The sequence below is a fragment of the Nocardia sp. NPDC056000 genome (assembly GCF_042269265.1).
GTDB lineage: Bacteria > Actinomycetota > Actinomycetes > Mycobacteriales > Mycobacteriaceae > Nocardia.
Window position 1 is genome coordinate 629,689 of record NZ_JBHJXS010000002.1, and the last position, 115,343, is coordinate 745,031.

94 protein-coding genes (2 of these 94 only partly in view) are annotated in these 115,343 nt (G+C 66.6%); 62 read left to right on the forward strand and 32 right to left on the reverse strand.

Annotated features, from left to right (window positions below; genetic code table 11):
- The 19 genes from ACFC4D_RS07565 to ACFC4D_RS07655 all read left to right on the forward strand — a co-directional run.
- On the forward strand, positions 1-1,291 hold the 3' portion of the coding sequence (locus ACFC4D_RS07565; protein ID WP_376062134.1) for a hypothetical protein. It extends 593 nt beyond the left edge of the window; only the last 1,291 of its 1,884 coding nucleotides appear in the window; the start codon falls outside the window, past its left edge; its stop codon occupies positions 1,289-1,291.
- 5 nt (positions 1,292-1,296) lie between these two features.
- On the forward strand, positions 1,297-2,082 hold the full coding sequence (locus ACFC4D_RS07570; protein ID WP_376062135.1) for an ESX secretion-associated protein EspG: 786 nt from the start codon (positions 1,297-1,299) through the stop codon (positions 2,080-2,082).
- Positions 2,083-2,195: 113 nt separating this feature from the next.
- Complete coding sequence (locus ACFC4D_RS07575; protein ID WP_375963109.1) at positions 2,196-2,558, forward strand: hypothetical protein; 363 nt, start codon at positions 2,196-2,198, stop codon at positions 2,556-2,558.
- Positions 2,559-2,570: 12 nt separating this feature from the next.
- Entirely contained in the window at positions 2,571-2,870 is a 300-nt protein-coding gene (locus ACFC4D_RS07580) for a YbaB/EbfC family nucleoid-associated protein (protein ID WP_376062136.1), read from the forward strand.
- A gap of 111 nt (positions 2,871-2,981) precedes the next feature.
- Positions 2,982-3,293, forward strand: a complete 312-nt coding sequence (locus ACFC4D_RS07585; protein WP_375963113.1) for a type VII secretion target — start codon at positions 2,982-2,984, stop codon at positions 3,291-3,293.
- Positions 3,290-4,672, forward strand: a complete 1,383-nt coding sequence (locus tag ACFC4D_RS07590; protein WP_375963115.1) for a hypothetical protein — start codon at positions 3,290-3,292, stop codon at positions 4,670-4,672. Before ACFC4D_RS07585 ends, ACFC4D_RS07590 begins: the two co-directional genes overlap by 4 nt.
- Positions 4,673-4,699: 27 nt before the next feature.
- Positions 4,700-5,014, forward strand: coding sequence for a PE family protein (locus ACFC4D_RS07595; protein ID WP_376062137.1), 315 nt, complete (start codon positions 4,700-4,702; stop codon positions 5,012-5,014).
- A 15-nt stretch (positions 5,015-5,029) separates the two neighbouring features.
- On the forward strand, positions 5,030-6,061 hold the full coding sequence (locus ACFC4D_RS07600; RefSeq protein WP_376062138.1) for a PPE domain-containing protein: 1,032 nt from the start codon (positions 5,030-5,032) through the stop codon (positions 6,059-6,061).
- On the forward strand, positions 6,058-6,846 hold the full coding sequence (locus ACFC4D_RS07605) for an ESX secretion-associated protein EspG (RefSeq protein WP_375963124.1): 789 nt from the start codon (positions 6,058-6,060) through the stop codon (positions 6,844-6,846). Before ACFC4D_RS07600 ends, ACFC4D_RS07605 begins: the two co-directional genes overlap by 4 nt.
- A 99-nt stretch (positions 6,847-6,945) precedes the next feature.
- On the forward strand, positions 6,946-7,254 hold the full coding sequence (locus ACFC4D_RS07610; RefSeq protein WP_375963126.1) for a WXG100 family type VII secretion target: 309 nt from the start codon (positions 6,946-6,948) through the stop codon (positions 7,252-7,254).
- A gap of 44 nt (positions 7,255-7,298) precedes the next feature.
- Positions 7,299-7,598, forward strand: a complete 300-nt coding sequence (locus tag ACFC4D_RS07615; RefSeq protein WP_376062139.1) for a WXG100 family type VII secretion target — start codon at positions 7,299-7,301, stop codon at positions 7,596-7,598.
- Positions 7,599-7,709: 111 nt separating this feature from the next.
- Positions 7,710-9,254: a type VII secretion protein EccB gene (gene eccB / locus ACFC4D_RS07620; protein ID WP_376062140.1), complete on the forward strand. Its 1,545-nt coding sequence runs from the start codon at positions 7,710-7,712 to the stop codon at positions 9,252-9,254.
- A 167-nt stretch (positions 9,255-9,421) separates the two neighbouring features.
- Positions 9,422-10,606, forward strand: coding sequence for a hypothetical protein (locus ACFC4D_RS07625; RefSeq protein WP_376062141.1), 1,185 nt, complete (start codon positions 9,422-9,424; stop codon positions 10,604-10,606).
- Between the two features lie 40 nt (positions 10,607-10,646).
- Positions 10,647-12,527, forward strand: coding sequence for a protein kinase (locus ACFC4D_RS07630; protein ID WP_376062142.1), 1,881 nt, complete (start codon positions 10,647-10,649; stop codon positions 12,525-12,527).
- The gene (locus tag ACFC4D_RS07635) at positions 12,524-14,419 is read left to right on the forward strand and encodes a serine/threonine-protein kinase (RefSeq protein WP_376062143.1); all 1,896 of its coding nucleotides are present in this window, start codon (positions 12,524-12,526) and stop codon (positions 14,417-14,419) included. Before ACFC4D_RS07630 ends, ACFC4D_RS07635 begins: the two co-directional genes overlap by 4 nt.
- Positions 14,420-14,446: 27 nt before the next feature.
- On the forward strand, positions 14,447-15,976 hold the full coding sequence (locus ACFC4D_RS07640) for a serine/threonine-protein kinase (protein ID WP_376062144.1): 1,530 nt from the start codon (positions 14,447-14,449) through the stop codon (positions 15,974-15,976).
- Positions 15,977-15,987: 11 nt separating this feature from the next.
- On the forward strand, positions 15,988-17,205 hold the full coding sequence (locus ACFC4D_RS07645) for a hypothetical protein (RefSeq protein WP_376062145.1): 1,218 nt from the start codon (positions 15,988-15,990) through the stop codon (positions 17,203-17,205).
- Complete coding sequence (locus ACFC4D_RS07650) at positions 17,205-18,473, forward strand: hypothetical protein (RefSeq protein WP_376062146.1); 1,269 nt, start codon at positions 17,205-17,207, stop codon at positions 18,471-18,473. Before ACFC4D_RS07645 ends, ACFC4D_RS07650 begins: the two co-directional genes overlap by 1 nt.
- A 256-nt stretch (positions 18,474-18,729) precedes the next feature.
- Positions 18,730-19,734 carry a hypothetical protein gene (locus ACFC4D_RS07655; protein WP_375963143.1) on the forward strand — a complete coding sequence of 335 codons (1,005 nt, stop codon included), beginning with the start codon at positions 18,730-18,732 and terminating at the stop codon, positions 19,732-19,734.
- 31 nt (positions 19,735-19,765) lie between these two features.
- Here ACFC4D_RS07655 and eccE (ACFC4D_RS07660) read toward each other — a convergent pair whose 3' ends face one another.
- Together eccE (ACFC4D_RS07660) and eccA are read right to left on the reverse strand one after the other, a co-directional pair.
- Positions 19,766-21,502, reverse strand: coding sequence for a type VII secretion protein EccE (gene eccE, locus ACFC4D_RS07660; RefSeq protein WP_376062147.1), 1,737 nt, complete (start codon positions 21,500-21,502; stop codon positions 19,766-19,768).
- A gap of 68 nt (positions 21,503-21,570) precedes the next feature.
- Complete coding sequence (gene eccA, locus ACFC4D_RS07665; RefSeq protein ID WP_376062148.1) at positions 21,571-23,406, reverse strand: type VII secretion AAA-ATPase EccA; 1,836 nt, start codon at positions 23,404-23,406, stop codon at positions 21,571-21,573.
- Positions 23,407-23,560: 154 nt separating this feature from the next.
- Here eccA and eccD (ACFC4D_RS07670) point away from each other — a divergent pair, with 154 nt between their 5' ends.
- The 4 genes from eccD (ACFC4D_RS07670) to ACFC4D_RS07685 all read left to right on the forward strand — a co-directional run bounded on the left by eccD (ACFC4D_RS07670) (position 23,561) and on the right by ACFC4D_RS07685 (position 31,965).
- Positions 23,561-25,036 carry a type VII secretion integral membrane protein EccD gene (eccD, locus tag ACFC4D_RS07670; protein ID WP_375963150.1) on the forward strand — a complete coding sequence of 492 codons (1,476 nt, stop codon included), beginning with the start codon at positions 23,561-23,563 and terminating at the stop codon, positions 25,034-25,036.
- Between the two features lie 62 nt (positions 25,037-25,098).
- A complete protein-coding gene (gene mycP / locus ACFC4D_RS07675) occupies positions 25,099-26,460 on the forward strand; it encodes a type VII secretion-associated serine protease mycosin (protein WP_376062149.1) in 1,362 nt (453 codons plus the stop codon).
- A gap of 18 nt (positions 26,461-26,478) precedes the next feature.
- Complete coding sequence (gene eccCa, locus ACFC4D_RS07680; protein WP_376062150.1) at positions 26,479-30,501, forward strand: type VII secretion protein EccCa; 4,023 nt, start codon at positions 26,479-26,481, stop codon at positions 30,499-30,501.
- Positions 30,502-31,965: an FtsK/SpoIIIE domain-containing protein gene (locus ACFC4D_RS07685; protein WP_376062151.1), complete on the forward strand. Its 1,464-nt coding sequence runs from the start codon at positions 30,502-30,504 to the stop codon at positions 31,963-31,965.
- Positions 31,966-32,001: 36 nt separating this feature from the next.
- On the opposite strand, the gene ACFC4D_RS07690 is transcribed toward ACFC4D_RS07685, so the two are convergent.
- Entirely contained in the window at positions 32,002-32,589 is a 588-nt protein-coding gene (locus ACFC4D_RS07690; RefSeq protein ID WP_375963162.1) for a GNAT family N-acetyltransferase, read from the reverse strand.
- A complete protein-coding gene (locus ACFC4D_RS07695; protein WP_364640825.1) occupies positions 32,586-33,425 on the reverse strand; it encodes a GntR family transcriptional regulator in 840 nt (279 codons plus the stop codon). The genes ACFC4D_RS07690 and ACFC4D_RS07695 overlap by 4 nt, the downstream gene beginning before the upstream one ends.
- A 211-nt stretch (positions 33,426-33,636) precedes the next feature.
- On the opposite strand from ACFC4D_RS07695, the gene ACFC4D_RS07700 reads away from it, so the two are divergent.
- Entirely contained in the window at positions 33,637-34,107 is a 471-nt protein-coding gene (locus tag ACFC4D_RS07700; protein WP_375963166.1) for a DUF4254 domain-containing protein, read from the forward strand.
- Between the two features lie 57 nt (positions 34,108-34,164).
- On the opposite strand, the gene ACFC4D_RS07705 is transcribed toward ACFC4D_RS07700, so the two are convergent.
- From ACFC4D_RS07705 to ACFC4D_RS07755, 11 genes are all read right to left on the reverse strand, one after another.
- Positions 34,165-34,926: a hypothetical protein gene (locus ACFC4D_RS07705; protein WP_376062152.1), complete on the reverse strand. Its 762-nt coding sequence runs from the start codon at positions 34,924-34,926 to the stop codon at positions 34,165-34,167.
- The gene (locus tag ACFC4D_RS07710) at positions 34,911-36,053 is read right to left on the reverse strand and encodes a serine/threonine-protein kinase (RefSeq protein ID WP_376062153.1); all 1,143 of its coding nucleotides are present in this window, start codon (positions 36,051-36,053) and stop codon (positions 34,911-34,913) included. The genes ACFC4D_RS07705 and ACFC4D_RS07710 overlap by 16 nt, the downstream gene beginning before the upstream one ends.
- The gene (locus ACFC4D_RS07715; RefSeq protein WP_376062154.1) at positions 36,050-37,909 is read right to left on the reverse strand and encodes a serine/threonine-protein kinase; all 1,860 of its coding nucleotides are present in this window, start codon (positions 37,907-37,909) and stop codon (positions 36,050-36,052) included. The genes ACFC4D_RS07710 and ACFC4D_RS07715 overlap by 4 nt, the downstream gene beginning before the upstream one ends.
- On the reverse strand, positions 37,906-39,084 hold the full coding sequence (locus ACFC4D_RS07720) for a hypothetical protein (RefSeq protein ID WP_376062155.1): 1,179 nt from the start codon (positions 39,082-39,084) through the stop codon (positions 37,906-37,908). Before ACFC4D_RS07720 ends, ACFC4D_RS07715 begins: the two co-directional genes overlap by 4 nt.
- A gap of 117 nt (positions 39,085-39,201) precedes the next feature.
- Positions 39,202-40,566 carry an NAD(P)/FAD-dependent oxidoreductase gene (locus ACFC4D_RS07725; RefSeq protein ID WP_364640810.1) on the reverse strand — a complete coding sequence of 455 codons (1,365 nt, stop codon included), beginning with the start codon at positions 40,564-40,566 and terminating at the stop codon, positions 39,202-39,204.
- Positions 40,567-40,733: 167 nt separating this feature from the next.
- On the reverse strand, positions 40,734-41,780 hold the full coding sequence (locus ACFC4D_RS07730) for an agmatine/peptidylarginine deiminase (protein ID WP_376062156.1): 1,047 nt from the start codon (positions 41,778-41,780) through the stop codon (positions 40,734-40,736).
- Positions 41,780-42,745, reverse strand: a complete 966-nt coding sequence (locus ACFC4D_RS07735) for a nitrilase-related carbon-nitrogen hydrolase (protein ID WP_376062157.1) — start codon at positions 42,743-42,745, stop codon at positions 41,780-41,782. The genes ACFC4D_RS07730 and ACFC4D_RS07735 overlap by 1 nt, the downstream gene beginning before the upstream one ends.
- Before the next feature lie 47 nt (positions 42,746-42,792).
- Positions 42,793-44,370 carry an APC family permease gene (locus tag ACFC4D_RS07740; RefSeq protein ID WP_376062158.1) on the reverse strand — a complete coding sequence of 526 codons (1,578 nt, stop codon included), beginning with the start codon at positions 44,368-44,370 and terminating at the stop codon, positions 42,793-42,795.
- Between the two features lie 162 nt (positions 44,371-44,532).
- Positions 44,533-45,990 carry an NAD-dependent succinate-semialdehyde dehydrogenase gene (locus ACFC4D_RS07745; RefSeq protein WP_376062159.1) on the reverse strand — a complete coding sequence of 486 codons (1,458 nt, stop codon included), beginning with the start codon at positions 45,988-45,990 and terminating at the stop codon, positions 44,533-44,535.
- A gap of 18 nt (positions 45,991-46,008) precedes the next feature.
- Entirely contained in the window at positions 46,009-47,349 is a 1,341-nt protein-coding gene (gene gabT / locus ACFC4D_RS07750; protein WP_376062160.1) for a 4-aminobutyrate--2-oxoglutarate transaminase, read from the reverse strand.
- 48 nt (positions 47,350-47,397) lie between these two features.
- Positions 47,398-48,825, reverse strand: a complete 1,428-nt coding sequence (locus ACFC4D_RS07755) for an aminobutyraldehyde dehydrogenase (protein WP_376062161.1) — start codon at positions 48,823-48,825, stop codon at positions 47,398-47,400.
- A gap of 140 nt (positions 48,826-48,965) precedes the next feature.
- Here ACFC4D_RS07755 and ACFC4D_RS07760 point away from each other — a divergent pair, with 140 nt between their 5' ends.
- A complete protein-coding gene (locus ACFC4D_RS07760; protein ID WP_376062162.1) occupies positions 48,966-50,492 on the forward strand; it encodes a PucR family transcriptional regulator in 1,527 nt (508 codons plus the stop codon).
- Between the two features lie 75 nt (positions 50,493-50,567).
- Here ACFC4D_RS07760 and ACFC4D_RS07765 read toward each other — a convergent pair whose 3' ends face one another.
- Both ACFC4D_RS07765 and ACFC4D_RS07770 read right to left on the reverse strand, forming a co-directional pair.
- Entirely contained in the window at positions 50,568-53,651 is a 3,084-nt protein-coding gene (locus ACFC4D_RS07765) for an NAD-glutamate dehydrogenase domain-containing protein (RefSeq protein WP_376062163.1), read from the reverse strand.
- Positions 53,652-53,795: 144 nt separating this feature from the next.
- Complete coding sequence (locus ACFC4D_RS07770; RefSeq protein ID WP_376062164.1) at positions 53,796-54,722, reverse strand: MinD/ParA family protein; 927 nt, start codon at positions 54,720-54,722, stop codon at positions 53,796-53,798.
- A gap of 3 nt (positions 54,723-54,725) precedes the next feature.
- Between ACFC4D_RS07770 and ACFC4D_RS07775 the strand changes: the two genes are divergently transcribed.
- The 16 genes from ACFC4D_RS07775 (at position 54,726) to ACFC4D_RS07850 (ending at position 70,383) form a co-directional block, all read left to right on the forward strand.
- Positions 54,726-55,184 carry a hypothetical protein gene (locus ACFC4D_RS07775; protein ID WP_376062165.1) on the forward strand — a complete coding sequence of 153 codons (459 nt, stop codon included), beginning with the start codon at positions 54,726-54,728 and terminating at the stop codon, positions 55,182-55,184.
- A 549-nt stretch (positions 55,185-55,733) separates the two neighbouring features.
- The gene (locus tag ACFC4D_RS07780; RefSeq protein WP_376062166.1) at positions 55,734-56,102 is read left to right on the forward strand and encodes a hypothetical protein; all 369 of its coding nucleotides are present in this window, start codon (positions 55,734-55,736) and stop codon (positions 56,100-56,102) included.
- A gap of 2,625 nt (positions 56,103-58,727) precedes the next feature.
- Positions 58,728-58,949 carry a translation initiation factor IF-1 gene (gene infA / locus ACFC4D_RS07785; protein WP_040804562.1) on the forward strand — a complete coding sequence of 74 codons (222 nt, stop codon included), beginning with the start codon at positions 58,728-58,730 and terminating at the stop codon, positions 58,947-58,949.
- Between the two features lie 123 nt (positions 58,950-59,072).
- Positions 59,073-59,186 (forward strand): 50S ribosomal protein L36, encoded by a 114-nt coding sequence (rpmJ, locus tag ACFC4D_RS07790; RefSeq protein WP_067561702.1) that lies wholly within the window; start codon positions 59,073-59,075, stop codon positions 59,184-59,186.
- A gap of 244 nt (positions 59,187-59,430) precedes the next feature.
- A complete protein-coding gene (gene rpsM, locus ACFC4D_RS07795; RefSeq protein WP_067561705.1) occupies positions 59,431-59,802 on the forward strand; it encodes a 30S ribosomal protein S13 in 372 nt (123 codons plus the stop codon).
- Positions 59,803-59,811: 9 nt separating this feature from the next.
- Positions 59,812-60,225: a 30S ribosomal protein S11 gene (gene rpsK / locus ACFC4D_RS07800; RefSeq protein WP_364640780.1), complete on the forward strand. Its 414-nt coding sequence runs from the start codon at positions 59,812-59,814 to the stop codon at positions 60,223-60,225.
- 24 nt (positions 60,226-60,249) lie between these two features.
- Positions 60,250-60,855: a 30S ribosomal protein S4 gene (rpsD, locus tag ACFC4D_RS07805; RefSeq protein WP_375963197.1), complete on the forward strand. Its 606-nt coding sequence runs from the start codon at positions 60,250-60,252 to the stop codon at positions 60,853-60,855.
- 106 nt (positions 60,856-60,961) lie between these two features.
- Positions 60,962-62,020 carry a DNA-directed RNA polymerase subunit alpha gene (locus tag ACFC4D_RS07810; RefSeq protein WP_364640777.1) on the forward strand — a complete coding sequence of 353 codons (1,059 nt, stop codon included), beginning with the start codon at positions 60,962-60,964 and terminating at the stop codon, positions 62,018-62,020.
- Between the two features lie 47 nt (positions 62,021-62,067).
- Positions 62,068-62,577: a 50S ribosomal protein L17 gene (rplQ, locus tag ACFC4D_RS07815; RefSeq protein WP_376062167.1), complete on the forward strand. Its 510-nt coding sequence runs from the start codon at positions 62,068-62,070 to the stop codon at positions 62,575-62,577.
- A gap of 79 nt (positions 62,578-62,656) precedes the next feature.
- Positions 62,657-63,508 (forward strand): tRNA pseudouridine(38-40) synthase TruA, encoded by an 852-nt coding sequence (gene truA / locus ACFC4D_RS07820; RefSeq protein WP_376062168.1) that lies wholly within the window; start codon positions 62,657-62,659, stop codon positions 63,506-63,508.
- 281 nt (positions 63,509-63,789) lie between these two features.
- A complete protein-coding gene (locus tag ACFC4D_RS07825) occupies positions 63,790-64,752 on the forward strand; it encodes a helix-turn-helix domain-containing protein (RefSeq protein ID WP_375963203.1) in 963 nt (320 codons plus the stop codon).
- A 469-nt stretch (positions 64,753-65,221) separates the two neighbouring features.
- On the forward strand, positions 65,222-66,202 hold the full coding sequence (locus tag ACFC4D_RS07830; RefSeq protein ID WP_364640766.1) for an AraC family transcriptional regulator: 981 nt from the start codon (positions 65,222-65,224) through the stop codon (positions 66,200-66,202).
- Positions 66,203-66,270: 68 nt separating this feature from the next.
- Complete coding sequence (locus ACFC4D_RS07835; protein ID WP_364640763.1) at positions 66,271-67,146, forward strand: nitrilase-related carbon-nitrogen hydrolase; 876 nt, start codon at positions 66,271-66,273, stop codon at positions 67,144-67,146.
- Between the two features lie 161 nt (positions 67,147-67,307).
- Positions 67,308-68,270 carry an AraC family transcriptional regulator gene (locus ACFC4D_RS07840; protein ID WP_364640760.1) on the forward strand — a complete coding sequence of 321 codons (963 nt, stop codon included), beginning with the start codon at positions 67,308-67,310 and terminating at the stop codon, positions 68,268-68,270.
- A gap of 113 nt (positions 68,271-68,383) precedes the next feature.
- On the forward strand, positions 68,384-69,352 hold the full coding sequence (locus ACFC4D_RS07845) for a nitrilase-related carbon-nitrogen hydrolase (protein WP_376062169.1): 969 nt from the start codon (positions 68,384-68,386) through the stop codon (positions 69,350-69,352).
- A 56-nt stretch (positions 69,353-69,408) separates the two neighbouring features.
- Positions 69,409-70,383 carry an AraC family transcriptional regulator gene (locus tag ACFC4D_RS07850; protein WP_376062170.1) on the forward strand — a complete coding sequence of 325 codons (975 nt, stop codon included), beginning with the start codon at positions 69,409-69,411 and terminating at the stop codon, positions 70,381-70,383.
- Position 70,384: 1 nt separating this feature from the next.
- Here ACFC4D_RS07850 and ACFC4D_RS07855 read toward each other — a convergent pair whose 3' ends face one another.
- Positions 70,385-70,654: a metal-sensitive transcriptional regulator gene (locus ACFC4D_RS07855; protein WP_051028944.1), complete on the reverse strand. Its 270-nt coding sequence runs from the start codon at positions 70,652-70,654 to the stop codon at positions 70,385-70,387.
- 182 nt (positions 70,655-70,836) lie between these two features.
- Between ACFC4D_RS07855 and ACFC4D_RS07860 the strand changes: the two genes are divergently transcribed.
- From ACFC4D_RS07860 to ACFC4D_RS07870, 3 genes are all read left to right on the forward strand, one after another.
- Complete coding sequence (locus ACFC4D_RS07860; protein WP_364640750.1) at positions 70,837-71,652, forward strand: S-methyl-5'-thioadenosine phosphorylase; 816 nt, start codon at positions 70,837-70,839, stop codon at positions 71,650-71,652.
- A 96-nt stretch (positions 71,653-71,748) separates the two neighbouring features.
- On the forward strand, positions 71,749-73,077 hold the full coding sequence (locus ACFC4D_RS07865; protein WP_375963217.1) for an NAD-dependent epimerase/dehydratase family protein: 1,329 nt from the start codon (positions 71,749-71,751) through the stop codon (positions 73,075-73,077).
- Between the two features lie 35 nt (positions 73,078-73,112).
- Positions 73,113-73,673 carry an NADPH-dependent FMN reductase gene (locus ACFC4D_RS07870; RefSeq protein WP_376062171.1) on the forward strand — a complete coding sequence of 187 codons (561 nt, stop codon included), beginning with the start codon at positions 73,113-73,115 and terminating at the stop codon, positions 73,671-73,673.
- Positions 73,674-73,724: 51 nt separating this feature from the next.
- Here ACFC4D_RS07870 and eccE (ACFC4D_RS07875) read toward each other — a convergent pair whose 3' ends face one another.
- Positions 73,725-75,326 (reverse strand): type VII secretion protein EccE, encoded by a 1,602-nt coding sequence (eccE, locus tag ACFC4D_RS07875; RefSeq protein ID WP_376062172.1) that lies wholly within the window; start codon positions 75,324-75,326, stop codon positions 73,725-73,727.
- A 124-nt stretch (positions 75,327-75,450) separates the two neighbouring features.
- Between eccE (ACFC4D_RS07875) and eccB (ACFC4D_RS07880) the strand changes: the two genes are divergently transcribed.
- Positions 75,451-76,929, forward strand: coding sequence for a type VII secretion protein EccB (gene eccB, locus ACFC4D_RS07880; protein WP_376062173.1), 1,479 nt, complete (start codon positions 75,451-75,453; stop codon positions 76,927-76,929).
- Positions 76,930-76,935: 6 nt separating this feature from the next.
- On the opposite strand, the gene mycP (ACFC4D_RS07885) is transcribed toward eccB (ACFC4D_RS07880), so the two are convergent.
- Together mycP (ACFC4D_RS07885) and eccD (ACFC4D_RS07890) are read right to left on the reverse strand one after the other, a co-directional pair.
- Positions 76,936-78,363, reverse strand: coding sequence for a type VII secretion-associated serine protease mycosin (gene mycP, locus ACFC4D_RS07885; protein ID WP_376062174.1), 1,428 nt, complete (start codon positions 78,361-78,363; stop codon positions 76,936-76,938).
- Between the two features lie 55 nt (positions 78,364-78,418).
- Positions 78,419-79,879: a type VII secretion integral membrane protein EccD gene (gene eccD, locus ACFC4D_RS07890; protein ID WP_376062175.1), complete on the reverse strand. Its 1,461-nt coding sequence runs from the start codon at positions 79,877-79,879 to the stop codon at positions 78,419-78,421.
- Positions 79,880-80,062: 183 nt separating this feature from the next.
- Between eccD (ACFC4D_RS07890) and eccCa (ACFC4D_RS07895) the strand changes: the two genes are divergently transcribed.
- Complete coding sequence (eccCa, locus tag ACFC4D_RS07895; protein WP_376062176.1) at positions 80,063-84,082, forward strand: type VII secretion protein EccCa; 4,020 nt, start codon at positions 80,063-80,065, stop codon at positions 84,080-84,082.
- Positions 84,083-84,164: 82 nt separating this feature from the next.
- Here eccCa (ACFC4D_RS07895) and ACFC4D_RS07900 read toward each other — a convergent pair whose 3' ends face one another.
- The 6 genes from ACFC4D_RS07900 to ACFC4D_RS07925 form a co-directional block, all read right to left on the reverse strand.
- Positions 84,165-84,467, reverse strand: coding sequence for a WXG100 family type VII secretion target (locus ACFC4D_RS07900; protein WP_067561747.1), 303 nt, complete (start codon positions 84,465-84,467; stop codon positions 84,165-84,167).
- Between the two features lie 44 nt (positions 84,468-84,511).
- Positions 84,512-84,841, reverse strand: coding sequence for a WXG100 family type VII secretion target (locus ACFC4D_RS07905; protein ID WP_364640723.1), 330 nt, complete (start codon positions 84,839-84,841; stop codon positions 84,512-84,514).
- 165 nt (positions 84,842-85,006) lie between these two features.
- Positions 85,007-86,218 carry a hypothetical protein gene (locus ACFC4D_RS07910; protein ID WP_376062177.1) on the reverse strand — a complete coding sequence of 404 codons (1,212 nt, stop codon included), beginning with the start codon at positions 86,216-86,218 and terminating at the stop codon, positions 85,007-85,009.
- A gap of 16 nt (positions 86,219-86,234) precedes the next feature.
- Positions 86,235-87,449 carry a hypothetical protein gene (locus ACFC4D_RS07915; RefSeq protein WP_376062178.1) on the reverse strand — a complete coding sequence of 405 codons (1,215 nt, stop codon included), beginning with the start codon at positions 87,447-87,449 and terminating at the stop codon, positions 86,235-86,237.
- A gap of 34 nt (positions 87,450-87,483) precedes the next feature.
- On the reverse strand, positions 87,484-89,040 hold the full coding sequence (locus ACFC4D_RS07920) for a serine/threonine-protein kinase (RefSeq protein ID WP_376062179.1): 1,557 nt from the start codon (positions 89,038-89,040) through the stop codon (positions 87,484-87,486).
- Between the two features lie 67 nt (positions 89,041-89,107).
- Positions 89,108-90,307, reverse strand: coding sequence for a hypothetical protein (locus tag ACFC4D_RS07925; protein WP_375963243.1), 1,200 nt, complete (start codon positions 90,305-90,307; stop codon positions 89,108-89,110).
- 206 nt (positions 90,308-90,513) lie between these two features.
- Here ACFC4D_RS07925 and ACFC4D_RS07930 point away from each other — a divergent pair, with 206 nt between their 5' ends.
- The gene (locus ACFC4D_RS07930; protein ID WP_376062180.1) at positions 90,514-91,896 is read left to right on the forward strand and encodes an FHA domain-containing protein; all 1,383 of its coding nucleotides are present in this window, start codon (positions 90,514-90,516) and stop codon (positions 91,894-91,896) included.
- A gap of 5 nt (positions 91,897-91,901) precedes the next feature.
- On the opposite strand, the gene ACFC4D_RS07935 is transcribed toward ACFC4D_RS07930, so the two are convergent.
- A complete protein-coding gene (locus ACFC4D_RS07935) occupies positions 91,902-93,347 on the reverse strand; it encodes a metallopeptidase (protein WP_376062261.1) in 1,446 nt (481 codons plus the stop codon).
- A 251-nt stretch (positions 93,348-93,598) separates the two neighbouring features.
- Between ACFC4D_RS07935 and ACFC4D_RS07940 the strand changes: the two genes are divergently transcribed.
- The 5 genes from ACFC4D_RS07940 to glmM all read left to right on the forward strand — a co-directional run bounded on the left by ACFC4D_RS07940 (position 93,599) and on the right by glmM (position 101,246).
- A complete protein-coding gene (locus ACFC4D_RS07940) occupies positions 93,599-96,325 on the forward strand; it encodes an FHA domain-containing protein (RefSeq protein ID WP_376062181.1) in 2,727 nt (908 codons plus the stop codon).
- A gap of 84 nt (positions 96,326-96,409) precedes the next feature.
- The gene (locus tag ACFC4D_RS07945; RefSeq protein ID WP_376062182.1) at positions 96,410-98,596 is read left to right on the forward strand and encodes a hypothetical protein; all 2,187 of its coding nucleotides are present in this window, start codon (positions 96,410-96,412) and stop codon (positions 98,594-98,596) included.
- Between the two features lie 170 nt (positions 98,597-98,766).
- Positions 98,767-99,210: a 50S ribosomal protein L13 gene (gene rplM / locus ACFC4D_RS07950; protein ID WP_364640699.1), complete on the forward strand. Its 444-nt coding sequence runs from the start codon at positions 98,767-98,769 to the stop codon at positions 99,208-99,210.
- Complete coding sequence (gene rpsI / locus ACFC4D_RS07955) at positions 99,207-99,719, forward strand: 30S ribosomal protein S9 (protein ID WP_364640696.1); 513 nt, start codon at positions 99,207-99,209, stop codon at positions 99,717-99,719. Before rplM ends, rpsI begins: the two co-directional genes overlap by 4 nt.
- 159 nt (positions 99,720-99,878) lie before the next feature.
- On the forward strand, positions 99,879-101,246 hold the full coding sequence (glmM, locus tag ACFC4D_RS07960) for a phosphoglucosamine mutase (RefSeq protein WP_376062183.1): 1,368 nt from the start codon (positions 99,879-99,881) through the stop codon (positions 101,244-101,246).
- Between the two features lie 83 nt (positions 101,247-101,329).
- Here glmM and ACFC4D_RS07965 read toward each other — a convergent pair whose 3' ends face one another.
- On the reverse strand, positions 101,330-102,970 hold the full coding sequence (locus ACFC4D_RS07965; RefSeq protein ID WP_375963255.1) for an ABC-F family ATP-binding cassette domain-containing protein: 1,641 nt from the start codon (positions 102,968-102,970) through the stop codon (positions 101,330-101,332).
- Between the two features lie 116 nt (positions 102,971-103,086).
- Here ACFC4D_RS07965 and ACFC4D_RS07970 point away from each other — a divergent pair, with 116 nt between their 5' ends.
- The 4 genes from ACFC4D_RS07970 (at position 103,087) to ACFC4D_RS07985 (ending at position 106,039) form a co-directional block, all read left to right on the forward strand.
- Positions 103,087-103,281, forward strand: coding sequence for a PspC domain-containing protein (locus ACFC4D_RS07970; RefSeq protein ID WP_364640687.1), 195 nt, complete (start codon positions 103,087-103,089; stop codon positions 103,279-103,281).
- Between the two features lie 122 nt (positions 103,282-103,403).
- Complete coding sequence (locus ACFC4D_RS07975) at positions 103,404-103,712, forward strand: DUF6802 family protein (protein WP_364640684.1); 309 nt, start codon at positions 103,404-103,406, stop codon at positions 103,710-103,712.
- 30 nt (positions 103,713-103,742) lie between these two features.
- On the forward strand, positions 103,743-104,057 hold the full coding sequence (locus ACFC4D_RS07980) for a hypothetical protein (protein ID WP_375963259.1): 315 nt from the start codon (positions 103,743-103,745) through the stop codon (positions 104,055-104,057).
- Positions 104,054-106,039, forward strand: a complete 1,986-nt coding sequence (locus tag ACFC4D_RS07985) for a hypothetical protein (protein WP_376062184.1) — start codon at positions 104,054-104,056, stop codon at positions 106,037-106,039. Before ACFC4D_RS07980 ends, ACFC4D_RS07985 begins: the two co-directional genes overlap by 4 nt.
- Before the next feature lie 146 nt (positions 106,040-106,185).
- Here the strand turns inward: ACFC4D_RS07985 and ACFC4D_RS07990 are convergent, their stop codons facing one another.
- Positions 106,186-107,049 carry a dienelactone hydrolase family protein gene (locus ACFC4D_RS07990; protein ID WP_375963265.1) on the reverse strand — a complete coding sequence of 288 codons (864 nt, stop codon included), beginning with the start codon at positions 107,047-107,049 and terminating at the stop codon, positions 106,186-106,188.
- Positions 107,050-107,150: 101 nt separating this feature from the next.
- Between ACFC4D_RS07990 and glmS the strand changes: the two genes are divergently transcribed.
- Positions 107,151-109,019: a glutamine--fructose-6-phosphate transaminase (isomerizing) gene (glmS, locus tag ACFC4D_RS07995; RefSeq protein ID WP_376062185.1), complete on the forward strand. Its 1,869-nt coding sequence runs from the start codon at positions 107,151-107,153 to the stop codon at positions 109,017-109,019.
- 56 nt (positions 109,020-109,075) lie between these two features.
- Here glmS and ACFC4D_RS08000 read toward each other — a convergent pair whose 3' ends face one another.
- Positions 109,076-109,495 carry a cupredoxin family copper-binding protein gene (locus ACFC4D_RS08000; RefSeq protein WP_376062186.1) on the reverse strand — a complete coding sequence of 140 codons (420 nt, stop codon included), beginning with the start codon at positions 109,493-109,495 and terminating at the stop codon, positions 109,076-109,078.
- Positions 109,496-109,679: 184 nt separating this feature from the next.
- Between ACFC4D_RS08000 and ACFC4D_RS08005 the strand changes: the two genes are divergently transcribed.
- Both ACFC4D_RS08005 and ACFC4D_RS08010 read left to right on the forward strand, forming a co-directional pair.
- Positions 109,680-111,113 carry an NAD(P)H-hydrate dehydratase gene (locus ACFC4D_RS08005; protein ID WP_376062262.1) on the forward strand — a complete coding sequence of 478 codons (1,434 nt, stop codon included), beginning with the start codon at positions 109,680-109,682 and terminating at the stop codon, positions 111,111-111,113.
- Between the two features lie 43 nt (positions 111,114-111,156).
- Complete coding sequence (locus tag ACFC4D_RS08010; protein WP_376062187.1) at positions 111,157-112,248, forward strand: amidohydrolase family protein; 1,092 nt, start codon at positions 111,157-111,159, stop codon at positions 112,246-112,248.
- Between the two features lie 34 nt (positions 112,249-112,282).
- Here ACFC4D_RS08010 and ACFC4D_RS08015 read toward each other — a convergent pair whose 3' ends face one another.
- On the reverse strand, positions 112,283-113,170 hold the full coding sequence (locus ACFC4D_RS08015) for a LysR substrate-binding domain-containing protein (RefSeq protein WP_376062188.1): 888 nt from the start codon (positions 113,168-113,170) through the stop codon (positions 112,283-112,285).
- Positions 113,171-113,240: 70 nt separating this feature from the next.
- Here ACFC4D_RS08015 and dapA point away from each other — a divergent pair, with 70 nt between their 5' ends.
- The 3 genes in view from dapA to tsaE are tightly spaced (at most 60 nt apart) and all read left to right on the forward strand, a layout consistent with a single transcriptional unit that may run on beyond the window.
- The gene (dapA, locus tag ACFC4D_RS08020; protein WP_376062189.1) at positions 113,241-114,134 is read left to right on the forward strand and encodes a 4-hydroxy-tetrahydrodipicolinate synthase; all 894 of its coding nucleotides are present in this window, start codon (positions 113,241-113,243) and stop codon (positions 114,132-114,134) included.
- Positions 114,135-114,194: 60 nt separating this feature from the next.
- A complete protein-coding gene (alr, locus tag ACFC4D_RS08025; protein WP_376062263.1) occupies positions 114,195-115,340 on the forward strand; it encodes an alanine racemase in 1,146 nt (381 codons plus the stop codon).
- On the forward strand, positions 115,337-115,343 hold the 5' end (the start) of the coding sequence (gene tsaE, locus ACFC4D_RS08030) for a tRNA (adenosine(37)-N6)-threonylcarbamoyltransferase complex ATPase subunit type 1 TsaE (RefSeq protein WP_364640656.1). 446 nt of this gene lie beyond the right edge of the window; only the first 7 of its 453 coding nucleotides appear in the window; it begins with the start codon at positions 115,337-115,339; its stop codon lies beyond the right edge, outside the window. The genes alr and tsaE overlap by 4 nt, the downstream gene beginning before the upstream one ends.

Consider the following 115,343-nt stretch of genomic DNA (forward strand, 5'->3'; position numbering starts at 1 on the left):
CGGGGCGAAAGATGAGAGCCCGGTGGGTCCGGAGGCGGGGTCGTCACTGAGCTGGGATAACCTGCACGCCGACTATATCGAGATGAACGGCCGAATCCCACTTATTGCGGATACCGCTCGTGTCTGGCTGGGTGCAGCGAATCTGCTTGCGCAAGAGCTGTCCACATTTCAAACCCAGACCACGATTCAATTCAATGGAAATGGCGGCTCCGCTTGGGTTGGAGTATCCGAACTGGCGGCCAAGAATGCGATTACAGGCTTTCAGAACAGCACCACGGATCTGATCAACTCTATGAAGGCAATCAGTGCCAACCTAGCGTACTCCGTGGGCTATCTGGAGAAATTGCAGACATATCTTCCGGAAATTACCGCCGAAGCCTATGCCAAGAAGTTCGGTGTGAACACCTTGAATCAGGTCACGCGTCTCTATGCGGCAAAATGGGATGAATGGTACGGCGTCGGTGTCGCGAAGTCGAGCAGTCACATCCCTGTTCTGCAATCTCCCCTCGACAAGGCGTATCAACCTCAGAAGGTAATCGATACCAATCCGGGTGGTGTGCCGAATACCGGCTCACCGGGTGGTTCGCCCGTCACCACCACCGGCGGCGGTGGCAATCCGAGCGGAACTCAAGATCTGTCGGACTTGAAGAAGGAGTTCGAGGACCAGCTCAAGACATTGACCACCACGGAGCAGCCCAAGACCCAAACCCCGTCGACGACGACAACCACGGATACGACATCGCAGATCACCTCCCTGCTCTCGACACTGGCGCAGCAGGGTTCATCACTGGCTCAATCGTTGGCCTCGACCGGCTCGTCCCTGATCCAGTCCCTGCAGAAGAGCGCGACGACAACCGATACGACAGCGGATCAGCTGAAAACACAGTTGCAGCAGCAACTTGCGACGTTGACGAATCTGCAGACAACGCCGACGGATCCGAACTCGCCGGGTGGTGGATCACCGAAGTCACCGAGCGGTGGCGGGGGGCCCACCGCCGTAAGCCCCAAGGAGAACCCGCAGAGCAAACTCTTTCCGCGTTCGACCGTGTCCTCCACCGACAAAGACGAGAACGTGGTCGCCACGCGGGCAGGCTTGGCGACAGGCGCCGCCTCTACATCGGGTACGGGAACGACCGGATCATCCGGTGCACCAATGGGATCGGGTGCTCAGGCAGGCAGCCAGGGCGCGGGTAAGGAGCACAAGCGGCCCGAATTCCTCAGATCCGGTGAGAACCTCGCGGAGGGTCTGGGTGACCTTCCGATCGCGGTCACACCCGTAGCGGAGAAATAACCGCCATGTGGAGTTTCACCGAGAGCGAGTTCTTTGTCCTCTGGCAGGACATCCTGAAAGAGAACTTGCCGCTGCCGTTCCTGTACACGTCTCGCAACAAGGCGCGTGATGCGTTCGACGAAGAGATGCGTCAGGCCCGCGAAAGTGTCGAGCAGACCCTCGATGCGAGAACTCGGGAAATGATCGCTGCGGCCTCGAGCCCGGATCTGTACCTCGCGGTCAGCGCTTGGAATGAACAGACACCTCTGGAGCCATCGGAGCTGATTCGAATTCTCGCGGTGCGACAGGGATCCAAGGGCTACGTGCTCACTCAGAAAATCGGCGAATCTTTCTGGTACGGGGCCGGATACAGCGTTGTCGAATGTGACCCGCTGCGAATATCGGACGAGGTGGTTAGTGCTCTCCCCGAGGTGAGTGCTGGTCAGCAGGGTGACATTGTCCTTGCCGCGGCCGCCGACGAGTCTTATGAATACGAGTACGGCAGGTCTTCCATCGTCGATGTCTCAGCGCCATCGACGGAGACCCGTTCCGCGCGATTCATGTCGGCACCCACCGATCGCGCAGGCGAGATCGTGATCGCACAGGGTCGATCGATATACGGGCCCCGCGGGGTTACCCAGCGAGTGCTGGGGTGGCGTGATCTTCGCGACGATGGGCGATACGTGGTCGCCGATCAGAACCCGTCCCTGGCTGTATCCGCGGATGCCAAACGCCTGGTGACCCTGATCAACTCGCAGGTCGCCGATGTGGTTCGAGCGATCAAGGAAGAGCGGGAAGGTATTAGACGGTAACGCCGTACCCACGGTCGGTGGATCGCGACCGTGGGTGTGTTGAACTGAAGTGTGTGGCGCGGAATGCCACGGATGTGGTGTTATGTCAACGACAAACTTGGGAGGGAGTTGTTATGACCGAGGGGGCGGTCAATTCCGGCGCTGCCGAGCAGGGTTGGGCTTCGACGACGATCGCGAATCCGCAGGGTTCGATCAAGCTGCGTACCACCGAGCAGGGGATTCCGCTCGCCGTGAAGGTGGATGTGGCTGAGCTGCATCGGGATCCGGCGCAGTTGGCGGGGGAGGTGCTCAGGTTGTGTCAGCGGGCCGCTATGCGGGCCGGGCTGGCCAAGCGTAAGCAGTACGAGGAAGCCGGGATGAGTGCCGAGATGCTCGCGCGCACCGGGTTGCCTACCGAGGCCGATGTCGCTCGACAGGAGATTGTCGAGGAACAGGACTACGATACTGAGCCGCAGAGCTGGCTTCGGACTGTCTGAGGAGGGGGACTCATGGTCGGGTCTATGGATGAGCTCGAGGAGCGGGTTCGGCGGCAGCTGTATCGGTTTCAGGATTTGGCCGAGCAGATGGCGGCGGTCCGGGGGCGGGAGACCTCGGAGGACGGTGCCGTGATGGCCGAGGTCGACGGGAATGGGGCGCTGCGGGATCTGCAGTTCGGGCATGCCATTTCGCGGATGACGCCGGATGAGTTCGAACAGGTCGTGGTCGCGACGTCCGCCGCGGCGGCGCGGGCGGCGTTCGAGCGGCGGGCCGAGGTTGTCAACCGGTTCAACGAGGAAATGGCCGGGTAAAGTCCGGTTCGTTAACGCAATCTTGAGCCAGAGTTTGCGTTTTACTATCTGGCACAACCAATTTCGTACTTGTACTGTCATTCAAGATCGTGTACTTGGGAGGGACCACCGATGGCCGATTACGTGAAAGCGGATTTCGAACCGATTCTGGAGTACGGGACCACGCACGCCGGGATCGCGGCGCAGATCGCGGGGGCGGCCGCGGCCGACTCGATCGGCGCGATGGCTTCGGCGGTGCCGATGTTCGGTCTGATCGGTCAGGACTTCCTGCTGGCGTTCGCGGGGGCGCAGGGCAGCTACCTGTCCTCGGCGGCGGAGATCGCCGGTGTGCACGCGGAGACCGCGATCAGCGCCGCGTCCGCGGTGGGCACCTACTCCACCACTGAACTGGCCTCGGCGACGACCTTCCTCAGCAACCTGTGACTGAATCCGTCGGTGTAGTCACTACGACACCGAGCCCCACCGTGCTGGACGTCATTCGTACCAGTCCGGCTGGGGCGCTGGTGGATACGCCCGTGGCCGATGTGATCAACGGGCTGGGATTGCCGCAGCTGCCGCAGTTTCCGGCGATCCAATTGCCGGATCTGTCGGGCATCCAGATGCCCACGCTGCCGACCATCGATCCCACGACGCTGATTCAGCCGGCGATCAGTCTGCTGTCCGCCATGGGCAACGGCGCGGCCAGCATCGGCACCCAGTTGATCTCGATCTTCGCTTCGGTGAGCAAGGCGCTCACCTCGGCGGCCAGCTCGAGTTCTGCTGCTACAGCGGCGGTTTCGAACAGTTGGCAGGGTGACGCGGCGAAAGCCGCGGAGGTGAAGAGCAAGCAGGTCGAAACCGTCATCCCGACCGTTGACGCGCAGGGGCAGGAGCTGCGGACGATCCTGCTCGCGGCCGAAGCGACCGTCGCGGAGGGGTATGGGCTGCTCTCGGCCCTCATCTCGCGATTCGTCGCGTCGGTGCTGGCGGATCTGCCCTTCCTGGTCACTCCGGTCGGCGTGCCGGTGCTGGTCGCGATGGCCACCGACGCGTTGTCGGAGGCGGGGATCATCACCGCCAACACCCGTGCCCAGCTCACCGTGCACACCGCCAATGTCGCCGCCGCCGGAATCAAGATCCCGGTGCCCGGTGCGCCGAACATCGCCGATGCGGCGTCACTCGCGAATCAGGTGACGCAGGCCGTGCAGCCGTTCCTGAACGTCGGCACCACCGCCGTCCAGAAGGTGGTCGAAAAGGGCAGTACGGTGGCGTCTTCGGCGGCATCGTCGGCCAGCAGCATCAGCTCGGCCGGGCAGTCGGTCGTGAGCGCGCTGACCTCGAACACCAGCAAAGACACGACCACCACCAACAAGACCACCACGACCAACCCTGACGACAAGACCACCACCGAGACCAAGCCGGTCGACACCACCCTCAAAACCAACGACACCACCACAACCGGTGGCGGCGGCGGTATCCCGGGCGGCATGCCGATGGGCGCGGGACTCAGCAACAGCCCGCTGAGCCCCTACACCGGCAAGATGCCGACGGCGGAGGGCGTGGGCTCAGGCTCACCGGTCTCACGCGTCACCAGCAATAACAACGAGACCCAAACCCGTTCCACCACAGGCATGCCCGGCGGTATGGGTGCCGGTGCGGGCTTGGCGAACAAGGGCGACACCGAATCGGCGGGCGAGCGCACCGCTCTGGTCACCGGCGCACACGGCGACGAAGTGGTCGGCGTAATCGAAGGCGTCTCCATCCCGGTGGTAGGCGCGGTGGAAGCCGTCGACGAACCGCCGGACAAAGCGCTCACGCTCTGAAAACGCAGGGGTATTAGGAGGATTGCCATGAGCACCAACGATTTCGAAGGCGTGCGGTTCGATGCGTCGAGCGCACTTCAGGCCGCGATGCAGCTGGATGCGCTGGCCGATCGCATTGCGAACGGGCTGAGCGCGGAGCAGACCAAGCTGGAGATCGCTCCGGCGGGGGCCGATGAGGTTTCCACGCGTGCGGCGCAGACGCTGAATTCCGTTGCGGCGTCGTTCCAGACGTCCGGCGGCACCGGTGTCGACGAGGTGCGCAAGCTGGCCGCGGCGCTGCGCGCGCAGGTCGGTCAGTACACCTCGGTCGAGGAGCAGAGCGTCCTCGGGTTCGCGGTCTGAGGAGCGCCGTAGCCGATGTTGGAACCGACGAGCCCCGGCTTCACCGGTGTGGTCTGGGAAGCCAGGCCACCCGAGCAGCTGGCACGCGATCTGGTGACGGGGGCGGGCGCAGTGCCCGCCGCCGAGGCCGGTCTCGCCTGGGCGCGCTTGAGCGCCGGATTCGCCGCGGCCGCACTCGACTACGAGCGCATTCTCGAAAACCTCGACAGCGCATGGCAATCGAAGAACAGTAGCCAGTTCATCGAGCGCATTCGCACGCTGCGGGACTGGTTCGCCAGTTCCGCGGCCGATGCGGCGGCAAATGCCGCCAAGGCCGAAACGCACGCCGCCGCATACGAAATCGCGCGCCTGGCCATGCCCGACGCCGACGATGTCGAGAAGCTGAAGCATCTGCGCGAGACGCTGGAGCAACTGGGAACCGCCATCGGCGCCCCGATGCTCGCCCAACTCGCACAGACCGACACCGATGCGGACACGGTGAAAGCCGTCGCGTCACGCGTCATGCACACCTATGAAGGTGCGACCGAAACACTGTCCACGCCTTGGGAACACCCCGCGCCACCGGAGATCACCGCCGGTATGACCCCGACGCAGAGCGCGCCGCAGGTGGATCCGGAAACGGTGACGCCCGAGCTGCCCGCCGGCATGCCGGGAATCCCGCTGGGGGCGCTCAACATCCCTCCGGCCATCACCGCGTTCCGCCCGCAGGGCGTGGCCGAGGTGAACGCGAGCACCACCCAAAAGGTCACCGTGCAACCGGTTACGGTGCAGCAGGCCGGTTCGGTGCCCATGGCACCCGGCGGTATGGCGCCGAACAGCCAGGACGAGAGCGAGCATCACACGCGCTCCGGGCTCGCCGGTGCGCCCACCAGCGATGAGGAACTCGGTCTCACCTCGGGTATGCAGGTTGCGCCCGCGGTGCTGGGTGGGCTGGATCCCAATGCGCAGCAGCGGGTTCCGGATATCGCGTTCAATGCCGGGACCACCGGTGTCGAGAGTTCCAGCCCCGCACCCGCTCCCGCGACGAGTGAGGAGGCGTCGGCATGACGACCCTCACCAATGACAGCGTCATGGCGCTCGCCGCTGAGCTCGGAGTGCAAACCCTGCCGCTGGTGCTCTCGATTGCCCCGCAGCAGGATTCGCACCGCGAATGGAACGAGGGGCAGGCCCGGGCGAGGGATGATCTGCGCCGCGGCCGCATCATCGACAACCACGGCGATGTCGAATCAGGAATGGCCACAGCGCTTTTCGTGCTTGCGCAGCCTGATCGCGAACTGGCCGCGCGCATTTACACCGCCAACGGTCAGATACGTGTGTGCCTGGCAAGGCGTGGCGAGGAGTCCGTTCTAGCTGTCCGGCGTGGCGACGATCTGGATATCCGGTCGATCTGGACCAATGACAGCGGTGACTCGCTGGCACGGCCCGTGCTGGAGGCTCTGGGCGCGTTCCCTCCCGCCGATGTCGCCAGCTTCAGCGCCCCGGCGGCGGAGCTGAGTGAACGCTTCGACAACGCAAGAACTTCCGAAGATTTCGCGAGCGCGGTTTACAGCCTCGGCGTCGCCGATACCGATGCCACGGTGTACGGTCTCGCGCTCGCGTCCTGCCACGCTTACGCCGAAGTGGTGGCCTATGCCTACGCCGATGGCGTGACTGATCGATCGCCGGGGGCCGTCGTGGTGTATGACACCGCGCGGGGTCGAATTGTGGCCGCACCCGGGGTCGCTCCGGATCAGCAGGTCTGGTCCACCTTGACACCGGGCACTGATCACCGTGTCGCTCAAGCGATTTCGGGCCTGATCGACATGCTGCCTGGGGGGAGGTGGCTGTCGTAACTCACATCCAGTGACCAGGCAGCTGACCCACTCCGAATCGGGTGATGCAGAGCCGCATTGCCCTAGCGTTCCATCGAATACACCGAAGAGGGAAACATCATGAGCGGCAATAGCGTTCAGTCAGAACACGATGTAGCCAGTAAGGCGCAGGGCCACATGGCCGACGTCGTCGCCTCCGTCAAGGCGATCCTGGCCAAGGTCACCGCCTCCGTCGACTCCTCGCGCCCGGGCTTCAAGGGTGTCGCCGCGGTGGCGTTCAACCAGGCCGCGGACAACTGGGACGCGGAGAACAAGCGCCTGAACGACATCCTCAACCAGATCGAGACCCAGGTTGGCACCGGTGTCGCGTCGTTCAAGCACCTCGATGCCGAGAACGAGGCCGGGTTCAAGACCCTCACCAACCTCTGATCGATCCACTGATCCACCCGAAAACAGCTTTGGAGGACTGACACATGTCGGATGAAATGCTTTATGACCAGGCGACTATCACCACCCTGGTGTCCGATCTCAAGGAGCAGTTCGGTCAGCTGACCGCGGCTGGCCAGGATATGGAAGATGCTGCCAAGCAGCTCGAGGTCGCGTGGGCGAACAACAGCTCGGCGGAAAGCTTCAAGGCCGTGCACGATAGCTGGAAGAACGAGTACGCGGACTCGCTGCACACGCTCAACCAGGTCGCAGTCGCCGTCGAGAACGCGATGCACTCCGCTCTCGGTGCCGACAAGAAGATCGGCGACGGCTTCGGCGGTATCTAAAGACCACCGAGATTTCGTTCGACAGCGCACCCCGCTGTATCAGCGGGGTGCGCTGTCGAATGCCCGTCTCGGTAGTCTCCAGCTTGCAGTTCTCGTTCCGACGGAGGTTCAGTGCCAGCCCAGTTGACCACCCGGGCCCAGGTCAATGGGTACCGGTTCCTGCTGCGACGTCTCGACCACGCGCTTGTCCGACGCGATGTGCGCATGCTGCACGATCCGATGCGTGCGCAGTTCCGGTCGCTGCTATCCGGCGCGATTCTCGCACTGCTGGTGGTCGCGGGTTGCGCGATCATGGCGTTCATTCGCCCACAGGGCTCGATCGGTGACGCGAAGATCGTTATGGGCAAGGACAGTGGCGCCCTGTACGTCGTCGTGGCGGACCCGAATGACAAGACCAAAATCACGCTGCAACCGGCGCTGAATCTGGCATCGGCGCGGTTGATCGTGGGTAGCGCCGAATCCCCGAAGTCGGTCAAGGACAGCAAACTCAATTCGGTGCCGCGCGGTCCGATTCTCGGAATTCCGGGCGCCCCATCGGCTTTGCCGGGTTCGACTCAGGGCGATCGGTCGCAATGGACCATCTGCGACACCGTGCAGCTATCCGCTTCCGGCGGTGCGGCGTCCTCGGTAGGCGCGACGACCACGGCGATCGCAGGCAAGCTCGAACTGAACGAGCGGATCAAACAGGCAGACGCCGATAGCGCTCTGCTCGTGCGCAGCGTTGCCAAGAAGGGCGATTCCGAGACTGTCACCAAGGACTACCTCCTCTACGACGGCAAACGCGCCGAGGTGAAACTCAACGACCCTACGATGTTGCGCGCGTTGAACCTGACCGCGCCGCGTCCCCGGCCGATCACGACCGGCTTGATCGGCGCGGCGACCGAGGTGGCACCGCTGGTTCCGCCGACGATTCCGAATGCCGGTGACCCGGGTCCGGGACGACTCAATGGGATTCGCGTAGGCGGCGTCATTCGTGTAGCGGCACTGGGTAGTTCGGACAAGTCCGATCTGTACGTGGTGCTTTCCGATGGTGTGCAGCGGATTTCATCGTTCACCTCGGACGTGATTCGCGCTTCCAATTCGCAGGGTATGGATGAAATCAAGTCTGTGCCACCGGACCTGATCGTCGGACTGGATCGTCCTTCGAACCCGCTCCCGGTATCGGATTTCCCCGCTGTCGCACCGAAGATCATTGCCACAGAGGATGATCCGGTCGCCTGCATCACCTGGTCCAAGAACAAGGCTACAGATGTCAAGGACGCCGACGCGACCGAAGGGCCGTCGGATCGTGCCGTGGTCTCGATGCTCGTGGGTACTCGGCTGCCGCTGCCGGACTCCTCGACTCCAGTGAAACTCTCGACGGCCGACGGCACCGGCGATCATATCGACAAGGTTTACATACCGCCGAGCAGCGGCGAGTTCGTACAGACCACGGGGATCGCGCCGGGCAGTCGTCGCAGGGACAATCTGTTCTACATCGCGGACAATGGAATCAGTTATGGCATAGCTGATTTGAAGACGGCTCAACTGCTCGGGCTCGGGACTACACCTCGCGTGGCGCCGTGGGAAATCGTCGGCCAGTTCGTACCGGGCCCTGCATTGAGCGTAACCGCAGCCCTGACCAGCTTCGATTCGATGGCTATTGTCGAGAAGTAGCGGAAAAGTCGCCCCGGGCACTCCGCCCCGGATCGCTTGTGACGCAATCCATGCGAATGGCCCCGGCGTCCAGGCGATGTTAGATTGTCGCCGAACCTGCGGTCCTGCCGTCGGTTTCACTGATTGAGGTTTATGTCCGCGTGGGAGTCGCGGGCAAAGGGGGATACATGCGGTTGCGCCGATTTGCCGTAGCGGCGCTGGCTGCCGCGATCGCCGGTGCGCCTGCCGGGTGCGGAAGCGAAAGTGCGGCAACGGATAGGGACCCGACGCTCGATGTGGGTTCCTATTCGACCCAGCGTCCCGACAGCGGTTATGACGATCGCCCCAGCCTCGATCGCGGAATTCTGGTGGAGTCACTTCGCTTGGGCGAGCGCATCGCGTTCGGAAGCGATGTAGCGACCGAGTTCGCCGCCGGGCAGGGTGGCCAAGTGCTGGCAAGCTCGCAGGGAATCCGGAATATCCCTGGAGTGGCGGAAGAAGCGATATATCAGCACCACCCCCTCGCGGAGTACCGCGCGCGTTTTGCGGAGACACCGTTCCTCGGCTTACACCAGCAGCACTTCGAGCTTTCCATCGCCTTGATCGCGTTTCCGGATGAACAGGCCGCCACCGCTGCGGCATACGATCTGGCACAGCACGACAACGGGGCCAACGCCAGGAATGAAGCCGTCTCCTTGCCGAATTACCCTGCGGCGCTGAGCCACTGGCGCCCGGGTGTGCCAAATATAGGTAGTTGGCAGGCGTACCGGTCGGTGGTGGTTGCGGTTTTCGTGCAGGCACGCGAGGCAAAGCTCGATCAGCTGACTGATCTTCTGGGTAAGACCTATGAGCAACAGCTCCCAATGCTGGACGGCTATACGGCTACTCGGAGAGACCAGCAGCCGAACCTGAAGATCGACCCTGACAAGCTCTTGACGAAGCTGGTGAAAACCAGTGACGCACATCCGGATCAGCATGACTTCGCGGTGTACGGTCCCCGGACCTTCGCGCTGCTCGGTGCCGATCCCGCCGCTGCTACCCGCGAATATGACGCACGCGGTGTCGAGTCAATCGCGGTGTCGGACAACAAGTATCTCTATCAGCTGCGTGATACGGCCGCCGCACGAGACTTCGTGGACCATCTCGCGAGCGATCCGACCGTTTCCAAATACGCCCCCATGGCTGGCGTGTCCGGTGCACCCGAGGTCGCCTGCTTCAGGGCCGGGAAACCGAATCCCACTGTCGTATCGGCCCGTCGCTTCCGCTGCTTGATTCCGCACGATGCCCTCGTCGCGGAGGTATTCAGCGAGCAGGAACCGGATGTGCGGCAACTGGCCGCCGCTGAATATGTGTTGCTGAGGGCCGCTGGATGACCCGGCGATCGGTATTGCGAAGCTGTGGGGGAGGGGCTGGATGAAGGGGCTGGGTTCGCAGGACCCGCGGCAGTTGGGGCGCAATCGCATGGTGGCCGTGATCGGCCAAGGTGGTATGGGCAGAGTACTGCTCGGTGAGTCGCCGACCGGAAGGTTGTTGGCGGTCAAACAGATTCATCGCCACCTGGCGAGCGATCCGGAGTTTCACATCCGATTCCAGCGCGAGGTAGAGGCCAGTCGGAGTGTCACCGGCGCGTATACGGCGGCTGTTGTCGATTACGACGCTGATTCCGAAAGTCCGTGGTTGGCGACTGAATACATCCCCGGTCCATCGCTGAATGCGGTGATCGAGGAGACCGGGCCGCTATCGCTCGGCGGATTGCGGCTGCTGGCAGCGGGACTGGCTTCGGCTCTGATCGAGATTCATCGTGCGGGACTGATCCATCGAGATCTCAAGCCCGGCAATGTGCTACTGGCTCCGGAAGGTCCTCGGGTGATCGATTTCGGCATCGCCCGTGCCGTGGTGTCGGACGGGCAGCTCACCCTGACAGGCTCGGTTATCGGTTCACCGGCCTTCATGCCACCGGAGCAGGCGCAGGGGCATCAGCTGACTCCGGCCGCCGATGTGTTCTCGGTCGGTGCGATTCTGGCATTCGCGGCGTCGGGGCAGAGCCCATTCGCGGGGACCTCGACGCCGCAGGTGCTTTACAGCGTGATGAACTCCGCACCGGAGACCGATCGTGTACCGGAGCCTTTGCGCGACATCGTTGTTCGATGCCTGGCCAAGGATCCGAAACTGCGCCCGACTCCGGAGCAGCTTCTCGACGCAGCCGGTCGAATCGAGCCTGATCCGGTCTGGCCCGGAGCTGTTCGAGATGTCATCGCCGACCATCGGGCCGACTCTGGTTGGTGGGTTGCGACCACCGCCAAACACGCGAAGTACGAAGCGCAACTGGACGAATTGCGTACCCGCCGCAAGCGCAGGATCCAGACGCTGACAGCGGCGGCGGCAGCCCTGCTGTTGCTCATCGGGATAGGCATGACGGCGCGAGAGTGGGCCGAGCAGCCGGGGCACGCCGCACCCGCCACCGACCTCACGGTGTCGTTGACCGGAGATCAATGGCGCCTGCTGGACCTGTGCACGCTTCTGGATCGATCGGTGGGCGGGCAATTCGGCCTGCGTTCAGGAGATATGTCCAGTACGACTTCGGGGGAGTGCTCGGTCGGCTACGCGGACGCCGCCGGAGCGAAACGTTCGTTCAAACTGGCGATCGGTAGCACAGTGTCGGTCTTCAGCGACATGTTCATTCCGAGCGGATCGGTGGCGGGCTGGATGCCAATGTATGGGCTGTTCAAGGAAAATGATCTGTGTGCCCGCCGCGTCTTCACCCAGACGCATCCTGTGGTGGCCATCGAGGTGACTGCCAGTTTCCGGGGTGGTGATGGTTGTAAGTCTGCTGAGCAGATCATGCTCGCCTTGGTCAACCGGCTCGCGGTCAATCCACCACAGCTGCCCCTGCCCACGAACTCGATTCGCCGCCTGGATCCGTGTGCGATGCTGAGTCAGCAGCTGGTCAAAGCGGTCGTCGGGGATAGCCGAGAATCCACCGGTTTTCCCTACGGGTGTCAGCTGGAGAGCGATGACGCGTACCTGAGCGTCGATTTCAGCGAACGCGGCCGGCCAGATAAAGCGAGTCTGAGCGGAACACAAGGCCCCTCGATCCGGGTCGATGGCGTAACGGCCTTTATCGAGGACAACGATGCGACGTACCACACGTGCACGCTGACCTATATGGTGCGTCCTACCCGTGACGACCTTGCCGAGATCGTCTCGATTCGTTCGGAAGTTCACGGCCAGGCCGGTTCGTGCGATCGGGCTGCCCGGGTGCTTTCCGCCGTTCTACCGCAGTTGCCGAAATGACGATTCGCCCACTGGCTCAGGGTGATCCGCAGCGGATCGGTCGGTATCGAATACTCGGCGTGCTCGGTTCCGGCGGAATGGGCCGAGTACTGCTCGGGGCGGGGCCGGACGGCCGGCTCGTCGCGGTCAAGCAGGTGCACGCACATTTACTCGGCGAGGTCGAATACCGTGCCAGGTTTCGCCGGGAGGTCACCGCCTCGACCCGGGTCTCGGGTGCGTTCACCGCGCCTGTTGTCGACTTCGACGTCGATACACCCACCCCCTGGCTGGCGTCGGTCTTCGTAGTCGGCGTACCACTGGACAAAGTTGTGACGGGGTATGGCCCGTTGCCGCCAGTGGCTGTGCGGATGCTCGCCGCCGGGCTGGCGTCAGCGCTGCAGGCGATTCACCAAGCCGGCTTGATCCATCGAGACCTCAAGCCCGCCAATGTCCTGCTGGCGGAGGATGGTCCGCGCGTTATCGACTTCGGCATCGCCCAGGCGGCGGAGAACCAAGGACTCACTGAAGCAGGCTCCGTGCTGGGCTCGCCCGCCTACATGTCGCCGGAACAGGCTCTCGCGGAACCGCTTACGCCGGCGAGCGATGTGTTCGCACTGGGATCGCTGCTGGTTATGGCGGCGACCGGTGAGAGTCCCTTTGCCGCGGCTTCGATGGCGTACACCCTGTTCAATATCGCCCATGTCGAACCGAACCTCAGCACAGTGCCGCCGGAGCTGCGTGACTTGGTCGGCTGGTGTCTGGGTAAAGACCCGTCTTCACGTCCGACGCCGACTCAAATCCTGGACTATCTCGGGCGGCCGCCGGAACGCGGTCACATCTGGCCGGAACCGGTACACGCCGAGATCGATCGTGTGGGCGGGGAATTGGTCAAGTTGGCCGCCGATCCGAACGCAACGGTGATCTTGCCCGGTGGTCGGCGTGGGACTGTCACCCGAGGTCGGACCGAATTCGCTGTCCCGCAGGGCATTCCGCGCGGCGGCGACACCCGGACCTTGCTCGTCATGTGCGTTGTACTGGTGGTGTTGGCGGTGACGGCCGGAGCCGCATGGGTGCGCTGGGGCGGTGACGACACCCCGCAGGCGTCGCCGACCGGATTCTCGATGGCGCAGATGCGTGAGGTCGATACCTGCTCGTGGCTCAGCAAAGCGCTGGGCTCAACTGTTCCCGCGGAGTTGGCTCCCGGCTGGCCCGCGAAAGTCTCGGACTGGACTCTGACAACCTCGGAGTCGTGGGGGTGTGATGTTACCGCGCCGGGCGTCCGGTCGATGCTGACCGTCAGTCCGGGGAAATTCATCATTGGGTTCGGATTGACCGCCAATACTGTCTCCGCGCATCAGATTCTCGGCAGCAAATCCACGGGCTACTGCGGACGTGCAGTGAAACCCGGAGGTACACAGGCACCCTGGGGAGTATTGGTCGAGTTCTATCAGGATGAAGAGTGCCGACTCCCTGAGTATGTTCTCACCCGCCTGATGTCTGTGCGCGAACCGCCACGTCGCGTGGATGCCGACCGCTCGCTGGCGGTCGTGGAACCATGCTCCCTGGTCGATCACACGAGCTTGGCGTCTTTGATCGGCGCGATCCCCGAGGTCCCCAAGGAGAGTTCCGCGCACTCCTGTGTATGGGAAGGATCCGACCAGGTGACGGTCAACCTGGAACAGGTCAAGGCGTCGGCATCGAAAGACCCGGTGATCGACGTCGGCGACGGCAAGCAACTGATTGCGCCGAAAAGCACGGTGGATGCCATCTGCACGCGTGGCTACCCCTACCGTGAGGTCGGAACGCGGCGCGAACAAGTGGAGATCAAGGTCCACGGCGGCAATGACAACGCGGCGCATTGCAGTGCCGCGGAATCCATTGCTCGAATGGTCATCGAAAAACTTCCGAAGTAGCGAAGAAGAGTTAGCGAACGTAGTGCGATGAATCTTGGGCCGGGAGCGAATATCGGTGGATACCGGATCGAGCGGGTGCTCGGTGCCGGGGGGATGGGGACCGTCTATTTGGGGAAGCATCCCAGTTTGCCGCGGTGGGATGCGGTGAAGGTGTTGAAGGCGGACGTCGCGGAAGATCGGGAGTTTCGGGGGCGGTTCAAGCGGGAGGCGAATCTTTCTGCCGGGCTTGACCATCCGAACATCGTCACGGTATACGACCGGGGCGACGATGACGGACGGCTGTGGATCGCCATGCAGTATGTGCCGGGGATCGATGCTGCCGAGGTGTTGAAGAGTCACCCTCGGGGGATCGGGATGGAGCGGGCACTGCGGATTGTGAGGGAGGTGGGGAGGGGGCTCGACCATGCGCATCGGCGGGGACTGTTGCATCGGGATGTGAAACCGGCGAACTTCCTATTGTCACCAGGGGAGCCGGAGCGGGTGTTGCTCACGGATTTCGGTGTGGCCAAGGCGATGCAGGACTCCAGCGAGTTGACGGTGACGGGAAAGTTCGTCGCCACCGTTGCTTATGCTGCGCCGGAACAGCTTTCGGATGGAGCATTGAGTCGGCAGACGGATGTCTATGGGCTGGCTTGTTCGTTCTTCAAGTTGCTGACAGGGCGGAATCTCTATCCCGGAGCTCAACCCGCACTGGTGATGTCGGGTCATCTGTATGAACCCGTGCCGAGGATTACCGAGTTGCGGCCGGAACTGCCCCGAGCACTCGATGAGGTGCTGGCGGTGGCGTTGTCGAAGAGTCCCGATGACCGGTTCGGTAGCTGCCGTGAGTTCACGCAGGCGCTCGAACTTGCTTTGGAGCATGGTCTTTCGCCGGTCTCCACGCCTACCGAACCGGGGTCGGTGGCGGCCGTAACAGTTGGTCCCCGCAGGAAGGCGCCTGCGCGGAAGCAAATGTGGATTACGAGTGCGGCTGCGGTTACCGTGGTCGCGGCTGCTGCCGGGGTCGGACTCTGGGGCATCGACAGAGATGGTGCGGCAGCTGGACCGGTGGTGACGACAACCGTCGCCCCTGTCATCGCCAAGACGCTTGCCGATGCACGGCAGCAGAATCCATCCTTCCTCGGGAAGAAGATCGCCGCTGTCGATATATCCGGTATCGGCGGCTACAAGGCCGATCTTGCCGTATACCTGAAGCCGAGTGTGCAAGCGGCTTTCTTCGAAGCGATCGGCTTCAGTTACAACGATAGCTGTCATAAAGACGGGGATGAGACATCACCCCGCCATATCGCCACCAGCGCGACGAATGGCCTGGCCGAGGTCGACGGCCCGAATCGATTGCCGGATCTCAATTCGGGCTATCTATTGGCAGTCCGCACCGATTCTTCCGCCGGCGGCGGCGGACAGACGAACCTGCCGCTGACCATCAGTATGCGGTCCGCCACCGTGTTCGTTCTGGATGATCCGGTCGCGGTCGACGCCCTGCGAAACTGGTCGGATAAATCCGAGTCGATATTGCTAGAGCGGCTGATTCCGATCCTGCGCAAGAATGTCCGGTGATCGGAGAGAGTATGAACATTCCGGGTAGGAGAGTCGCCGCCGCCGCGATGGTCGTCCTGACGCTGTCCGCTACCGGATGTGGCGGTGAATCGGATGCTGTGCAGCAGGATCCGACGATCGATCTGAACGCGCTCGACGTCGGAGGTTATCGGCATGAGCCGAAGGATTTCGCGCCGCCGGATCGATCCTTGGTCGGGCGGGCATTCGAAGCGGAACGGTTGGGTGCGGCGGTGCCCTTGATGTCGGAGATTGATGCGGGGCTTGACTACAACCTGGCCGAATCCGTGCATGTCTTTCTCTCGCCCGGCGAGGGCCACAACAGTCCCATGTCCACCTGGCTGAGTACGGACGGATTTGCCGATGACGCGAAGGGATTCATCGCCGGATTCGCAACCTCGGCGCAGTCCGATCAGGATTACGGAATCTCCTATGGGGCATCTGATTCGGTGCTGCTGTTCGATTCCGAACAGGCCGCGAGTTCCGCCGCGGCGGCTCTGGCGCAACGTGGTTGGAGTTCGGTCAACGACATTCCGCCACGGGTGGAGCCGGTGCATTCGGCGGCGCACCCCACTGCGATCAGCTCCTGGCTACCCGATTCGCAGGTGCTCGCCTCCTGGTACGCCACCGGCAAATTCGTGATCGTCGCCCTGGCCGAAAGCGAGGAGAGCCGAAGCCTGAACCTCTCGGATCGGGATCTGTTGCAGACCCTGACCGATAAAACGATCACACTCACCTCCGAACGACTGCGGTCGTTCACTCCGACACCCCGCGATCAATTGACCACCGTGCCCTTCGATCCCGATGGCATGCTTCGGATTTCACTCCCCCGACCGGACGGTGACTCTTATACGAATCTGCCCGGTGTGTACACCCCCGCCGCCTTTCTGCATCTGGAGAACGATCCGGAGCGGGCGAAGTCCCGATACGACAAATTCGGTGTCGACCGGGTGGCTGCCAATGGCGGGCGGATTTATCGCGCCCGAGATATGCAGGCGGCCAAGCAATTACGTGACGATTTGGTGATGAATAGGTTCACCCGCCCCGTCGAGTCGCCCATCGGTCTGCCGACGGCTCGCTGCCGTCGATACCGCGGGCCGGTGAATGCTTCGACCCAGTTCTATTGTTATGTGGCCTTCGATCGATATGTCGTCATGACTTGGGGATTGCAATTGGCAGATGCACAACAGCGCGTTTCCGCACAGTACTCGATCCTCGCCCGGAGTAAGTAGTGGTTGAACGCAAAGCGCACAACATGTTTCGGTCGATCGCGGCATTGATGTTCGCCTCGGTCGGTGCAGTCTCCCTGACCGGCTGTGGATCAGCGGTCTCGGGAAGTGCTGCGGCCTCGGAGATTGACGTTCGCAAACTCGATACCGGCGCTTACCCCACCGATCCGCTCGACTATCGTGCCAAGTACGCACATTCCAACGCGACCGGCATCAACCTTGCCGTTATGCGGCTGGCGGATTCAGTTGCCAACGGTTGGGAGATCGACCCGACTCTGAAATACGCGAGGCTGGCGAAGCCTCTTACCACGGCAACGCAGGTCGGGGAGCTGCTCGCCGATGTCGACACCGCCATCGTGGCGCGCGAGAACATGATGTTCGGCTTCGCGATGTCGGCCACCACGACCGCTCCGGTGGCCAAGGACTACTCGGTTCAGCGCGATGTAAATTCGAAACCCGACCAACCCCAGCTCGACACCATCGCGGTGAACCTCACCGTGTTGCAGTTTCCGGACGCCGATTCTGCGAGGCGGGCCGCAGCCGACGTCGAGGCGGCCGACTTCGCAGTGGCAGCCGGGTCGAACACCGCTGTGGCGCTCGATACTTATCCGGACGCGAAAGCCCATTGGAGGCAAGGCATTCCGACGATCGGTACGACCATGGCCCGAGGAAGCTACCTGGTCAATGTATTCGTCAAGCGGCCGGACGCTGATCTGGACAAACTAAAGGAACTGACCCGTAAGGTCCTCGCTACCGAGCTGCCGCTGCTCGATGGTCTGGCCCCGCTGACGAAACGCGATGTCTTGCATCTGGATTACGATCCGCAGGCGATGATGCGCAGGACGCTCCACCCTGGAGACATACCCTCGCCGGACTATTCGAATGAATACGTACTCACCCCACGCGGATTTCTGCCTCGCGTCGTAGACACTGACGCCTGGCGGCATTTGATGGATGTCGGCGGAGTCGACTTGTTATCAGCCACGCCCGACGGTGGTTTGTTGATGCGGGCACGAGACGCAGCAGCCGCGGCAGATCTGGGGAATGAGTTCAAACGCGTGTCCAAGCGTCCGGCCGACCCGCCGGCCGATGTGCCGGGCGCATTTTGCAGTGAGAATACCGCCACGGCACCCTACACGCCGGGCGACCGATTCTACTGCACCGTGCGCTATGGGCGATATATCGCCCGGGTCAGCAGTGCACAGCGACTGGACGCGCAGCAACGTGCCGCCGCCCAGTTCGCGCTGCTGGCGAACAGTTCGTGGATGTAGGTTCGAGGTGTTGCGGTCCCGCTCGCAACGATTCGAGAGCTCTCGATGTCCGGCAATGTGTTTCGGCGCAGTACGCTCAGCTGGTCAAGGCTAGATAGGCGTAATGGTGTACGTGCACAGGATATTCCGGAAGACGGCGTTGGCGCTGGTGGCGGCGCTGGGGTTGGCGGGGTGCGGGAGTGTGGTTCCCGGTGTTCCGATCGCGGGTGAGGTTGATGTTCGGGGGCTCGATGTGGGCTCTTACTCGACTGATCCGTTGAATTATCGGGCGCTGTCGCTGTCGAAGACCGAATTCGGGGCGGAGTTGGCGATCACGCGGCTGGCGGGGTTCGTGGCCGCGGGGACCGAGATTGATCCGCGGTTGCGAAATGAGCTGGCGGGCAAGGCCATCAGGACCAGTCGAGACGTCGATGACAGGCTCGCGCCGATTGTCGAGCGGAATGGGATGATGTTCGGGTTCGGTGCGGGGGCTGCCGCCGAGTCGGCGACCACCTGGGTGCGGCTCACCGTATTGCAATTCCCGGAGCCCGCCGCGGCGCGAACGGCCGCTATCGAAGTGGAGGCGGCGGGGTTCGGTGCGGCGCCCAAGGCCAATGCGCCGGTGACGCTGGACTGGTATCCGGATGCCAAAGCGCACTGGCGGCAGGATATTCCGTCGCTGGATGCCGCCCTGGCTCGCGGGAATTATCTGATCATCGTGAATGTCGCTCAGCCGCGGCCGAATCTCGCCGCCCTGCAGGATCTCGGTAAGAAGACGATCGCGGCGCAATTGCCGCTGCTGGATCAGCTGCCGTCGCTTTCGGTGCCGGAAATGCGGGCGCTGGATCATGATCCGCAGGACATGCTGCGGCGGACGCTGCATCCGAAGGCGGATTTCACGCCGAGTTTCGATCGGGAGGCGGTGTTCAACGCGCGCGGCTTCCGGCATGTGGCGCCCGAACTCTGGCGGCGGCTGCTCGAGGTCGGCGGAATCGATGCCGTCGCACGGGTTTCCGATGTCGGACTGGTCGCGCGCGCCCGTGATCCCAAAGCCGCCACGCTCGTATTGAACGATCTGCGCACAGCGGCCGGACCGACCACCGCCGCACCGGCGGGGGTTCCCGATGCGTTCTGTGTCGAGAACACCGCGGCCGCCGCGCGATTCACCTGCACCGTGCGCGCCGGTCGCTATGTCGCACAGGTCGGCAGCGCGCAGCTACAGGACGCGCATCAGCGTGCGGCGGCGCAATTCGCCATCCTGGTCAACAGCGGCTGGATGTAGCGCCCAGCCCGCCTGTGGCCGGGAAATGGCCTCAGCGGCCCGTCGCACCGATGTAATGCTGTTCGGTCGGTGTGGTGACCAGCTGGGCGGTGGTACGGGTGGCGGGAGTGTGCACGGTGACGGTGTGCGGGGCGTTGGGGTGCTGCACGATCGTCACATCGGCGTCCGGCTGGTAATCCTGGGGGAGCCGATCGTGCACGGTGACAACGGTTGCCGAACCCGGCGGTGTGGTCGAGGGGACGCCGTCGAAGACGATCACGGTGGCCGCCGGATGCGGGGTGCGCGCGGTCATGGTGCTGTTGCGCGAACTGTGCGTGATCGACGAGGCCAGCGAAAGCGCGTGCGCCGCACCGACATTGTTGACCATGCGCTGCCAGGAGCCGGGGCGCGCGGTGTGCACCACCGCGCCCGCGCCCAGCGCGATGGCGCGCAGGATGACCTGCTGCGCCAGATGCAGATCCGAGATGATGTCGATGCGCCGTGAACCATCGCCGATCAGCGGAACGGCCACGCCGCTGCCGGTGGCATCCGCGCCGATCAGCTGACCGCAGCCCGCGGTCGGCACCGAGATCTCGGCCAGCGCGCTCACCGGACCGCGATGCGAGGACGAGTGCAACTCCTGCGCGCCGAACGCCAAAGTATCGGTGAGCGCCCACAATTGGCGCTGGGGGAGCGGACGCAGGCCGTCCACCGGCGGTTCGTCCATCGGCTGCTGGGTGTCATAGCGGACGCGGGCGTCCACCTCGATGAACTCGTCCTTGCGATCGCTGTCGGCGCTCGCCGCGGCGGGACGCAGGCGCACCGTGACCGTGGTGGCCAGGCTGCGCACCGACCAGACCGCCGCCAGGCCGTCGGGGGTGAACAGGTTCGGATCGATCTGGAAGCTGGTGAGGTGAACGTCGTTGTGCTCCAGCGAATGCGGCGTCTCGACGAACTCCTCCAGCGGGATGCCGCGGGTCAATTCCCTGGTGAACGCGGTCATTTCGGCGGTGGTCAGGATCGAGGCGGTGATACCGCGCGCGGCAAGCCGATTCGCCACGCGCCGGGTGGCGACGATCGCGGCGCGCAACGCGCCCTCCGGTCCGCCGCCGCGATTCTGCACGGCCTTGGAGTTCGCGAGCGGATTGAGCCGCAGCACCAGCCACACCGTGCGATGCGCGATAGCCGGTAGCGGGCCGAGGATTTCGTCGTACAGCCGCCCCAGCGGCGCGATGCTCGCGGCATAGCCGGACAGCACCGCCTCGGTGCCCGCGGTGCGGGTGCCGGTGCTGATCACATCGGCCGAATCCAGTTCGACATCGTATTGCCGTAGGCAGGAAGCGATTTCGGCCAGCGGCAGCACCTGATCGGTGCTCAGTGACCCGCGTCGCAGCAGCGTCAGGGTGTCCGGCGGGGTGTCGATGCGCAGCATGGTGGTGAGCAGCGTTCCGTCCCAGCGCAATCCGTAGGTGCCGCCGTCGGGCAGCGGCACGTCGAACTGCTTGGACTCCTCGACCGGGCGACGGCGCGATACCCGCCAGCGATAGGCCACCCACCGGCCCATCCGCATACCGATCGGCTTACCGCCAATCGGGGCGAGACCGATCAGCACCGGCAGCGCCGCCGCCAATCCGACTGCCCACCAGGGCGCTTGACATGCGACCGCCACCAGGGAGGCGAGCACCCCCACCAGCGCGACCGGAATGACCAGGCGCAGCGGCAGCACCCGGAACAGCCACAGATCGTCCGAACGCAGTTCCGTATCGTTCAGCCGCACACCCTCGTTCACAGCCGCATACCTTCGTTCACAGCCAAGCCCCCTCTATACCGGCGAACCGCGTTGCCCGCGGCCACACCCTATTCAGCTGCGGACGACAAACCCAGTGAGCTCAGCAGCGTGGTGAGCGCCGCCTTCATATCGGGCGCCTCGATGCGCATGAGCGCGGCCTCGTCGATATCGCTCAAATCGATGGATTCGTCATTGGCGAGCCGGAATTCGCGTTCCTCCTCGGCCGCCTCGATCAGGTTGCGGATGAAACGACCGTTACCGGCCACGTCCACCCCGCGTCGCGGCTGCCCGCTCTGATCGGTGCTCTCCAGGTCGTAGAGCTTCTGGCAGGTCTTGACCAGCTGCTCCATCGCGCCGTCGGACAATTCCGAATCCCGTTTGTGCGCGATGACCTGACCGATCTCACCGAGCTCGGGCGCGGTGTACGACGGGAATTGCAGGCGCTTGGCGAAACGCGAGGCCAGACCGTCATTGGCGGCCAGGAAGCGGTCGATCTCACCGTCGTATCCGGCGATGATCACCACCAGCCGATCGCGATCGTTCTCCATGCGGGCCAGCAGCGTGTCCACCGCCTCGCGGCCGAACGCGTCGCCACCCGAAAGACCCTGCTGGATAAGGGTGTACGCCTCATCGATGAACAGCACGCCGTCCATGGCGGTATCGATCAGCTTCTCGGTCTTGATGGCCGTGGAACCCAGATGCTGGCCGACGAAGTCCGAGCGCTTGGTCTCCACCACCTTCTCGGTCTTGAGAATGCCGAGGCCGCAATAGATTTTGGCGACCACGCGCGCGATGGTGGTCTTACCCGTTCCGGGCGGACCGGTGAACGCCAGGTGCTGACCGCGCGCCGAGCTCGAAAGCCCTTTCTCCGCACGGATTTTCGCCAGCTGCGCACTCGACTGCAGCTTCGCGACCTGGGTCTTCACCGCGGCCAGGCCGATCTGCTTATCCAGTTCGGCGCGCGCCTCGGCCAGGATCACCTTGGCGCGATCCTCGTTCTCGGCCTGCCGCTTCTCCTCCAGCGACGGGGCGGAGGCGGGATCCCATTTATCGGTGCGGGCCTCGATCACCTCTTTGGAGGTGACGGTGATCCGGTACGTCCGATCGCGCATGGCGGAGGTGTTGGCCTCGAAATCCGGGGCCTGCGAATACACCTTCTCGAACAGCGCCTGCGCCTCATCGGCCTCGCCGGTCTCGCGCAGGCACAGGCCGCGGCAGAACATGGCGGCGGTGCGGGCGGCCGGAATCGGGCCCGCCTCGGCCTGTTCCATGCGGCGAATGGCCTCACCGAACAAACCCAGCTGCGCGCACGCTGTGCCGACCATCACATGAGCGCCCGCGGCCAGGTACGGATCCTCCCAGGCCTCGGAGCCCGCCAGCACGGTCATCACATCGGACCAGCGCTGGCTGTTGTAATGCAGAATGCCGCGCACGTATTTGGTCACGCGGCCGTCGATCTCGAAGTCCGGTTCATTGGCCCGCGCCCGGCGATGCTGCTCGAGTTCGTTCAGTACGACCTCGGCCTCGCCGTACTGCTTCTCGGCGATCAACTGGGCCGCGTACGCCAGCCAGATTTCGGTGAAACTGGCCAGCGGGTAATCGATGTAGAGACCCGGCAGGAAACGTCCGGCTAACACCCGCGGCGGCAGCCCCAACCGCCGCTGTTCCCGTCCCAGCGAGATGGTGCTGCACTTGTACAGGTTGTGTAGAACGTCCTTGGTTACCTCACCGGCTACCGCCCGGCCGAGCCAGGCGTCACACATGGTGGGATCCCACTCGGTCGCGCGCTGAAAGGCCAGCTTCGCGTACTCGAGATCCTTGTTGGACTCCTGCCCGTCGATGCTCAACCCCAGTGAGAGCACGCCGGCGTCGAAGGCGCGTTGTGCCTGACGAGTGTCGATCATCGTAGTCGAACCCCGAATTCGTTGAACCTGGTTAGGCTTTCGTTCACAATCCCCATCCGCAGGTGCGGATCGCACAGTTGCGGACAGTCGGATACATTATGGTTAACCGCCCTGGGCGGGCAACTGTTACGAGGGTGAGGGAGCAGTTCAGCTAGTGACCGCACAGTCGATCAGCGGTTTGGGAGCCGCTGAACCCGAATTGTGCCGAGTGTCCGTCATCGGGGGGAATACCCAGCTCGACGTCGGTCTGCCGGCAAACGCGCCGATCGCCGCCTTCATCGGCGATCTGGTGCGTCTCATCGAATCACGCAATCCGGATCCGCTGGGCGGCGAAGAAGGGGGAACGCCGCTCCAGCCACAACATTGGACGCTGGCCAAACTCGGACGCGACATGATCGCGCCCAGCCAGACGCTCAATGACGCCGAAATCTACGACGGTGAGCTGCTGGTACTGCGCGCCGTCGCGGCCAAGGAAGCGCCCGCGCTCTTCGACGATGTGATCGACGCGGTCTCGCGACTCACCTCCGAGGAGTTCCGGGGCTGGTCACCGGCCTCGGCGCGGTGGACCGGACTGTGCGGGGCCATTGTCGCGACGCTGTTCGCGCTGTTCCTGGGCGCGGTATCGCGCGGTGCCGGAGATCAATTCGTCGCACCGGCCATGCTGCTCGGCGGCGCGGTCGCGGCGCTGGTCGCCGCCATTATCGCCGAACGCAAGTACGGCGATGAGCTGACCGCGACGGTGCTCACCCTGCTGTTGCTATTGCTCACCTTCGGTGGCGCGGCGCTGGCCGTACCGCACGAATTGGGCAGTCCGCACGTATTGCTCGGAGCCAGTGCGACTTTGCTGGTCGCGGTCGTCGGATATCGAATGATCCGGACCGGCGCGGCCATCGTCTCCGCTGCCGTCACGCTCGCGATCTTCATCGGCTGCGCCGCGGCCGCGCGCCTGATCTGGGATACCGAACTGCCGAAACTCGCTGCCGGAGTGCTGGTCGCGTCGATTCTGCTGCTCTCGGCCGTACCGCGACTGGCCGCGATGCTGGCCCGGCTGCCGGTGCCGCCGGTGCCGACCGCCGGTGCGGCCATCGATCCCGCCGATCATGAGCCCCGGCCCACCATCGAGGGCATCGGCGCGATCGGCGCGACCGTGCTGCCGTCGGCGCACGGGCTCGGATTGCGCGCCCGCATCGCCAATCAATTCCAGACCGGCATGGTCGTCGGCGCGGCGATCGGCGCGACCTTCGGTGCCGTTGCCGCGGCGGATCCGCTGGGCGGCGCACGCTGGCAGGGTATCGCGCTGGCCGTGATCGTCGCGATCATCCTGTGCCTGCGCGGGCGCGCCTTCGCCGATCTGACCCAGGCTTCGGTCCTGATCGCCGGTGGCGGACTGACTTTCGTCTCGCTGCTGGTGCTGCTGGCGTTCGAGGACGACGGCATGCTGCTCGTCTCGGCCGGACTGCTGCTGGTTTTCGCGGTGGCCGCCATCGTGTTCGGCGTGATCGGCCCGCACATCGAGGTGACCCCGGTGACCCGGCGCTTCAACGAGATCTTCGAATACGGCCTGATCGTATCGATCGTCCCGTTGGTGCTCTGGATCTCGGGTGTCTACTCGATGGCGCGCAACATATGAGAGCGCTCGGCGGAGGCTGGTCGCGAATCTTCTGTGCCACAGCGGTTCTCGGTGTCGCACTGTTGAGCCCGCAGGGGATCGCGGCGGCCGAGGTCAAACCGCCGACGATCGACGACAGCGCGCTGGCGGACGCGATCGCGCTCAGCGGTAAGCCCGCACCGCCGGAAACCACTGAGAAGCAGCACTTCTGCGCCGAACCGTTCATGAGCGGCACCACGCAGAAGGACGCGCCGGTCGCACAGCGCGTGCTGAATCTGCCCGCCGCTTGGCAATTCAGCACCGGCGCGGGGGTGAAGGTCGCGGTCATCGACACCGGGGTTTCCCGGCATCCGCGGCTGGGCTCGGTGGAAGTGGGCGGTGACTACGTTTCCCCGGACGGGGACGGCACCGTCGACTGCGATGGGCACGGCACCGCCGTCGCCGGAATCATCGCCGCCCGGCCGAGTCCGGATGACGCCTTCGTCGGCGTCGCGCCCGATGCCGACATTCTCTCCATCCGGCAGAACAGCGAGTACTACAAGGCCAAGAACGCGTCCGGTGGCGATGAGCCGGGCAAGATCCACGGGTCCGGCTACGGCAATATGCGGACGCTGGCGGCCTCCGTCGTACGCGCGGTGAATATGGGCGCGCAGGTGATCAATATGTCGCTGGCCGCCTGCTCCAGCGCCTCCGCGACACCCGAGGACGCCGCCGTGGGCGCGGCGGTGAAATACGCCTACGACCGGAATGTCGTGGTGGTCGCCGCCGCCGGAAATGTCGACTCCTCCAGCGGATGTGGACAGAACGCGATCGCCGGGTGGGACAAATTGAGCACCGTGGTCAGTCCGGCGTGGTTCAGCCCCTATGTGCTCAGTGTCGCCTCGGTCATCTCCAAGGACGGCAGTCCGGCCGACTCGTCGATGCACGGTCCGTGGGTGAGCGTGGCCGCGGTCGGCACCCCGATCGTGTCGCTGGACAACAAGCCCGGCGCCACCGGACTCGTCGATGCCAACGGATACGGCCAGGACGGTAAGCCGAACCTGCTCGGTGGAACCAGTTTCGCCGCACCGTATGTCGCGGGACTGGCCGCGCTCGTCCGCGCCAAGTACCCGGATATGACCGCGCAGGAAGTCATGAACCGGATCACCCGCACCGCGCACAATCCGGGCGGGCCGACCGGTCGTGACGACCGTGTCGGGTACGGCCTCATCGATCCGCTCGCCGCGCTCACCGCGCAGCTGCCCGCACAGGCGGTCAATGTCGGCGCCGATAAACCGCGCGCCATCCCCCCGCTCGAAAAGCCCGCCGGGCCGGACGCTTTGCCGCGTCTGGTCGCCGTCATCGGGTCCATCGTCTGTCTCGCCGCGCTGGGAATCGGTCTCGCACTGTCGATTCCATTCCGGCGCGCCCGCCGCGACGACGAGCTGCCCGACCTCGATTCTTAGACGACCGGAGAAACACTCATGGCCACAGAAGGTTTCGTCCGCAGACCGCGTATCGCGCCACCGCGCGCGCCCGGCGGTGAGATGGCGCTCACGCCGCCGCCGGAGATACCGCGCGCGGTGCCCGGCAACCTGCTCAGCAAGCTGATGCCGGTGGTCATGGTCGTGGCCATGGTCGGCATGATCGCCATGATGGCAATGATGGGGCGGTCGATTCTGACCAACCCCATGATGATGATGTTCCCGATGATGATGATCATGTCGATGGCGGGCATGTTCATGGGCCAGCGCAGCGGCGCCAAGAGCGCGGGCGAGCTCAATGAGGAACGCAAGGACTACTTCCGGTATCTCGACCAGACCCGGCGCGAGGTGCGGCGCACCGCTTTGAAACAGCTCGAGACGCTGGTCTGGAGCCATCCCGAACCCGCGGATCTGCATTCGGTCGTCGGCACCCGGCGCATGTGGGAGCGGCGGCCCAACGATCCCGACTTCGGGCATGTGCGAGTAGGCATCGGAACCCACCGGCTCGCGGCCAAACTCGCGCGACCCGAGACCGGACCGCTGGAGGATCTGGAGCCGGTGTCGACCGTCGCGCTGCGGCGGTTCGTGCGCACGCATTCGGTGGTGCATCAGCTGCCCACCGCCGTCTCGCTGCGCGCTTTCCCCGCCATCAATGTCGAGGGACCGGCGGAGGACGCGCGCAGGCTGGTGTGGGCCATGCTCATCGAGCTGTGCGCCTTCCACGGGCCCGATCATGTCGCGGTGGCGATCGTCTGCGCCGATCCGGACTCCGAAGCCTGGGCGTGGGCGAAATGGCTTCCGCAGCTGCAGCATCCGAGCCATCGCGACGGTATGGGCGCGGCCCGCATGATGTATCGCTCACTCGGTGAGTTCGAGACCGCGCTGGCGGACGATCTGCTCGAACGTGGGCGGTTCATGCGCAATCCGCAACCGACACAGGGACGTCTGCACTTCGTCGTGATCGTGGACGACGGATATGTGAGCGGTTCCGAACGGCTGATCAGCGAATCCGGTTTGGACGCGGTCACCGTCATCGATTTGAGCGCGGCGGAGAATTCGCTGGCCGCGCGGCGCGGGTTGCAGCTGGTCGCCTCGGGCGGGGACGTCTTCGCCAAGAGCGCCGCGGGCACCGAGAAGTTCGCCACCGCCGACAATGTGACTTTGGCTGAGGCCGAAGCGTTCTCGCGCAGTCTGGCGCGGTTCCGCGTCGCCACCGCCGCACAGATCGTGAGCCTGGGGGACAACACCTCCACCGCGGACCCGGGTTTGATGGCGCTGCTCAAGATTCCGGACGCGGCGCAGATCGATCCGGCCAAGGCGTGGCGGCCGCGCTACGGGCGCGAACGCCTGCGCGTGCCGATCGGCATCACGCCCGACGGCACACCCGTCGAGATCGATATCAAGGAATCCGCCGAGAACGGTATGGGGCCGCACGGGCTCTGCATCGGCGCCACCGGTTCCGGCAAGTCGGAATTCCTTCGCACCCTGCTGCTTTCGATGGTGGCGACGCATTCACCCGATCAGCTGAACCTGGTGCTGGTCGACTTCAAGGGTGGTGCGACCTTCCTGGGTATGGATCCGCTGCCGCATGTCGCGGCGGTCATCACCAACCTCGAGGAAGAACTCTCGCTCGTCGACCGTATGCGCGACGCGCTCGCCGGTGAGATGAACCGGCGACAGGAATTGCTGCGAACGGCGGGCAATTTCGCCAATGTCACCGATTACGAGAAGGCGCGTGCGGCGGGTGTTCCGCTGGATCCGCTACCGGCGCTGTTCGTGGTCATCGACGAGTTCTCCGAATTGCTCTCGCAGAAACCGGATTTCGCGGATCTGTTCGTCATGATCGGCCGGCTCGGCCGGTCACTGCATGTGCATCTGCTGCTCGCCTCGCAGCGCCTGGAGGAGAACAAGATGCGCGGGCTCGACTCGCATCTGTCCTACCGCATCGGTTTGCGCACGTTCTCCGCCAATGAATCTCGCGCCGTGCTCGGTATCACCGACGCCTACCATTTGCCGGGTATCCCGGGCTCGGGTTATCTCAAGAGCGATGCGTCGGATCCGTTGCGGTTCAACGCGACCTATGTTTCCGGGCCCTATGTCGCGCCGCGCGCCTCCCGGCAGTTGGACGGGCGGGCCGTTGCCGAAGCGCCGCCGCGCGAATTCACCGCCGGGCCGGTGGAGATGCTCGCGCTGCCGGAGCCGGAGAATCCGCTCGATCCGCTGGATCTGCTGCCGCCGCCTCCGCCCGCGGACGAGGGCATTCCCGACACCCTGCTCCAGGTCGTGGTGAAACGCCTTACCGGACACGGCCGTCCGGCGCACGAGGTGTGGTTGCCGCCGCTGGATGAGTCACCGACCGTCGATATGCTGCTGCCCGATCCGGAGTGGAGTTCGCCGGTCAACCGGCACGGACAGCTGTGGATGCCGATCGGCATCATCGACAAGCCGTACGAGCAGCGGCGCGATGTGCTCACCATCAGTCTGTCCGGGGCACAGGGCAATGTCGCTGTGGTCGGCGGCAAGCTCGCCGGTAAGTCCACCGCGCTGCGCACCATCATCATGGCCGCGGCCGCCACGCACACGCCCGAGCAGATGCAGTTCTACTGCATCGACCTCGGCGGCGGCAGTCTCGGCAGCATGGCCGGGATACCGCACGTCGGCTCGGTCGCCAGCAAGCTCGACGTGGATCGGTTGCGCCGCACCATTTCCGAGCTCATCACCCTGCTGCATCAGCGCGAGGAGCGGTTCGCGCAACTGGGCATCGAATCCATGGCCGAGTTCCGGCGGCGCAAGCACGCGGCGCTCGCGGCCGGAGCGATGGACGATCCGATTCTCGCCGACAAATTCGGTGACGTATTCCTGGTCGTCGACGGCTGGCAGCAGTTCCGCGATGACTTCGACACGCTCGAAGGATCGGTCAGTGCCCTTGCGGCACAGGGTCTTTCCTACGGTATCCACGTCATCGTGAGTGCCAACCGCTGGGCCGAGATCCGGCCCAATATGAAGGATATGATCGGCACCCGCATCGAGCTGCGGCTCGGTGATCCGTCGGACTCGGAGATGGGACGCCGTGTCGCGGTGAATGTTCCGGTGAATCAGCCCGGTCGCGGTCTCACCGCCGATCCGCTGCACCTGCTGATCGCATTGCCGCGCTTGGACTCCGATACCGATCCGACCACGCTGCCCGAGGGTGTGGGCGCGGCCAAGGAACAGATGGCGGCGCTGTACGGCGATCGCCGCGCACCCGAGGTGCGCATGCTGCCGATGAGCGTTCCGCGCGATCAGGTACTGCGGCTCGCACAGGCACACGGTATCCAGCAGAGCCCGACCAAGGTCGTCGTCGGACTCGGCGAATCCGAATTGCAGCCCCTGGCTCTGGATTTCAGCGCCGACCCGCACCTGATGATCTTTGCCGATGTGGAGAGCGGCAAGACCACCGCGCTGCGCAACATCATCCACGGCATCGCCGAGAGCTCCAATGCCGAACAGGCGCGTGTCATCCTCATCGACTACCGCCGCACCCTGCTCGGTGCGCTGGAAGGCGATCAGCTGGCGGGTTATTCGACCTCGTCGCAGACCTGCGGGCCGATGATCCAAGAGGTCGTGAACTACCTCGGCAAGCGCATTCCGGGCTCCGACATCACCCCGCAGCAGTTGCGCGAACGCAGCTGGTGGACCGGGCCCGAGATCTACATCATCATCGACGACTACGACATGGTCGCCACCAGCGGCATGATGAATCCGCTTGCGCCACTGGTGGAATACCTGCCCCAGGCGCGGGACATCGGCATGCACGTGATCGTCACCCGGCGCATGGGCGGCGTCTCTCGCGCCCTCTACGACGGCGTGCTGGGCGCGATGAAGAACCAGTCGGTGGACGCGGTGCTGATGTCCGGCCCGCGTGACGAAGGCAAGATTATCGGCGAACTCCGCCCGATGAAACTGCCCCCGGGCCGCGGCATCCTCGCCTCGCGCAGCCGAGGCCAGGAAATGATCCAGTTCTGCGATCTGCCGGGGCTGTAATTGCCGGAAGTCGAGGAGCTGCGGGTCGACCTCTCGGGCGAACGCGGCCATGTAATGCTGATCGGCGGGCCGGACGCCGATCAGCGGGCCGTGCTGCACGAGTTGATCAATGGGATCGCGGTGCGGCACACGCCCGAACAGGTGCAGTTCTACTTCATCGATATCGGGCGCAGGCTGGCGGACCTCGCCGCACTGCCGCACGTCGGGGCGATCGCCGGTAAACGTGACGATGAACTGGTGCGGCGCATCGTTTTCGAGCTCGCGGCGTTGCTGCGTCGGCGTCAGGAGAGTTTCGCCCGGCTGGGGATCCGGGATATCGCGGAATTCCGGGACTGGCAGCACAGCGCCCGTGTGGCCGGGGCGATCAACGATCCGGTGCTGCGGGACGGATTCGGCGACGTCTTTCTCGTCGTCGACTACTGGTTGGTGCTGACCGAGGAGTTCGAGGACCTGGTACACAGCGTCAATGTGCTCGGGCATGAGGGTCTGGCGTACGGGATCCACCTAATTTTGGTCGTCTCCAAGAGGTTCCAGATTCGGCCCCTTCTGCATGACGTGATCAAGACCGAGATCGATATGTGGCCCAACTCTCCCTCGGATCGTCTGGTGCGCCCGTCGCTCGTGGTCGAACCGCTGTTCGGCGAACCCGCTTCCCTCGAGTCACAGCGCTCGTTTCATCCGCCCGAAATTCACCTGCTGCCAACCGATATCACTCGCGCGGAGGTGCTGCGCCAGGCAGAGGCGCACGGAATCACCCAGGGCGCGACCAGGGTTGTACTCGGCATCACCGAATCCGAATTACAGCCGCAGGCGGTAGATTTCGACATCGATCCCCATCTACTGGTGCTCGGCGACACCGAATGCGGCAAGACCACGCTGCTGCGCAACGTGATTCGCGGCATCACCGACTTCACCGCACGGGAGTGGGCGCAGATCCTGGTCATCGACCCCTGCCGCACATTGCCGGATGCGGTCCCCAGCGAATATCTGGCCGGATACGCCACCAAACACGATTCAGCCACCACCCTGATGCGGGACCTGGCCGACTACCTCGCCAAGCGCCTCCCCGGCCCCGACCTCACCCCGCGACAGGTCCGCGAACGGGACTGGTGGACAGGTCCGGAAATCTTCCTACTCGTAGACGACTACGAACACGTGACCCGCCCGAACTCCGCCAACCCCTTCACACCCCTCATCGAATTACTCCGGCAAGCAGAACATCTCGGCTTCCACCTGATCCTCACCCGCCGCATGGCCCGTGCAGCCGATGCCTTCACCACCGACCCATTCCTGGCCGCCCTGCACACCACCTCCCCCACCGTCCTCCTCATGTCGGGCTCCCGCGACGAGGGCAGAGTAATCGCAAACACCCGCCCCATGCCCCTACCCCCGGGCCGCGCCATCTTCGTAACCCGCCGCACCGCACCGGATCTCATCCAACTGTCCAACCTCCCGGGCGCGTAACCCGCCGAGTCTCCAGCCGGACTCAGCCGATCCGGATCAGCCCGCGTGGAGTTGGGGTTCGGCGGTGAGGGGGATGGGGTCGGGGAGGTGGCGGGTGGAGAGCCAGCTGGTGGTGGGGCGTTCGAAGAGGGCGCCGGAGGGGCCGGTGGCTTCGGGGCCCGCGAAGCGGGCTTGGCGGAAGCCGGCTCGGATGTAGTAGGCGTGCAGGTCGGCGTTTGTTGTCCAGGCGTCGAGGCGGACCCAGTCGCGGTTGGCTTGGGCGGCCAGGTGGGCGGCCTTTTCCAGGAGGACGTGGCCGATGCGGTGACCGGCGAAGCGGAGGTCCACGATCATGTAGTGGACGATGACCGCTTCGGCTATTTCGCCGGGGGACCACAGGCCCTCGTCGGCGCGGTCGTTGACCGTGATGGTGCCCGCGGGCTCGCCGTCGATTTCGGCCATCCAGGTCTCGCCATTGTCGACCGCGCGCGCCACCGAGCGAACGAAGGTTTCGATGGGCAGCCCACGACCGGCCCGGGTCCATTGATCGCTACCGCGGGCGGCCAGCCAGCTGGTGCGTTGGAGCCGGAACCGGGTGATGGTTCCGATATCGGTGTGCAGGGCCGGGCGTAGGTGCGGGGTCATGACGAGCCGGGTAGGAGCGAGCTCTCGAAGGAGTGCGAATTGCCGGGCGGCGGTGGGGCGCCGAGTGTTTTGCGAATGATGTCCGTACCTGGGTCGTCGCCCAGCTCGTATGCCAGGCGGTTGCGGGCCGCCGTCGAACGATGGCGGGTGACACGCGTGATGCGTTCGTGGTTCGCGCCTATGCGCAGGTGGTCCAGCAGGATGGTGCCTGGACCGACGCCGAGCACGGCGGCCTCCTCAGCGGTGGCCGGGCGCGCGACGACGGTATCCCGATGCGCCGTTTCGGCGAAACCACGCTCGGCGAGTCGGCGTGTCGTACCTTCCGGTATGTCGTACGGATGGTCGATACCGGTGGCTTCGGCGAGGTCCCGCGGATAGAAGCTCACCTCCCAGGACCACGGTTCGTTGTCCAGGTACTGCATGACGGTGCGCGAGACCACCCACGAATCCCGTTGCACCCCCAGCCAATGCGCGACGTCCGGACTGGCCGGTTCCATCCGCGCGCTGAACTGCTTGGACGGCTCGCGACCCGCCGCGCGCGCGATCTCCACGAAGATATCGTGGGCCGCACGCGGCCGGTCCGGCCGAATGTGGTTGGTGACAACCGATTCCAGCACCTCTTGACTGCGCACGATGGTGCCCCTGGAAGTCGCCGTATAGACCAGGTTTTCGGCAACCAGGAGCTGAATCGCGTTGCGAGCGGTGGTGATCGAGACCTGCATCTGATCAGCCAGCTCGTTATGGCTGGGTAGTCGATCGCCCGGTTTCCACTTGCCGGCGCGGATCTCCTCGCGGAGGAGGTCTGCGATCCGTTGGTATCTCGGACCGTCCGCCATCTCGCTCCTCGGTTGTTGCTTCAAGGCCCCGAAGTCTACTCCGGGTGCCGAATCGCCGTGTAAGGCTTGACAGGCACATTCTGAGGTTTATTGTAATGAACGTCCTGAATGCGGTGTTGTACGTCGATGAACGTGAGGCAACGTGGCTGGTTCGGAGACATCAAATACGGTCGTTGTGGCTTTGCCTGATATGTCCGATCAATATGCGGACGTGGATACGCATGCCCTCACGAGCGGCCTATTGCCGACCTCCGATCTACTTTTACGCGCCTGCCGTGGTCACCGTGTGATCGGCGGACCCCTCCTGTGGTTCGCCCATGATCTCGCGGTGCTGCATGAGCGGCGCATAGTCGGCAGGGGTGGTATCGGCGCCGAGACCGATCCCACCGCAATCATCGAAAACAAGCGTCGCCGAATCGAATTGGTGATGGCCATCGATGATTGGATCGTGCGGTCGATTCCCCAGCATCGCCTGGGTGCGACCCTGCACACCGAAACCGTCGGATCGGTCATCGACCGATTGGCGGAGGCGTCGATTCGCGCGCACCACGCGTTGATGACGCTTGACGCGAACGATGAGATGCTGCACGGCGCTTGGCACCATCTAGCCGAATTGTCCGACGCCTACGATGATCTCGTGCGCGATGTACTCGCCGGACGGCGGCGACTGCCCGCCTGGTAGGCGACCCCGGCGGTCCGGGCCCGAGGGTGGCTCGGACCGCGTTCGGGGGGCGCGCGGTCAATTCGCCTTGGGCAGTTGTCCTATGAGGGCGTTCAGTATGGATACCGCTGTGTCGCAGTAGCGTTCGCGCTCACCCTTCGCGCCGTCGATTCGGACATCCACGGTCTCCTGGAGGTCCGCCACGGTGCGATGGGGGTAGACGAACTCGCAAGTCGAAGTGAGACTGGACGTTTCGGGAAAAGCGGTCTTACCGTTCGCCAGTTCGACACCGGTGCCGAGTCGCATGGACGCCAGGTTCACCGCCTGCATGCGGACATTCAGCGTCGCGGAGCCCTCCCATTGGCAGCTGTGTGCGGTGGGCAGCGGTGGTGTCTGCGAGAGCGGACCGATCGCTCTGTCCAATGCCGTGCGCGGGACGACGCCGCATACGTCGACCCCCGCCAGCGAGGCGGTGTCGGCGCGTGCGGGGGCGGTGGTCCGGGTAGCGAGCAGGCGCTCGATCAGATGGGCGGCAAAGTCGCAGTTCTGTGCATTGGCCAGATTGACGGTAATGCCCCAAATCTGTTGGCCATCAGCGAGATCAACGGCCCGATCGCAGCCGACATTGCCCGAGCCCTCGGTGCCGAGCAGAGTGAAACCGCCGACCTTTCCGACGGTGTCCCGAATCGGCGCGGTTGTCTCGCCCGCCTGCACGAGCATGCGCTGCGCGCCGGACCTGGCATTGCAGCCCCACATGTAGGTGGAGCTCATCGTCCAGTTCGCGGGATCGGCGTCCCAGCCGGACTCCGCCGGGACCGATCCGCTCAGCGCCTGCCGCAACCACGCGCACATATCGGCCGCACGCAGTGCGGAGAGCGCCGTACCGGTCCCCGGTTGCGCCTGTGCGGAGCTTTGCGAATGCTTCCAAGTAAAACTACACCCGCGACGAGGGCGACCACCGCCAGCAGCGCGGCCACGCTGAGCCAGGCCAACTTTCGCCGGGAACCCGATGCGCCGCCCGCCCGCGTCGGCCCGGCGGACCGGGACGCGCGCGATCCCACCAGGGTCGCGTTCGGATCGCTCGCGATTCCCGCGAACTCTCGTCCCTGTCGATCGATGGCGTCCCGGATCGAATCCGGCCACGGTGCCGGACCCTCGGGCTGTCTGCCCAACCCTGCCAGCAGCTGCGCCGGGGTCGGCCGGTGGCTCGGATCCTTATAGAGGCAGGGCTCGATGAGCGATCGCAGCTCCGCCGGAACGTTATCCAGATCCGAGGCGCCGTGCGCGATTTGGAACAGGGTGTAGGCCAGCGATGCGGCCTGGAAAGGATTGTTCCCGGATGCCGCCGTCGCCAGTACCGAACCGAGCGAGAACATATCGCTCGCCGCCGTAACCGGTTCGCCCAGTGTCTGTTCCGGTGACATGAACGCGGGCGAGCCCAGTGTGGAACCGGTTTCGGTGAGCCCGCCGGGATTCTCCATCATGTACGCGATACCGAAATCGATGACGCGCGGGCCATCGGCGGTCAGCAGTACATTGGCGGGCTTGAGATCCCGGTGCACCAGCCCGGCACGGTGGATATCGGCCAGTGCCACCGCGAGCCCCGCGGCCAGCGCCCGCACCGCCGGAATCGGCAGCGGACCATACTGCTCGATAGCCCGGTTCAACGGCACGCCGACAACGAAAACAGAAGCCAGCCAGGGTGTCTCGCCGTCGACATCGAAATCCACCACCGGTGCGGTGAATGCGCCCGACACCCGTGTACTGGCCGACACCTCCCGCTGGAACCGTGCACGGTATCCACGCTGATTCAGCAGATGCGCATGCACCTGCTTGATCGCCAGTAGCCGTCCGTCCGGTCCGGCCCCGAGCAGCACCCGGCCCATACCGCCCGATCCGAGCACCCCGAGTACCCGGTATCGGCCGATGGTCCGCGGCTCATCGGGTGTAAGCGGTTGTACCGTCATGATTTCGGCAGCTTGGCGATGACATCGGTCAGCAGATCCTGTGCCCTGGCGCATTTGTCGACCTGCCCCGAGCGGTCCGAGACCGACACACTCGCCACCTCGGCCAGCTTCCCCGTGGTCGGACGCGCCATATACGCGAGGGTGCACACCGAATCCACGACCGAGCGGTACACGGTGTACCGATCCAGTTGCGTCTTCTCCATACCGCTGTCGGGCCGGGTCGTTTCCACCAGTGCGAGACGCACGGTCGCCGTGTCGCCACTGAGCGTGCACTCGTGCGGAATGGCGCTGCGCTTACCTGGATCGCCGGTTATGGTGCGGCTCTTGTCGACATCGAGCACCGCGCAGGGGTCGAGCCGCAGCAACGATTCCTGCGGCAGTGCGCGCAATGGCGCGAACACCGTCAATTGCCGGACCACCGCGACCAGAGCGCGCTCGGCGATATCGCACTGATCGCCATTCGGCCCCTGTGCGGTGAGCTTCAGCGCGACCTGCCCGCCACTCTGCGTGATCACCGAACGGTCGCAGATGTTGTATGACGCCTTACCGCCGAAGATCGGGGTCCAGCCCACGGTGTGACCGGTGTTCTCCGACGGAACGAGAGTTTCGGAAAGGGGCGCTCCCACTTGCAGTGTGAATGTCATGTTCTTGTTCGACGCATCAGCCAGCGGTAGCGAACAGTCGCCGAAGATGTTCCGCTCCGGATCGGTCTTGCGGGTGCCGAAGTGGCCGGACAAGGTCATGTCGAGCAGTTTGCAGCCGTCCAGCGTGCGCAATTCGGTCGCGGTGAGCGCCAGCGACGGATCATTCACCGGCTCCGGATGCCCGCTCGCGCCCGCCCACCGACTCGCCACCACACCGCATCCGGCCAGCACCAGCACCGCCGCCGCACCGGCTGCCAGCCACCGCAGCATCTCGCGCCGACGAGTCTGTATGTCTGCCAATTGATCCTGATACTTCGACTGCTTCTCGGCGGTCCGCGCCCACCATTCCGAATCGGCGCGATGAGCGGCGATCCGCTCGCGCACCGGCTCCGGCCACACCGGTTCCGCGGTGATGGCGGTGGTGGCCGTGAGCACCTCCTCGACAGTGGGGCGCTGCGCGGGATCCTTCGCTAGGCAGGCATCGACCAGCCCGCGCAGAGAGGACGGCACGCCTGCGGTGTCGGGGGCCGAATGCGCGATGGCGTAGAGGATCTGCGGCGTCGACGTACCCGGGAAGGGCCCCGAACCCGTTGCCGCGAGGGTCAATACGGCTCCGAGGGAGAACACGTCTGTGGCCGGGGAGACCGGGCGGCCTTCCGATTGCTCTGGTGAGGTGTAGCCCGGAGAGCCGATGAGCTGGCCGGTCATGGTCAACTGCCCATCGGCCTGCTCCACCCGGGAGATGCCCAGATCGATCACCCTGGGCCCCTCGGGCGTCAGCAATACATTGCCGGGTTTGAGGTCTCGGTGCACGAGACCGGCGCGATGGATCTCCACCAGCGCCGAGGCCAGGCCCGCAGCCAGCAGTCGCAGACCCCCCAGATGCAGCGGCCCACTCTCTTCGACCACGGCCCCGAGATCCGGGGCTGCGATGTACTCCGTTGCCAGCCAGGGATTCTCCGGATCGGCACTGTTGTCGACCACCGCGGCGGTATACGCGCCGGTGATCATCCGTCCGGCTTGCACCTCGCGTTCGAAGCGCGCTCGGAACTCCGGATCGCCTGCCAGATGCCGGTGAATCTGTTTGACCGCCACCAGTCTTCCGGTCGGAGTGCGACCCAGGAACACCCTGCCCATACCGCCCTGGCCGATCACCGTGAGCAATCGATTCTCACCGAGCCACTGCGGATCCTGCGGCATGAGCGGCTTCATCGCGAGCCTCCATCGGAAAGCACCGCGTCCTCGGCGGCGGCCAATCGGCGCACATCGATATCGGTATTGCTGTAGACCTTGGCCACGTACTCGCCTCGGGTGATCAGGCAGCGGTATCGGGACGCGTCGGCCGAACGCGGGTTCGGTTGCTTCAATTGCGCACAGCTGATCGAATCCCGTTCCGCCACACCCGGCATCGGGGCGTAGTCCGTTTGCGTGGCCTCGATGAGATGCCGGGTGAACTCGTCGGCGGCGGTGTTATCGCGCAGTCGGTACAGCATCTTGTTGTAGGACACCGCGATCGAGGTCATACCCCGCGAACTGTTCGCCTCGAAATCCGCTGCCGGTTTGGCGGAGGCCGCGGCGAAAGCGCGCGTGCTGTAGACAGCGAAGCTGTGCTCATCCGGGGTGTAGTCATCGGTCTTGACCAGTCGTGGCAGTAGGCCGTCCGGATCCAGACGCAAGTTCGGCAGGTCGGATGCCGGTGTGGGAGTGAATCTTTCGAGCGCGGACAGCTGCACCTGCAGGGCCTTGGCAACCTGCTGGGCGAGCTTGCCGAAATCCGGCTCCGGGAGTTCGGCGAACACCCGGATGACGACCGATTTCCAGGAGATCCAACTGCCCAGGGTCGGCACCCCGGGCCGCCAATGGTTGATGGCGGCCGGATAGGCGTCCAGGCCGACCGGAACGTTGTCGGAGTTTGTCAGGAAATCCGCATGCTCCATATCGCGGGCCGCCGCCGCAGCCGTCTGCTCATCGGGAAACGCGAGTAGCGAGACGGCCAGGAACTTCTTCGTGGTCTCCGCCGGATCGAACGGCTTGTTCCCCGCCAGCGCGCTGTACCCGCCGAGAATCGAATACCCCTGAAGCGCGGTTCGTTGCGGCCCGGACAGCGTGCTGTCGTCGATACCCGTGCTGTCCACCAGCACCCCGCCCCCGCGCCCCGCCGTGAGATCCGGATCGACCTCGTTCCCGAGCACGATGCGCTCACCCAGCCGCAGTGATTCCGCGAGAATGCCGCGCGCCCGGCTGGGCCGCTGATCGAAATCACCGCCGATCCGATGCGTGGGATACGAGCCGTAATCGACCGCATCACCCGAATTGCCACCGCAGCCGCCGACCAGCAGCACCACACCTATTGCGGCAACGGCGAATCGACCCGACCTGAACCGCATAATCCCCCCACACCGCCTCGACGGTGGTTCCCTCCCGATCTGTATGAACTCGGACGAACCTAGCATCGGCCGCCCGATGAAGCCATCGGGCGGCCGGGAGAGGGGGACTGCCGGAACTCAGACCAGAGTGCGCTCGGCGACAATGGCCGCGGCTACGCGCTGGCCCATGCGAACCGCGCCGTCGACGTGCTGGAAGCCGTGGCCCGCGAGGTCCGAACAGGCGAAGTGCATGGGGCCGATGGGGTCGCGGTGGTCGTGGCCGTAGCGGGTCATACCGCCGAAGTCGAAGCTGACGCCGTAGGCGCCGCGGGTCCATTCCTCACTGCCCCAGTCGGATTCGTAGAAGACGACGGGGTTGGCGGCTTCGGGGCCGAGGTAGCGGACCAGGCAGTCCAGGGCGGCGGCCTTGCGCTCGGCCGGGCCCATGGCGAAGTAGGCGTCGGCCTGTTCGTGTGCGATGAAGCCGACCATCGCGCCGTTGTCCACGCCGTGGTTGGTGTTGTCGTAGACCTCCGACACCATGTCGGTATCGCTGAAACCTGTTCCGGACAGGCCCTTTTCGCGCCAGAACGGGGTCTCGTACACCGCGTGCACCTTGACCACGAAACCGAAGGACATGTGCTGGTACATCTGGTGGCGGCGGCGCGGCATCGGGGGATCGAAGCTGATGCCCGCGTACTGGGTCGGCGGCACGGCCAGCACCACGCGGCTCGCGCGCACCTCGAGATCGCCGTCGGCGAAGACGGTCACGCCCGCATCGGACCACTGGATCTTGCGCACCGGCGCGCCCAGATGCACATCCGCGCCCAGCGAGGCCGCCAGACGTTGCGAAACCTGTTGCATACCACCGATAACGCGCTTGTCGAGCATGAAGGTGTCGGTGGCGAGCGCGGTGTAGGAGCCCTGCGCGGCGGCCATATGCAGCGCCTGGAGCGTGGAGAAGGTGTGCGCGGGCTTGGTCAGCATGGCGCCGGCGACGAAGAACGAGACGGTCTCGCGGGCGTACTCGTTATCGGACTGGCGCTCCAGCCAGATGCTGAACGGCACCGAATCCAGTTCCGCCGCTTGCGGATGCGCCCACGGCTCCCATGCGCCGACCTCGGCCGCGAGGCCGTCCAGCAGCGCGATGAGCCGATCGATCTCGGCCGCGGTCTCGGCGGGCGCGGGGAATACGTCACCGGTGAACTGCTGCCGGGTGCCGTCCGCCGCGAGGTACACCGACTCGCCGTCGCGGTACCGGGAGAAGGTCCGCAAACCGAGTTCCTCGACCAGCGCCAGCGCGGCGGTGTGGTGTGGGGACAGCCACTGGCCGCCGATCTCGATCATGGCGCCTTCGATATCACCGGTCCAGGTCCGGCCGCCGACCCGATCGCGGGCTTCCAGCACGGCCACCGTGAGGCCGGCCTTGCGCAGTTCGGCGGCGGCCGTCAGACCGGACGGTCCGGCACCGACGATCACGACGTCACGAGTGATGACAGCCACGAGAGCTCCTTACCGATACATTCGGAAACTTCGGATAACCCGAAGGTTGCTACTTCAGTATGTGCGCGTGATCACGATTGTGCCCACGCCGTTTCGGTGAGCCGGCCCGCCCCTCATTCGCCACTTCGGCGTGCGCGGGCCGGATCACCTGCTGACCTCGGCGCTGGTCAGCGAGCCGGAAGCGGCTCGTTCTGGGTAATGCAGTGGATGCCGCCGCCGCGAGCGAAGATCTCCCGGGCGTCCACGGTCACAATGGTGCGGCCCGGGTACACCCGGGCCATGATCTCGGCGGCCTCGGCATCGTTCGGATCGTCGAACCCGCAGAGGATGACCGCGCCATCGCAGACGTAATGGTTGATATAGCTGTAGTCCACGAAGCCCTCCTCATCCCGCAGCGTGCGCGGGGCGGGCACCGGGATCACCTCGAAAGGCGTTCCGGTGGACGAGGTCTCGGCGGCGAACTGCTTCATGAGTTCGCGGCTCAGCTCATGATCGGGGTGCTCGGGATCGCGCTGATCGTGCACCAGCACCACACCCGGCGACGGCAGCGCCGCGACGATATCGGCGTGCCCGCGGGTGCCGAAGCGCTGCGAATCCCGCCACAGTCCGCGCGGCAGCCAGATCGCGGTATCGATGCCGATGGTGCGGCGCAGTTCGGCCTCGACATCCGCCCGGGTCAGGCCGGGATTGCGGAAGGGGTCCAGCTGTACGGTCTCGGTCAGGATGACCGTGCCCGCACCGTCGACCTGGATACCGCCGCCCTCGTTCACCAGCGGTGAATCGATGACCGGCACCCCGGCCGCCTCGGCGACGGCCCGGCCGATCTTCGAGTCGTTGTCCCAGCGTGCCCAATCCTGTTGTCCCCAGCCATTGAAGACCCAGTCCACGGCCGCGACGGAACCGTCGGCGGCGTGCACGAAAGTGGGCCCGATATCGCGCATCCAGGCGTCATCGAGCGGCGCTTCGAGAATGTCGATCGCACCGGAGAGTTGCTGTTTCGCGGCACCGATATCGGCCGGATCGACCACCATGGTCACCGGCTCGAATTCGGCCACCGCATGCGCCACCGCGGTCCACGCCGCGCGCGCCTCATCCACCGCTTCGGGGGTCGCGGTGATCTCCGAACCGGCAGGCGGGAACGCCATCCAGGTCCGGCGATGCGGTGCGTGCTCGGCGGGCATCCGCCAATTCGATTGATTACCAGCGGAACTCATCACGCCCTCCCGAACGGGTGCGCGCGATCGACCGGCTCGGTCAGCCGGGCGTAGGTGTCCGGTCGGCGGGTCTCCAGGAACGGGAACAGCGTCAGCCAATCCTTGCGCTGATCCAGATCCAGATCCGCCACCAGCACCGCGGACTCGTCGCGCGGGGCCTGCACCAGCACGCGGCCGTACGGATCGGAGATGAAAGACGAACCGTAGAAGGTGATCTCACCTTCATTGCCGTACCGGTTGGGCACGATCATGAAGGTGCCCGCGGTGATGCCATTGCCGACGATCACGTGCTGCCACAGCGGCTGGGTATCGAAGGCGGGGAACGACGGCTCGGAGCCGATCGCGGTCGGATAGACGATGATGTCCGCACCGGCGAGCGAGTACATCCGGGCGACCTCCGGGAACCATTCGTCCCAGCAGGTCGGCAGGCCGATGCGCAAATCGCCGAGATCGGGATGGCTGTGCGGCCGGTACGCCTCCTCGGTCGCGGGGCCCGCGCGGAAGTAGGTGTCCTCGTAGTACCCGTCCGTCACCGGAATGTGCAGCTTGCGGGTGCGCCCGACCAGCTCACCGGTGGGCGACACCAGGATCGCGGTATTGAACCCCAGACCGTCGCCCTGATCGGCGTGCTCGTACAGCGAGGCGTGCACGAAGACGCCGTGCTCGATGGCCGCCTTCGCCGCGAAGGTGAAGGTGGGTCCGGTGGCCAGATCTTCGGCATCCGCACCGGGATTCGCGCCACCGCGCTCGAAGGCCGGGTACTTGCTGAACGTCACCTCGGGCAGGAAGACCGCCTTGGCGCCCAATTCGGCGGCCTTGGCGATGCCCTCGTTCAGTTCGGCGCGCACGGCCTCGGCGTCGGCCTGCCAGCGATGCTGCACCAGGGCCACCCGCAACGGCGTCCGTGCCGGTGCGTCGACCCGCGCGTGCGAGACGGGCGGTTCCAGACAGGTGATGACATTCATGACTACTCCGGATCTTCTCGAAGTGGACTGGGGGAGAAGTGTTTTCGCTACAGCGAGCTCAGATGCGGTTCCGGCACCACCGGCATGGGATCACCGGACACCGCGCGCGGCAGCGTCTTACCGCGGAAGTACTCCGGCTGCCGCCAGCGCAGCACCAGCATGAGCACCGCGCCCAGCGCCAGAATCCCGAAGCCCAGGTAGAACACCAGGCCGATGCCGAAAATCGAAGCGCCGCTGCCGACTTCGGGCTTGAGGCTCTCACGCACCGAGATGCAGAAGACGATCAGCAGCATGGAGCCGCCCAGCAGGGGGAACAGCAGCTTGAACACGAAATCGCGCACCGAGGCGAACCAGCGCTTGCGGAAGTACCAGACGCAGGCGAACGCGGTGATGCCGTAGTACCAGCAGATCATGATGCCAAGGGCCGCAATGGTATCCAGCAGCACATGCTCGGAAAGCAGTGCGGTGATGGCGTAGAAACCGCCCGCCACGACCGCCGCCACGGCCGCGCCGAAACGTGGCACCTGATACACCGGATGCACCGTGGCGAACCGCTCCGGCAGCGCCTTGAAGGTGCCCATGGCCAGCATGGCGCGGGCGGCGGGCAGGAAGGTGGCCTGCAGACTGGCAATGGTCGAGACCAGCACCGCCAGGAACAGCAGCAGCTCACCGGCTCCGCCCATCACGGGCTGGGCCAGGGTGCCGAAGACATTGTTCTTCGCGTCCGGACTGCCCAGGCCGATACCGGTATCGCCGACACCGGCGTACCACATGAGCGCGACGGCCAGCAGCAGATACGTGCCGAGCACGGTCAGGATGGACAGCAGTCCGGCGCGGCCGGGTGTGCGCTTGGGGTCCTTGCATTCCTCACCGAGGGTCAGCGCGGTATCCCAGCCCCAATACATGAAGACAGAACCGATCAGGCCGATCGCGAACGCGCCCAGCGTGAGTCCGGTGAACGGGTTGAACCAGTCGATATCGAAGCTCAGGCCGGACGGGCCGTCGCCGGTGATGGCCTTGCTCAGTGCGATGCCCGCGAACAGCAGCAGCACGATGAGCTGGAAGCCGACGAGTACATACTGTGCACGCTCACTGGAACTGATCCCGCGACTGGCCGCCCACCCGGCCGCGGCCAGGAAGGCCAGCGTCGTCGCGATATTGATCAGCTTGTTATCGCCCAGCGTCGCAATGTATTCCGAGTGCACCAGCCGCCCGATGAACAGGTAGAGGAACTCCGCGCCAACGGCCGCGATATTGGCGAGCACGATGACGACCGCGATCACCGAACCCCAGCCCGCCATCCAGCCCATGTACGGGCCGAGCGAACGAGCGGACCAGGTGAAGGACGCGCCGCAGTCCGGGGTTTCGGCGCTGAATTCGCGATATGCGTAGGCCGCCAAGAACATTGGAATGAAACCCGCGATCAGCAGCGCGGGCATTTTCAGCCCGACGGCGGCGACGATCAGGCCCATGGAGGCGGTGGTGGTGTAGGCGGGCGCGATGGACGCGATACTCAGGATCGCACCGGAGAAGGTACCGACCTTGTTGGTGGCCAGGCCCTTCCCGCTTGCGGGGGTGGTATCACGCGACGGCACTGTCGCCTCGGAGGCATTCTGCACGAGCATCCAAGCTCCTCGTGTTGGGTCTGGTGGTGCCGAAAGCCCCGCTGCTCAGCGATACGGACAGACAACGCCACCGCGCCACGGTGGTGAACCGGAACCCGGCGGGTGAGCGCCGGAAACCGGGTGGGCGCCGAATCCGGCGCAGGGGCCGGGGCGCCGATGACGTCAGCGGGTCAGCGCGACGTATTTGGTATCGAGGTATTCGTGGATCCCCTCTGATCCACCCTCGCTGCCCAGCCCGGACTGCTTCATACCGCCGAACGGGGCCGCCGGATCGGAGATGACGCCCCGGTTCACGCCGACCATGCCGGCGTCCAGGGCATTCGAAACACGCAGGGCCCGATCCAGATCCCGCGTGTAGAAGTAGGCGGCCAGACCGTATTCGGTGTCATTGGCCGCGGCCACGACATCGTCCTCGGTATCGAAGCCGTAGATGGCGGCGACCGGGCCGAAGATCTCCTCGCGGTGCATGCGCGCGCTGCGCGGCACCCCGTCGAGCACGGTCGGCTGGAAGAACCAGCCGGGACCGTCGATGGCCTTACCGCCGGTGCGCACCACCGCGCCCGCCGCGACCGCGTCGTCCACCAGTGCGGCAACCGAATCGCGCTGCCGCTCATTGATGAGCGGGCCGGTGTCCACACCGGACTCGTGGCCGGGGCCGACGCGTAGTGCGCCGATCTTCTCGGCGAGCTTGGTCGCGAACTCCTCGCGGATCGAATTGTGCACGTAGATGCGGTTCGCCGCGGTGCACGCCTCGCCGCCATTGCGCATCTTGGCCGCCATGGCACCGGCGAGCGCCTGCTCCAGATCGGCGTCCTCGAACACGATGAAGGGGGCATTGCCGCCCAATTCCATCGACGTGCGCAGCACATTGTCGGCGGCCTGGCGCAGCAGCAGCTTGCCGACCCGGGTGGAACCGGTGAAGGTCACCTTGCGCAACCGGGAATCCGCGAGCAGCGGTGCGGTGATGGCGGCGGCATCGCTGCCCGGCACCACCGACAGCACGCCCTCGGGCAGACCGGCCTCGGCGAAGATCCGGGCCAGCGCCAGCATGGTCAACGGGGTGTCCTCGGCGGGCTTCACGATCACCGTGCAGCCCGCGGCCAGCGCGGGGCCGATCTTGCGAGAACCCATGGCCAGCGGGAAGTTCCACGGCGTGATGGCCAGGCACGGGCCGACCGGCTGCTGGGTGACCAGAATGCGGCCGGTCCCGGCGGGGGATTCGGTGTAGCGGCCGCCGATGCGCACCGCCTCCTCGCTGAACCAGCGCAGGAATTCACCGCCGTAGGCGACTTCACCGCGCGCCTCGGCGAGGGTCTTGCCCATCTCCAAGGTCATCAGCAGCGCGATTTCCTCGGTGCGATCGGTCAGGATCTCCCAGGCGCGGCGCAGAATCGCCGAACGCTCACGCGGAGCCGTTGCGGCCCAGGCGGATTGAACCCGGACGGCCGAGTCCAGCGCGCGCAGGGCATCGTCGCCATTGCCGTCGGCGACCTCGGTGAGAATCTCACCGCTCGCCGGATTGCGCACCGCGAAAGTGGCTTTCGAGGCGGCGGGCGCGGATGCGCCGTCGATCCACACACCGGTGGGGATGAGGCCGCTGATCCGGTCGTACTCCAACATCGTTCTCCCTGAAGGTGTTCAGCCCGCGAGGTCGCTGATCGCGGTGCACAGCACCGTCAGCGCCTCGTCGAGTAGGTCGTCGCCGATCACCAGCGGGGGCAGCAGGCGGATGACATTGCCGTAGGTGCCGCAGGTCAGGGTGATGACACCCTGCTCCAGGCAGCGCTTGGCGATGGCGGCGGTGAGCGCGGCATCGGGCTCGGTGGTGCCGGGGCGGACGAACTCCAGCGCCAGCATGGCACCGCGGCCGCGCACCTCGCCGATGGCCGGAACCTGTTGCGCGAGTTCGGTGAACCGGGCGGTGGCGACCTCGCCGATATGCCGGGCGCGAGCGGGCAGATCATGTTCGCGAATGGCGTCGATGGCGGCCAGCGCGGCGGCACACGCCACCGGATTGCCGCCGTAGGTGCCGCCCAGGCCACCCGCGTGCACGGCGTCCAGCAGATCCGCGCGGCCGGTGATGGCCGAGAGCGGCATGCCGCCCGCGATGCCCTTGGCCATCGTGATGATGTCCGGCACAACGCCTTCCGCCTCGCAGGCGAACCAGTCGCCGGTGCGGGCGAAACCGGTTTGCACCTCATCGGCGATGAAGACCACGCCGTTCGCGCGGGCCCAGTCGACCAGGGTCGGCAGGAAACCCGGCGCGGGAACGATGAATCCGCCCTCGCCCTGAATCGGCTCGATGATGATGGCCGCGAGCTGATCCGCGCCGATCTGCTTCTCGATGCGCGAGATCGCCTCGCGGGCCGCCGTCACGCCGTCCAGCCCGCCATCGCGGAACGGGTACGACATCGGCATGCGGTACACCTCGGGGGCGAACGGGCCGAAATGCGCCTTGTACGGCATGTTCTTGGCGGTCAGGGCCATCGTGAGATTGGTGCGGCCGTGGTACGCGTGATCGAAGGCGACCACCGCGGTGCGGCCGGTGGCCAGGCGCGCCACCTTGATGGCGTTCTCCACCGCTTCCGCACCGGAGTTGAAGAGCACGCTGCGCTTCTCGTAATCGCCCGGGGTGAGCGCGGCCAGCTCCTCGCAGACCCGGATGTACGCCTCGTACGGGGTCACCATGAAGCAGGTGTGCGCGAACCGCTCGATCTGCTCCTGCACCGCCGCAACGACTTTCGGATGCGAGGCACCGACGTTGGTGACCGCGATACCGGCCGCCAGATCGATGAGCGAATTACCGTCCACGTCCACGATGACGCCGCCGTCGGCATCCGCGGCGTACACCGGCGCGGTGGAACCCACACCGGCCGCGACGGCGGCCTTGCGGCGCGCGGCCAGCTCCTGCGAGCGCGGGCCCGGCAGGGCGGTGTTCAGCACCCGCTGCTGCGGGAGCCGGTAGCTGATCTCGGTCATTGAAAATCCTTCTGCGGAAAGAGGTTCGAGGGTTCGCGAGGCGCGCGGTCAGTCGTGCGCGCTCATCACATGCTTGATGCGGGTGTAGTCCTCCACGCCGTACGCCGACAGATCCTTGCCGTAGCCCGACCGCTTGAAACCGCCGTGCGGCATCTCCGCCACCAGCGGGATATGGCAGTTCACCCAGACCGCGCCGAAGTCCAGCGCGGCCGAAACGCGCTGCACCACACCGTGATCCCGAGTCCACACACTCGAGGCCAGGCCGTAGTCGACATCGTTGGCGAGCTGGATCGCCTCGGCCTCATCGGCGAAGGACTGCACGGTCAGGACCGGGCCGAAGGTCTCCTCCTGCACGATCGGATCGTCCTGGCGCACACCGGTGATGACGGTCGGCGCGAGGTAGAAGCCGGTATCGCCGACCCGGGTGCCACCGGTCGCGATGGTGGCGTGCGCGGGCAGCGCCGCGAGTTTGCCGGTGACGGATTCGAAGTGTCGAATGTTGTTCAGCGGGCCGTACGCGGCATCCGGATCATCGGGCAGGCCGGGCTTCACGGACTCGGCCTTCTTCACCAGCGCGGCGACCAGATCGTCATGCAGCGATTCGTGCACCAGGACGCGGGTCGCGGCGGTGCAGTCCTGCCCGGCGTTGAAGAACGCGGCATCGCCGATGCGCTCGGCGGCCAGGGCCAGATCCGCGTCACCGAAGACGACCACCGGGGCATTGCCGCCCAGTTCCAGATGCGCCCGCTTGACCTGTTCGGCGGCGGCCGTGGCAACCGCGATGCCCGCGCGCACCGAACCGGTGATGGCCACCATGTCCAGGCGCGGATGGCTCACCAGTGCCGCGCCGCTGACGGCGGTGCCGAGCACCACATTGAGGACGCCGTCCGGGAGGATGCCCTTGGTCAGTTCGGCCAGCACCAGGGTGCTGCCGGGGGTGGTGTCACTCGGCTTGAGCACCACGGTGTTTCCGGTCGCCAGCGCGGGGCCGATCTTCCAGATGGCCATCATCAGCGGGTAGTTCCACGGGGTCACCTGGCCGATCACACCGACCGGTTCGCGGCGCACGTATGAGGTGAAACCGGGCATGTACTCGCCCGCGGACTTGCCTTCCAGCCCGCGTGCGGCGCCGGCGAAGAAGCGGAGATGGTCGGCTCCGACGGCGACCTCCTCGGAGGCCACCAGATGCTTGGGCTGGCCGGTGTCGCGGCACTGCGCCTCGACCAGGCGGTCGGAATTGGCTTCGATGGCGTCGGCCAGTTTGAGCAGGGCGGCCTGACGCTGACTGGGGGTGGTGGCCTTCCACGCGGGGAAGGCGGCGGAGGCGGCGGCGACTGCGGCATCGATATCGGCCTGCCCGGAAATCGGGCTGATACCGGTCACCGATTCGTCCACCGGGCTGATCAGTTCGAACGACTCCGATGCGGTCGCGGGTACGAACCGGCCGTCGATGTAGTTCCGAAGCATCTCAGTCATGTGTGCCCGATCTCGTTCGAAGGAAGTGCTGTGCGGTTGCCAGTCAGTGTGCTGTGCGACACACCCCCGCGTCACCTGCCGGATCGGCGTGGAGGCAGAATCAGGTTTCGACAACTTGTCCAGTTTGCTACGGGAGAGCTGTGAACGCGGGAATTCCGGTCCGATGGATACTGTCCCAACCCGAGCTGGGACTGGTCCTCAAAGGCGGCGGAGACGGACTCGGGCGCGCCGTCACCCTGGTGCTCACCTCCGAGCTCACCGAACCGCAGCAGTGGATGTCCGGCGGGGAACTCGTGCTCACCACCGGAATGGGGTTGCCGCTCAGCCGTCCCGATCGGCTGCGCTATCTCCAGGATCTGTATCGGGCCGGAATCGCGGGACTCGGCTTCGGCGTCGGGCTCTCGCACGAGACCGTGCCCGAGGATCTGGTCGAGGCCGCGGATCAGTGCGGGCTGCCACTGTTCGAGGTGCCGCTGCCGACGCCGTTCGGCGCGATCACCAAGAAGGTGATGCAGCGGCTCGCCGAACAGGAATACGAGAAGGTGCTGCGCGCCTCCCGTGCGCAACCGCGCATGACCCGGGCTGCCATTCAGGGAGTGCGGGCGGTGATCCGGGAGTTGTCGGCGGCTTTATCGGCCACGGTGCTGGTGGTCGGGGCAGACGGTGTGATTGCCGAGGCGCATCCGCGGCAGCCTGCGGTCGAGATACTCGACCGCATCCGGGAGTTCCTGGCCACCCGCAGCGATGCGGTCGGCAGTGGGGCGATACAGCTGCCGACCGGGCAATACATTGTGCTGCAAGCCATTACGGCCGGACATACGGTGCACGGATACCTCGCGGTGGTGACCGCCGGTGCGATCGGCTCGGTGGATCAGGTGCTGCTCGGCCATGCCAGCTCACTGCTCGCCCTCGACTTCGAGAAGCCCGCACGACTGCGCATCGCGCAGAACCGCTTGAATTCCCAGGCCATGGCGATGCTGCTGGACGAGCCCGGAGATCCGGACATCATGTGGCAGCATCTGGCGGCCGCCGCCGACCGCACCGGACGCGTGCGCGCGCTGGTAATGCGGTGTGCCTCCGCGCCGGTGGCTAAACAGGCGCTGGAAACCGTTGATGCGCAGTTGCATCCGCAGAATCGGCAGCTCTTCGCGCATCTGACCGGGGATCGGGTCGCGGTGCTGCTCCCGGGCTCCGACACCGACGCCACCGCCGAACAACTGCTCACCGGAATTCCCGCTGAAGTCCGGGCCACCTTGCGCGCCGGGCTCAGCGCCCCACATCCATTGCGCCGCTTCAACGCCGCCATCGAACACGCCGAACTCGCCGCCTCCGCAGCGCTGCCAGGTGCGCGCCCGCTCGAGCTCGCGGCGCTGGCGGGCCATGCGCTGCTTGCCTTCCCGGAGGCGCAACGCGTGCTGAGCGCCGTCTCCGAAGCCATGCTGCAACCCCTCGTCGACTACGACGAACGGCACGGCACCGACCTCATCACCTCGCTGCGCGCGTACCTCGAAGCGCACGGACAATGGGAAACCGCCGCCAACGCCCTTGGCGTCCACCGCCACACGCTGCGCAGCCGAGTCGCGAAAATCGAATCCGTCCTCGGCTGCCAGCTGGATCAAGCTCTGGTCCGCGCCGAACTTCTCCTGGCGGTCATCGCCCGCCGTTGATCCACTTGAGCTCGTACCATCCGGGGGTTGGGTCAGCCGCTTGAACACTTTCGCGGCGTTGGACAGCCTCGGAAGTTAGAGCGTTGCGGCCGTGGCCAATTCGGCGTTGACCACGCAGAGGCGGGCGATATCGACTGTGTCGGAACGTTGTAGTTGGCCGACGAGTTCGATCAGGCGGGTCGCGGCCTGGGTGTCCTTCCATGCGGTGACATGGTCGCGGGCCGAATCGCCGGGGGTGGCTTCGGAGAGGACGGCCGCCACCAAAGCGTGCCAGCGGGATTGGAGTTCGTCGGCCAGGACGGCGGCGGCGAGGGTTTCCCAATGATCGGAGGTGCGGACGGTGGCGAAAGTCGTTGCCAGCCAGTCCAGGCCGATCAGTTCGCCCAGTTCGCGGTAGGTCTGGGCGACCAGGGCGACCGGCAGGCGAGTGCGGCGGGCCGTATCGCTCAGGGGGAGGGCCTGGGCGAGTAGGCGCAGGTTGGCCAGGTCTCGGCCGGAGTGGCCGCCCGGGCGGGGGAGTACCGCGATCAGTTCCGCGACAAGCGGTGCATGGCGGTCGATTTCGGTGGACCAGGAATCGTCGGAGCGGTGGGTGAGCAGCCAGGCGGTGGACTGTTCCACCGCGTCCTGGATGCCCTTGAGCACGCCCATGCGGACCTGGGGGGAGACGCCCGGCAGGGCCAGGGCGTCGCGCCACCAGCGGTCCACATCCAGCACCGTGTCGATTACGGTGCAGGCCAGCACGATCTGCGGGGTGCCCGCGCCGATGCGCTCCTCCAGGCGATGGATCAGGCCGGGGCCGACCCGATTGATCACCTGGTTGGCCGCTGCCACCGCGACGATCTCGCGCGCCACCGGATGCTCGTTGAGCAGCCGTTCGCCCAGCAGCGTGCGAATGCGCTCCGGGAAATAGCCCGCCAGGGTTCCGGATACGACCGCATCGTCGAGGGCGTCCGAGGCCAGCAGTTCATCGCGGACCAGGTTCTTGGCCGTGGCCAGCAGCACCGCGATCTCCGGGCGCACCAGACCCTTGCCCGCGCGACGGCGGGCGGCGAGTTCGGCCCGGGTGGGCAGGAATTCGGCGGCGCGATCGAGATCGGTTGCCTGCTCCAGGTTTTCGATCAGGCGGCCGTGCCGGTCGATGAGGAAGGGAGCGTGCGCCTCGGCCAGGCTGATGGCAAGGGCCTGGCGATCGCAATCGGCGAGCACCGCGCGGGCCACGGCGTCGGCATTGGCGGCGAGCAGCTTATTGCGCTCGGCGACCGTCGAAAGACCCTCCGCCACCGCGGAATCCAGGGCGATCTTGAGATTCACCTCGCGGTCGGAGGTGGCGACGCCCGCCGCGTTATCGATGAAATCGGCGTTCACCTTGCCGCCCGCGACGGCGAATTCGATGCGGGCCTGCTGGGTCAGCCCCAGATTGCCGCCCTCACCGATGACTCGGCAGCGCAGGCGGTCGGCGCTCACCCGCACCTCGTCATTGGACGGGTCGGCGACCTCGGCGTCGAGTTCGCCGCCGGCCCGCACATAGGTGCCGATACCGCCGTTGAACAGCAGATCGACCTCCGCGCACAGCATTGCCCGAATCAGTTCCGGCGCGGGCAATTCCGTTGCGGTGACATCCAATCGGCGACGCACCTGCGGGGAGAGCGGAACCGATTTCGCGGTGCGCGGCCAGACGCCGCCGCCCTCGGAGATCAGCGTCGGATCGTAATCCGCCCAGCTGCTGCGCTCCAGGGCCGCCAGGCGGGTGCGCTCCTTGAACGACAGCACCGGGTCCGGATCCGGATCGAGGAAGATGTGCCGGTGGTCGAAAGCGGCGACCAGGCGGATGCATTCGGTTTCCAGCATGCCGTTGCCGAAGACATCACCCGACATATCGCCGATGCCGGTCACCGTGAACGGCTGCACCTCGGGATCGATGCCGAGTTCGGCGAAATGCTGGCGGATCGAACGCCACGCGCCGCGCGCGGTGATGCCGAGCGCCTTGTGGTCGTAGCCCGTCGAACCGCCCGAGGCGAAAGCGTCGCCCAGCCAGAAACCACGGTCCACCGCAATGGAATTCGCGAGATCGGAGAAGCGCGCGGTGCCCTTGTCCGCGGCCACCACCAGATACGAATCGGGATCGTCGTAGACCACCGTATGCGCGGGCGGGGTGCTCACGCCCTCGACGATATTGTCGGTGACATCGAGCAGGCCGCCGATGAACGCCGCGTACGCGCGCTCCACCGACGCCGGATCGGTGACACCGCCGCGCACCACGAACGCGCCCTTCGCGCCCATCGGGACGATCACCGAATTCTTCACCGTCTGGGTTTTCATCAAACCCAGTACCTCCGTGCGGAAATCGTCGACGCGATCGGACCAGCGCAGGCCGCCGCGCGCGATGACGCCGCTGCGCACGTGACTGCCCTCCACGCGGGTGGAATGCACGAAGATCTCGCGGTACGGGGTGATCGGACCGGTCAGCGACAGGCGTGACGGATCGATTTTGAACGCGGCGACCGCGCGATCGGGCTGGAACCAGTTGGTACGCAATACCGCTGTGCAAAATGTGGACAGGCCGCGCAGCAGTTGATCCTCGGGGAGTGTGGTCGCGGCTTCCATGCGGTGGCGGACTTCGGCTTCGGCCGCTTCCACCCGGTCGGTGCGATCCGGCAGCGCGGGATCGAAGCGGGCATGCCACAGCGTGACGAACGCACGCACGAAATCCGAATGCGCGGTGAGGATTTCGGCGATGCGCGGGCCGCCCAGACGCAGGCCCGCCTGCCGCAGGTAGCGGCAGGCCGCGCGCACCAGCACCACATCGCGCCAGGCCAGACCGGCCGTCGCGGTCAAACTGGTGAAGCCGTCGATCTCGAACTCGCCCTCGGCGGCGGCCAGGAAGGCCGCGGCCAGCAGCTCCGCCATCGGCTCGGTGAGCTCGAAAGCGGTGGGGCGGAAGGTGAATCGATGCTCGGCCGCATCGGCGCTCACCTCATGGGTGGTGACGTGCAGGCCCAGGGCGGAGAAGATCTCGATCAGCTCGGTGAGTGAGGCCGGAGCGCCCGGCCAGACCAGCCTGGCGCCCGGCGGCTGCGAACCAGGATCGAATTCCAGCCGCGGCGCGGCGGCCATCCGATCCTCGTCCAGAACGCCGACGGCTGCTCCGAGATGCATCTGCCTCAACTCCCTGCGCGTGACCCTACGGTTGTGGCAGTTAATCTGCCGCAAAGAGACGCAGGACACAGTGGACGAAAAGGAGCGGTGCGGTTCATGCGCCGCTCCGTTTCGTCCAGCAGGATTGAGTCAGCCGCGTTCTTATCAGCCGCCGTAGCGGCGGTGATCGGTGGCGAAATCATCGGCCACGGTGGCGGCGAGCTCCACGTAGGCGCGCTTGGTGTCCTTCGACAGGCGGGTCAGGTCGATCTCCGCGCCCTCACCCAGATGACCGTCGTACGGGATGATGTGCACCGCGCGGCAGCGCGACAGGAAGTAATCCCGCAGCTGATTGATCCCGACATTCGGGGCGCCCGGGCGCGGCAGGTTGATCACCACGACCGCATTGCGCACCAGATGGTCGTGCCCGTGCAGGGACAGCCAATCCAGCGTGGCCGCGGCACTGCGCGCGCCGTCGATCGCCGACGACGAGATCAGCACCAGCGAATGCGCCAGATCCAGTACACCGGCCATGGCCGAATGCATAAGTCCCGTACCGCAATCGGTCAGGATGATGTTGTAGAAGCGCTGCAGAATGCGTGCCACATTGCGGTACTCGTCCTCGCTGAACGCCTCCGAGGCTGCCGGATCACGTTCGCTCGCAAGCACTTCCAACCGGCTGCCGGCCTGCGAGGTATGCCGCCGCACATCCGAATACCGCGCGATCGTCGGATCCAGCAGCAGATCCCGCACGGTCGAGCGCGTCTGCAACGGCACCCGCTGCGACAGTGTGCCGAAGTCCGGATTCGCGTCCACCGCGATAACCCGGTCCCCGCGAATGGACGAGAAGATCGACCCCAACCCCATGGTCGTGGTCGTCTTACCCACGCCACCCTTCAAGGACAGCACGGCAATTCGGTAATCGCCGCGCACGGGCTGCCGAATCCGAGCCACCAACTCCTGCAGCCGCCGCTCCTCCGCGGACATCCCCGGATTGATGGCCCCACCGGTCGCATGGTGCACGGCCCGCCGCCACCCCGACCCGGCGGCCTTCTTCACCCGCCGCAACGGCACATCATCCAGCGAAGGCACCCCTTGCTGCCGCCCCACCCCGAACTGCAAAGGCGCAGCAGGCGGCACATACCCACCCGGCTGCTGCCCATACCCCGGCTGGCCATACCCCGCCGAGCCAGGCTGCTGTCCATACACCTCAGCCCCGGGCTGCTGTCCATACGCTTCAGTCCCGGACTGCTGCCCGTACGCTTCAGCTCCAGCTTGCTGCCCGTACGCCTGCGGCCCAGCCTGCTGCCCCTGCGTCACCGGCCCCTGCTGTTGCCCGTGCGCCTGCTGGGCATACCCCGGCGCACCCGGCTGTCCGCTACCTGCGCCGTTGTCCGCGGCTCCCGGCTGCGCAACTCCCCAGTTCGCCTGTCCGGCAGGCTCACCGGTCGGTTCCCGGCCGACTGCGCTCGACTCGTCGGCTCCGGTCCGCTGTCCATTCGGGGTCGCCTGCCCCTGGGCTCCGGTTCGCGGTCCTCCACTGCGATCGGCTGACCCGCCCGGAACTGTGCCGGGCTGCTGAGGCGCACCCCAGTTCGGTGTGGCGGCGGCCGGTGTCGGCTGCGACTGTCCGCTGTTGGGTCCCTGAGGCGCACCCCAGTTCGCCTGCCCCGAGGCGGGACCGGAATGCTCCTGGCCCGTCTGGAGATTGATGCCCATCGGACCGTCCGGGCCCCAATAGGGTTGCGCCGGTGCTTGATTCGCCGGTTGGACGTGGTTGACGCCCGGAAGCTGGTTGGCGGGCGGGAATTGGTGGGCGGGCGCGTTCGGCGCGGCCTGATCGGGCTGGGTCGCTCCATCCGGGCGACCCGGAGTGGGAGTGCCAGCGGGTGATGTTGGGGCGGTCGGGGGGACCGTCGAAGGGCCGCCGTTCGCAGCGGATCCGCCGGAATTCGGTGCGGCGGGGTCGCTTTCGACGAGCGCGGGGTTCTGTTGCCAGGTGTTCGGACCCGACAGCAAGGGGTTCGGAGCCCAGTTGGCCCCCGGTACCCGAGCCGAGCCGAGCGGTGAACGATCCGATGCCGCGGCAGGTGCGGAGGGCTGGTGCGTCGCGGGTCCCTGCGAACCGCTCTGCGCCGCCTGACCCGGCAGACGCTGCCCGACAGGTTGCGGGCGTTGACCCGGCAGACTCTGCCCGACAGGTTGCAGGGGTTGGCCTGGCAGACCCTGTTCGACGGGCTGCGGAAGTTGACCCGGCAGACCTTGTCCGATGGGCTGCGGGGGTTGGCCCGGCTGGCCCTGTCCGACAGGTTGCGGGGGTTGGCCCGGCTGGCCCTGTCCGACAGGTTGCGGGGGTTGGCCTGGCAGACCCTGTTCGGGGGCGTGCTGGGATGTTTGACCCGACAAGTTCTGTTCAGGAGTGTGGTGGGGCGGGTTGTGCTGCGGCGCAACGGGAGTGCCCTGCTGGGGTGACTGGGGTCCGCGATGCCAGGCGGCCATTCCCGGTGCGTCCGGGGGTGTCAGGACCGGCAGGCCGCCGGTGTGTGCGCCCTGGTGGGCTGGGCTGTGCGGGACCGGGCCGTGCGGGCCGGTTGCGGGGGCGTGCTGTGCGGCCGGGCCGTACTGCGGTGCAGGGGATCCGTGCGGGCCCGTCGTGGGTCCTGCTGGGGGCCACTGACCTCCGGTCGCGGGTCCTCCGGGTGTTGCGGAGGGACCCTGCGGCGGCGGTGTCTGATCAAGCCGCTCGGGTGCGCGTCCCTGCTGGGCGTCGGGTTGGTGGGGTCCGTGTCCTGGGCGGGAGGGTTGCTGCGGTCCGGGGGTGGATCCGTGCTGCGGATCCGTTGCGGGAGCCTGTGGTCCGGGCGGGGGAGCGGTGGGGGGACGCCAGGGGGGTGTCGCCGCCTGCGGTGCGTGGTCCGATGGGGTGACGGGGGCGGGGCCCGGGAGTCGGCTGGCTTGGGAATCGGCAGGTGAAGTCGGTTGTCCTGGAATGGATTCCGGGGTTGCCTGCAGTGCCGCGTCAATCGCTCGATGCCGGCCGGTGTTCGTATCCTCTTCGCTGTCTACGGGCAGGCCGGTGCTGGGTTCTCCGGAAGTCGGCGCTGCGCCCTGAGGTGAAGTCGGCGCTGCGCCCTGAGGTGAAGTCGGCGTTGCGCTCTGGGGTGTGGCCGGGTTGGGCCGCGAGGCGGTTCCCGGGGCGAGGGGGGTGTCGTGCACGGACCCGAGGCTGGGATCGGGCAAGCCGTTCGGCGCGGCATTGGGGGCCGCAGGGTTTCGAGGAGTGCCGTGGTCCGAGCCGGTCGGACCCTGCGCCGTCCCGGGCGTGGATTCACGCGGGGCTTCCGGAGTGGCTTGGTCCGGGCGCGGCGATGCGGGTGAAACCGGTACTCGGACAGTCATATCCGACGCGAAGGCGGGCCGTGCCGGTCCTCCGCCTGAATTGCCTTGTTCAGTCGGCGGATTCGCGGGCGTGGTCGGCCGGGGCGGCGCGAGGATGTCGTCCAAGGGAGTGCCGGGGACCGGGAAAGCCAGCGGGTCGGTGACGGCCGGTCCCTGCGGGAGCGGGCTTCCGCCACCGTGCGGCGGCGGTGGCAGTAGCGGCGACTCGGCCGCCGGGGCCGAGGTGCGCGGCGGGGCGAGGATGTCGTCCACCGATGTACCCGGGACCGGGAATGCCGGTGGCACAGCGGTATCCGAGGCCTGCCGATCGAGCGGTTCGCCGGGCGGATCGGATTGTTCGGCGTGCGTGGGTGACTCGGGCAGCGGCAGGCGTTGCCGGGCGTCCGGGGCGGGGGTGTGGGGATCGGGCTGGGCGCCGGGTCCTTCGAGTGGGGGCAGCCGCGGCGGGGCGGTGGGGGTCGCAGCTTCGGGCTGGTGCGGAGGGGGATCGGGAAGCGCGGGTCGCTGCCTGGTGATCTCGCTCGGGGAGGGCGGCAGCGGGGCGCGTGAGCTCGCCGCCGCGCTCGGCTCTTGCGGTGCGGGCGAATCGGACTGCTGCGTGGGTATCTGGGTGCCGGGCTGGGCGCTCTGCGGCGGCGAATCCGGGAGACCGGGCCGCGCCGGTGCGGCGTTGGCGGCGGGTGAGGTCGGCTGCGCCGGGGAAGGCGAATGCTGGTGGGGCGCATCGGGGATGGGGGGTGCGCCGTGCGGGGGCGGGGGGAGCGGGGTCGACTGGCGGGGCTGTCCGAAAGATGGCTGGGGTGCGCCGCGATGGGAGTCGGGGGCGGGCGGGGCGGAGAAGCGTGCGCCCGGGGGCTGTTGATCCGGGGCCGCGCCGTTGTTCGGGTGGGCGGGCAGATCGGTGCCGGGAGTGGTGGGGTTCGGCTCGCGGGCCGACTGGGGCGATGGTCCACGCTGTTCGGCGGGGGTGCGGTGCTGGGCATCCGGGGCCGGGGAGTGGTTGTCGCGCTGAGGGTTCGGCGGGGTGGTGAAGCGGCCGTTGCCGGGGGAGTCGAGTTCGGGGGTGATGGGGGGTGCGGGGAGGTGCGGGTCGGAGGTGGACCAGGGCTGGCGGGTGGGAGCCGGGTCGGTTTCCGGGGTGCTGTCCTTGCGGGATTTGCGACGGCCGAAGAGGCGGCGGGGCGACTTCTCCTCGGGGATGAGGTCGTCGTGCGGGAGGTTCTCCACGGGGGCTTCGTAGCCGGATTGGGAGACATCGCTCTCGGACAGCCATGGCGGAAGCATGGGGAGCCCGTCGTTATTGCGGCTCACATCAACCCCCGTGTGTTGCGCGGTCTGGCAGGACAGGCCGTAGTTTAGCGATCTCTCGCCGTGCCGTGCTCGGGCCTGCGCGAGCTCGCACCCACCCAGCTTGGCGGTAACCGATACAGACTGCCCCGTCCTGTGCTTCCCAACCCTGGGCCGAGCGTGTTCCAGCCCACCCCGAGCAGGGCGTATTTGGCCGCATCTGACGCAGCGGGTAGCATTGGTCGGCGGTGCACCTACCTGCTGGTTGTGGCATGTCCACATTCCGTGCGGATGAGCGACGCTCAGCGAGTATCGCACCCGGTCGCATGTAGTGCACGACTAACTACAGAGGCTGAAAGACGTGATGAGTTGAACCAACCAGGTTCAGCCTGAAACGGGATCGCGGAGGATATGGCGAAGAAGGAAGGGGCCATCGAGGTCGAGGGCCGGGTTATCGAACCATTGCCCAACGCGATGTTCCGGATTGAGCTGGAGAACGGTCACAAGGTTCTCGCGCACATCAGCGGCAAGATGCGGCAGCACTACATCCGCATTCTGCCCGAGGATCGCGTCGTCGTGGAGCTGTCGCCCTACGACTTGACCCGCGGTCGGATCGTCTACCGCTACAAGTGATTTGCCCCTAACCGGGCATAAGAGGCTTCCGGAGCTTTTCCGCTCCGGGTCTTCCCCGGCCATTAGGCCGGGGAAAAACTGTGTTCACGGCCAGTGAGCACACGGAACCAGATTGGATCTGACGTGAAGGTCAACCCCAGCGTCAAGCCGATCTGCGAGAAGTGCAAGGTGATCCGCCGTCACGGTCGGGTCATGGTGATCTGCGAGAACCTGCGCCACAAGCAGCGTCAGGGCTGATCTCGCCGCTGATCGTCGTAAGACGCTCAGCGCCGTGATCGCCGGGGGCAACCCCGGTCGCTCACCAGCCAAGCACCGAACGCGATTCGGATTGGCAGCAACACAGAAGTAACTCCCAACGCCAGTCGCCGTTGTCGAGCCCTGTAGAGGGCGGATGGCGGCCTTCCCCCGGTACGGAGGCCGGGGCCCCATTACGAGGGGACGGCCAGGGAGCAGACCTCCGCAACCATTAAGGAAATGCCACATGGCACGTCTGATGGGCGTCGATCTTCCGCGCGAAAAGCGCATGGAGATCGCGCTGACTTACATCTTCGGCATTGGTCGCACCCGCGCCAAGGAGATCCTGGAAGCCACCGGTGTCTCCGGTGACATCCGTTCCAAGGACCTCACCGATGAGCAGGTCACGGTTCTGCGTGACTACATCGAAAGCTCCGCTCTGAAGGTGGAAGGCGACCTGCGCCGCGAGGTTCAGGCCGACATCCGTCGCAAGATCGAGATCGGCTGCTACCAGGGCCTGCGTCACCGTCGTGGCCTGCCTGTGCGCGGCCAGCGGACCAAGACCAATGCCCGCACGCGCAAGGGTCCGAAGAAGACCGTCGCCGGCAAGAAGAAGTAGGGATAGCGCATGCCTCCGAAGAGCAGGACCTCGGGTCCGAAGAAGACTCAGAAGTCGCGTCGCCGGGATAAGAAGAACGTCCCGCACGGCCACGCGCACATCAAGAGCACGTTCAACAACACCATCGTGTCGATCACCGACCCGTCCGGCAACGTCATCTCTTGGGCGTCCTCGGGCCACGTCGGCTTCAAGGGCTCGCGTAAGTCGACCCCGTTCGCCGCGCAGCTCGCCGCCGAGAACGCTGCCCGCAAGGCGCAGGAGCACGGCGTCAAGAAGGTCGACGTGTTCGTGAAGGGCCCGGGCTCGGGCCGCGAGACCGCGATCCGTTCCCTCCAGGCCGCCGGCCTCGAGGTCGGCACGATCTCCGATGTCACCCCGCAGCCGCACAACGGCTGCCGTCCGCCCAAGCGGCGTCGCGTCTAAGCGGGAAGGAAAAGGTAGAGAATCATGGCTCGTTATACAGGCCCCATCACCCGCAAGTCGCGTCGCCTTCGTGTTGACCTCGTTGGAGGCGACCAGGCGTTCGAGCGTCGTCCTTACCCGCCCGGCCAGCACGGCCGCGCGCGGATCAAGGAATCCGAGTACCTCATGCAGCTGCAGGAGAAGCAGAAGGCTCGCTTCTCGTACGGCGTCATGGAGAAGCAGTTCCGCCGCTACTACGAAGAGGCGAACCGCCAGAAGGGTAAGACCGGCGACAACCTGCTGCGTCTGCTCGAGACCCGTCTGGACAACGTCGTGTACCGCGCCGGTCTGGCCCGTACCCGTCGTCAGGCTCGTCAGCTCGTCAGCCACGGCCACCTCGTGGTCAACGGCGTGAAGGTCGACGTCCCCAGCTTCCAGGTTTCCCAGTACGACATCATCGATGTCAAGGAGAAGTCGCTGGGCACGCTGCCTTTCCAGGTTGCGCGCGAGACCGTCGGTGACCGTCCCGTTCCGGGTTGGCTCCAGGTCGTTCCGGGCCGTCTTCGCATTCTGGTGCACCAGCTCCCCGAGCGTGCGCAGATCGATGTTCCGCTGCAGGAACAGCTGATCGTCGAGTTCTACTCGAAGTAATGAGGTGCGCTCAGCGCATCGCTGGTTGGTGCCCTGAATTGTTCAGGGCAGCAACATTTTCCAGTCGTGAGCGTCAAATAGCGGACGCTCGAAGGAGGAGAAATCCATGCTGATTTCACAGCGACCGACACTGACCGAAGAGGTTGTGTCCGAGAACCGGTCGCGGTTCACCATCGAACCGCTGGAGCCGGGTTTCGGTTACACCCTCGGTAACTCGCTGCGCCGCACGCTGCTGTCCTCGATCCCGGGGGCTGCCGTTACGAGCATTCGTATCGACGGCGTGCTGCACGAGTTCACCACGGTTCCGGGCGTGAAGGAAGATGTCACCGACATCATCCTGAACCTCAAGGGCCTGGTTGTCTCGTCCGAAGAGGACGAGCCGGTCACCATGTACGTCCGCAAGCAGGGCCCGGGCTCGGTCACCGGTGGGGACATCGTTCCCCCGGCCGGCGTGACCGTGCACAACCCGGACATGCACATCGCGACCCTGAACGACAAGGGCAAGCTGGAGATCGAGCTCGTTGTCGAGCGCGGTCGCGGCTACGTTCCTGCCGTGCAGAACAAGGCGTCGGGTGCGGAAATCGGCCGGATTCCGGTGGATTCGATCTACTCGCCGGTTCTCAAGGTGACCTACAAGGTCGAGGCGACTCGTGTCGAGCAGCGCACCGACTTCGACCGGCTCATCCTGGATGTCGAGACCAAGAACTCGATTTCCGCTCGGGATGCGCTGGCGTCGGCGGGTAAGACTCTGGTCGAACTGTTCGGTCTCGCTCGCGAGCTGAACGTCGAGGCCGAGGGCATCGAGATCGGCCCGAGCCCGGCCGAAGCGGATCACATCGCTTCGTTCGGTCTGCCGATCGAGGACCTGGACCTGACCGTGCGGTCCTACAACTGCCTCAAGCGCGAGGGTGTGCACACCGTCGGCGAGCTGGTTGCCCGCACCGAGTCCGATCTGCTGGATATCCGCAACTTCGGCCAGAAGTCCATCGACGAGGTCAAGGTCAAGCTGCATTCGCTTGGTCTGTCCCTCAAGGACTCCCCGGCCTCCTTCGATCCGTCCTCCGTCGTCGGTTACGACGCGGCGAGCGGCACCTGGAGCGACAGCGGTTCGTTCAGCGACACCGACAGCGGCGAGCAGGACTACGCCGAGACCGAACAGCTTTAGGCCGTATGGGGCGGGCGCCCCGGCGGTCTTAGACACAGGAGATTCCAATGCCCAAGCCCAAGAAGGGTGCCCGCTTCGGCGGGTCGGCGTCGCACCAGAAGGCGATCTTCGCCAACCTGGCCACGGCGCTCTTCGAGCACGGTCGCATCAAGACCACCGAGTCCAAGGCCAAGGCGCTGCGCCCCTATGCCGAGAAGCTTGTCACCAAGGCGAAGGCCGGCTCCCTTGCCGACCGTCGCGAGGTGATGAAGGTGATCCGCAACAAGGACGTCGTGCACTCGCTGTTCGCGGACATCGGCCCGTCGTTCGAGGGTCGCGAGGGTGGCTACACCCGCATCATCAAGACCATCCCGCGCAAGGGTGACAACGCTCCGATGGCGATCATCGAGCTGGTTCGCGAGAAGACCGTGACCAACGAGGCCGATCGTGCCCGTCGCGTCGCGGCTTCGCAGCAGGCCGAGACCCCGGTCACCGAGGCTCCGGCCGAGGAGACCGCCGCCGAGGTCGTCGCCGACGCTCCGGCCGAGGCCGCTGCCGAGGAGAAGAAGGAAGACTAGTCTTCCGTCTCATTCCATGAGGAAGCCCGCCGTCCCCTCCGGGTCGGCGGGCTTCCTTCATGTTAACCAGGAGATCGCTGTGACCGTGGAGGATCAGGCGCCGGAGCCGGTTTCGGTTCGGGTACGGCTCGACATCGGCTATGACGGCACCGACTTCACCGGCTGGGCCCGCCAGCCCGGTCTGCGCACCGTGCAGGGCACTCTCGAAGAGGCGCTGAGCAAGGTGCGGCGCGAGCCGATCCAGCTGACCGTGGCCGGGCGCACCGACGCCGGTGTGCACGCCGAGGGTCAGGTCGCGCATTTCGATACGCACGGCGAGGTGGACGGTCCGCGGCTGGTGCACCGGCTGGCGCGATTCCTGCCGAAAGATGTGCGGGTCAAGGATGTTCGGCCGGTACCGCCGGAGTTCGACGCCCGGTTCTCCGCCATCCGGCGGCATTACGCGTATCGCCTCACCACCGCCCCGTACGGCGCGGATCCATTGCGGGCCAGGCATATCGTGCCGTGCCGCCCCGGTGTGGATCTGGAGGCCATGGCGGCCGCCTCGCGAAAGCTGCTGGGACTGCACGATTTCGCGGCCTTCTGCAAGCGCCGGGAGGGCGCGACCACCATTCGGGAATTGCAGCGCTTCGACTGGGAGCGCGAGGGCGATCTGCTCACCGCGTATGTCTCCGCGGACGCGTTCTGCTGGTCCATGGTGCGCAGTCTGGTCGGTGCGGTGCTCGCGGTCGGCGAGGGCAGGCGCACCCCGGAATGGGTCGGCGGATTGCTGAACGAGCGCGAGCGCGCCAGTGCGGTCACCGTCGCGCCCGCGCACGGTTTGAGTCTCATCGCGGTGGATTATCCGGATGATTCGGACCTGGCCGCGCGCAATGCGGAGACCCGCGAAATGCGAACTGTGCCCGATTCTTCCGGATGCTGTGGTGATTGAGTCATACTGGACTCGAATTCGCCTATAGCGGAGCGGGATTCGTGATTTTCCCGGATTCGGAGGAAGATTGCGGGGCGTCGGTGTCGAAACCGGCGGTCGCCGCGAATCCTCAACTCCGCCGTGAGGATTCGTAGTGCAACTCGCAAAGCGCGGGTTTTTCCACGCGCCATCCGACACTCGGCAGTCGGGACACACCGGTGAATTCGGGCACGTAGCCCGAAAGTTGGAAGTTATGAAGGGATTTCGACTTTCCGCCCGCCCAATGGTGCGACAATCGGCCAATGAGCGGCCCGGAGCCCGCAGTGGTGGAGGTGCGGTCCATGCCGGAGGTTTCCGAACAGGAGACCTTCGAGCAGTGGGAGGCAGCGGTGGCACAGGCGTACGTGCCCCTGGTGGTGACGCCGGTGCGATCCGGCGACTTCCGGGCCCGAATAGTGCAGTCCCGGTTCGATGATCTGGATGTCTCGACGGTCGACGCGAGCGGTCAGCACATCACCCGCATCCCGCGGCTGATCCACGAACCGGACGAACCCATCCTGTTCGCCAGCGTGACCACGCACGGTCGCGGCTGGCTGGAACAGGACGGCCGGGTCGGCGAGATGGCCGACGGCGGGCTGCTGCTGTACGTCAGCTCGCGCCCGTTCACCGCGCATTTCGAGCAGAGCTGGGGTGTGGTGGCGGTGCAGGTGCCGCTATCGCAGGTGGTGAGCGCGTCCGGTGTCGCCTCGGACCGATTGCCGACGGCGGTGCGCTTTCCGCCGGAGGGTGCGGCGGGCATCGTCGGCCGATTCTTCTGCGGCCTCGCGCAATTGCAGCACACCGCGCCCGAACAGGCCTCGGTGCTGGCGCGGCACGGTACGGGTTTGCTGGCCTCGGTGGTGCAGTTGGCGGCCGGTGCCGCACCGCATGACGAGCCGATGCAGGCGCTCACCAAACAGCAGGCGATGGCGTATATCCAGCAACACTATGCCGATCCGGGGCTCACGGTGGACCGGGTGGCGGCGGCCTGTTCGGTATCGCGGCGCACGCTGTATCGGCTGTTCGAGAATGGTGAGGACGGGCTGGCGGCGATGTTGCGCCGCATGCGAATCGAGCGCGCGCTGGCATTGATCCGGACCGATCCGACCCGGCCGTTGCTCTCCATCGCGCGGGCCGCCGGATTCGTCTCCGAGCGGCAGTTCTATCGCGCCTTCAAACGCGAGATCGGAATGACGCCGGGCGAATTCCGCACCGTGCACGCGTGATTCGCGGGCGCGCCGCCCGATGCCGTTCCGGAGCGATGCATTGTGCGCGATGTGTGCCGAACGGGACTGACGTCAATGGTCAGTGACTTGGCACCGATGGGCAGTCACAGTGTGGCTACCGGTGTGAATACTTGTGGGGCACCCGGTTCGCGCCGGGGGTAGCCCTGTAGCCAAATCGCTGACCCCGTGCACCGGCGGTCTCCTCGTCACGATTGTGCCCCGAGGCGATGCGTTGCCTGCACGTAGCGCTCGACCTCTTTGCGCTGGCAGTCGCCGATGATGCCGACGGGTCGGGTCATGCGATGCGGAGACGCCGTCCGGTCGTTGTCGAGCCGCCGACGACCGGGCGGCGTACTGCCCGGAATTCTCTGGTAACTGCCTGGAATTCTCCGGTAACTGGTCCGTTTCGCCGGGTTCGAACAGGTTCAATACATGTTTGCTGGTGCCCGGGGGATGGGATGATGCTGGGGTGGGAAACGCGGCAACCGCCAGCGCCGAGGTCTGCTCCGGTACGGAAACCTCGGCTCGCCAGGCATTCGAGCAGTGGGAGGCACTCGTCTCCGATGCTGTGCTGCCCTCCACGATCGAGCCGCTGGCCACCGGACATTGGCACGGCAGGGTCAGTACGACCCAGTTCGATCGCTCCAGTTTCACCCTCATGTCCGCCAGCGCGCAGCGGGTTATGCGCACCCGTCGTCAGGTCGAACAGGCCACCGCGGAGTTCCTGCTGGTGAATATCGTTGTGGAAGGCTCGAACTGGACCGAGCAGAACGGCCGGGTGGCAGATACGCCCGCCGGGTCCATCGTCTTCTTCGACAGCGCCCGCCCGATCGAGAGTCGCACCACCGAGAATTCGGTGTCGGCGATCGTGCGCGCCCCCATGCATCTGGTGCTCGAGCACGCCGGGCTGGTGCGTGACGAACTGCCGATCGCCACGCCATTGCCGACCACCGGTGCGCTCGGCGTGGTGGCCGGGTTCTTCCGCGGGCTGGCCGAACTCGCGCCCGATGAGACCTCCAGGGCCGCAACGGTGCTGGATTCGGAGATCGCGGGCATGCTGTCCTCCGCGGTGCTGCTGGCCACCGGGCGCAATTCGCCCGCCCCCTCGGATTCGCTGTACACGCGCCAGCAGGTGCTGGCCTACCTCCGCAAGCGCTATACCGATCCCGAGCTCACCGTGGACGAGGTGGCGCACGCCTGCCTGGTATCGCGGCGCACGCTGTATCGGCTGTGCGAGGGGTTCGGTGGTCCGGCGGCGCTGGTGCGGCGCATGCGGGTCGAACATGCCCGCCGTCTGCTGCGCGCCGATCCGAATCGGCCGCTGGCCGCGATCGCGGCGGCGTCCGGTTTCGCCACCGATCGGCATTTCTATCGCGCGTTCCGCGATGAGACCGGGCAGACGCCCGGGCAATTCCGCGCCCAATTGGACCCAGGCACACCACGTCGGTAGCTCGGCACGGGATGTCGCTGTACCGGGCAGCCGTTCGGCGAAGGGTGATGGCACAGATCATCCCCATCGTGTCGAAGGGAGCCGAGGTGCCGACGAAGGTGCGTGTTGCAGCCGTCCAAGCCGAACCGCGGTGGCTGGACCTGCGGGCGGGCGTCCAGCAGGCCATCGAACTCATCGAGGCGGCGGCGGCCGGCGGTGCGCGGCTGGTCGCTTTCCCGGAGACCTTCCTGCCCGGTTACCCGTGGTGGCTGTGGCTCGATTCGGTGAGTTGGGGGCAGGGTTTCTTCGCGCGCTATCGGACCAATTCGCTGACCGTGGGCCGCACCGAGTTCCGCCGCATCGCCGATGCCGCGCGCCGGCATCGCATCCACGTGCTGCTCGGGTTCAGTGAACGCTGCGGGAGCTCGCTGTACATGTCGCAGTGCCTGATCGATGATCGGGGCGTGCTGGCGGGGGTGCGGCGCAAGCCGGAGCTGACGCCGCTGGAGCATCGGATCTTCCGCTGCGGCGAGATCACCGACCCGTATGTGTTCCGCACCGATATCGGGCGGATCGGCGTGCAGGGCGGGTCCGAGCAGTTGCATCTGCCCGCGCGCCGCGAGCTGGAACGCACCGGCGCGCAGCTGCATATCGTGTCCTGGCCCGGTTTCATCATCGCGCGGGATGTGGACTGGGGTGTGCGGGTGAACAATGCCGCCACGCTCTGGTACGCGGTGGTCGGCAATCTGAATGTGATCGCGGCCTGTTCGGTGATGGATGTGGCGGGCAGCGAAAGTCGGCGCGGCGGAACGGAACCCGCGAAACAGCTGGTGCGGGGGCCGGGCGGGCATTCGCGAATTTACGCGCCGGGGGGCACCGAGTTGGCGGCTCCGCTCAGCGGACATGAACAGGGAATCCTGTACGCGGACCTGGAGTTGGATCTGAGTTGCGAGTCCGCGGCCTAGCATTCGCTCCGAGTGGCGTCGGCGTTTTCCCCGAGTGCCGTGGGAAATCGGCTGATCAACGGCCGCAGTGATTTTCGGTTGTTGGCCGTGTATTGGTGGATCTGGGACACTGCCCGGTATTCGGCCGGGCAGCGGCCGTCGAATGTGTCGAGGGATGGGGAGTGGAGCGGTCTGAGCAAGTCAATCGGGTCGAGGTGCGGTCCGGATCGGATGCGTCGACGGTGGAGGCGTTCGAGCGCTGGGAAGCGCATGTGAGTGCGGCCTATGTGCCACTTGCGGTTTCGCCCATGCCCACCGGCCTGTTTCGCGGGCATATCGAGCACGCCCGATATGGCGATATGGAGCTGACCGTGGTCGGGTCGACGCCGCAGTTGATCCACCGCACCGGTTCGCTGATCGCTCGCACCGAGGACGAGTTCTTGCTGGCGAGCATTCCGCTTTCCGGTAGTGCGCGGTTACGTCAGGACGATCGAGTCGCGGAAGTCGGGCCCGGGGGCATCGTGTTCTACGACACCTCGCGGCCCTATGACTGGGAATTCGATCAGGAGTGGGAACAGGTCGTACTACAGGTGCCGATGAGCAAGCTGCGCGAGCGTTACGGTGTGATGGGCGCGGAAGTGCCTACCGCGAAGCACTTTTCGAGGGAAAGCGCGCCGGGCGTGGTCGCGCAATTCTTCCGGAGTGTGGCCCGATTGCGGCGCGATGATCCGGGTGGTGCGGCGCTGCTGGCCGAGCCCGGAATGGATCTGCTGGCCGCGGCGGTGGTGGCGGCTTCGGGCGGTGCGCCGCGGGATCAGTCCGCCGATGCGCTGAATCGGCAGCGGGTGTTGAGTTTCATGCGCGAGAACTGCGCGGATCCGGATCTCGGAGTCGATCGAATCGCGGAAGGTTGCCGAATGTCGCGGCGTACTCTGTATCGCGTGTTCGGTGAGTTCGAGGGCGGTCCGGGGGCGGTGTTGCGGCGTATGCGCATCGAGCGTTCCTGTGAGTTGTTGCGCACCGCACCGCAGTTGCCGCTGTCCGCGGTGGCGAAGGCTTCGGGTTTCCTGACCGAGCGCAGCTTCTATCGTTCGTTCCGCACCGAAATGGGTACTACCCCCGGAGCATTCCGTACATTGCCTTGAACTGTTTATTGCTATAAACACCGCAGTGGCATGAACAGTCGGTAAAGCGGCACACTCGGCCATGGCGTGCTGTGTCGCCATTCCGCAAGCATCCATTCCATGAGGGAAATGGGATGAGAAAGACTGTGCGAGTGGCGGCGATCCAGGCCGAGCCGAAATGGCTGCGGTTATCGGAGGGAGTGGAGCAGGTTGTCGAACTGATCGGCGCCGCTGCCGCGTCGGGCGCTCGCCTGGTCGCATTCCCGGAGACCTTCCTACCCGGTTATCCATGGTGGCGCTGGGTGGATTCCAATCAGTGGAACGTCGAATATTCGACCCGCTGCCGCGAGAATTCGATGACTCGTGACGGCGCGGAAATGCGTCGAATCACCGGCGCGGCAAGGGATCACGGCATACACGTGGTACTCGGATTCGGGGAACGACAGGATCGTCGAATCTATATGGCACAGGCTGTTATCGACGAGAACGGCGAGATCGTTTCGGTGCGGCGAAAAGCCGGGCTCAATCCGATTGAACGCAAGGTATTCGCTTCCGGCACACCGAATCTCCCGGCGGTGCGGCACGGTGTGATCGGGAAGGTGGGCGCGCTCTCCGGACAGGAGAATCAGCGGCCGCTGCTGACCCGGGCGCTGCGCGCCGATGAGGAGCAGATTCATATCGCGGCCTGGCCGGGAAATCCGGAAGGTGAGACGCCCGGCCCGGATTCGCCCGCGACCGTGAGCCGCATGTACGCGCTGGAGGCGAACGCCTACGTGGTGGCGCCGTGCGCGGTGGTCGGCGCGGCGGCCTGGGATCGTCGGGGGCCGCAGGGCGTCCGGAGCAGCGGGCAGGCGCGGATCTACGCCGCGGGTGGGGCCGAGGTGGTTCCGCCGCTCGCCGCGGGCGCGGAGGGGATTCTGTACGCGGATCTGGAGATCGGTTCGGCCGCACCGGATCGGCGCGAGGTGGATCTGGCGGCGCGGCCGCGCATGCGGCGGGGACAGCAGGCCGCGCGCACGGCGACACCGCGCCGGCTGGGTGCGGATCGCTGGGCGGTACCGCTCATGCTCGGTTCGGGGCCGGGCGGTTTGGCCGCCTGCTGACGGGCAATCTGCGAACCGAATGGTCTGTCTAGTCATTCGATGCGAAGATCGGAAAGGTGAGTCACTCGGTATCGGCCATCGTGCGCTCGGGTACAGACACCTCACCGCAACTGGCCTTCGAAAAATGGGAAGCACTGGTCACCGCCGCGTTCGTACCGCTCTCGGTGACACCGGCCGACGGTGGGGCAAACGGGCTGCCGCCCGGGCAGTTTCGCGCCCATATCGCCGACACCCAGTTCGAACAGTTCGGCGCCGCCGTCATCGGCGCGACTACGCAGCGCATCGCGCGAACGCGCCGGCACATCGCCCGCTCCGATCAGGACTATCTGCTGGTCAGCATTCAGCGGACCGGTCGAGCGCGGATGGAACAGGGTGGCCGCCGGGCCGATTGGGGGCCGGGCTCGCTGGTGCTGATCGACACCAGCCGCCCCTTCGCCGGTGCGCACGCGGCGGAGGCCGAATCGGTCATGCTGCGCATTCCGCTGGATCGGTTGCTGGCGAGCACCGGCCTGGTGCCCGCCGACCTGCCGATGGCCACGCCCATAGCGGTGCGCGGCACCCTCGCGGTGGTGGCCGAATTCCTGTGCGGTCTCGCCGAATTGGGCGCCGAGGCCGATCCCGCCGCGGAATTGCTGGCCGGGCACGGCTTCGAACTACTCGCCGGGGCGCTCTCGCTCATCGCCGGTGACGCCGGATACGCGCGGAACAGTCCGGCGCTGATACACGAGGTGATCGCGGCATACGTCCGGGATCATCACGCCGATCCGGCCATGACGGTCGAGGAGGTGGCGCACGCCTGCGGTCTGTCCCGGCGATCGCTCTATCGCGCCTGTGAGCAATTCGGCGGCTTCGGCGCGCTGGTGCGCCGCACCCGGCTCGAGCACGCGCGGAACCTGCTCCGCGAGCCGGGCTCCCGCTCGCTGGCCACGATCGCCGGTGCGGCCGGATTCGCCGACGAACGCAACTTCTATCGCGTCTTCCGTCAGGAAATGGGGATGACCCCGAGTGAATTCCGGGCGCAATCGGCGTAGCTCAGGAGCGCACCAGGCGGGCGATGGCGTCGGTGGCTTCCTTGATCTTGGCCTCGGCTTCCGGGCCGCCCGCGACGGCGGCGTCCACCACGCAGTGGCTGATGTGATCCTCGAGCAGGCCCATGGCCACCGCCTGCAGGGCCTTGGTCATGGCCGACACCTGGGTGAGGATGTCGATGCAGTACTTTTCCTCTTCCACCATGCGCTGCAGGCCGCGGGCCTGGCCCTCGATGCGGCGCAGGCGCTTGAGGTAGTCGTCCTTGGCGGTGATGTAGCCGTGCGAGCCGTGGTCGTGGTGGGATGCGTCGGCTGCGGGTGCGTCGACGGATTCGGTTGTGGCGGTCTGTTCGCTGGTCACCGACGATTTCCTCACTCCCGGCATCAATACCCCCCTAGGGTACATGCTCCGATCCGGTAGCACCACTCATGCGCGCATGCGCGAGAATTGCCCGCATGAGTTCGGATCCTCGGGCCACGCTGGCCATTATCGGCGGCAGCGGGTTCTACGACTTCTTCGGCGACGATGCGACCACGGTGGAGCTCGAGACGCCCTACGGCGCACCCAGTGCGCCCATCACCATCGGACAGGTGGAAGGGCGTTCGGTCGCCTTCCTGCCGCGACACGGGCGCAAGCACGAGTACTCGCCGCACACCGTGCCCTACCGCGCCAATATGTGGGCGCTGCGCACCCTCGGCGTGCGCCGGATCTTCGGGCCCTGTGCGGTGGGCAGCCTGCGCGCCGATTGGGGGCCGGGCACCGTGGCGGTGCCGGATCAGCTGGTCGATCGCACCTCCGGGCGCGATCAGACTTTCTACGACGCGGGCGGCGTGCACGTGTCCTTCGCCGACCCGTACTGCGGTGAGCTGCGCACCGCCGCCATCTCGGCGGCCGGGACCGAACTGCCGCTGAAGGATCACGGCACCATGGTCGTGGTGCAGGGGCCGCGCTTCTCCACGCGCGCGGAGAGCCAGTGGTTCGCCGGGCTGGGCTGGGAGCTGGTCAATATGACCGGGCATCCGGAGGCCGTACTCGCCCGGGAACTCGAAATGTGCTACTCCGCAATCGCTCTCGTGACCGATCTGGACGCGGGCGTGGAATCCGGACACGGTGTCAGCGCGGTCGACGTGTTCGCCGAGTTCGAGCGCAATCTGGTGCCGTTCAAGGCGCTGGTGGCGCGGGCCATCGCCGCAGTCGAGGGCGATGACACCTGCGATGCGTGCCGCGTGCTCACTGGCACGGGCGTGCAGCTCCCGTTCGAACTGCCGTAGGCAGAACCCCAGCTCATCGGCCCGGTTCGCAGTGTCGGACCGGGCCTTGGCTTTTCCGCCCCTCACCCCCGCGCCGCGGTCGCCTAGGCTGGGGCCATGAGCGAAGGCGGACCCCAGGCCGACCGGACGCGAGTACTGCTGACCGGCGCGGCCGGCTATATCGGCTCCCATGTGCGGCGCGCCCTCACCGCAGCCGGGCACGAGGTGATCGCCATCGACACCCTGCTCGACTCCGTCCACGGTTTCGATCCCACTGTCCCCGAAGGCGTTTCGCGCGTCGATATTCGCAATCCGGATGCGCTCGAACCGCTGTTGCGCGGTGTCGACGTGGTGTGCCACCTGGCCGCCGCGGTGCCGATTCCGGATCTGCCCGGTCCGGGCCCGGGGCGCTGGGTGCCGCCGCATACGGCGGCCGAGCGCGCCGATGTGCCCGAGGACGGGCGCAAGCTGATCCGGCCGCTGGACGGCCGCGACGGCGGCGCGCTGCGGGCCGCCGCGGGGATGGAATCCGGTGGGCGCGTGCAGACTTCGGCGGGACGCCGGGAGGATGCCGGGCACGGGGCCGGACCCTGTGTGCGCGGGCCGGTGGAGCCCGCGCGCGAACCCGCGCGTGGGCCGATGGAGATGCAGCGGGCTGCCATCTACGCCACCCACAATGACGCCGGGACGGCGGTGCTGCTCGCGGCGATGGAGCGGGCCGGGGTGCGGCGGCTGGTGCTGGGATCATCGGTCGCGGTCTACGGCGAGGGGCGGTATCGGGCCGGGCGGCAGGGGCCGTTCTTCCCGGGACTGCGGCGGCGGGCGGATCTCGATCGCGGCCTGTTCGACCACCGCGCACCGCGCACCGGGGATCTGCTGACCTGGGAGTCGCTGGGCGAGGACGCGCCGCTGCGGCCCCGGAGCGCTTACGCCGCAAGCAAAGTCGCGCAGGAGCATTACGCGCTGGCCTGGGTCGCCAGCACCGGTTCGGCGGCCACCGTGCTGCGCTATCACCACGTGTACGGGGAACCGGCCGATACCGCGCGGACGCTGCGCTCGGCGGAAACCGGTGTGGTGGCGCGCTTCCGGGCAGAACTGCTGGCGGGGCGGTCACCCAAGGTGTTCGAGGACGGCGGGCAGGTAAGGGATTTCGTGCACGTCCGCGATGTCGCCGCCGCCACGGTGGCGGCGGTGCAACGGCGGCTGGCCGGATTCGTGCCGTTGAATATCGCCTCGGGACAACCGCTCACGCTGTGGGAGGTGGCGTCCACCATGGCCAAGGCCCTCGACGGTCCGTCCCCGGTGGTGTCCGGACAGTATCGGATCACCGATATCCGGCATCTGGTCGCGAATCCCGAACGGGCCCGGCACGCCTTGGAATTCAGCGCCCGCACCGGTCCCGGGGTCGGGCTGGCCGGATATGCCACGGCGGCGGCCGAGCGCTAGCGCGGTTCCCGATGGCCGGGGCTTAGGCTCGGCAGGTGAGCACTCCACTGCGGCTTGAGGTAATCGTGGCCAGTGTGCGACCGCAGCGGTTCGCACCCGTGGTCGCGGACTGGTTCCTGCGCGCGGCGCGGGCGGACGGGCAATTCGAGGTGGGCGTGCTCGATCTGCTCGATACGCCGCTGCCGCTGGATTTGAGCGAGACCGACGAATCCCGGGCGTACTGCGAAAGGATCGCCGCCGCAGACGCTTTCGCGGTGGTCACCTCGGAGTACAACCACGGGTATCCGGCCTCGCTGAAGACCGCGCTCGATACCGCCAAGCGGGAATGGCGGGCCAAGCCGATCGGATTCGTCAGCTACGGCGGGCTTTCCGGCGGATTGCGCGCGGTCGAGCAACTGCGGCAGGTGGTTGCCGAGATCCATATGGTCTCCATTCGCGAGACCGTGAGCTTCCACGAAGCCAAGCGGAAATTCGATGCGGCGGGGGAGACGCGGGACGGTGCCGCCATCGACGCGGCGGGCCGTATGCTGCGCCAACTCGGCTGGTGGGGACGGACTTTGCGCGACGCCCGCGCCACCGACCCGTACCCGGGCTGATCGGTTCGGCTGATTGCGTCGCCGACAGCGTCCCGGCTGTCCCGTGTGCGATCAGCCGGACAGTGCCGCCGCGCGGGGCTGTCCTATGTAGGTGGATTCGCGGGGGATGGAGACCAGGGTCAGTTCCACGCGGGTGGCTCCGGTGCGCAGCGTGATGCGGTTTCCGCCCGCACCGGGTTGGGTGATGGACAGGTCGGGGCGGGCGCCCGGCCAGCCCAGCGGATCTCCGGCCAGGTAGATGGTGGTGATCCCGGCGTGCGGGGCGGGGGCGAGGACGCCGTCGACCAGCACGGCGGTGAATCCGGCGTCGGATTCGTGGGTGTCGGCCGCCAGGGTGAGTCGTTCCGGATTACCGATGGTGGTGATCAGCTGTTCCCAGACGTGCGGGCGTTCGGTGCGCAGCAGCACGCTCTCGCCGATGGCCAGGGCGCGGAATACCAGCTGTTGCGCCAGATACAGCTCGCCCGCCAGGTAGACGCTCGAAATGCCCTGTCCGACAAGGCGGACGGCGACGCCATTGCCGTCATCGTCGGAGCCGACCAGCTGTCCGCAGCCCGCCGAGGGCAGTTCGACGGCCCCGATATCGGCGATCTCGCGTTCCCGGGTGGGCACGGTGTCGTCCATTCCCGGTGCGGCGAGCGGAAGTTGACCGAGCAGGGCTTCGCGATGCCTGCCGTTCATGGAGATCATGTGCGGTTGCAGTTGCTCCTGCGGCAGTTCGCGCGCGGTGAGCCGCCAGGCCGCGCCGATGCGCACCGTCTCCGCCGAACTGCCGGGGCGCAGCCGGACCGCGACGGTGGTGCCGCGCGAGGGTGGAATCCACAGGCGCGCAAGCTGTTCGGAATCCAGCCGGGCCGGGGCGACCGCCGCGCCGATGTTCACGCTGTTGCCGAGCTCGGCGTAGCGCCAGTGCTGGGTGAGTTCGCGCGGATCGTTGCCGCCGGTGATCTGCAGTGTGGCCCTGGTGATTTCGGGTGCGGTGAGAATGCGCGCGGGGCAGTCGGCGTCCTCGAGCGTGCGCAGGACGCGCCGGGTGGCGATGGTGACCGCGCGGCACGCGCCGTCCAGTCCGCCGCCGCGCCGGGCGGCGGCGTCCGGGCAGTTCAGTGGGTCGAAGGCGATGGCCAGCCAGACCGTGCGGTGCGCGGTGGCGGGCAGCGGGCCGATCAGTGATTCGTAGATGGCCCCGGCGGGTGTGCCGGAGCGGCTGCGGTGACCGTGCGAGACGATATCGATGCCCGCCAGCTGAATATCGTGCTGGGTAAGGCTTTTCGCGAGTTCGGGCAGCGGCAGCAGATGTGCGGCGCGGACCGTGCCGCGGTCGAGCCGGGTCAATCCGCCCCGGGGCGGGAGTATCTCGACCACGGCCACCACGCGGCTGCCGTCCCGGAAGATTCCGAGGGAGCGGCCGTCGGCGGCGCGGTGGTCGATGAGGTCGGCGACGGGGCGCGGGCGGCGGGCGCGAAAGCGCAGGCGGGTGCTGATCCATTCGGAAACTGGTCGTTTGCCAAGTGGTAAAAACAAGACCAGTCCGAATGCTATGGCGACCCCGAACGCGATCCAGAACGGTGTTCCGCACAGCACCGCGACGCACAGCACGGCCACCGCGGTCACCTCCGCGACCAGCAGGTTCACCATGCCCGTCCGAGCCATAGTCGTCCCCCAACTGCCGGGCCCGGACGCGCCGATCCGAGTCCTGCGCGTGGCCGAGTGCGAATGCGGATTCCCGGGAACTGTACTGTGTGCGGCGAACGCAATCACTGGTCGGGGGAGTTTTATGCCTTCAAAACCGACGACGCGATGGCAGGTCAGCGGCTATCGCTTTCTGGTTCGCCGCATGGAACACGCCCTGGTGCGCAGGGACGTGCGGATGCTGCACGACCCGATGCGCTCGCAGAGCCGGGCATTCAGCGTCGGGCTCATCCTGGCGTGCGTTGCGCTCGCTGGTTGCGGAGTGCTTGCTCTGCTGCGGCCGCAGGACAAGATCGGGTCGAACAAGATCCTCATCGGCAAGGACACCGGCGCTGTCTACGTGGTCATCGACAATGTGGTGCATCCGGCGCTGAACCTCGCCTCGGCGCGGCTGGCGGCGGGGGAGGCCGCCAAACCGGCGACGGTGCGGGAATCGGAGCTGAGCAAGAAGCCTCGCGGGCAGCTCATCGGTATTCCGGGCGCGCCCGCCACGCTGAATTTCGAGGCCAAGAGCAATGGCCGGGGCTGGACCGTGTGCGATGTGCTCGCCAATGACGGCAGCCGGACCCTCACCACCTCGGTGCTCGCCGGTGATCCGGTGCTCGGTGAGAAGGCATCCGCGCTGGAATCGGGGAAGGCGCTGCTGGTGCAGGGGCGCGATCACACCTATTTGATCTACGACAATCATCGCGCCCAGTTGGATATGAACGATCGCGCGGTGGTGGACGCCCTCGATATTCGCGGGCACACCCCGCGCCCGATCAGCGAGGGTCTGCTCAACGCGATTCCCGAGGTGCTGCCCATCGTGCCGCCGCAGATCGCGAATGCCGGTGCCGCGCCGAACTATTCGATCGGCGACCATCGCATCGGCGATGTGGTGCGGGTGCGCACGGACAGCCGGAACTACGTGGTGCTCGCCGATGGTCTGCAACCGGTGTCGCCGCTGACCGCCGATATCGTGCGCAATGCCTACCGGTCCACGGCCGATGATGATCACATCGCGCAGGCCGATCGCACCGGAGCGCCGGTGTCCTCGGCGCTGCCGGTCGCCGACTATCCGGACCGGGCCCCCGGGATCGTCGACGGCAAGGATCAGCCGGTGGATTGTCTTGCCTGGCAACCGGTTCGGGCCGCCGACAAGTCCGATGGCAGCAAGCATGCCGATCTGACCGTGCTCACCGGCCATGCTGTGCCGATTCCCGATCGCGCCCGGCAGGTGCCGCTCGCACAGGCCGATGGCAATGGGCCGGAGGTGGATTCGTTCTATCTGAAGCCCGGTGCCGGAGCCTATGTACAGACCACCGGGCTGGAACCGGACAGTCAGCGGCGGGACAGCCTGTTCTTCGTCTCCGATTACGGTGTGCGCTACGGCATCCGGAATCTCGACGCCGCGAAAGCCCTCGGCATGGACCCGGAATCGGTGCGGCCGGAACCCGCGCCGTGGCCGATCGTCGGACTGCTCGCGTCGGGGCCGACCTTGAGTCGCGAGGCCGCGATGGTCGCGCACGATGGGGTCGCACCGGATCCGAATCCCGCCGGGGAACCGGTCAAGACGCAGAACTGAAGGGGCTCAGGCGTCGTCGGAGTGCACGCCGAAACGGCGGCGCAGCGGGAATGAGGCCAGGAAGCCGAGAATGCCCAGCAGGCAGACGATTCCGGTGCCGATGAGCGCCACATCGCGGGCGGTGTTATCCGGCTTCGGCGCGGCGGCGGGAATGGCCAGCTGCCGGTCCTTGGCGGCGCTGGGCTGTTTCGGCGGGAGGTCTTTCGGCGTTTCCGCGGTGAGCGCGGCGATGGGGTCGACCGCGCCGTAGCCGACATATGGATTCCAGCCCTCGCCCGGTGCGTGAGCGGTGGCCTCGATGCGCCTGATGATCTCGCGCGCGGGCATATCGGGGAACCGGGAACGCAGCAGCGCCGCGACGCCGGAGACATAGGGTGCGGCGAAACTCGTTCCGCTGTAACGGTTCACCTGACCCTGATTGGTGAACTTGGCGGTGGTCAGGCCGGGACCGCGCGGGTCGAGGGAGATGACATCCTCGCCCGGCGCGGCCACCCCGACCCAGGGGCCGGGCACGGTGAATTTCGACGGCTGGCCGAACGCGTCGATGGAGCCGACCGACAGCACGTACTCGTCCCACCAGGCCGGGGTCACGTACGAGGTGATGTGATTCCAGAGATCCTCGTTCGGATGCAGCGGATCGAAGCCCGGATTACTCGCCTTGCAGGTGTCGGTGTTGCCCGCCGACGTCACGATGACGACATCCTTGTCGACCGCCGCGTACTGCACGGCCGCGCCGAGCATGCCCATCTCGGTACTCTCGGGTTCCTTTGTGGGACAGGCGACCAGGGAGATATTGACGACGCGGGCCCCGGCATCGGCGGCGCGGCGAATGGCCGAGGCCAGGGCGGAGATCTTGCCGTAGCCGTCCGGCATATCGTCGGGGCCTTTGTCCCGGCCCGCGCCCTCGGCCTGATACATGGCGCTGGTCTGCCGGATGGTCATGATCCGGGCCTCCGGTGCGACGCCCGCGAAGCCCTCTCCCGCAAGCTGATTCGCGGCGATGAGACCGGCGACGATGGTGCCGTGCGCATCGCAGTCCTCGGTGCCGTCACCGGCATTGGCGACATAGTCACCGCCCGGGATGAGACCGGGCAGGCGTGGGTGCGGGGCGACGCCGGTATCGATGACCGCGACCAATTGTCCGGCGCCACGCGAGAATTGCCATGCGTGGTCGAGGTCCAAGGCGCGCTGCGTCGGTGGAATCGTGGGGCCGTCACCACCCGCCTGGGTGCTGATGCAGGGCGAATTCGCGGGATGCTCGGTCTTGCCCGGCGGTGCGGCCGGACCACCCGGCGGCAGCAGGCCGGGATTGATGGCCGGGGGCCGATCCGCCTGTGCGGCAACGGGCTCCACCACCGGGCCCGCCGCGATCGCCAGCACCGACGCAGCGCTGACCACGCGTATCGCGCGCGCCCGGAAGACCCTGACGTTCACGTGCTTGCCGCCCGCGACTTGTAGCCGCGATGTGCGCGAGGGCGATTCGATCCGCTCACAGCCCGCGCACCAGGGAGTAGAGACCGGTCACCCAGAAGACCAGGGGGACGACGGCGGCGACGAAGGCGTATTCGAGGAGTTCCACCGCGCGGCGCATGGGCGGGGTGGCCTGCCGGCGCGGGACGATGATGCCGAGTACCAGGGCGGCCACCAGGATCAGCAGTGCCAGGCCGAAGATGGTGAGCGGCTGGTGGATCAGGAAGGCCGCGCCGCCCAGCAAGATCAGCAGGATCGCCGTACCGCCCGCTATCAGGATCACCGCCTGTTCCGCGCCCGCGTAGGTGCGGCTGCGGAACATGAGGACGGCCGCGCACACCAGCGCGAGGGCCAGACCCGGCCAGTAGCGGTTGTCCGCGCCGGGATCGGTCGCGGCGAGCGCGCCGGCCGCGGTCACCAGTGTGGTGGCGGTGACCAATCCGGCCAGATATTCGCGTGCGCGCTGGGATTTGGCGCGCAGGGCGGCCATGGTCGGCAGGGCGCGGTGATCGTCCGGATCATCTTCGGTGGGGTCGATCGGGGTGCCGGGGGCGGGCACCGGCGGCAGCGGCAGTTTGGCCAGCAGCATGGAAAGCCTTGGGGCCAGGGACAATCCGGCCAGGCCGAGAGCGGCCGCACCCGCGCCGATGGCCTTGGTGGGCACATGGCCGAGCAGCCCGATCAGGCTCGCCGGGATGAGGTAGACCGCGAGGGTGGTCGCGCCGATGAACACCCCGAGGCCGACGCCGCTCACCCGCCACGCGAGAATCGCTGTGGCAGCGGTCAATACGGCCCCGAGCAGCAGATTGGCCCAGCCGTAATGATCGGGGACGAACAGCATGCCCGCGCTGAACGCGGCGGGTAGGCCGCAGCCGCCCAGCACCAGTGCGCTCGCGGTATCGGAGTACATGCGGCTCAGCACCATGCCGGAGATGACCAGCAGGACCGCGATGAACAGCGCGACCGTGCCGCTCACCCAGCCGGGGATGGCATCGGGTGCGGCGAGCAGGCCGAGACAGCCGGTCAGCATGGTCAGCACGGCCAGGATCGAACCGGTCAGCCGGGCCGTGCGCGGTGTCCAGCCGCGGAAATGATCGGCGTCCGCGATGGCGACGTTGTACATGATGTCGTCGAACAGCGGGGTGGGCGCGGTGTGCTCGGCGCTCTCCAGCATGAGCAGTTCACCGTCGTGCACGCCCTGTTCGGCCAGGCTGAGCGAATTGGAGAGCGGCGGGCGGCCGATGCGGGCCAGCACCCATTCGTGCGGTTCGAACTGTTCGCCGTCATTGTCGAAGTCATTGGCGAGGCTGTGCTGGGCGACCATATCGACCACGCTGGGAATGACCAGTGCCACCGGCACATCCACCGGGATGGCCATATCGACCTGGGTGTGCTTGGCGAGCAGGGTGACCCGGGCCAGATCGGGCGCACGAACCAGACCGCGCGCGTCGTCGATATGGTCCATGCGCTGCTGGGTCACGCTGCTGCCCCCAAACGGTCGGTGCGCTGATGTAGTCCTCATCGGCGCGCGGGAACACCGTGCCGCGCCGGCGGTATTTCTCGACTGAGATGCGTAAATGCTGCCCAGACTGTACGGCATCGAGGTCGCCGGTCGTACACTGAGCCCGCAATTCCAGACACGCGATGGGGGATTCCGCACGCGATGAGCACCGTCCGTTTCCAGCGCCGTCCACGCCGGGAGATTCCGCGCTCACCGGGCGGCGAGGTGACGCTACAGCCGCCGCCGGAGATTCCTCGCAACATTCCGGCGAACCTGTTCGGCAAGCTCATGCCGGTGGTCATGGGCGTCGGCATGCTCGGCATGGTCGTGCTCATGTTCACCTCGGGCAGCGGTCTCGCGAGCAATCCCATGAGCCTGATGTTCCCGATGATGATGGTCTTCTCCATGGTCGGCATGTATGCCGGTCAGGGCGGTAAAGGGCAGAAGGCCGCGGAGGCGAACGAGGACCGCAAGGACTATCTGCGCTATCTGGATCAGGTGCGCCGCGATGTCGAGGAGACCGCCGCGCAGCAGCGCGCCGCGGTCGAGTGGAGTCATCCCGAACCCGGGCTCATCTGGATGCTCGCGGGGACCACCCGCATGTGGGAGCGACGTCCCGGCGACAAGGATTTCTGCCATGCCCGCATCGGCCTCGGCGGCCAGCGTCTTGCCACCCGGCTGGTGGCGCCGGAGACCGGTCCGGTGGAGGAGCTGGAGCCGATAGCTGCGGTGTCGCTGAGACGCTTCGTCCGAACCCATTCGACGGTGCCGGATCTGCCAACCGCGCTCGCGGTGAAGGGCTTCGCGAGCGTGCAGCTCACCGGAGACCGGGCACAGGCCCGCGAGATGACGCGGGCAATGCTAGTACAGCTGGCCATGTTCCAGGGGCCGGATCAGGTACTCATCGCCGTCGTCTGCGGACCCGACACCGCCCGCGAATGGGAATGGGCGAAATGGCTGCCGCACAGCCAGCATCCGGACGCGCAGGACGGTGTGGGCAGCGAGCGCATGGTGTTCGGGTCCATTCGCGAGGCGCACGCGAGTCTCGCGCCGCTGCTGTACAACCGGGTGCGGTATTCGCGCAACCAGCCGCCCAATCCGAATCTGGTGCAGATCGTGCTGGTGGTGGACGGCGGACTGCTGGAGGCCGAGGAAGATCCGTTGCGGGAGAACGGATTCGAAGGCGTTACCATCGTCGACCTGTGCGGGTACGCGCCTCGACTGGCCGCCTCGCGCGGTATTCAGATGCTGGTGGAGAACGGGGAATGCGCCGGGCGCGGACCGTCCGGGGCCATGGAGCGGTTCGCCGTCATCGATCGCATCGGTGCGCGCGAGGCCGAACAGGCGGCGCGTCGGCTCGCGCCCTACCGGGCGGCCGTACAGCGCACCGGGGACTCCGGTGGTGAAGAGGGCGAGGTCATTTCGAGCTGGGCGCAGCTGCTCGGACTCGGCGATATCGGCACCTTCAATCCCGAGAGCGCCTGGCAGCCGCGCTACGGTCGCGAGCGGCTGCGGGTGCCGTTCGGCGTCGGCGCGGACGGGCTGCCGGTGGTGCTGGATATCAAGGAGGCCGCCGAGGGCGGTATGGGACCGCACGGGCTGTGCATCGGCGCGACTGGTTCCGGCAAATCGGAATTCCTTCGCACACTGGTGCTTTCGCTCATCGCCACGCATTCACCCGATCAGCTCAATTTCGTACTGGTGGACTTCAAGGGCGGTGCGACCTTCCTCGGATTGGAGGGCGTCGCGCACGTCGCGGCCATCATCACCAATCTCGAGGAAGAGGCCGATCTCGTCGAGCGTATGCGGGACGCGCTCGCCGGAGAGATGAACCGCAGGCAGGAAGTACTGCGCGCGGCGGGCAATTTCGCCAATGTCTCCGAATACGAGAAGGCGCGGGCCGCCGGGGCGGATCTCGATCCCATGCCCGCGCTGTTCGTGGTGCTGGACGAATTCTCCGAATTGCTCTCGCAGCACCCGGATTTCGCGGAACTGTTCACCATGATCGGACGGCTGGGGCGGTCGCTGCATGTGCACCTGCTGCTCGCCTCGCAGCGGCTGGAGGAAGGGCGGCTCAAGGGACTGGAGAGTCATCTGTCCTATCGAATCGGGTTGAAGACGTTCTCCGCCAATGAATCCCGGCAGGTGCTCGGTGTTCCCGACGCCTACAATCTGCCGGGCAATCCCGGCGGCGGTTATCTGAAATCCGATTCCGGGGAGATCGTGCGGTTCCAATCCGCCTATGTTTCCGGGCCTTATGCGGGTGTCGGCGCGCAACGTGAACTCGCGGCGGACGCCTTCGACGGCGATATCGACATCACCGCACGGCCGTTCACGGCCACCCATGTGGATTTCCGTGCGGAGGACCATATTCCGCTGCCGGTGCGGGCCGCCGAGTTGGAGTTGCCGCCGGAGGCCGAACAGGTCTCCAACCTGCAAATGCTGGTATCGCGGGTGCGTGAGCACGGGCGGCCCGCGCACGAGATCTGGCTGCCGCCACTGGATGCCGCGCCCACGCTGGATCAACTGGTGCCGCGCTCGGTGCTCACCGGGGACTGGAATCCGATCGCGCTGCTGCGCGCGCCCATCGGCATCGTGGACCGGCCGTACGATCAGCGCCGCGATCCCATGGTGGTGGACCTGTCCGGATCGCGCGGCAATGTGGCGGTGGTGGGCGGGCCGCAGTCCGGTAAGTCGACGGCCTTGCGCTCGCTGGTCATGGGAATGTCGTTGACGCACACCGCGGAACAGGCGCAGTTCTATCTGCTGGACTTCGGCGGCGGCACCCTGGTCGGGCTGGAGGGGCTGCCGCACGTCGGCACCGTCGCCAGCCGGATGGAGGGGGATAAGGTGCGCCGCACCGTCGCCGAGATGGTGACGATCGTGCGGCAGCGCGAGGCCCGATTCCGGCAGCTCGGCATCGAATCCATGGCGGAATTCCGGCGATTGCGGTCGGTGGCGGCGGCCACCGGCGCCGCGGCGGCCGGGGCGCACGAGGACCCGTTCGGGGACGCTTTCCTGGTGATCGACGGGTACGGCCCCTTCCGGCAGGAATTCGAGGCGCTGGAACAGACCGTCATGAACCTTGCGGTGCAGGGACTTTCGTACGGCGTGCACGTGGTGATCTCGCTCGCGCGCTGGCCGGAGGCGCGACCCGCGCTCAAGGATCAGATCGGCACCCGCATCGAACTGCGGCTCGGCGATCCGATGGATTCGGACCTCGGGCGCAAATTCGCGGCGCTGGTACCGCAGGGGCGGCCCGGTCGCGGTATGACCGCGGATCTGCTGCATATGCTCACCGCGCTCCCGCGCGTGGACGGCGACCCGAATCCGGCGACATTGGGAATCGGTGTGGCGCAGGCGGTTTCGGCTATTGCCGAACGTACCCCCGGCCGCCCCGCCCCGCGCGTTCGCATGCTGCCGGAGCGTCTGCCTCGCGAGGAACTGCTGGCGCTGGCACCGGCTCCTGGAAATGACACCGATCAGCCGACGCTGCGCTTCCCGATCGGCATCAACGAATCAGAGCTCGCCCCGGTGTATCTGGACTTCGCGACGAGTCCGCACTTCGTGATCATCGGCGATTCGGAGAGCGGTAAGACAACGCTGTTGCGCTCGATCGTTCAATCTATTTGCGCGAGCAATACTCCCGACCAGGCCCGCGTCATCATGGGTGACTACCGTCGCACCATGCTGGGCACCGTACCGCAGGGCTATCTCGCCGGATACGGTTCCACCGCACCGCAATTCACCAGGCAGATGGCCGATCTCGCGGCGTATGTCACCCAGCGCATGCCCGGCCCGGACGTCACCCCGCAGCAGTTGAAGGACCGCTCCTGGTGGAAGGGCCCGGAGCTGTACGTGATCGTCGACGACTACGACCTGGTCGCCACCGCCACCGGCAACCCCCTGCACGCCCTCGTCGATCACCTCGCACACGCCCGCGACCTCGGCTTCCACCTGATCATCGCCCGCCGCTCCGGCGGTGCGGGCCGCGCCCTCTACGAGGCGACGCTCAACCGCATGAAGGAACTCAACTCCGCGGCCCTGATCATGAGCACCAGCCGCGAGGAAGGCATCCTCTTCGGCAATACCCGCCCGTCCTTGATGCCCCCGGGCCGAGGCACCTACGTCACCCGCTCCGGCGAGGACCTCATCCAACTCGGCTGGCTGCCACCCGCCTGAGGTCGCCCCGACTTCCTCCCGCGACGACAGCGCGCCCCGACTTCTGTCGGGGCGCGCTTGTTGTTCTGCGGTGGAGCGGGATTCAGAACAGGCCCGCGAGGGCGATGTCCTTGGCCTGGAGTTCGGCATTGCCGGTGCGGACCAGGGTGCCGGCGCCGCTGAGGGTGGCGTTGAGCTGGGCGACGTGGGTGTTCCACATGCGCTGCATATCGGCGAAGGCCTCGTTGGTCGAGCCCTTCCAATTGTTGGTGACGAATTCCTCCACGCTGCGGTGGAAGGCTTCGAGCTGGTCGCGAATGTGCTCGGCACGGCGGATGACCGAGTTGGCGCCGTCGGCGACGCCTTCGAAGTGGGCGGAGATGACCTGGCCGTTGGCTGCTGCCATGGTGGTGTCCTTTTCGGAAGGAGAGGAAGGAAGTGGGGAGCGATCTAGACCGGGGGCAGGTCGAGGCTGGAGACCTGCGCGTTGATCTGGGACTTGTAGTCCTGGTCGTGCTCTTCGTAATTGGAGCCGACGCGGATCAGGTTCTCGGCGGTCTGCGCCAGCTTGTCGTTGAGCTTGTCGGCCTGGAAGTAGTACCGCTCCATGAAGGCGTTGAAGGCGTCCCGTGCCCCACCCTGCCAATTCGAGCCGACCGTCATGGCGTCCTCATCGCGCTTGAGATCCGCGATGGCGTGCATGAGCATGTCGTGGGTCTTCTTGAACTCCTGGGCCTTGGCCTGGATGAGCTCATTACTGGCTTCGAATGCACCGGCCACCGGTGCCTCCTTTCGATTGTGTACCGCACACTGCGCGAGCGGGAGACCTCGTACAACCTGATTAGACGGAAGTCACGGCCCGGCGGTTCCACCCCTGTTACAGCAATTCGCCAGCACACTACCCAAGGACCGGTCCCTGTGACCAGTGCGTACGTCACAAAGGGGTTACCACGTGCTATTGGCCAGCAATGCGTACTGGGCGTTCGCTCGCTGATGCACATCGGCGAGTTGGTCGCCTTCGACCGTCGCTACGTAGCGGCGATATGTCACCGCGCACCGGTAACGCTTGGTGTAGAAATTGTCCTTTTTCGTGCGTTCGCCACATATCGCATTCGGCAGCGCCGACGGTGCGCCGGTCGCCCCGGGATATGCCTTGGTCAGAATCAATCCGGTGAGTGCGCGAGCCTGTGCGGTATCGCGTGCTCGATACAGCAGCGTGGTATTGGACATCTCCGTACTGTTGGCCACGCGATCCACCCCGTTCTCGTCGAATACGTGCCGCCAATAGGCTTGATCCGTCAGCTGATTCAGGAATCCATGCGTTTCGGAGACGTACTGACTCGTGGTGTCGGGATTGCCCAGGCCACTGGGATTCAGGGTGCGCCGCAACATGTCGTCGGGGTCGTACGGCAGCCGCAGCGCGTCCTCCTTGCCCAGCGCCGCCAGCCCGTCCAGCAGTCCCAGCTGCACGTCGTACGCCCGTTCGGTGAGGGCGGTGAGCTGCGCCAGATCCGGTGCGGGCAGGCCGACCACCAGATCGACGACGTATTTCCCGCGGGCGAGCCGGGATCCGAGTGACGGTTGATCCGGTCGCCAATGTGCGTGCGCCGCCGGATATTTCGACAGCGTGACCGGCTGATTGGCCGCGGCGGCGACCCCGAAATCCGCCGCCTCCATCTCCCGCGCCGCCTTGTCCGCCGCCGCCTCGGTGGCGAATTGCACGACGGTGAGTGCCGCGAAAGTGATGTTATCGGGCAGCTTTCCGTCACTGTCGACCGATTTCTCGGCGGTGCTCGCGGCCGCCCCGAACAGCATGCCATTATCGGCCAGCACCGCTCGCGAGGATTTCGCGAGCAGATTGCCTTTGTCCGGATCGGTGAACGCCCGCATTCCCGTGCCGTAGGTCAACCGCGGATCGATATCCGAGCCGTTCGCCAGCTTATCGGCCAGCCGCATGGCCGCCAGATTGAAGCCCTTCCCCAGATCGGGGTAGTAGATGAACCGCTCTTCCAGTGGACCGGTGGCGTATTTGCCGACATCCAGTGTCCGCACATCGATTTCGCTCGGCTGCGCGGAACCGCCGATATTCGATCCGCAACCGGCGGTCAGGAGCGCGGCCATCAGCACTACCGCGCCGCGAATTCGACTGGTGCGCATTACAGTTACCCCCATATCAGTGCGCATTGACCAGTAGCGCGTATTGCGCGGCGATGCGCTGCTGTGCGTCCAGCAATTGATTGGCCGACACTTCCGCGGCATAGCGGCCGTAGGAGACGAAGCAGTAGTGCGCGATTATTCCCACACCCGGCCCGATATATTTGCGGCACTTGGCATTCGGCAGGTTCTTCGGGGATTCCACCGGCCGGAATCGGCGCGAGGTCGCGCTGTGCGCGTCGACGATCCGTGCCGCACCCGCCGCATCGCGCGCCCGGAAGAGGTAGTTGCCCCGCCATGCGACGCGGTCCACCCCGGCCTCGTCGAAGAGTTTCTCCTCATCCGCGCCCTGTACCAATTGGAGTCCGCCGTGCCGGTCGTAGATGCCGGGGATGCCCGCCTGCGAGGGATCGGCGAGCACCGTCGGCAGCGAGCGGGCCAGCACCCCGTCCGGATCCACCGGGATACCCAGCAATGCGTCCAGCGGGGTGACCGGGAATTTCGCGAGGGCGGGCGGGATCACATCCAGGCTGCGCCGCACGCGCGCCGCCATTTTCGTGAGATCGCGTTCATGGATTTCCGCCATCACACTGTCGAAGATATTGGTGAGAATGACGAATCTGCCGGTGGCGTACCAGGATCGGAACGGGCCGCCATTGCCCTTCTCGACCAGTGCGTACGCCGCCGGATAGCCGTCGATCGGCACCCGCTCCGCACCCGGTGTGCTGTCGAAGTCCGCCTGCCCGAGCACCGGCGCGGCGGCGCTCGCGGACTGCTCGTCGGTGAAGAGCAGCACGATATTCTCCAGCTCGTAGGAGAGCGAGATCTTCTCGTCGGATTTGCCGCTGGTCACGAATCCGCTCATGAATCCCGATGCGGCGGAATTCAATACGGCCGCATCGGCGTGCACCCGGTTGTGGATCGCGGCGGAGCTGAGATCGACGAAACTGCGCACCACCACGCTCATGGCCTGTGCGGGATACTTCACCTCGGGATCGACCTCGGACGGCAGCGGGATATAGCTCGCCAGCCGCAGCGCCTCCATCAATTTGGCGTGATCCGTGGACACCGGCTTGTCATAGAACTTCGGTGCGGTGGTGTTGTTACCCACATCGAGGGTGCTCAGATCCACCACCGGCTCCGCCGGTGCGGCCGTATCCGATCCGCAGGCGGCGGTCCCCGCCACCACCATCGCGATTCCGGCGGCCGATAGCGCGCGACCGAACCTTCCCATGGTTCCCCTCCCCGGCCCGTTATGCGGGCGCTCCCTATTTGATCTGGTTGTGCAGCACCGGGACCAGCTTGTTCAGCAGCATCTGCTCCGATTCCGGGGTCCAATTGCGCATGGCCGCGACGGCGGCCGCGTCGTCCAGCGTCACCACGACGGCGTGCGAACCGGTGATCTCACTGGGCAGCCCGAGCTGTCCACCGCCACCGGCCTTGTCATCGCTGCGGACGGCGACGATATAGGAATCGTCTTTCACCTTCAGCGAGCCGTAGCCGGCGGCGGGACGCGGTGAGGTCTCATCGCCTACGGGCTCGTATTCGGAGTTGTAGACGAAGCCCAGGCGCCCCATGAACTTCGCCTGTTCGGTCCCGGTCAGGTAGATGGCGTATTTGGCGGACAGCGTCCCCTGCGTGACGTCGACCAGGGTGATGGATTTGCCCGCGAACGCGGGATTATCGCTGCGCGCCTTGTCCATCGACATGGGCGCGGCGGTGGTGGTGACAACGGCGGCGGGTGTCGACGCGGGTTCGTCGTTATTGCCATGCAAGACGACCGCGCTGATTCCGATGGCCAGCGCCACCACGATCACCGCGGCCGCCGAGCCCAGATAGAGGGTCCTGCGCCCCGAATGATCGGCCGAACCGGGTTCGGAAGGTGCTGTGCGGCTTGTTGTTTCATCACTGCGCCCGAACAGCCCGGATATGGCGACCTGAATCGGATGGGTCGGTGAGGTGTTCGTCGACACCGGATTGTGCCCGGGGGTCAGCGCATTCGCGGCCGCCTCGGTGAATTCCCTGGAGCTGTCGAAGCGTTCGGCCGGATTCTTGGCCAGGGCGCGCTCGAGCACCTGGTCCAGGGCGGCGGGCAGCTGCGGGTTCACCGTCGTCACGCGGGGCGGCGGTTCGTGCAGATGTCCCATCATCACCAGCGCGGGCTGGGTTGCCGGATAGGGGTTCTGGCCGGTGATCAGCTTGTAGAACGAGCAGGCCAGGCTGTACAGATCGGAGCGATGATCGAGCGGCTCCCCGGAGAGCTGCTCCGGCGACGCGTAGGCGATGGTGGCGACGAAACTGCCGGTCTGGGTGAGCTCGACGGTGTCATCGGTGGATTTGGCGACCCCGAAATCGGCGAGCAGCGCGCGCTCGTCCTCCCCGTCGACATGCGACAGCAGGAAGTTGGCGGGCTTGATATCGCGGTGCAGCAGGCCCTTTCGATGCGCGTAATCCAGTCCGCTACCGACCTGGCCGATAATGCTCAGTGCGCGAAGCGGGTTCATGGCGGCCGGATCGCGTTTGAGTTCCGCGGCGGCATCGGTGCCCTCCACGTACTGCATGGCGATCCAGAGCTGACCGTTCTCCTCGCCGCGATTGTGCACCGCGACGATATTCGGATGATCCAGTCCGGCAACGAGATTGGCTTCGCGTTCGAAGCGGCGGCGGAACTCCCCGTCGCGGGACAGATCGGCCGAGAGCACCTTGAGCGCGTCCATGCGCGGCAGGCTCGGATGTTTGGCGAGATAGACGGTGCCCATCCCGCCGGAGCCGAGTACGCGCTCGATCCGGTAACCGCCGACGATGACGCCCGGACTCATCGCCATGGCTGGAACCCCCCGATCTGACTGCGGCTACTGCACGCCGGAGCTTACTTGCGGGAGGCGCATCGGGTCACAGACTGTTGGCCAGCAATGCGTACTGCGCGGCGATCTTCTGCCGCACATCGGGTTCGTCATCGCTGCTCACGACGCCGATATAGCGCTTGTAGACGACATAGCAGCGGTTCTTGAACTCGGAATCGGTGTCGCCCTTACTGTTCAATTGCACGCATTTGGCGCCGGGCACGTCATTGGGGGCGGCGACGCTGTCGTAATGGTCGGTCTCATCGGCGAGCAGGGCGGGCATGAGCGCCTGCGCGCCCGCGTCGTCCCGGGCGCGGATCAGCCACGCCTCGCCGACCGTGGCGAGCGCGTCCGCGCCGCTGTCGGTCACGGCCTGCTGGATCTTGGTCTCGTTATTGGCGTTGTGCACGATCTTGGTGCCGCCGTAGACGGCGAACTGCTTCGGATCGGGGACGTGCCCGTTGCGATCCTTGATCACCGCGCGCGCCAGCAGATCGTTCGGATCCACCTTCAGCGAAGTCAGATTGGCCTCGGGGGTGGGGGTGTAGTGATCCAGCACCGGGACCTGCGCGTCGAAGGTCTTGCGCACCCAGGACAGCAGATCCTGCTGATCGGCGGTCGGGCGCTCGATGAACAGCGAGACGACGTACTGCTTATAGGGCAGGAACGCGCCGATGGTCGCGATGCCCGGCCGCCAGTGGATGAAGGCGTCGGGGTACTGGCTGAGCGCGAGCTTCTTGTTCAGATCCGGGGCCACGCCGAAATCGGCGTCCTCCAGTTCGCGCGCCGCGGTTTTGGCGGTCTTGTCGTCCGAGAAACGCATCACCATATTGGTGACCGAGGTGCCGCCCTTCTGGGTGGGCCCGCCGGGCTGATCCGCGCCGCTGGCGGCGAAGGCGGTGATCAGGTGATTGCGGTCCAGCACCGGCTGGGAGGTCGCGGCCAGCCCGACCTTGGTGGCGTCGGCGGTATCGGTGGTGGCGCGCCCGCCGCCGCCGTACACCAGCGACGGGTCGATCTTGACGGTGGGCACCACGGCTTCGGACATCCGGAAGCCTTCCAGCAGTGGGCCGTTGGAGCCCGCGTCCTGCGCATAGGTGTGCCGGTCGACCGGATAACCGCCCACCTCGAGCTTGCGGACATCGATCTCGCCGGGGGTCGCGGTACCGCTGACGCTGCACGCGGTCAGCGATAGTGCGGTGAGTGAAACGCATGCGGCGAAGAGTGCTCTGCGTGAATTCCGAACCATGAGGGTCCTCGTTCCTCCCGTACGGTGCATTCAAAATAACGGACCGCGCCCGCCGCCGGGCGCGGTCGAAGATCACCGGACCCGGCGCGATGCCGTCCTACCCTCATCGCGCGACGGTGGCTCGGACGCAACGCGGAGCGGCAACGTAACCTGGTCGGTGTGCTGAACATCCCGCGCCGCGCGAACACCGGGGGCCGGTTCCATTGATGGATCGGCAGGTCGAGGTTGTCGCGGGCGCGCATATGGTGCTGCGGGCGGCAGGGGCGGTAATCCTGGTCGCGCACCGGGAACGGGGAGCACTCACGGCGGATTCACGCGCCGCCATCGCCGGACGGGCACTGGCCGACCTGGTCCTCGAAGCCACCGAACAGGCCCCCGACGGACCGGGTCGCCTGATCGCGCGGCAGGCCACGCGCTGGCTCATGAAGGAAGCCGAGCGCATCTCACCCGGGGTTCCCGTGGAATTCGGCATCCTCTCGGCCGCCGAAACCGGCGGGGTCGCGCTCTTCCTGCACGGTTCGGTGACCGCGGTGCTGGCCGGACCGGCCGTCGAGTACTACCGCGGCAGCGATGCCGCGTTCACCGTGGATCGGGTCGCCGCGCATCCGGCCCGCGCGGCCGCGCTCTTCGCCGAGGACGCCGTGCGACAGGTGCCCGAGCTGCCCGAGCGCGGAATAGGTTCCCTGGTAACGGGAATCGCGCAGGCCGCGGGCGCGATCGTCTGGTTCGAGGGCGAGCCCGCGCGGACCTGGCAGCCCCGCGTCCACCCGGAGTTCGACACCCGAGCCGAGCCGATCCCGGTCGAGTTGGAGTCGACGCAGGTCGATATGCCCGCGCCGACCGCGGCCTTCGATCCGGAGCCGGATCGGATTCCGCTGGACCCCAACCTGACTCCGACCCGCACCTCCAACCGGATTCCGGTGGATCTGGATCGGGACTTCGAATCATCCTCCGGTACCGCCGGTTACGACGACACCGATGAATCCGAGGCCGCCACGGCCGGTTACGACCCGCATCGCGCGCCGACCGAGATGGGCGGCACCAATCCCGCACCCAAACCCGATCCGGGATTGCAGCGGCGGCTGGAGGCGACCGCCAAGGCGACCACGCTCACCGTCAAGGTGCTCGGATTCAAGTGTGCGCGTGCGCATCCCAGCGATCCGCGCTCGGCGTTCTGTTCGGTGTGCGGGATGCCGGTGGATCAGACGCAGCCGGTGGCCGAGGTGATCCGGCCGCCGCTGGGGATGCTGGTGCTCGATGACGGTATGACGTACATGCTGGCCACCGACGCGGTCGCCGGGCGTGATCCGGAACAGTCCGAGGCGGCGCGAGCCGGATTGGCGCCCTTGAAGATCGACGATTCCTCCGGCGGCATGTCCCGCGCGCACGCCGAGATCCGGCTGGTGAACTGGGATGTCACCGTGGTCGATCGGGGTTCCACCAACGGCACCCGGGTGCGGCCGCCCGGCTATCGGGATTGGATTCGGCTGCAACCGAATCAGCCGATGCTGCTGATGCCGGGCGCGGAGGTCATGCTCGGCAATCGGGTGCTGCGCCTGGAGCCGATCGCCCCGCCGCCCTTCGGCTGAACGGTCTAGGAATACCTGGACGTGCAGGTGTTCTGGTTGCCGAGCACGCCCGCGCGGAAGGCGTCCACGCGGGAGAATCCGCTCGGCACCGTGCGGCCGTCGGTATCGCTGGCCGCGAGGCCGTCGGTGAGCAGGCCCGAGACCGCCTCGTCCAGATCGCCGGGGGAGAGGCTGATATTGCCGTTGGCCTTGGATCTGTTGGGGTCCGCCAGTTTTCCGGTGATCACACCCGACAGGCAGGCCGCCCGCAATCCGGTTTTCGCGCCCTTGAGCGCCTGTCCGGCGCTCTGCTGCACGGCCAGCGCGTATCGCGAGATGTACACCACGTAGGCGGTGAAATCGCCGGTCACCTTGACCGGCAACGCATCCTGTCCGTCATCGTCGGCGACGCCGCGATCGTGCAGTGCGGGCAGATCGGTGCCGATGGTATTGCTGGACGGGCAGTAGGTGACCGGTTCGGTGTCCTTACCGTTGCTGCAGTTCAGTTTCGCGCCGTCGAAGGTGTATTTGGGTTCCTTCTTGATCGGCATGATGTCGGCCATGGCCTTGGACAGTTCATCGAGATTGGTTCTGTCCACATCGGATTGGCCATTGGTGGTGTCATTGCCGAAGGACTGCGGCAGATTGCCGCGCCGCCGGTCGATCTCCTTGGTGTCGATGCCCTTGCAGCCCTTGCCGCCGTCGGTGAAACCGATCTGCACCGCGGTGACGCGTTCGAACGCCGATCCGTGCACGCTGCCCGGATCGCTGGGATTGTCATCGCGAATGGCTACGGTGGCGGCCAGCACGGCGTTCAAACCGTCGGAGGTGTTGATGGTGAAATGCTTCGACTTGCCTTCGGCCACATTGCGAATGAACGCGCCAGCGAAGCAGTCCGCCTGCTGTTCCTTGACCAGGGTCGCGGTCTTGCGGCTGACGATATTGGCCATGGTCTGAATGGCGTGCCCGTACTCGTGGGCCAGCACCATCACCACGGCCATCTTGCCGAAGGTCTCCTGCACGGTGGGCAGCAGCACGCTGCGATCCCAGCCGATGGAGCCGTCCAGGCTGCAGAAGGCGGCATTGACCAGTCGGTAGGTGGATTCCTCGCAGAACTGCATGGCCTGCGCGCGTGGGGCTTTGGCGCTCCAGGACAGGAATTTGTCGACGGGTTTGAAGGCGCCGTCGAAATCGCGCGGATACTCGGCCTGCCAATAGGTCTGGATATCCTCGAGGGCGTTGAGCACGAGTTTGTCGATGGGTCCGCCATCGGAGTTCGCGGCGGTGAGCGTGCTGTCCGCAACTCCCGCGCGCGGGCCGTTGGGGCCACTGGTGGTGGGTAGTCCGGCGACCTTGAAGGGATCGTCGTAGATCGATACCGCGCGCCCGCGCACATCCCGGGTACAGCCGCTGAGCAGTACCGCGATCAGGGTGAGAACGGTGCAGGCCACCGTCAGCCGGCGTGCGCGTATCCCCACGTCTTCTCCCTCACCCGCCGACATTCCACCTCGGGACCGGGTGTGCCGACGTCGTTCCCGGTCCGAGCCCACGCATATTATCCGCCGAATCCGCTGTTCGTTGTCCGGGTTGGCTGCGGCTGGGAAGGGTTGCAACGGGGCTGTAATGCCGGATTCGCGGTGTCTGCCGGAACCTTTACAGACCGATCGGTATCCGTCTGCTTACTCCTGCGGCTCTGAGCGGGGCAGACGGTAGTATCCGGGCCATGTCTTCACCGGGGGCGCAGCAGATCACCGTGCGTCATGAAGGAACCGATCGGGTTTTCGACGCGAGCCAGCAGATCACCATGGGGCGGGCGCCGGAGGTCACGCTGTTCGTGGACAGCCCACTGGTCTCCCGGGTGCACGCCACTCTGGCCTGGCGCGGCAACGGGTGGGTGCTGGCCGACAATGGCAGCACCAATGGGGTTTTCGTCGATGCGCGGCGGATCGGCCAGCCGATTCCGATCGACCGGCCCATGCAGGTCCGGCTCGGCGACGCCATCACGGGACCGCTGCTGCACCTCATCCCACGGGTGGGAATGCAGCAGCCGCCGTCCGGGCAGCAACCCCAGCAGCAACCGCCCTCGGGACAGCAGCCGCAGCAGCGCTGGACGCCGCCGCAGAATTACGCTCCGCCGCAGCAGAATCGGCCGCCGACACCGGCGCAGCAGCAGCCGCAGCAGCGGCCGCCCGCACAGGGGCAGCAGCCGATCAACTATGTGCGGCCGCCGCGTTCGGGTCAGGCCGCGCACGGCCACGCGCAGCCCGCCCATGGTCAGCCGCCGAAATCCGGACAGCCGCCGCGTTCATCGCAGCCGCCGTCGCAGGGGATGCCGTCGCAGGGCTTGCCATCGCAGGGAATACCCGCGCACGCGCCGCAGTCCGCCGCACAACCGTCGCTGCCGATGCATCCGGACGCACCGGACAACATCAATATGACCGCCAAGGCCAGCGTCGCCGCCGCCCCGCCGGTGCGCGCCCGCGCCTCCACCGGTCCGGCCGCGCGCGCGGACCGAATCCCGCAGGGCGGCTTGCACATCGGCCGCACCAGCGATAACCAGATCGTCGTCAACGATCCGCTGGCCTCGCGCCGGCACGCCCGCCTGCTGTCCGATCGCGGCAATCTCGCCATCGAGGATCTGGGCTCGGCCAACGGCACCTTCGTCAACGGCCGCCGCGAACAGCGCGCGGTACTGCGCGATCGCGACATCATCACCATCGGCAATGTCGACTTCGAGGTGCAGCAGGGCACGCTGGTGCGCCGCGAGCGCCCGGCCGCCGAACAGGGTCTGCACGTGCACGGCGTCGGCTTCACCGTCGAGGGCAACAAGCAGCTGCTCGTCGATGTGAACATGGCCGCCGGGCGCGGCACCCTCACCGCGCTCATCGGCCCGTCCGGCGCGGGCAAGTCCACGCTGTCCAAACTCATCGCGGGAACGACCCAGCCGTCCGCGGGCGTGGTCACCTTCGAAGGGCGCGGGCTGCACGCGGAGTACGAAGCGCTGCGCTCCCGCATCGGTATGGTGCCGCAGGACGATGTGCTGCACCGGCAGCTCACCGTCAAGCAGGCGCTGAGCTTCGCTGCGCAATTGCGCCTGCCACCCGATACCAGCAAGGCCGACCGCAAACGCGTCATCGACGGTGTGCTGGCCGAACTCTCGCTCACCCAGCACGCCGACACCCGCGTGGACCGGCTCTCGGGCGGTCAGCGCAAGCGCGCCTCGGTGGCCATGGAACTGCTCACCGGTCCGTCACTGCTGATCCTGGACGAGCCCACCTCGGGCCTGGATCCGGCGCTGGACCGGCAGGTCATGACCATGCTGCGCGAGCTCGCCGACGCCGGGCGCACCGTCATCGTGGTCACGCATTCGGTTGCCTGCCTTGACATGTGCGATCAGGTGCTGCTGCTCGCGCCGGGCGGTAAGACCGCCTTCGCCGGGCATCCCGGCAGCGTGCGCGACTTCCTGGGCACCAGCGACTGGGCGGAGATCTTCACCCGCGTCGCCGCCGATCCGGACCGCGCCTTCGCGAATTTCCGCTCCCGCCAGGCGTTTGCGCCACCGCCACCGGCGGTGCAATCGGTCGAGAAGGCCAAGCCGCCGAAATCCAGTGCGTTCAAACAGTTCTCGACACTGTCCCGCAGACAGTTGCGATTGATCTTCGCCGATCGCGGATATCTGGCGTTCCTGCTGATACTCCCGTTCGTGCTGGGCGGACTGTCACTGGTGGTGCCGGGTAAGAACGGCTTCCAAAAGGGCGGCTTCACCCAGATGCCGGACGGGTCATACGTCATGACCGGCGGCAGTGAGGCGCAGCAGTTGCTGGTGGTGCTGATCCTCGGCGCCTGCTTCATGGGCTCCACGCTCACCGTGCGTGATCTGGTGGGTGAACGCGCCATCTACCACCGTGAGCGCGCCGTCGGATTGCGTTCCGGCGCATACCTGATGTCGAAGGTCGTGGTGTTCAGCCTGGCCGCGCTGTTGCAGGCGGGCGTCATGATGGGCATCGTGCTGGCGGGCAAGAAACGGCCCGGACCGGGCGCGGTGCTTTCCGCGGGTAGTGCCGAGCTGTACATCGACATCGCCTTGACCGCGGTCACCTGCGTGGTGGTCGGACTGCTGCTGTCCACGCTGGCCAAATCCAATGAGCAGGTGATGCCGCTGCTCGTGGTCATCATCATGTGCCAGCTGGTGATGGCGGGCGGCATGATCCCGGTCACCGGCCGCGTTGTGCTGGAACAGGTTTCGTGGCTGTTCCCGGCCCGCTGGGGTTACGCCTCCGGCGCGTCGACGGTGAACATCCGGGAATTGTTCCCCAGCGCGCAGGCCGATGCGCTGTGGAAGCACGAGGCGGGCATCTGGTTCCTCGACAACGCGATGCTGCTGGTGCTGGCCGTGGTGCTGTCGCTGCTCACCTGGTCGCGGCTGCGGCTGAAGAAGTCCGCCTCATGAGCATGGCCTTCGTGACCGGCCGAAAGGGCATCCAGTGAGTAGGGAGTCGCGCGCTTCCTCCGGCGAGCAGGCACACTGATGGCTGTGACAGCTCGAGTTGGGGCAGTACATCTCGGCTGGGACGTGGTGTCGGTGGCCGCCGGTGGTGGTGGCGCGCCGATCCGTCCCGTCCAGGTCGAAGGAACCTATACGCCGCCCGCGTACCTGCTGGCGGACGCGTCCGGCCGGTTGCACACCGCGGGTGTGGACCGGCGGCCGGACGTCGGCATCGCCATCAGCGATGTGCGCGACATCCTGGGCCATCCGCAGATCGTGGTGGCGGGCGCGACCTGGCCCGCCGATCTGGTCTTCCGGGCGCGCATGCACAATCCGCTGGCCTCGGTGACCGAGCATCTGGGCGGACCGCCCGATGTGCTGGCCGTGCCGTTCCCGGACGAATGGCCCGACCCCAAGGTGGACGAGTTCATCCGGCTGGTCGAACAGCTCGGCGTGGTCGCCGAGGCGCTGCCCGAATCGGTGGCGATGTCCGGCTATATCCGGGCGCTCGGACTGGTGCGCCCGCCCGGTCGCGGGGCCGCGGTCGGGGCGACCGGGGTCTACTCGGACGGGCGCGACTGCCTGGTGGTCGCCGTGCACGGTGATGACGAGGAGCCCACCGAATCGGTGAGCGTGCCCATCACCGCCGACGCGCTGCACTCCGCGCGCGCCGCCGACAATGTGGTGATCGAGGTGATGGCCGCCGCACGCGGTATCAACGCCGACACCTCCACCGTGCTGCTCGCCGGGAACGTGTGCTTCAACGACGCCCTGCGACTGGCCTTCCAGAACCATCTCGGGCACCGCTTCCAGGTCGCCGAACATCCGATGCACGCGCTCGTGCTCGGGGCGACGCATCTGCTCGTCAACGACAGCGACCTGAGCGCCGAGGCGATGGCCGCGCGGCCGGAAACCCAGGTGCCACAGCCGGGTCCGGCTCCCGTGGCACCCCGGCCCGCCGCCCCGGCCGATACCGCCTCCGGCGCGGGTGAGGTCAGGCCGCTCGAACAGGGACCGCGAAATATCCCGCAGCCCGCCGATTCCGGTGCGCCGCGTGCCGAATCCCAGCGGCCCGCAGCACCTTCCACCGGTCCGCAGCCGCAATCGGTTGCGCCGCCGCAGGGCCCGCAGCCGAGCGGGCAGCAGCCCGGACCGGCCCAGCAGCCGGGACAGGCTCCGCAGCCTGCCGCCGCGCAGGCCGGTGGCGACGCCGCCGCGATGGGTGAAACCCGCCGCATCACAGCGGAAGACGTGGCGCAGATTCCGACCGCCTCGCGCGGCGGACTGCCGCCCGGACTGGCCGGGGTGGGTGGCCGATTCACCCGGCCGCCGGGAACTCCGGCCGATGATCAGATGACCGCCATCGTGGGCCGCACGCCGCCGCCCGGGCAGGAGCAGTGGCCTCCCGCTTCCGGTGGACAATCGAATCCCGCTGCGGGACAACCGCATCCCGGTGCGCAGCAACAGCCTCCGGCGGGTGGGCAGCAGTCCCCGCCCGGTGGACAGCCGAATACCGGTGCGGGACAGTCGAATGCGCCCGTGGTGCAGTACGGCCCCGGCTACGGTCCACAGGGCGGTCAGCAGGGGCAGCCGGGCTACGGCCAGCAGGCCCCGCCGCAGCAGGGACAGGGTGCGCCGCAGCAGGGTTACGGCCAGCCCGGACAGGGCGGATACGGCCAGCAGGGCGGCGGTTACGGGCAGGGCGGTTACGGCGGCCCGGGTGCGAACTTCGCTGGTCCTTCCGGAAACGCTCCTGGTCAGGCCGGTGCGATGTACGGTGGGTCGATGCCGCAGAGTGGGTCGCGTCAGTCGAATCCGCAGATGTCGGAAGGCAGTGCCGGTCAGTCTGATTCGGGCTCCGGTGGCGAGGGGGAAGGCAAGCGCAAGAACAAGCTGTGGAACAAGATGAAGGGCAAACGCTTCGGTGCGCCCATCATCATCGGGGTGGCCGCGCTCAGCGCCATGGGCGTGCACTCCGACAGTGAACCCGTGGACCTGGCCGCGCTGGCGGGCGATCTCACGGCCGTGCACAGCATCCGCGACGTGCTCGACACCCATCTCATCGATGAGCTGTGCGCGATCACGCCCTCCGTCTCGACGGTGCCGCACTCGGGCATCTCCAGAATCGACGAGCCGCAGCACCTGAACTGCCAGACCCTGGGGATAGACACCCTGCGCTACACCATCCCCGGCCCGGTCCGCGGCGTCGACCCGGGCCCGCCGGTCCAGATCTGAGCATCGCCCGGTTTCAGGTCGGCGGTAGCGCACTGGTATCGTTCTCCGTTGGCGTTCGGTACAGCCCGGGTTCTCCCTGGCCGTCCCACGAGTCCCGGGTCTCCACCAGCCGCCGGGGTCGCTCGACCGCATGCCTGGCTGGCACCACATACGACAGACAGGGAACGACTGTGCCTACGTACAGCCCGAAGGCGGGTGACGTGACCCGCAAGTGGTACGTCATCGACGCCACTGACGTAGTGCTCGGCCGTCTCTCCGTCGCAGCGGCCAACCTGCTGCGCGGTAAGACCAAGCCGACCTACGCGCCGAACGTCGATGGTGGCGACTTCGTCATCATCATCAACGCTGACAAGGTTGCCATCTCCGGCAACAAGCGTGAGAACAAGTTCATCCACACCCACTCCGGGCACCCGGGCGGTCTCAAGTCCCGCTCCGTCGGCCAGATCCTGGACACCCGCCCCGACCGTCTGGTCGAGCGCGCCGTCAAGGGCATGATCCCGAAGAACAAGCTGGGTAACAGCATCGGCGGCAAGCTGAAGGTCTACGCAGGCCCGAACCACCCGCATGCCGCTCAGCAGCCCATCCCCTTCGAGATCAAGCAGGTTGCCCAGTGACCGCTCCTGAGGAATTCAACGACGACTACGTCGTCGAGGACACCACCGTCGAGGTCGTCGAGGAGGGTGACGGCTACGAGGCCGAGTACACCGCCGAGGAGACCTTCGCGCCGGTTCTCATCGATCGCCCGATCCAGACCGTCGGCCGTCGTAAGGAAGCCGTCGTTCGCGTGCGTATGGTGCCGGGTACCGGCAACTTCGTGCTGAACGGCCGCACCATCGAGAACTACTTCCCGAACAAGGTGCACCAGCAGCTGGTCAAGTCGCCGCTGGTGACCGTCGAGCGCGTCGAGTCCTTCGACATCTTCGCTCGCCTGGTCGGTGGCGGTCCCTCGGGTCAGGCCGGCGCGCTGCGCCTGGCCATCGCCCGTGCGCTGATCGAGGTCACCCCGGACGACCGTCCCGCCCTCAAGCGTGCCGGCTTCCTGACTCGTGACCCGCGTGCCACCGAGCGTAAGAAGTACGGCCTCAAGAAGGCCCGTAAGGCGCCTCAGTACTCGAAGCGCTGATTTTTCGTCGCACGGCTCTACCGTGCCCGCCCCTTTTCGTGGACGGGCACGGTACGGTCTACGCGGCAACCTGTACGAGAGCAGGCTCCCCGCAACGGTTTTCGACCGTCGCACCGGGCGCCTGCTCTCGTGCTGTATCGACCTATCAGGGGTGAGGTTATGGGACGTTTGTTCGGCACCGACGGAGTCCGCGGGCTCGCCAACGACTCGTTGAGTCCCGAGTTGGCGCTTGCCGTGTCGAGTGCGGCCGCGCAGGTGCTCAGCCGGGGCAAGAAGCGTGCGCTGGCGGTCGTCGGCCGTGATCCGCGCGCCAGCGGCGAAATGCTGGAAGCCGCCGTCACCGCCGGCCTGACTTCCGCGGGCGTGGACGTGCTCTCGGTCGGCGTGCTGCCGACGCCCGCCGTCGCCTACCTGACCGGCGTCTTCGACGCCTGCCTGGGCGTGATGATCTCCGCCTCGCACAACCCCATGCCGGATAACGGCATCAAGATCTTCGCGGCGGGCGGGCACAAGCTCGACGACGCCATCGAGGACCGCATCGAAGCCCTCATCGCCGAAGGCGGTTTCCACCGCCCGACCGGCGGGGCCATCGGGCGCGTGCTCGGCAAGCCCGGACAGCTGTTCGGCGCGCACGATCAGTACAGCCTCGAAGGCACCCACGAACGCTATGTGGAACATCTGGTGGAAGCCACCGGGCGCGACCTGAGCGGACTCACCGTGGTGGTCGACTGCGCACACGGCGCGGCCTCGGAGGTCGGCCCCGCGGCGCTGCGCGAGGCAGGTGCGACGGTTATCGCCATCAACGCCGATCCCGATGGCTTGAATATCAATGACGGTTGCGGCTCAACGCATCTGGAGCAGATTCAGCGCGCGGTGCGCGAGCACGGCGGCGATCTGGGACTGGCGCTGGACGGCGACGCCGATCGCTGCCTGGCGGTGGACGCACAGGGCACTGTGGTCGACGGCGATGCCATCATGGCCATTATCGCGCTGGCCATGCGGGACTCCGGTGAGCTTGCCGAGAACACGCTCGTCGCGACCGTCATGAGCAATCTCGGGCTGCATATCGCCATGCGCGATGCGGGAATCGCCATGCGCACCACCGCCGTCGGCGACCGCTACGTGCTGGAGGAGTTGCGCCGCAGCGGGCTCAATCTCGGCGGCGAGCAGTCCGGACATGTGGTGCTGCCACAGTTCGGCACCACCGGCGACGGTGTGCTCACGGGTCTGAAGCTCATGGCGCGGATGGCCGAAACCGGCCGCACCCTGGCCGATCTCGCGTCCATCGTGCGAACGGTGCCGCAGGTGCTGGTGAACGTGCACGTCTCGGACAAGGCCGCCGTCGCCTCCGCCCCGGAGGTGCTGGAGGCGGTCGCCGAGGGGGAGCGGCTGCTGGGTGACACCGGGCGAATCCTGTTGCGCCCCAGCGGTACCGAGCAGCTCGTACGGGTCATGGTGGAGGCCACCGATCCGACCCAGGCGCAGCGGCTCGCGGACGATCTCGCCAAGCTCGTCGCGGCTGTCTGAACGCCGTCCCGATCGAATACATAAGCGCCCCTCGATCATTCGATCGAGGGGCGCTGTGCTGTCGACATTCGGCCGCGCCGTCGTTATTCCTCGGTGAGCTTGCCCGCGTCGAGGTGCCAGCGGCGGGTGGCTCGGACATTGTCGAGCATGCGGCGGTCGTGGGTCACCAGTAGCACTGTGCCGGTGAAGGATTCGACGGCCTGCTCGAGCTGCTCGATGGCGGGCAGGTCCAGGTGGTTGGTGGGCTCGTCCAGGACCAGGAGGTTGACGCCCCGGGCCTGCAACAGCGCCAGCGCGGCGCGGGTGCGCTCGCCGGGGGAGAGGGTGTCGTTGGGGCGCAGCACATGTGGACCGCGCAGGCCGAATTTGGCCAGCAGGGTGCGGACTTCGGCTTCGGGCCAGTCCGGGATCTCGGCGCTGAAGGTGTCCGCGAGGGTGTCGGTGCCGCGGAACAGGCCGCGGGCCTGATCCACCTCGCCGATGGCGACGCCGGAGCCCAGGTGTGCGGATCCGGTGTCCGGCTTGGTCTTTCCGAGCAGCAGGGACAGCAGGGTGGACTTGCCCGCGCCATTGGCTCCGGTGAGGACGATGCGGTCGCCGTAGTCGACCTGCAGGGTGATCGGGCCGAGGGTGAAATCGCCGCGGGTGACGGTGGCGTGCGACAGCGTGGCCACCACCGTGCCGCTGCGCGGGGCGGCGGCGATGATCATGCGCAGTTCCCACTCCTTGCGCGGCTCCTCCACCGCGTCCAGGCGTTCGATGCGCTTGATCGTCTGCTTGACCTTCGACGCCTGCTTCTCGGTCGATTCGGCGCGGGTTTTGCGGCCCATCTTGTCGGAGTCGTTCTTGCCCTTGCGGCGGGCGTTGCGGACACCGTGTTCCATCCAATTGCGTTGCATGACAGCGCGTGCTTCGAGTCCGGCCTTGGTATCGGCGAACTCGTCGTACGCCTCGCGGGCGTGCCTGCGGGCGATATCGCGTTCCTCCAGATAGGACTCGTAGCCGCCGTCGTAGACGCCAACCTGCTGCTGCGCCAGATCCAGTTCCACGATGCGATTCACGGTGCGGGCCAGGAACTCTCGGTCGTGGCTGATCACCATGAGCGGCTCGCGGACGCCGGTGACGAACTGCTCCAGGCGATCCAGGCCACTCAGATCGAGATCGTTGGTCGGCTCGTCGAGCAGCAGAATGTCGAAGCGGGACAACAGGACCGAGGCCAGACCGGCGCGGGCGGCCTGACCGCCGGACAGCACCGTCATGGGGGTGTCCAGGCCGTGCGGGAGGCTCTCGCTCAGGCCGAGATCGGCGGCGATCTCGTCGGCGCGCTGTTCCAGATCCGCGCCGCCCAGGGCCAGCCAGCGTTCCAGGGCGGGGGAGAATTCGTCCTCACCGCCGTCGGCCAGGCGTTCGGCGGCCTCGTCCATGGTGCGCTGGGCTTCGCCGACGCCGGTGCGGCGGCGCAGGAATTCCAGCACCGTCTCACCTTCGACGCGTTCGGGTTCCTGGGCCAGATAGCCGACGGTGGCGTCGGGCGGGCTGAGGGTGATCTCGCCTTCCGGGGCGCGCCCGTCGGCCAGCATGCGCAGCAGGGTGGACTTTCCGGCGCCGTTCACCCCGACCAGGCCGATCACATCGCCGGGGGCCAGCACGAGATCGAGGTCTTCGAAGAGGGTGCGTTCGCCGTGTCCGGCAGCGAGTCCGCGCGCATGCAGAGTGGTGCTCACCTGCGCAATTGTGCCCTGTTCGGGGTTGCACCCTGACTCCGGGCCTACTGAAGTTCAGGGTCGGAATGGGTCATGGGACCGATGCCGGGCCGGGTCGCGACAAGGAAAGTGGAGATATGACTACTCAGACCACGAAGCGTCTTACCCGTTCCAGCCAGGACAAGTGGATCGCCGGAGTCTGCGGCGGGCTCGCCGAATACTTCGGTATCAGCGCCGGACTCGTTCGGTTCCTGTTCGTGCTGTCCTGCCTGCTGCCCGGACCGCAGTTCGTGCTGTACCTGATTCTGTGGGTGGTGATTCCGAAGCGCTGACGCGTGTTTCGCGCGTGGGCGAGTTGTGCACAGCTGAGAGTTATCCACAATCGGTATGAAGCTGCTGCGTGGGTGTTGCGCGGATGACAGGATGGTAACCACGTCATCGCGGAGGAGCGCATATGGTCACATCGGGTGATCTGCCGGGGCTTGACCTGCCGAATTTCGACTCGCACACCGAACTCGGTGCGCTCGGCGCCGTCGAACTACAACATCCCACGCAGGATATCGACGGCGACGGCCTACTCGACACCGTGACCACCACCAGCGATCACGCCATGCACGTGTGGACTGATCTGGATCACGACGGTTACGCCGACCATGTCACCGTCGTGGACAGCGGGGGTGACTACTCCGCCTGGGAGTTCCACCACCACCCGGACGGCAGTAGCGAGTGGGTCCGCACAGACGAAGGCCGCCTGGGCAAATAACCGAACCGGGGGGTTCGACGAGGGGGATCGATGCCTGGATTCAACGCGCTCGGAGTAGATCTCGACGCCCTGCGCACCACCGTCACCGCATTGCGCGGCAGCGCCGAAACGCTGGGGCGGCAATCCCGGCGCATTACCGAACACCCCCTCGGCCCCGACCACGCGGGCCGCGACTATGCGGCGCAGGGCGCGGCAATCCACGCGGGCCTCGAGCGCATTGCGGCCTGCCTGGCGCACTGGAGCACCGCCACGGGCGCCATCGCCGATGTATTCGACCACGCCGCAACCGAATACGACCGCATGGATCGCGAGCGCGCCGCCCAACTCACGGCGGTGCACCCGTGAGCTTCGACGCCACCGGCAAATCGGCAGACCAAATCCTCGACTACGGCGCGCCGGGCCTGGAGTACTGGGAACAGTTCCTGCCCAGATACGCCAAAGCCTTCGACGCCCACCGCGACGCCTCGCTCCCGGCCCTGCAAGCCGCCTACGACGAACAGCGCGGCGCGAACCTGCCCCAATTCGACACCGCCGCCACCGAATTGGCGAAGGCGCTGGCCGAGGCCGAATCCCAATGGTCGGCGCAATGGACAGCCGCCCAATCGCTCCCCACCCTGTGGACCGGCCCCGCCGGTGCCGAGGCGCAAACCACCCTCATCGCCCACTTGCGCCGAGCCAGAACAGATCTCGACGCCGCAAATACGGCCGCCGCCGCTCTCGCCGACCTCATCGAGCCTCTCCGCCAAGCCGTTCTCACCAAGGCCGAGTTCACCCTCGCCCTCCTCGATCACTCACCGAGCGGCACAGGGAAACTCGCGATAGACGGCAAATCCCCCGAAGACGTCGACACCCTGATAGCCGATAACGCCACCTACTGGCTCACCACCACCTTCAAACCCGATATCGAGCACAAACTCGACACCTTCACCGCCGCATGCAAATCCACCGACACCACCTTCGAATCCCACTACGCCACCGCCATAAGCGCCCTCACCCAGGTCCTCGACCTCTCCTACCCGCATCCCGCCGCCCTCACCCCGCCCGCCCCGTCTCCGGAACCCGTTCCCTCCCAACCAAATCACTCGGTCCCGCCTCCCGTCACAGCAGGATCCGTACCTCCTGCGACGGTGAGCACCGCCCCCACCACTACCGCAGGGACGGCACCCGCGACGGTAGGCACCGCACCTTCCGCAACGGTGGGCACCGCACCTTCCCCCACCGCCGCCCAGCCGGTCCCAGCCCAATCGCAGCCACAACTCCACCCGGAGACGTCGCTGAACGCGAGCCCGCAGCAGCCCCCGGACGGTGCGACCCGACCCCAATCCGCTCCTATCCCCGAAGGTGCGGCGCAGCCCCAACCGATCCCGAATAACGCTGCACCCGAAAGCATCCCGCCCGCCCAGCCGGGCCCCACCTCACCGGGTACCGCGGCCCCCACCCGCTCCAATCCCGCCACCGCGAGCGAACCCACCACCTCTCCCGACCACACCGGCCAAGGCAACCACCCGGATTCATCAGCCAGCCCCCTCACGGCCCTGACCGACCTCATCAAATCCCTGATCTCCGGCCTGGACCTCAGCACCCTGACCGATCTCCTCCACCCTTCGACCACCCCCGGCGACCCGTCCACCCCGGACCCGAACAATCCGGACCCGAACGGTCAGGACAATTCAACAGCTGGTCAGCCAAACCACCCGGCTGCCGATCCAGCCGCCCCGCCGAAACCCGCAACACCCCAACCCGATACGAACCCGGACTGCGGAACGGCCGAAAACGCCGCTCCGCCGGACAAAACACACCCCGCCCCGAACAATCCGGCACCCGCCCCGAACCCCGAGGGCCAATGCCCTCCCCAGCTCCCGGCCTGCCCGACGTCACCGGACACCAAAACCCAAGCACCGCACGAAGGATGTCAGCCATCCACACCCGGCCCAGATGCCCAGACCCGCATCGGCACCTGCCCGGCCCCGAATACGGACATCCCCGAAGCTCCGCACACTGGATGCCCGCCACCTCATCCGGAGTGCCGTGACCAACCGAACATCGATGACTCACTCCCGCAGCGGGAGTGCAAGCCACTCAACGGCGACTCGCCGGAAACGGGCAGGATCCCGCCCGAAACCAGTGATGCGGCCCCACCTCCACCGGGCGGAGTCGCCACACCGCCGATCGATCCCCAGTCCCCCGGCAGCAACTCGCCCGCCCCGACCCCGGAAAACCCCGCGCCGGACAGCAACCCGCCCCTCGACAACCACGGAGACACCGCCGTCGAAATCCCCGACTCCGGCCTGGAGATACCGGAGATTCCCCCAGACGTAGCCGACTAGTGCCGCTTCCAGAAGGTTCATGCGCCAACCGGGATGACGAAGAGGGTTCCTGCACAGCAGTTTCGGACGTGCCATGCATGCCACTACTCAGCCGGGGCCGCCGCGCTTGCGCCCGCCTGTGCGTCCGCCGAGCGGGCCCTCCGAAGCTACTTGCGCAGGGCCTGGACCAGTTGGAGGATGGGGAGTTTTTGTGGCTCGGCGGGTTCTTCCTCGACGGCTTCGGGGTCGACGATTTGGGTGTGGGGGATGACGGCTTCGGGGTCGGCGAAGGGTTTGTATTTCTTGTCGCCGAGGAGGGTGTAGTTGAGGAAGCCGACCAGGAGGGCTCGGGTGAGGCGTTCGGTTTTGGGTTCGTGCTTGCCCGCGCCGAGGGCGGCCAGGGCGCGGCGGCCCTCGACCATGCCGTTGTGGGTGGCGCGGTCCAGCGAGCGCAGGGTGGCGGGGCCGCCCCAGGCCAGGCCGAGCGGGATGGCGTTGGAGCTGACCGCGTCGATGTCCTCGGCACCCGCCAGGATCAGTGCGGGAGCATCGATTCCGGGGGCGAGGGACTCGCCGGAGGGGGCGGTGGGGGAGGGGTAGAGGGCTGCCACCGCGGACACCTCGCGCTGCGAGGCGGCGATGATCGCCGCGCCCGCGCCCATACCGTGCCCGGCGAGGGCGAGCTTGTCCGGATGCACGCTGATATCGCCCGAACCCAGCCGCACACCCGTGCAGATGTCCAGGGTGGTTACCAGATCCGTCGCCAGGTTCAGGTGCGAGGGAATCGGGCCGCGCTCGGTATCCGGGGCGGCCGCGACGTAACCCCACGACGCCAGATGCTCCAGCAGTCGCCGATAGTTCGCCGCCCCGGCCAGCCAGCCGTGCCCGAATGCCACCGCGGGTAGGTTGAGCCCCTTCTCGGGCGTGTAGACCACGCCCGGTTGCCCGGCTATGCCGAGGTTGCCGCGCAGCACCGCATGCGGGCCGCGGGCGGTCAAGGTGCTCAGAAGCGATTTCACAGACGCCGACACGAGAGTGAACTTATCCGATCGTCGCGTGCTTGGGGCGTTTCGCCCGGTCCCGCGCGCATCCGGATTCGCACACCGCCCCGGCCTCGGTAGGCTGAGCCCCCATGTGCGGAATCGTGGGGTACGTCGGGTACAGGGATGCCCTCGGCGTGGTGGTTGACGCGTTGCGCCGCATGGAATATCGCGGCTACGACTCCGCCGGAGTCGCCATTCTCGACGGCCTGGGCGGGCTCGCCGTCGAACGCAAGGCCGGTCGCCTGGCCAATCTCGAGGCGGAACTCGCCGAAACCGGAATCGACGGATTCGGCGGCACCACCGGTATGGGCCACACCCGCTGGGCCACACACGGCGCGCCGACCGATCGCAACGCGCACCCGCATCGGGATGCGACCGCGCGGGTCGCGGTGGTGCACAACGGCATCATCGAGAACTTCGCGCCACTGCGCCGCGAACTCGAGGACGCCGGAATCGAACTCGGCAGCGATACCGATACCGAGGTCGCCGTGCACCTGGTGGCGCGCGCCTACGCCGCGGGCGATACCGCCGGGGATTTCGTCGGCTCCGCGCTCGCGGTGGTGCGCCGCCTCGAAGGCGCGTTCACGCTGCTCTTCACACACGCCGACCATCCCGGCACGATCGTGGCCGCTCGCCGCTCCACCCCGCTGGTGGTCGGGGTCGGTCAGGGCGAGATGTTCCTGGCCTCGGATGTGACCGCGTTCATCGAACACACCCGGGAAGCCGTTGAGCTCGGCCAGGATCAGGCCGTCGTCATCACCGCCGACTCGTACACCGTCACCGATTTCAACGGCTCGACCGAAGGCGTGCGCACCCGCCCCTTCACCATCGACTGGGATCTGGCCGCCGCCGAGAAGGGCGGCCACGACTACTTCATGCTCAAGGAAATCGAGGAACAGCCCGCGGGTGTCGCGGACACGCTCATCGGGCATTTCCTCGACGGCCGCATCGTGCTCGACGAACAGCGCCTCGCCGATCAGGAACTGCGCGAATTCGACAAGGTGTTCGTAGTCGCCTGCGGCAGTTCGTATCACGCGGGCCTGCTCGCCAAATACGCCATCGAACACTGGACCCGGCTGCCCGTCGAGGTCGAGCTGGCCAGCGAATTCCGCTACCGCGACCCGGTGCTGGACCGCTCCACCCTGGTGGTCGCCATCTCCCAATCCGGGGAGACCGCCGACACGCTCGAAGCGGTCCGGCACGCCAAGGATCAGAAGGCGCGAGTCCTGGCCATCTGCAACACCAATGGCGCGCAGATCCCCCGCGAATCCGACGCCGTGCTCTACACCCGCACCGGACCGGAGATCGGCGTCGCCTCCACCAAGGCGTTCCTGGCGCAGATCACCGCCAACTACCTGGTCGGCCTGGCGCTCGCGCAGGCTCGCGGCACCAAGTACCCGGATGAGGTGGCGCGCGAATTCGCCGAACTCGAGGCCATGCCGAAACTCGTGGCGCGCGTATTGGAATCGGGTGATCAGATCCGCGCCCTGGCCCGTGAACTCGCGCATGTGGAAACCGTGCTGTTCCTCGGCCGTCACGTCGGCTACCCGGTCGCCCTGGAGGGCGCGCTGAAGCTCAAGGAACTGGCGTACATCCACGCCGAGGGTTTCGCGGCGGGTGAACTCAAGCACGGGCCCATCGCGTTGATCGAAGAGGGTCTGCCCGTCTTCGTGGTCATGCCGTCCCCGAAGAGCCGCGCGGTGCTGCACTCCAAGCTGCTGAGCAATATCCGCGAGATCCAGGCCCGCGGCGCGCGCACCATCGTGATCGCCGAGGAGGGTGACGACACCGTGCGTCCCTTCGCCGACCATCTCATCGAAATCCCGGCGGCCCCAACCCTTTTCCAGCCTTTGCTGGCGACGGTTCCGCTTCAGATCTTCGCCGCCGAGGTGGCGCAGGCGCGCGGCTACGACGTGGACAAGCCCCGCAACCTCGCCAAGTCCGTCACCGTCGAATAGCCCGAATCCAGGGATTTCAGGGGCGTAAGCCCCTGAAAGCCAGGAGGGTTCGTCTTCTATTCGACGGTGACCGTGCCCTTCATATCCGGATGCAGCGGGCACAGGTAGCGGTAGGTGCCCGGCGTGGTGAAGGTGAAACTCCACTCGCCCTTGCGAATGATCGGGCTGTTGATACCGAGCGCGATATCGCCGATGCCCTGCACCGCGTGCGGGGCCTTGTCATCGAACTTCCAGGTGACCTTGTCGCCCGCTTTGACGGTGAGGGCGGCGGGGGAGAACTTCATATCCGCGACATTCACCGTCACATCGGCGGGCTGACGCGGACCAGATGGCGCGGCGGCGGAGCTGGTGGCCACCGTCGTCGTGGCCGTCGCCGACTTCGAGGAATCCGAACCGCAGCCGCTCGCGATCAGCGCCCCCGCGACGACGGTCACGAGCAGCAGCACACGGGCGGGCGAGGGGCGGCGGATAGGCATGCCAGCCAGCGTAACCGCCACGATTTGCGGGCAATTCGCAGGTGGTCGCCCGCCCGGAAATGACCGAACCGCCCGGCGGGTCATGCTGCCGTTCTCCCGCTCGGCGTAGTCTGCGTACGTCGTAGGCAGGCGGGGCTAGCCCGCGAATCTCGGTTGCGGGAGGCGAACGATGACCGGTCCGGCACTGCGCGGGTACTACACGGCCGATGAGGTGCGAGCCGCGGAAGCGGAGCTGTTCACTCGCGTGCCGGAGGGAATGCCCATGCGCCGTGCGGCTTTCGGGCTCGCCGAGGTGGTGCTGCGGGAATTGCGCGAACGGACCGGGGGAGTGGCCGGACGGGCGGTGACGCTGCTCGTCGGATCCGGTGACAATGGCGGGGATGCGCTGTGGGCCGGGTCATTCCTGCGGCGGCGAGGCGTCGCGGTGGACGCGGTACTGCTCTCGCCGGAACGGGCGCACGCGGCGGGGCTCCCCGCGCTGCGGAAGGCGGGCGGGCGAATTCGCTCCGATATCGGAACGCCCGCTCTTGTCATCGACGGAATCGTCGGCATCTCCGGGCGCGGACCGCTCCGGCCGGAAGCCGCGAAACTTGTTTCGGGAGTCGATGTTCCGATCATCGCGGCGGATCTGCCCAGTGGCGTGGATGCCGATACCGGCGTCGTCGCGGGTCCCGCCGTCCGAGCCGATGTCACGGTGGCCTTCGGGGCGTACAAGCCGGTACACGCGCTCGCGGCTCCCTACTGCGGTCGAATCGAACTGGTGCCCATCGGGTTACGACTCCCCGATCCGAATCTCGCAGCGCTGGAACCGGAGTCGATCGGAGCGTCCTGGCCGGTCCCGCACGCCACCGACGACAAATACACCCAGGGAGTCACGGGCGTCTGCGCGGGCAGCGCCAAGTATCCGGGAGCTGCGATCCTGTGCACCGGCGGCGCGGTGGCCGCCACCTCCGGCATGGTCCGCTACGCCGGAACCGGCTCGCCGCAGGTGCTCGAACACTTCCCGGAAGTCGTTGCCGCACCTTCTATTTCGGAAACCGGACGAGTCCAGTCCTGGGTCTTCGGCCCCGGCGCGGGCACCGATGCCGACGCCCGCGACCGCCTCGCCGAAGTCCTCGACACCGATCTGCCCGTCGTGGTGGACGCCGACGGTCTCACCCTGCTCGCCGCTGACCCGGGCCTGCTGAGCGCACGCCGCGCACCTACCGTCCTCACCCCGCACGCGGGTGAATTCGCCCGCCTCACCGGCTCCGACCCCGCGCCCGACCGGGTGGCCGCGGTTCGCAAACTCTCCGACTCATGGCAGGTGACAGTCCTGCTCAAAGGCCGAGCCACCCTGATCGCCACCCCCGGCCACCCCGTTCTGGTCAATGAGGCGGGCGGCTCCTGGGCGGCCACCGCCGGTGCGGGCGATATCCTCTCCGGCGTCATCGCCGCCCTGCTCGCCTCGGGCCACGACCCCACCTGGTCCGCCGCCGCGGCTGCGCGAGTCCACGCTCTCGCCGCTAATCTCGCCGCACACGCGAACACCGTTGCGGGCGCTCCGATCTCGGCATCCCCGCTGCTGCACCACATCCGCGCGGCCATCGGCACCCTGCGCGAGCTGTCCGACCGCTGATCGTCCGATTGCCCATTGCTGAAACGCGTTCTAGGTTTGGGCCATGGGAGGGAATGTGAATCGCAAGATCGCGCTGCGTAATGTCCGGGTTTTCGATGGTACGAAGGTCGGGGCACCGGCCACGGTGGTGATCGACGGCTCGGTAATCGGCGTTGATGCCACGGGGGCGGAGGTAGTCGATGCCGACGGCGCTGTGCTCGTGCCCGGATTCATCGACGCGCATGTGCACCTGGACGAACTGAATGTGCTCAATCAGCTGGCAGCGCACGGTGTTACGACCGGACTCGAAATGGGCTCGCTCCAGTCCGAGTTGATTGCCGCACTGCGCGCACAGACCGGTGTGGCGACCCTGCGCAGTGCGGGTGTGCCGATTATCGGATCCGCCGGTGTGCACGCACAGGTGCCCGGTGTCGCCGACGTCGCGGTGATTCGCGGTCCCGAGGACGCCGAGGCGATGGTGGCGCAGCGCGTTGCAGACGGCTCGGACTACATCAAGCTGATCCTGGAGGCCCCGGGCGAAGGCGGGCCCGACGCGCGCAGTGCGAAAGCCGTTGTGGCGGAGGCGCATGCGCGGAATCTGCTGGTGATCGCGCACACCTCGACTCCCGGGGCGTACACGCTGGCGGTGGACTGCGGGGTCGATATCCTCACCCACATCCCGATGGGCGCGGTGCTGTCCGACGGTGAGATCGAGCGGATGGCGGCGGGAGGGCACATCGTGGTCCCGACCCTGACCATGATGGAGGGCTGTGCCGAACTGTTCGGCGTCGCACCCGCTTTCGCCGCCGCGCTGACCAGCGTCGGCGCGCTGCACGCGGCGGGGGTTCCGATCCTCGCGGGTACCGACGCCAACCGCACGCCGGGGGTGCCCTTCCATCCGGAACCCGGACGGAGCCTGCATCACGAACTGGAATTGCTTGTGCGCGCGGGTCTTTCGACCATTGACGCCCTCAATGCGGCGACGGCACTGCCCGCCCGGCACTTCGGACTCACCGATCGCGGTGTCATCGCACCGGGTATGCGCGCCGACCTGGTGCTGCTCGACGGTGACCCGGTCGCCGACATCCGCGCGACCCGCGCGATACGCGGAATCTGGTGCGGCGGTGTCGAACACCCGGTTGCCGATGATCTCTGACCGATCGAGTGCCATGCGTGCACCGCGCCCACGCTCACATAGATTGAACGGCCAGGTGCACGGCCGCTCGCCCGGCCGCGACGATGGGGTGATCCGCCGCGCCGCGCCGGTAGGCCAGGCGGGTGCGGCGGTGCGTCGGCAGGGGCGTGAGGATGATGCCGGGCGGGACGAATGACAAGCCCAGATCCGGCACCAGCGCCACGCCCTGACCGGCGGCGACCAAGGCCAGCACCGCGCCGAAATCATCGGCGTGATGACGGATGCGCGGGGTGAATCCGGCCGCGCGGCAGGCCCGAACCGTCATGGCGTGGCACAGCGTGCCCGGAGTGCTGGCAATCCACGAGGAATCACGCTGCGCGACAAGAGGTTCAGCTGTTCCTTCGGCTGCGGTGGCGGGCACGGCCAGGTGGACGGTTTCGGTGAGTAGCGGTTCGGTGTCCAGGCCGGGTTCGGGATCCATCGGGACGTAGTCGTATTCCTGGACCAGGGCGATATCCAGGGTTTCGGCGCGCAGGGCGGCGGGGGCGGCGGCCGGATCCAGTTCTGTGACAAGCAGTTCCAAGTGCGGGTGGGCGCGGCTGAGGGTCACCAGGGCGGGGGACAGGATGGTGCGGACCGCGGTGGGGAAAGCGCCGATGCGCAGGGTTCCGGTGAGTTCGGTTCGGGCCGTTGCCAATTCGGCCGTCGCCTGGGTGACCGTGGCCAGAATGGTCTCGGTGTGCTCGACCAGGCGCAGGGCGGCGGGGGTGAGGGTGACGCTGCGGCCGGTGCGTTCCAGCAGTGGCACCCCGGTTTCCCGCTCCAGTGCCGTGAGCTGCTGCGAGACCGCGGACGGGGTGTAGGACAGCGCCTCGGCTACGGCCGCGATGGTTTTGCGGTGCGCGAGTTCGCGCAGCAGGCGCAGGCGACGTAGATCCAGCATCAGTACAGCTTATGCTCGGCGGCAGAAACATGAAATGGACGTGACGGTCCAGCGCGACCAGGCTGATGGCATGACACTCACCGGGTTGTTCGTGCCGCTTGTCACCCCGTTCACCGCCACCGGAGCCGTGGCCGCGACCGCACTGGAGGGGCTCGCGCACGAGGTCCTCGACGCGGGGGCGACCGGAATCGTCGCACTCGGCACCACCGGGGAACCCGATCTGCTCACCGAGGACGAGCGCCGCCGCGTCCTGGACATCTGCGCGAATGTCTGCGCCGAACGTCAGGTTCCGCTCATCGCCGCCGCCGGATCGAATGTCACCGCGACCTCGACGCGCGCGCTCGCCGAACTCGACCCGCGGGTCACCGCCGCCCTCACCGTGGTGCCGTACTACCTGCGCCCCTCCGAAGCCGGTGTGCTGGAACACTTCCGGCAGCTCGCCGCCGCCAGTCCGGTCCCGCTGGTGATCTACCACATCCCGTACCGCACCGGCCGCACCCTGAGCGCCGAAACCCTGTGCCGCCTGGCCGAATTGCCGAATGTCGCGGGCTTCAAATACACCGCCGGGGGAATCGACGACGAGACCATCGCCTTCATGAGCCGGGCCGCCGATGACACCGCGGTGCTGGCCGGTGACGACCTGTACGCCGCGCCCCTGCTCGCCCTCGGCGCCACCGGAGCCATTCTGGCCTGCGCGAATATCGCCCCCGCCGCCTACGCCGAACTGGTCTCGGCCTGGCGTACCGGCCCCCTCGACCGCGCCCGTCGCATCGGCAACACCCTGGCCCCGCTCGCCTCCGCCCTCTTCGCCGAACCCAATCCCACTGTCCTCAAAGGAGTGCTGGCCGCCCAGGGCCGCATCCCCACCCCCGCAGTTCGCCTCCCGCTGCTCCCCGCCGGCGATACCGCCGTCGCCGCCGCCCTCACCGCACTCGAGTCCACCTACGCCCCGCACGCGATCTGAGCGCCGCGCCCCGCTCACGATGCCGGGTGTGACGGGTGTCGCGCCGCCCGGGATGGCAGGATCGGGGGCGTGAACAAGCCCGATCCGCAGGTGGAGACCGTCGTCGACCTAGCCGCCATCGCCCACAACGTGCGCATCGTGGCCGAGCACGCCGGGGACGCGGCGGTCATGGTGGTGGTGAAGGCGGACGGGTACAACCACGGCGCGATCGAGGTCGCCGCGGCCGCGCTGGCCGCGGGTGCGCGCGAAATCGGCGTCACCACCATCGAAGAGGCGCTGAAACTGCGCGCCGCCGGGATCACCGCGCCGATCCTGTGCTGGCTCAACACCTTCGACTCCGATTACGCGAGCGCCATCGCCGCCGATATCGAGATCGCGGTCTCGGATACGGCGCAATTGGAGGCCGTCGCCGCGGCCGCCCGCGCACTGGACCGCACGGCGATCCTCTCGCTCAAGGTCGATACCGGACTGAACCGCAATGGCATCGCCCCGGCCGAGTATCCGCGGGTCCTGACCCTGCTCCGCGAACTGGTCGACGATCGGACGGTCCGATTCCGCGCCATCTTCTCCCATCTCGCGCACGCCGACACCCCCGATCACCCGGGCATCGATATGCAGCGCGACCGCTTCCTCGAAGCCATCGCGACCGCGAAAGAGCACGGGCTGCAACCGGAATTGGTGCACCTGGCCAATTCCGCCGCCGCCCTCACCCGCCCGGACCTGGCCTTCGATATGGTCCGCCCCGGCATCGCCGTCTACGGACTGTCCCCGATCCCGGAGATCTCCGATTTCGGCCTGCGCCCGGCCATGACCCTGCGCGCCCGGGTCGCCCTGGTGAAACAGGTCGCCGCCGGTGAAGGCGTCTCCTACGGCCATCAGTGGATCGCCCCGCACGACACCACCGTCGCCCTCATCCCCGCCGGTTATGCCGACGGCGTGCCGCGCCCGCTGAGCGGCCGCTTCGACGTCTGGCTCGGCGGGGAACGCAGACCCAATATCGGCCGCATCTGCATGGATCAGTTCGTCGTCGACCTCGGCGACAACGCGGCCGGGGTCCGCGAAGGCGATCCCGCCATCCTCTTCGGCGGCGACGCGGGCGTCCCACACGCCCAGGAATGGGCCGACCTGCTCGGCACCATCAACTACGAAATCGTCTGCGCCCCACGCGGCCGCGTCGTCCGCACCTACATCGGCGGCGTCCGATGACCG

Coding starts and splice junctions, on each gene's coding strand:
- ACFC4D_RS07755 (WP_376062161.1), bottom strand. CDS start 48,825: ATGACTGAGATGCTTCGGAACTACATCGACGGCCGGTTCGTACCCGCG.
- ACFC4D_RS07845 (WP_376062169.1), top strand. CDS start 68,384: ATGAGAAAGACTGTGCGAGTGGCGGCGATCCAGGCCGAGCCGAAATGG.
- ACFC4D_RS08000 (WP_376062186.1), bottom strand. CDS start 109,495: ATGCCTATCCGCCGCCCCTCGCCCGCCCGTGTGCTGCTGCTCGTGACC.
- ACFC4D_RS07625 (WP_376062141.1), top strand. CDS start 9,422: ATGCGGTTGCGCCGATTTGCCGTAGCGGCGCTGGCTGCCGCGATCGCC.
- ACFC4D_RS07860 (WP_364640750.1), top strand. CDS start 70,837: ATGAGTTCGGATCCTCGGGCCACGCTGGCCATTATCGGCGGCAGCGGG.
- rpsD (WP_375963197.1), top strand. CDS start 60,250: ATGGCTCGTTATACAGGCCCCATCACCCGCAAGTCGCGTCGCCTTCGT.
- ACFC4D_RS07640 (WP_376062144.1), top strand. CDS start 14,447: ATGAATCTTGGGCCGGGAGCGAATATCGGTGGATACCGGATCGAGCGG.
- infA (WP_040804562.1), top strand. CDS start 58,728: ATGGCGAAGAAGGAAGGGGCCATCGAGGTCGAGGGCCGGGTTATCGAA.
- ACFC4D_RS07605 (WP_375963124.1), top strand. CDS start 6,058: ATGACGACCCTCACCAATGACAGCGTCATGGCGCTCGCCGCTGAGCTC.
- ACFC4D_RS07980 (WP_375963259.1), top strand. CDS start 103,743: ATGCCTGGATTCAACGCGCTCGGAGTAGATCTCGACGCCCTGCGCACC.
- ACFC4D_RS07695 (WP_364640825.1), bottom strand. CDS start 33,425: ATGGCGGACGGTCCGAGATACCAACGGATCGCAGACCTCCTCCGCGAG.
- ACFC4D_RS07615 (WP_376062139.1), top strand. CDS start 7,299: ATGTCGGATGAAATGCTTTATGACCAGGCGACTATCACCACCCTGGTG.
- ACFC4D_RS07900 (WP_067561747.1), bottom strand. CDS start 84,467: ATGGCAGCAGCCAACGGCCAGGTCATCTCCGCCCACTTCGAAGGCGTC.
- ACFC4D_RS07920 (WP_376062179.1), bottom strand. CDS start 89,040: ATGGCGATGAGTCCGGGCGTCATCGTCGGCGGTTACCGGATCGAGCGC.
- ACFC4D_RS07610 (WP_375963126.1), top strand. CDS start 6,946: ATGAGCGGCAATAGCGTTCAGTCAGAACACGATGTAGCCAGTAAGGCG.
- ACFC4D_RS07865 (WP_375963217.1), top strand. CDS start 71,749: ATGAGCGAAGGCGGACCCCAGGCCGACCGGACGCGAGTACTGCTGACC.
- ACFC4D_RS07975 (WP_364640684.1), top strand. CDS start 103,404: ATGGTCACATCGGGTGATCTGCCGGGGCTTGACCTGCCGAATTTCGAC.
- rplQ (WP_376062167.1), top strand. CDS start 62,068: ATGCCCAAGCCCAAGAAGGGTGCCCGCTTCGGCGGGTCGGCGTCGCAC.
- ACFC4D_RS07730 (WP_376062156.1), bottom strand. CDS start 41,780: ATGAGTTCCGCTGGTAATCAATCGAATTGGCGGATGCCCGCCGAGCAC.
- eccB (WP_376062173.1), top strand. CDS start 75,451: ATGCCTTCAAAACCGACGACGCGATGGCAGGTCAGCGGCTATCGCTTT.
- ACFC4D_RS07930 (WP_376062180.1), top strand. CDS start 90,514: ATGGATCGGCAGGTCGAGGTTGTCGCGGGCGCGCATATGGTGCTGCGG.
- ACFC4D_RS07825 (WP_375963203.1), top strand. CDS start 63,790: ATGAGCGGCCCGGAGCCCGCAGTGGTGGAGGTGCGGTCCATGCCGGAG.
- ACFC4D_RS07765 (WP_376062163.1), bottom strand. CDS start 53,651: ATGCATCTCGGAGCAGCCGTCGGCGTTCTGGACGAGGATCGGATGGCC.
- ACFC4D_RS07575 (WP_375963109.1), top strand. CDS start 2,196: ATGACCGAGGGGGCGGTCAATTCCGGCGCTGCCGAGCAGGGTTGGGCT.
- ACFC4D_RS07580 (WP_376062136.1), top strand. CDS start 2,571: ATGGTCGGGTCTATGGATGAGCTCGAGGAGCGGGTTCGGCGGCAGCTG.
- rpsK (WP_364640780.1), top strand. CDS start 59,812: ATGCCTCCGAAGAGCAGGACCTCGGGTCCGAAGAAGACTCAGAAGTCG.
- rpsM (WP_067561705.1), top strand. CDS start 59,431: ATGGCACGTCTGATGGGCGTCGATCTTCCGCGCGAAAAGCGCATGGAG.
- eccA (WP_376062148.1), bottom strand. CDS start 23,406: ATGATCGACACTCGTCAGGCACAACGCGCCTTCGACGCCGGCGTGCTC.
- dapA (WP_376062189.1), top strand. CDS start 113,241: ATGACACTCACCGGGTTGTTCGTGCCGCTTGTCACCCCGTTCACCGCC.
- ACFC4D_RS07595 (WP_376062137.1), top strand. CDS start 4,700: ATGAGCACCAACGATTTCGAAGGCGTGCGGTTCGATGCGTCGAGCGCA.
- ACFC4D_RS07735 (WP_376062157.1), bottom strand. CDS start 42,745: ATGAATGTCATCACCTGTCTGGAACCGCCCGTCTCGCACGCGCGGGTC.
- ACFC4D_RS07810 (WP_364640777.1), top strand. CDS start 60,962: ATGCTGATTTCACAGCGACCGACACTGACCGAAGAGGTTGTGTCCGAG.
- ACFC4D_RS07925 (WP_375963243.1), bottom strand. CDS start 90,307: ATGGTTCGGAATTCACGCAGAGCACTCTTCGCCGCATGCGTTTCACTC.
- glmS (WP_376062185.1), top strand. CDS start 107,151: ATGTGCGGAATCGTGGGGTACGTCGGGTACAGGGATGCCCTCGGCGTG.
- ACFC4D_RS07910 (WP_376062177.1), bottom strand. CDS start 86,218: ATGCGCACCAGTCGAATTCGCGGCGCGGTAGTGCTGATGGCCGCGCTC.
- ACFC4D_RS07645 (WP_376062145.1), top strand. CDS start 15,988: ATGAACATTCCGGGTAGGAGAGTCGCCGCCGCCGCGATGGTCGTCCTG.
- ACFC4D_RS07570 (WP_376062135.1), top strand. CDS start 1,297: ATGTGGAGTTTCACCGAGAGCGAGTTCTTTGTCCTCTGGCAGGACATC.
- eccE (WP_376062172.1), bottom strand. CDS start 75,326: ATGGCTCGGACGGGCATGGTGAACCTGCTGGTCGCGGAGGTGACCGCG.
- ACFC4D_RS07915 (WP_376062178.1), bottom strand. CDS start 87,449: ATGGGAAGGTTCGGTCGCGCGCTATCGGCCGCCGGAATCGCGATGGTG.
- ACFC4D_RS08015 (WP_376062188.1), bottom strand. CDS start 113,170: ATGCTGGATCTACGTCGCCTGCGCCTGCTGCGCGAACTCGCGCACCGC.
- ACFC4D_RS07600 (WP_376062138.1), top strand. CDS start 5,030: ATGTTGGAACCGACGAGCCCCGGCTTCACCGGTGTGGTCTGGGAAGCC.
- eccCa (WP_376062176.1), top strand. CDS start 80,063: ATGAGCACCGTCCGTTTCCAGCGCCGTCCACGCCGGGAGATTCCGCGC.
- ACFC4D_RS07745 (WP_376062159.1), bottom strand. CDS start 45,990: ATGTTGGAGTACGACCGGATCAGCGGCCTCATCCCCACCGGTGTGTGG.
- ACFC4D_RS07940 (WP_376062181.1), top strand. CDS start 93,599: ATGTCTTCACCGGGGGCGCAGCAGATCACCGTGCGTCATGAAGGAACC.
- ACFC4D_RS07710 (WP_376062153.1), bottom strand. CDS start 36,053: ATGACGGTACAACCGCTTACACCCGATGAGCCGCGGACCATCGGCCGA.
- ACFC4D_RS07585 (WP_375963113.1), top strand. CDS start 2,982: ATGGCCGATTACGTGAAAGCGGATTTCGAACCGATTCTGGAGTACGGG.
- ACFC4D_RS07635 (WP_376062143.1), top strand. CDS start 12,524: ATGACGATTCGCCCACTGGCTCAGGGTGATCCGCAGCGGATCGGTCGG.
- gabT (WP_376062160.1), bottom strand. CDS start 47,349: ATGACCGAGATCAGCTACCGGCTCCCGCAGCAGCGGGTGCTGAACACC.
- ACFC4D_RS07715 (WP_376062154.1), bottom strand. CDS start 37,909: ATGAAGCCGCTCATGCCGCAGGATCCGCAGTGGCTCGGTGAGAATCGA.
- ACFC4D_RS07740 (WP_376062158.1), bottom strand. CDS start 44,370: ATGCTCGTGCAGAATGCCTCCGAGGCGACAGTGCCGTCGCGTGATACC.
- ACFC4D_RS07630 (WP_376062142.1), top strand. CDS start 10,647: ATGAAGGGGCTGGGTTCGCAGGACCCGCGGCAGTTGGGGCGCAATCGC.
- ACFC4D_RS07720 (WP_376062155.1), bottom strand. CDS start 39,084: ATGCGGTTCAGGTCGGGTCGATTCGCCGTTGCCGCAATAGGTGTGGTG.
- eccCa (WP_376062150.1), top strand. CDS start 26,479: ATGGCCACAGAAGGTTTCGTCCGCAGACCGCGTATCGCGCCACCGCGC.
- ACFC4D_RS08010 (WP_376062187.1), top strand. CDS start 111,157: ATGGGAGGGAATGTGAATCGCAAGATCGCGCTGCGTAATGTCCGGGTT.
- glmM (WP_376062183.1), top strand. CDS start 99,879: ATGGGACGTTTGTTCGGCACCGACGGAGTCCGCGGGCTCGCCAACGAC.
- ACFC4D_RS07970 (WP_364640687.1), top strand. CDS start 103,087: ATGACTACTCAGACCACGAAGCGTCTTACCCGTTCCAGCCAGGACAAG.
- ACFC4D_RS07690 (WP_375963162.1), bottom strand. CDS start 32,589: ATGACCCCGCACCTACGCCCGGCCCTGCACACCGATATCGGAACCATC.